General features: G+C 48.7%; 104 protein-coding genes, 6 tRNA genes and 1 riboswitch (2 of these 111 only partly in view). Of the genes, 77 read left to right on the top strand and 33 right to left on the bottom strand.

What is annotated here, in order from left to right; genetic code table 11:
- The 6 genes from kdpA to PCO85_07255 form a co-directional block, all read left to right on the top strand.
- Positions 1–1421 carry the 3' portion of a potassium-transporting ATPase subunit KdpA gene (kdpA, locus tag PCO85_07280; GenBank protein WJV55204.1) on the top strand. It extends 268 nt beyond the left edge of the window, so the window shows 1421 of its 1689 coding nt (coding positions 269–1689); its start codon lies beyond the left edge, outside the window; it ends in the stop codon at positions 1419–1421.
- Between the two features lie 14 nt (positions 1422–1435).
- A complete protein-coding gene (kdpB, locus tag PCO85_07275; protein WJV56022.1) occupies positions 1436–3502 on the top strand; it encodes a potassium-transporting ATPase subunit KdpB in 2067 nt (688 codons plus the stop codon).
- A gap of 15 nt (positions 3503–3517) precedes the next feature.
- On the top strand, positions 3518–4093 hold the full coding sequence (kdpC, locus tag PCO85_07270; protein ID WJV55203.1) for a potassium-transporting ATPase subunit KdpC: 576 nt from the start codon (positions 3518–3520) through the stop codon (positions 4091–4093).
- A gap of 12 nt (positions 4094–4105) precedes the next feature.
- Positions 4106–6835: a two-component system sensor histidine kinase KdpD gene (gene kdpD, locus PCO85_07265; protein WJV55202.1), complete on the top strand. Its 2730-nt coding sequence runs from the start codon at positions 4106–4108 to the stop codon at positions 6833–6835.
- Complete coding sequence (gene kdpE, locus PCO85_07260) at positions 6832–7521, top strand: two-component system response regulator KdpE (protein ID WJV55201.1); 690 nt, start codon at positions 6832–6834, stop codon at positions 7519–7521. Before kdpD ends, kdpE begins: the two co-directional genes overlap by 4 nt.
- A 61-nt stretch (positions 7522–7582) precedes the next feature.
- Positions 7583–8011 carry an EamA family transporter gene (locus tag PCO85_07255; protein WJV55200.1) on the top strand — a complete coding sequence of 143 codons (429 nt, stop codon included), beginning with the start codon at positions 7583–7585 and terminating at the stop codon, positions 8009–8011.
- 46 nt (positions 8012–8057) lie between these two features.
- On the opposite strand, the gene pgm is transcribed toward PCO85_07255, so the two are convergent.
- The gene (gene pgm / locus PCO85_07250; protein ID WJV55199.1) at positions 8058–9701 is read right to left on the bottom strand and encodes a phosphoglucomutase (alpha-D-glucose-1,6-bisphosphate-dependent); all 1644 of its coding nucleotides are present in this window, start codon (positions 9699–9701) and stop codon (positions 8058–8060) included.
- A gap of 25 nt (positions 9702–9726) precedes the next feature.
- Positions 9727–10266, bottom strand: coding sequence for a replication initiation negative regulator SeqA (gene seqA / locus PCO85_07245; GenBank protein WJV55198.1), 540 nt, complete (start codon positions 10264–10266; stop codon positions 9727–9729).
- A 341-nt stretch (positions 10267–10607) separates the two neighbouring features.
- Between seqA and ybfF the strand changes: the two genes are divergently transcribed.
- Together ybfF and ybfE are read left to right on the top strand one after the other, a co-directional pair.
- A complete protein-coding gene (gene ybfF / locus PCO85_07240; protein WJV55197.1) occupies positions 10608–11375 on the top strand; it encodes an esterase in 768 nt (255 codons plus the stop codon).
- Positions 11376–11558: 183 nt separating this feature from the next.
- Complete coding sequence (gene ybfE, locus PCO85_07235; GenBank protein WJV55196.1) at positions 11559–11840, top strand: LexA regulated protein; 282 nt, start codon at positions 11559–11561, stop codon at positions 11838–11840.
- Between the two features lie 41 nt (positions 11841–11881).
- Here ybfE and PCO85_07230 read toward each other — a convergent pair whose 3' ends face one another.
- Positions 11882–13549 (bottom strand): methyl-accepting chemotaxis protein, encoded by a 1668-nt coding sequence (locus tag PCO85_07230; GenBank protein ID WJV55195.1) that lies wholly within the window; start codon positions 13547–13549, stop codon positions 11882–11884.
- Positions 13550–13967: 418 nt separating this feature from the next.
- Between PCO85_07230 and fldA the strand changes: the two genes are divergently transcribed.
- Entirely contained in the window at positions 13968–14495 is a 528-nt protein-coding gene (fldA, locus tag PCO85_07225) for a flavodoxin FldA (GenBank protein WJV55194.1), read from the top strand.
- A 334-nt stretch (positions 14496–14829) separates the two neighbouring features.
- Positions 14830–15276, top strand: a complete 447-nt coding sequence (gene fur, locus PCO85_07220; GenBank protein WJV55193.1) for a ferric iron uptake transcriptional regulator — start codon at positions 14830–14832, stop codon at positions 15274–15276.
- 72 nt (positions 15277–15348) lie between these two features.
- Here fur and glnS read toward each other — a convergent pair whose 3' ends face one another.
- Positions 15349–17007 (bottom strand): glutamine--tRNA ligase, encoded by a 1659-nt coding sequence (gene glnS / locus PCO85_07215; protein WJV55192.1) that lies wholly within the window; start codon positions 17005–17007, stop codon positions 15349–15351.
- Positions 17008–17185: 178 nt separating this feature from the next.
- Entirely contained in the window at positions 17186–18676 is a 1491-nt protein-coding gene (gene nagE, locus PCO85_07210; protein WJV55191.1) for an N-acetylglucosamine-specific PTS transporter subunit IIBC, read from the bottom strand.
- Between the two features lie 432 nt (positions 18677–19108).
- Between nagE and nagB the strand changes: the two genes are divergently transcribed.
- From nagB to PCO85_07160, 10 genes are all read left to right on the top strand, one after another.
- Positions 19109–19909 (top strand): glucosamine-6-phosphate deaminase, encoded by an 801-nt coding sequence (gene nagB / locus PCO85_07205; GenBank protein ID WJV55190.1) that lies wholly within the window; start codon positions 19109–19111, stop codon positions 19907–19909.
- 21 nt (positions 19910–19930) lie between these two features.
- Positions 19931–21085 (top strand): N-acetylglucosamine-6-phosphate deacetylase, encoded by a 1155-nt coding sequence (gene nagA / locus PCO85_07200; protein WJV55189.1) that lies wholly within the window; start codon positions 19931–19933, stop codon positions 21083–21085.
- A 7-nt stretch (positions 21086–21092) separates the two neighbouring features.
- Entirely contained in the window at positions 21093–22316 is a 1224-nt protein-coding gene (locus tag PCO85_07195) for an ROK family protein (GenBank protein WJV55188.1), read from the top strand.
- A gap of 300 nt (positions 22317–22616) precedes the next feature.
- Entirely contained in the window at positions 22617–24278 is a 1662-nt protein-coding gene (asnB, locus tag PCO85_07190) for an asparagine synthase B (GenBank protein WJV55187.1), read from the top strand.
- Between the two features lie 220 nt (positions 24279–24498).
- A tRNA-Met gene (locus tag PCO85_07185) sits at positions 24499–24575 on the top strand.
- Between the two features lie 8 nt (positions 24576–24583).
- Positions 24584–24668 (top strand) — tRNA-Leu (locus tag PCO85_07180).
- 29 nt (positions 24669–24697) lie between these two features.
- Positions 24698–24772, top strand: a tRNA-Gln gene (locus PCO85_07175).
- 38 nt (positions 24773–24810) lie between these two features.
- Positions 24811–24884, top strand: a tRNA-Gln gene (locus tag PCO85_07170).
- A 49-nt stretch (positions 24885–24933) separates the two neighbouring features.
- A tRNA-Met gene (locus tag PCO85_07165) sits at positions 24934–25010 on the top strand.
- Positions 25011–25016: 6 nt separating this feature from the next.
- Positions 25017–25090 (top strand) — tRNA-Gln (locus tag PCO85_07160).
- Between the two features lie 78 nt (positions 25091–25168).
- On the opposite strand, the gene ubiF is transcribed toward PCO85_07160, so the two are convergent.
- Positions 25169–26335, bottom strand: coding sequence for a 3-demethoxyubiquinol 3-hydroxylase (gene ubiF, locus PCO85_07155; protein ID WJV55186.1), 1167 nt, complete (start codon positions 26333–26335; stop codon positions 25169–25171).
- Between the two features lie 206 nt (positions 26336–26541).
- On the opposite strand from ubiF, the gene miaB reads away from it, so the two are divergent.
- The 9 genes from miaB to PCO85_07110 all read left to right on the top strand — a co-directional run bounded on the left by miaB (position 26542) and on the right by PCO85_07110 (position 35798).
- Positions 26542–27966 carry a tRNA (N6-isopentenyl adenosine(37)-C2)-methylthiotransferase MiaB gene (gene miaB, locus PCO85_07150; protein WJV56021.1) on the top strand — a complete coding sequence of 475 codons (1425 nt, stop codon included), beginning with the start codon at positions 26542–26544 and terminating at the stop codon, positions 27964–27966.
- 221 nt (positions 27967–28187) lie between these two features.
- Positions 28188–29243 carry a PhoH family protein gene (locus PCO85_07145; protein ID WJV55185.1) on the top strand — a complete coding sequence of 352 codons (1056 nt, stop codon included), beginning with the start codon at positions 28188–28190 and terminating at the stop codon, positions 29241–29243.
- A complete protein-coding gene (ybeY, locus tag PCO85_07140; protein ID WJV55184.1) occupies positions 29240–29719 on the top strand; it encodes an rRNA maturation RNase YbeY in 480 nt (159 codons plus the stop codon). Before PCO85_07145 ends, ybeY begins: the two co-directional genes overlap by 4 nt.
- Positions 29720–29826: 107 nt before the next feature.
- Entirely contained in the window at positions 29827–30705 is an 879-nt protein-coding gene (corC, locus tag PCO85_07135) for a CNNM family magnesium/cobalt transport protein CorC (protein ID WJV55183.1), read from the top strand.
- Between the two features lie 7 nt (positions 30706–30712).
- Complete coding sequence (lnt, locus tag PCO85_07130; GenBank protein WJV55182.1) at positions 30713–32242, top strand: apolipoprotein N-acyltransferase; 1530 nt, start codon at positions 30713–30715, stop codon at positions 32240–32242.
- A gap of 360 nt (positions 32243–32602) precedes the next feature.
- Positions 32603–33496 carry an amino acid ABC transporter substrate-binding protein gene (locus PCO85_07125; protein WJV55181.1) on the top strand — a complete coding sequence of 298 codons (894 nt, stop codon included), beginning with the start codon at positions 32603–32605 and terminating at the stop codon, positions 33494–33496.
- A 159-nt stretch (positions 33497–33655) separates the two neighbouring features.
- Complete coding sequence (locus PCO85_07120) at positions 33656–34396, top strand: amino acid ABC transporter permease (GenBank protein WJV55180.1); 741 nt, start codon at positions 33656–33658, stop codon at positions 34394–34396.
- Between the two features lie 2 nt (positions 34397–34398).
- Positions 34399–35073, top strand: coding sequence for a glutamate/aspartate ABC transporter permease GltK (gltK, locus tag PCO85_07115; protein ID WJV55179.1), 675 nt, complete (start codon positions 34399–34401; stop codon positions 35071–35073).
- A complete protein-coding gene (locus PCO85_07110) occupies positions 35073–35798 on the top strand; it encodes an amino acid ABC transporter ATP-binding protein (protein WJV55178.1) in 726 nt (241 codons plus the stop codon). The genes gltK and PCO85_07110 overlap by 1 nt, the downstream gene beginning before the upstream one ends.
- Before the next feature lie 54 nt (positions 35799–35852).
- Here PCO85_07110 and PCO85_07105 read toward each other — a convergent pair whose 3' ends face one another.
- Positions 35853–36335, bottom strand: a complete 483-nt coding sequence (locus PCO85_07105; protein ID WJV55177.1) for a zinc ribbon-containing protein — start codon at positions 36333–36335, stop codon at positions 35853–35855.
- Between the two features lie 308 nt (positions 36336–36643).
- Here PCO85_07105 and leuS point away from each other — a divergent pair, with 308 nt between their 5' ends.
- From leuS to lipA, 13 genes are all read left to right on the top strand, one after another.
- Entirely contained in the window at positions 36644–39226 is a 2583-nt protein-coding gene (gene leuS, locus PCO85_07100) for a leucine--tRNA ligase (protein WJV55176.1), read from the top strand.
- Positions 39227–39236: 10 nt separating this feature from the next.
- Positions 39237–39794, top strand: a complete 558-nt coding sequence (gene lptE, locus PCO85_07095; protein WJV55175.1) for an LPS assembly lipoprotein LptE — start codon at positions 39237–39239, stop codon at positions 39792–39794.
- Entirely contained in the window at positions 39791–40825 is a 1035-nt protein-coding gene (holA, locus tag PCO85_07090) for a DNA polymerase III subunit delta (protein WJV55174.1), read from the top strand. Before lptE ends, holA begins: the two co-directional genes overlap by 4 nt.
- Before the next feature lies 1 nt (position 40826).
- The gene (gene nadD, locus PCO85_07085) at positions 40827–41486 is read left to right on the top strand and encodes a nicotinate-nucleotide adenylyltransferase (GenBank protein WJV55173.1); all 660 of its coding nucleotides are present in this window, start codon (positions 40827–40829) and stop codon (positions 41484–41486) included.
- Positions 41487–41636: 150 nt separating this feature from the next.
- Positions 41637–41954, top strand: a complete 318-nt coding sequence (gene rsfS / locus PCO85_07080; protein WJV55172.1) for a ribosome silencing factor — start codon at positions 41637–41639, stop codon at positions 41952–41954.
- Between the two features lies 1 nt (position 41955).
- Entirely contained in the window at positions 41956–42426 is a 471-nt protein-coding gene (gene rlmH, locus PCO85_07075) for a 23S rRNA (pseudouridine(1915)-N(3))-methyltransferase RlmH (protein WJV55171.1), read from the top strand.
- A gap of 36 nt (positions 42427–42462) precedes the next feature.
- Entirely contained in the window at positions 42463–44367 is a 1905-nt protein-coding gene (gene mrdA / locus PCO85_07070; protein WJV55170.1) for a peptidoglycan DD-transpeptidase MrdA, read from the top strand.
- 9 nt (positions 44368–44376) lie between these two features.
- A complete protein-coding gene (mrdB, locus tag PCO85_07065) occupies positions 44377–45489 on the top strand; it encodes a peptidoglycan glycosyltransferase MrdB (GenBank protein ID WJV55169.1) in 1113 nt (370 codons plus the stop codon).
- 9 nt (positions 45490–45498) lie between these two features.
- Positions 45499–46590: an endolytic peptidoglycan transglycosylase RlpA gene (gene rlpA / locus PCO85_07060; GenBank protein WJV55168.1), complete on the top strand. Its 1092-nt coding sequence runs from the start codon at positions 45499–45501 to the stop codon at positions 46588–46590.
- 194 nt (positions 46591–46784) lie between these two features.
- Complete coding sequence (gene dacA / locus PCO85_07055) at positions 46785–47996, top strand: D-alanyl-D-alanine carboxypeptidase DacA (protein ID WJV55167.1); 1212 nt, start codon at positions 46785–46787, stop codon at positions 47994–47996.
- Between the two features lie 117 nt (positions 47997–48113).
- Complete coding sequence (gene ybeD, locus PCO85_07050; protein ID WJV55166.1) at positions 48114–48377, top strand: DUF493 family protein YbeD; 264 nt, start codon at positions 48114–48116, stop codon at positions 48375–48377.
- A gap of 118 nt (positions 48378–48495) precedes the next feature.
- The gene (gene lipB, locus PCO85_07045) at positions 48496–49197 is read left to right on the top strand and encodes a lipoyl(octanoyl) transferase LipB (protein ID WJV55165.1); all 702 of its coding nucleotides are present in this window, start codon (positions 48496–48498) and stop codon (positions 49195–49197) included.
- A 200-nt stretch (positions 49198–49397) separates the two neighbouring features.
- The gene (gene lipA / locus PCO85_07040) at positions 49398–50363 is read left to right on the top strand and encodes a lipoyl synthase (GenBank protein ID WJV55164.1); all 966 of its coding nucleotides are present in this window, start codon (positions 49398–49400) and stop codon (positions 50361–50363) included.
- A gap of 123 nt (positions 50364–50486) precedes the next feature.
- Here the strand turns inward: lipA and tatA are convergent, their stop codons facing one another.
- Complete coding sequence (gene tatA / locus PCO85_07035) at positions 50487–50693, bottom strand: Sec-independent protein translocase subunit TatA (protein ID WJV55163.1); 207 nt, start codon at positions 50691–50693, stop codon at positions 50487–50489.
- Positions 50694–50861: 168 nt separating this feature from the next.
- On the bottom strand, positions 50862–51650 hold the full coding sequence (locus tag PCO85_07030) for a deaminated glutathione amidase (GenBank protein WJV56020.1): 789 nt from the start codon (positions 51648–51650) through the stop codon (positions 50862–50864).
- A gap of 101 nt (positions 51651–51751) precedes the next feature.
- Positions 51752–51812: riboswitch (Fluoride riboswitch) on the top strand.
- A 74-nt stretch (positions 51813–51886) separates the two neighbouring features.
- Here PCO85_07030 and crcB point away from each other — a divergent pair.
- Positions 51887–52270, top strand: a complete 384-nt coding sequence (gene crcB, locus PCO85_07025; protein WJV55162.1) for a fluoride efflux transporter CrcB — start codon at positions 51887–51889, stop codon at positions 52268–52270.
- 64 nt (positions 52271–52334) lie between these two features.
- Here the strand turns inward: crcB and cspE are convergent, their stop codons facing one another.
- The gene (gene cspE, locus PCO85_07020) at positions 52335–52544 is read right to left on the bottom strand and encodes a transcription antiterminator/RNA stability regulator CspE (protein WJV55161.1); all 210 of its coding nucleotides are present in this window, start codon (positions 52542–52544) and stop codon (positions 52335–52337) included.
- Between the two features lie 226 nt (positions 52545–52770).
- On the opposite strand from cspE, the gene PCO85_07015 reads away from it, so the two are divergent.
- The 8 genes from PCO85_07015 (at position 52771) to PCO85_06980 (ending at position 59098) form a co-directional block, all read left to right on the top strand.
- Entirely contained in the window at positions 52771–53466 is a 696-nt protein-coding gene (locus tag PCO85_07015; GenBank protein WJV55160.1) for an aspartate/glutamate racemase family protein, read from the top strand.
- Positions 53467–54397: 931 nt separating this feature from the next.
- Positions 54398–54763 (top strand): metalloregulator ArsR/SmtB family transcription factor, encoded by a 366-nt coding sequence (locus PCO85_07010; GenBank protein ID WJV55159.1) that lies wholly within the window; start codon positions 54398–54400, stop codon positions 54761–54763.
- Positions 54764–54765: 2 nt separating this feature from the next.
- Complete coding sequence (locus PCO85_07005) at positions 54766–55245, top strand: arsenate reductase ArsC (GenBank protein ID WJV56019.1); 480 nt, start codon at positions 54766–54768, stop codon at positions 55243–55245.
- A 275-nt stretch (positions 55246–55520) separates the two neighbouring features.
- Positions 55521–56567 (top strand): ACR3 family arsenite efflux transporter, encoded by a 1047-nt coding sequence (arsB, locus tag PCO85_07000; protein ID WJV55158.1) that lies wholly within the window; start codon positions 55521–55523, stop codon positions 56565–56567.
- 181 nt (positions 56568–56748) lie between these two features.
- Positions 56749–57108, top strand: coding sequence for an ArsC family reductase (locus PCO85_06995; GenBank protein WJV56018.1), 360 nt, complete (start codon positions 56749–56751; stop codon positions 57106–57108).
- Position 57109: 1 nt separating this feature from the next.
- Positions 57110–58237 (top strand): succinyl-diaminopimelate desuccinylase, encoded by a 1128-nt coding sequence (gene dapE / locus PCO85_06990; GenBank protein WJV55157.1) that lies wholly within the window; start codon positions 57110–57112, stop codon positions 58235–58237.
- Positions 58234–58908: a M15 family metallopeptidase gene (locus tag PCO85_06985; protein ID WJV55156.1), complete on the top strand. Its 675-nt coding sequence runs from the start codon at positions 58234–58236 to the stop codon at positions 58906–58908. The genes dapE and PCO85_06985 overlap by 4 nt, the downstream gene beginning before the upstream one ends.
- Before the next feature lies 1 nt (position 58909).
- Positions 58910–59098, top strand: a complete 189-nt coding sequence (locus PCO85_06980; GenBank protein ID WJV55155.1) for a YpfN family protein — start codon at positions 58910–58912, stop codon at positions 59096–59098.
- A gap of 13 nt (positions 59099–59111) precedes the next feature.
- Here PCO85_06980 and PCO85_06975 read toward each other — a convergent pair whose 3' ends face one another.
- Complete coding sequence (locus tag PCO85_06975) at positions 59112–60032, bottom strand: LysR family transcriptional regulator (protein WJV55154.1); 921 nt, start codon at positions 60030–60032, stop codon at positions 59112–59114.
- A gap of 640 nt (positions 60033–60672) precedes the next feature.
- Here PCO85_06975 and PCO85_06970 point away from each other — a divergent pair.
- From PCO85_06970 to PCO85_06945, 6 genes are all read left to right on the top strand, one after another.
- Complete coding sequence (locus PCO85_06970) at positions 60673–61992, top strand: citrate:proton symporter (GenBank protein ID WJV55153.1); 1320 nt, start codon at positions 60673–60675, stop codon at positions 61990–61992.
- A gap of 49 nt (positions 61993–62041) precedes the next feature.
- A complete protein-coding gene (locus PCO85_06965; protein WJV55152.1) occupies positions 62042–63382 on the top strand; it encodes an acyclic terpene utilization AtuA family protein in 1341 nt (446 codons plus the stop codon).
- Positions 63379–63681: a hypothetical protein gene (locus PCO85_06960; protein WJV55151.1), complete on the top strand. Its 303-nt coding sequence runs from the start codon at positions 63379–63381 to the stop codon at positions 63679–63681. The genes PCO85_06965 and PCO85_06960 overlap by 4 nt, the downstream gene beginning before the upstream one ends.
- A 162-nt stretch (positions 63682–63843) precedes the next feature.
- The gene (gene atoD / locus PCO85_06955; GenBank protein WJV55150.1) at positions 63844–64500 is read left to right on the top strand and encodes an acetate CoA-transferase subunit alpha; all 657 of its coding nucleotides are present in this window, start codon (positions 63844–63846) and stop codon (positions 64498–64500) included.
- On the top strand, positions 64500–65162 hold the full coding sequence (locus tag PCO85_06950; protein ID WJV55149.1) for a 3-oxoacid CoA-transferase subunit B: 663 nt from the start codon (positions 64500–64502) through the stop codon (positions 65160–65162). The genes atoD and PCO85_06950 overlap by 1 nt, the downstream gene beginning before the upstream one ends.
- Positions 65155–66333 carry an acetyl-CoA C-acetyltransferase gene (locus PCO85_06945; protein WJV55148.1) on the top strand — a complete coding sequence of 393 codons (1179 nt, stop codon included), beginning with the start codon at positions 65155–65157 and terminating at the stop codon, positions 66331–66333. The genes PCO85_06950 and PCO85_06945 overlap by 8 nt, the downstream gene beginning before the upstream one ends.
- 82 nt (positions 66334–66415) lie before the next feature.
- Here the strand turns inward: PCO85_06945 and ypfH are convergent, their stop codons facing one another.
- The 6 genes from ypfH to dapA all read right to left on the bottom strand — a co-directional run bounded on the left by ypfH (position 66416) and on the right by dapA (position 73257).
- On the bottom strand, positions 66416–67102 hold the full coding sequence (gene ypfH / locus PCO85_06940; protein WJV55147.1) for an esterase: 687 nt from the start codon (positions 67100–67102) through the stop codon (positions 66416–66418).
- 719 nt (positions 67103–67821) lie between these two features.
- Complete coding sequence (locus tag PCO85_06935; protein ID WJV55146.1) at positions 67822–69852, bottom strand: GNAT family N-acetyltransferase; 2031 nt, start codon at positions 69850–69852, stop codon at positions 67822–67824.
- A 27-nt stretch (positions 69853–69879) separates the two neighbouring features.
- Positions 69880–70332, bottom strand: a complete 453-nt coding sequence (locus tag PCO85_06930) for a DUF441 domain-containing protein (protein WJV55145.1) — start codon at positions 70330–70332, stop codon at positions 69880–69882.
- Between the two features lie 178 nt (positions 70333–70510).
- Positions 70511–71224 (bottom strand): phosphoribosylaminoimidazolesuccinocarboxamide synthase, encoded by a 714-nt coding sequence (locus PCO85_06925; GenBank protein ID WJV55144.1) that lies wholly within the window; start codon positions 71222–71224, stop codon positions 70511–70513.
- Positions 71225–71324: 100 nt separating this feature from the next.
- The gene (gene bamC / locus PCO85_06920; protein WJV55143.1) at positions 71325–72362 is read right to left on the bottom strand and encodes an outer membrane protein assembly factor BamC; all 1038 of its coding nucleotides are present in this window, start codon (positions 72360–72362) and stop codon (positions 71325–71327) included.
- Between the two features lie 16 nt (positions 72363–72378).
- Positions 72379–73257 carry a 4-hydroxy-tetrahydrodipicolinate synthase gene (gene dapA, locus PCO85_06915; protein WJV55142.1) on the bottom strand — a complete coding sequence of 293 codons (879 nt, stop codon included), beginning with the start codon at positions 73255–73257 and terminating at the stop codon, positions 72379–72381.
- A 147-nt stretch (positions 73258–73404) separates the two neighbouring features.
- Between dapA and PCO85_06910 the strand changes: the two genes are divergently transcribed.
- From PCO85_06910 to arsC, 4 genes are all read left to right on the top strand, one after another.
- Positions 73405–73974 (top strand): glycine cleavage system transcriptional repressor, encoded by a 570-nt coding sequence (locus tag PCO85_06910; GenBank protein WJV55141.1) that lies wholly within the window; start codon positions 73405–73407, stop codon positions 73972–73974.
- A gap of 2 nt (positions 73975–73976) precedes the next feature.
- Positions 73977–74444 (top strand): thioredoxin-dependent thiol peroxidase, encoded by a 468-nt coding sequence (gene bcp, locus PCO85_06905; GenBank protein ID WJV55140.1) that lies wholly within the window; start codon positions 73977–73979, stop codon positions 74442–74444.
- A gap of 186 nt (positions 74445–74630) precedes the next feature.
- The gene (locus tag PCO85_06900) at positions 74631–76094 is read left to right on the top strand and encodes a M48 family metallopeptidase (protein ID WJV55139.1); all 1464 of its coding nucleotides are present in this window, start codon (positions 74631–74633) and stop codon (positions 76092–76094) included.
- Positions 76095–76115: 21 nt separating this feature from the next.
- Entirely contained in the window at positions 76116–76472 is a 357-nt protein-coding gene (gene arsC / locus PCO85_06895; protein WJV55138.1) for an arsenate reductase (glutaredoxin), read from the top strand.
- Positions 76473–76481: 9 nt separating this feature from the next.
- Here arsC and hda read toward each other — a convergent pair whose 3' ends face one another.
- The 3 genes from hda to upp all read right to left on the bottom strand — a co-directional run bounded on the left by hda (position 76482) and on the right by upp (position 79324).
- Complete coding sequence (gene hda / locus PCO85_06890) at positions 76482–77189, bottom strand: DnaA inactivator Hda (GenBank protein ID WJV55137.1); 708 nt, start codon at positions 77187–77189, stop codon at positions 76482–76484.
- Positions 77190–77312: 123 nt separating this feature from the next.
- Positions 77313–78605: a uracil permease gene (uraA, locus tag PCO85_06885; GenBank protein ID WJV55136.1), complete on the bottom strand. Its 1293-nt coding sequence runs from the start codon at positions 78603–78605 to the stop codon at positions 77313–77315.
- A 92-nt stretch (positions 78606–78697) separates the two neighbouring features.
- Positions 78698–79324, bottom strand: a complete 627-nt coding sequence (gene upp / locus PCO85_06880; GenBank protein ID WJV55135.1) for a uracil phosphoribosyltransferase — start codon at positions 79322–79324, stop codon at positions 78698–78700.
- Between the two features lie 233 nt (positions 79325–79557).
- Here upp and purM point away from each other — a divergent pair, with 233 nt between their 5' ends.
- The 6 genes from purM to mglC all read left to right on the top strand — a co-directional run bounded on the left by purM (position 79558) and on the right by mglC (position 86556).
- On the top strand, positions 79558–80595 hold the full coding sequence (gene purM / locus PCO85_06875; GenBank protein ID WJV55134.1) for a phosphoribosylformylglycinamidine cyclo-ligase: 1038 nt from the start codon (positions 79558–79560) through the stop codon (positions 80593–80595).
- Positions 80595–81233 carry a phosphoribosylglycinamide formyltransferase gene (gene purN / locus PCO85_06870; GenBank protein ID WJV55133.1) on the top strand — a complete coding sequence of 213 codons (639 nt, stop codon included), beginning with the start codon at positions 80595–80597 and terminating at the stop codon, positions 81231–81233. Before purM ends, purN begins: the two co-directional genes overlap by 1 nt.
- A gap of 350 nt (positions 81234–81583) precedes the next feature.
- A complete protein-coding gene (galS, locus tag PCO85_06865; protein WJV55132.1) occupies positions 81584–82624 on the top strand; it encodes an HTH-type transcriptional regulator GalS in 1041 nt (346 codons plus the stop codon).
- 310 nt (positions 82625–82934) lie between these two features.
- Positions 82935–83930, top strand: coding sequence for a galactose/glucose ABC transporter substrate-binding protein MglB (mglB, locus tag PCO85_06860; GenBank protein ID WJV55131.1), 996 nt, complete (start codon positions 82935–82937; stop codon positions 83928–83930).
- A 75-nt stretch (positions 83931–84005) separates the two neighbouring features.
- The gene (mglA, locus tag PCO85_06855; GenBank protein WJV55130.1) at positions 84006–85526 is read left to right on the top strand and encodes a galactose/methyl galactoside ABC transporter ATP-binding protein MglA; all 1521 of its coding nucleotides are present in this window, start codon (positions 84006–84008) and stop codon (positions 85524–85526) included.
- A 19-nt stretch (positions 85527–85545) separates the two neighbouring features.
- Positions 85546–86556, top strand: coding sequence for a galactose/methyl galactoside ABC transporter permease MglC (gene mglC, locus PCO85_06850; protein WJV55129.1), 1011 nt, complete (start codon positions 85546–85548; stop codon positions 86554–86556).
- Between the two features lie 328 nt (positions 86557–86884).
- Here the strand turns inward: mglC and PCO85_06845 are convergent, their stop codons facing one another.
- The gene (locus PCO85_06845; protein ID WJV55128.1) at positions 86885–87031 is read right to left on the bottom strand and encodes a hypothetical protein; all 147 of its coding nucleotides are present in this window, start codon (positions 87029–87031) and stop codon (positions 86885–86887) included.
- Here PCO85_06845 and PCO85_06840 point away from each other — a divergent pair.
- The 4 genes from PCO85_06840 (at position 87005) to PCO85_06825 (ending at position 91497) form a co-directional block, all read left to right on the top strand.
- Entirely contained in the window at positions 87005–87214 is a 210-nt protein-coding gene (locus tag PCO85_06840) for a transporter substrate-binding domain-containing protein (GenBank protein ID WJV56017.1), read from the top strand. The genes PCO85_06845 and PCO85_06840 overlap by 27 nt on opposite strands.
- Positions 87211–88065, top strand: a complete 855-nt coding sequence (locus PCO85_06835; GenBank protein WJV55127.1) for an amino acid ABC transporter permease — start codon at positions 87211–87213, stop codon at positions 88063–88065. The genes PCO85_06840 and PCO85_06835 overlap by 4 nt, the downstream gene beginning before the upstream one ends.
- 218 nt (positions 88066–88283) lie before the next feature.
- A complete protein-coding gene (locus PCO85_06830) occupies positions 88284–89393 on the top strand; it encodes an ABC transporter substrate-binding protein (protein WJV55126.1) in 1110 nt (369 codons plus the stop codon).
- Positions 89386–91497 (top strand): TonB-dependent siderophore receptor, encoded by a 2112-nt coding sequence (locus PCO85_06825; GenBank protein WJV55125.1) that lies wholly within the window; start codon positions 89386–89388, stop codon positions 91495–91497. The genes PCO85_06830 and PCO85_06825 overlap by 8 nt, the downstream gene beginning before the upstream one ends.
- 90 nt (positions 91498–91587) lie before the next feature.
- On the opposite strand, the gene PCO85_06820 is transcribed toward PCO85_06825, so the two are convergent.
- Positions 91588–94020, bottom strand: a complete 2433-nt coding sequence (locus tag PCO85_06820; protein WJV55124.1) for an ABC transporter permease — start codon at positions 94018–94020, stop codon at positions 91588–91590.
- Entirely contained in the window at positions 94017–94703 is a 687-nt protein-coding gene (locus PCO85_06815; protein ID WJV55123.1) for an ABC transporter ATP-binding protein, read from the bottom strand. Before PCO85_06815 ends, PCO85_06820 begins: the two co-directional genes overlap by 4 nt.
- Here PCO85_06815 and tesA point away from each other — a divergent pair.
- From tesA to PCO85_06800, 3 genes are all read left to right on the top strand, one after another.
- Positions 94671–95309, top strand: a complete 639-nt coding sequence (gene tesA, locus PCO85_06810; GenBank protein WJV55122.1) for a multifunctional acyl-CoA thioesterase I/protease I/lysophospholipase L1 — start codon at positions 94671–94673, stop codon at positions 95307–95309. The genes PCO85_06815 and tesA overlap by 33 nt on opposite strands.
- A gap of 28 nt (positions 95310–95337) precedes the next feature.
- Entirely contained in the window at positions 95338–96114 is a 777-nt protein-coding gene (locus PCO85_06805; GenBank protein ID WJV55121.1) for an SDR family oxidoreductase, read from the top strand.
- Positions 96115–96177: 63 nt separating this feature from the next.
- Positions 96178–97038: a co-chaperone YbbN gene (locus PCO85_06800; GenBank protein WJV55120.1), complete on the top strand. Its 861-nt coding sequence runs from the start codon at positions 96178–96180 to the stop codon at positions 97036–97038.
- 105 nt (positions 97039–97143) lie between these two features.
- On the opposite strand, the gene PCO85_06795 is transcribed toward PCO85_06800, so the two are convergent.
- The 8 genes from PCO85_06795 to menF form a co-directional block, all read right to left on the bottom strand.
- Positions 97144–98337 carry a nicotinamide mononucleotide deamidase-related protein YfaY gene (locus tag PCO85_06795; protein ID WJV55119.1) on the bottom strand — a complete coding sequence of 398 codons (1194 nt, stop codon included), beginning with the start codon at positions 98335–98337 and terminating at the stop codon, positions 97144–97146.
- A gap of 198 nt (positions 98338–98535) precedes the next feature.
- On the bottom strand, positions 98536–99081 hold the full coding sequence (locus PCO85_06790; protein WJV55118.1) for a YfaZ family outer membrane protein: 546 nt from the start codon (positions 99079–99081) through the stop codon (positions 98536–98538).
- Between the two features lie 129 nt (positions 99082–99210).
- Complete coding sequence (menE, locus tag PCO85_06785; protein WJV55117.1) at positions 99211–100599, bottom strand: o-succinylbenzoate--CoA ligase; 1389 nt, start codon at positions 100597–100599, stop codon at positions 99211–99213.
- The gene (gene menC, locus PCO85_06780; GenBank protein ID WJV55116.1) at positions 100587–101558 is read right to left on the bottom strand and encodes an o-succinylbenzoate synthase; all 972 of its coding nucleotides are present in this window, start codon (positions 101556–101558) and stop codon (positions 100587–100589) included. The genes menE and menC overlap by 13 nt, the downstream gene beginning before the upstream one ends.
- Positions 101558–102415, bottom strand: coding sequence for a 1,4-dihydroxy-2-naphthoyl-CoA synthase (gene menB, locus PCO85_06775; protein ID WJV55115.1), 858 nt, complete (start codon positions 102413–102415; stop codon positions 101558–101560). The genes menC and menB overlap by 1 nt, the downstream gene beginning before the upstream one ends.
- Before the next feature lie 2 nt (positions 102416–102417).
- Positions 102418–103197: a 2-succinyl-6-hydroxy-2,4-cyclohexadiene-1-carboxylate synthase gene (gene menH / locus PCO85_06770; GenBank protein ID WJV55114.1), complete on the bottom strand. Its 780-nt coding sequence runs from the start codon at positions 103195–103197 to the stop codon at positions 102418–102420.
- Positions 103191–104867 carry a 2-succinyl-5-enolpyruvyl-6-hydroxy-3-cyclohexene-1-carboxylic-acid synthase gene (gene menD / locus PCO85_06765; GenBank protein WJV55113.1) on the bottom strand — a complete coding sequence of 559 codons (1677 nt, stop codon included), beginning with the start codon at positions 104865–104867 and terminating at the stop codon, positions 103191–103193. Before menD ends, menH begins: the two co-directional genes overlap by 7 nt.
- 106 nt (positions 104868–104973) lie before the next feature.
- Complete coding sequence (gene menF / locus PCO85_06760) at positions 104974–106296, bottom strand: isochorismate synthase MenF (protein WJV55112.1); 1323 nt, start codon at positions 106294–106296, stop codon at positions 104974–104976.
- A 1199-nt stretch (positions 106297–107495) separates the two neighbouring features.
- Here menF and PCO85_06755 point away from each other — a divergent pair.
- Genes PCO85_06755 through rcsB form a run of 3 tightly spaced genes read left to right on the top strand, consistent with a single transcriptional unit; the run spans position 107496 to position 112012 of the window.
- Entirely contained in the window at positions 107496–108677 is a 1182-nt protein-coding gene (locus PCO85_06755) for an MFS transporter (GenBank protein ID WJV55111.1), read from the top strand.
- Between the two features lie 4 nt (positions 108678–108681).
- Entirely contained in the window at positions 108682–111342 is a 2661-nt protein-coding gene (rcsD, locus tag PCO85_06750) for a phosphotransferase RcsD (protein ID WJV55110.1), read from the top strand.
- Between the two features lie 22 nt (positions 111343–111364).
- Complete coding sequence (gene rcsB / locus PCO85_06745; GenBank protein WJV55109.1) at positions 111365–112012, top strand: response regulator transcription factor RcsB; 648 nt, start codon at positions 111365–111367, stop codon at positions 112010–112012.
- A gap of 54 nt (positions 112013–112066) precedes the next feature.
- Here the strand turns inward: rcsB and rcsC are convergent, their stop codons facing one another.
- Together rcsC and gyrA are read right to left on the bottom strand one after the other, a co-directional pair.
- A complete protein-coding gene (gene rcsC / locus PCO85_06740) occupies positions 112067–114928 on the bottom strand; it encodes a two-component system sensor histidine kinase RcsC (protein WJV55108.1) in 2862 nt (953 codons plus the stop codon).
- A 125-nt stretch (positions 114929–115053) separates the two neighbouring features.
- Positions 115054–115343 carry the final stretch of a DNA topoisomerase (ATP-hydrolyzing) subunit A gene (gyrA, locus tag PCO85_06735; GenBank protein WJV55107.1) on the bottom strand. 2350 nt of this gene lie beyond the right edge of the window, so 290 of the gene's 2640 nt are visible here — the last part of the coding sequence; its start codon lies off the right edge, out of view; its stop codon occupies positions 115054–115056.

Below are 115343 nucleotides of genomic sequence, written 5' to 3'. Positions count from 1 at the left end.
ACCCGCAAAATATGCCAGGGCTGTCATGGCATCTGGCGTTGAATACCGCCGTAAGTTTTATGACCAACACCAACTGGCAGGCTTACAGCGGAGAGAACACCCTAAGTTACTTCAGTCAGATGTTGGGGCTGACGGTACAAAACTTCCTCTCCGCCGCCAGCGGTATCGCGGTAGCGTTCGTGCTGATTCGTGCTTTCGCGCGCCATTCAACGACCGCATTAGGTAACGCCTGGTTAGATCTGTTACGTATCACGCTATATGTACTGTTGCCACTGTCGCTACTGTTAAGCCTGTTCTTTATCAGTCAGGGCGTAATTCAGAATCTGCTGCCTTACCAACACCTGACGACGCTGGAAGGCGCTTCGCAAATTCTGCCGATGGGCCCGGTGGCGTCGCAGGAAGCCATCAAGTTATTGGGTACCAATGGCGGTGGTTTCTTTGGTGCCAACTCGTCGCACCCGTTTGAAAACCCTACCGCGTTGAGCAATATGGTACAGATGCTGTCTATCCTGCTGATTCCTACTGCGCTGTGTTTTGCGTTCGGCCGTGCGGTGAACGATTCCCGGCAAGGTCACACTCTGCTGTGGGCCATGTTATTCATCCTGGTCGTGGCTACCACGGCAGTAATGTACGCGGAAGTCAGCGGTAATCCACATTTGCTGGCACTAGGCGCCGACAGTAGCCAAAACATGGAAGGTAAGGAAACTCGCTTCGGCATTCTTTCCTCGGCGTTCTTTGCCGCTATCACCACCGCGACGTCCTGTGGGGCCGTTAACGCCATGCATGATTCATTCACCGCATTGGGTGGCATGGTACCCATGTGGCTAATGCAGATGGGTGAAGTCGTATTTGGCGGTGTAGGTTCCGGGTTATACGGTATGCTGATTTTCGTGCTGATCACCGTCTTCATCGCCGGGCTAATGATTGGCCGCACACCGGAATATCTGGGTAAAAAGATTGCCGCCTATGAGATGAAAATGACCGCATTGGTCATTCTGATCACCCCCGCACTGGTGCTGCTGGGTACGGCGCTTGCCCTCAGCACCGACGCCGGACGCCGCGGGATCCTCAATCCGGGAGCACATGGCTTCAGCGAAGTGCTGTATGCCTTCTCTTCGGCGGCGAATAACAATGGTAGCGCGTTTGCTGGTCTGAGCGTCAACACTCCGTTTTATAACGTCTTGCTGGCGATTGTCATGTTGATTGGTCGCTTCTCGGTAATGATACCGGTCATGGCAATTGCCGGTTCGATGGTCGTCAAAAAGCGCCAACCAGAAACCAAAGGCTCGTTGTCAACCAGTGGTCCTCTGTTCATCGGCATGCTGATTGCCATCGTGCTACTTATTGGTGCACTGACCTTCATTCCCGCTTTGGCGTTAGGCCCGGTGGCCGAACATTTGACATTTAATCTGGTTCACTGAGCCGGAGATCTATGATGATTCGTAAACAGCAAGCACTTTTTAATTCCACTCTGATGGGCAACGCCCTGTTAGATGCCGTGAAAAAACTTGATCCCCGGGTACAGTGGCGCAATCCGGTGATGTTCGTAGTGTATCTGGGTAGCCTGTTGACAACCGGTATCTGGCTGGCGATTGTCGCCCAAGAGACAACGGGTGACGCCTTCTTCACCGGTGCAGTTTCCTTGTGGTTGTGGATTACCGTACTGTTCGCCAACTTTGCCGAAGCGCTGGCGGAAGGCCGTAGTAAAGCGCAAGCCGAAACACTGCGGGGAGTAAAAAAAACCAGTTGGGCCAACAAACTGGCAGCACCGCACCACGATGCCGATTCTCAGCGAGTGACGGCGGAAAGCCTGCGCAAAGGCGACGTGGTGTTAGTTGTCGCCGGAGAGATGATCCCCTGTGACGGTGAGGTGCTGGAAGGCGGCGCTTCTGTAGATGAAAGCGCGATAACCGGTGAGTCCGCGCCGGTTATCCGCGAGTCCGGAGGTGATTTCGCCTCTGTCACTGGCGGTACCCACGTATTGTCTGATTGGCTGGTGATTCAGTGCAGCGTCAATCCGGGGGAAACCTTTATTGACCGCATGATTGCCATGGTAGAGGGTGCCCAGCGCCGTAAAACGCCGAACGAAATCGCTCTGACGATTTTACTGGTGGAACTAACCATTATCTTCCTGCTGGTCACCGCTACGCTGTACCCTTTCTCATTGTTCAGCGTGGCGGCCAATGACAGCGGCACTGCAGTCAGCATCACTATCCTGGTGGCGCTGCTGGTGTGTCTGATTCCCACCACCATCGGCGGGCTGCTGTCCGCTATCGGCGTAGCCGGGATGAGCCGGATGCTCAGCGCTAACGTCATTGCCACCAGCGGACGAGCGGTGGAAGCCGCCGGGGATATTGATGTCCTGCTGCTGGATAAAACCGGCACCATCACATTGGGGAATCGTCAGGCTTCCGCATTCCTACCCGCGCCCGGTATCAGCGAACAGGTACTGGCAGATGCAGCCCAACTGGCATCTCTGGCCGATGAGACACCGGAAGGCCGTAGCATCGTAATTCTGGCCAAACAGCGCTTTAACCTGCGTGAACGACCATTGCAGGAATTGGATGCCACCTTTGTGCCCTTCTCTGCGCAAACACGTATGAGTGGTGTCAATGTTCAGGGGCGAACCATCCGTAAAGGCGCAGTGGATGCGTTACGCCGTTACATCGACGCCAACCAGGGACATTTCCCGACGGAAGTAGAAGAGATAGTGGCCGGTGTAGCGCGTCAGGGCGGAACACCACTGGTGGTCTCCGAAGGCAAACGCGTACTCGGCGTGATAGCGCTAAAAGATATCGTCAAAGGCGGCATCAAGGAACGTTTCGCCGAGCTACGCAATATGGGCATTAAAACGGTGATGATCACCGGAGACAACCCACTGACTGCCGCGGCGATTGCTGCTGAAGCGGGTGTGGACGATTTTTTATCAGAAGCGACGCCGGAAACCAAACTGATGTTGATTCGCCAATATCAGGCAGAAGGCCGCATGGTCGCCATGACCGGTGACGGTACTAACGACGCTCCGGCGCTGGCACAGGCCGACGTGGCTGTCGCCATGAACTCTGGCACACGAGCAGCGAAAGAAGCCGGAAACATGGTGGATTTGGACTCCAACCCCACCAAGCTGATCGAAGTGGTACACATCGGTAAACAGATGCTGATGACCCGTGGATCACTGACTACATTCAGCATCGCCAACGATGTTGCCAAGTATTTCGCCATTATTCCGGCCGCGTTTGCCGCAACCTATCCACAATTGAATACGCTGAATGTGATGCGATTGCACTCACCGGCCTCCGCCATGCTGTCGGCGGTGATCTTTAACGCGTTAATCATCGTGTTTCTGATCCCGCTAGCGCTGAAAGGCATCAGCTATAAACCAATGAGTGCGGCAGCGCTGCTAAGTCGTAACCTGTGGATCTATGGTCTGGGCGGGCTGCTGGTACCCTTCCTTGGCATCAAACTGATTGACATCCTGCTGACCGGGCTGGGTATAGCATAAGCTAAGGAGAAAGTTATGCGTTATGTACGTTCTTCGATTCTATTACTGCTGTTGTTAGCTTTAATTACCGGGCTGGCATACCCGTTACTGGTCACCGGGCTGGGACAATGGTTATTCCCATCCCAGGCCAACGGTTCATTGATCTACCGGCAGGACAAAGCCGTGGGTTCAGCACTAATAGGACAGTCATTTAGCCGTGACGGCTATTTTCTGGGCCGCCCATCCGCAACCGCCGACAGCGCCTATAATACGCTGGCTTCTGGCGGCAGCAACCTGGCGGGTAACAATCCGGCGCTGGACAAGGCCATCAGCCAAAGTGTTGACGGATGGCATAAACGCATCGGTAATACCGAACCGGTGCCAGTCGATTTGGTAACGAGTTCCGCCAGCGGTCTGGACCCGAACATTTCACCACAGGCGGCTTACTATCAGGCCGGACACATTGCGCAAGTACGCGGTATATCGCGGGAGCAGGTTGAACAGTTGATAAACCGCACCATTCAAAATCCTCAACCTGCATTTGCCGGAGGGCCGGTCGTTAATGTATTACTGTTAAACATGGCGTTGGATCAATTAAAACCACTTCCCTGATAAGGAAAAATCATGACCAACGAGGAACCACGTCGCCCCGACCCGGACAGTCTGCTGACGCAGATTGATGAGCATCCCCGCGGCAAGCTCAAAATCTTCTTTGGGGCCAGTGCCGGCGTAGGGAAAACCTACGCTATGCTACAGGAAGCGCATCGGTTGAAGGCTCAGGGACTGGATATTGTGGTTGGCGTAGTGGAAACCCACGGACGCGATGAAACAGCAGCACTGCTCAACGATCTTCCTCGACTGCCGATGAAGAAATTCAACCATCACGGTCGACATCACGATGAATTTGACCTGGATGCCGCGCTGGCTCGCTACCCGGCGCTGATCCTCATTGATGAGCTGGCACACAGTAATATCCGCGGCTCCCGGCACCCCAAACGCTGGCAGGACGTGCAGGAACTGCTTGATACCGGGATTGACGTGTTGACTACCGTTAACGTTCAGCATCTGGAGAGTCTGAACGATATCGTCGGCGGCATTACCGGTATCCGAGTACGGGAAACCGTACCTGACCCGATTTTCGATGATGCCAATGAAGTGGTGATGGTGGATCTACCGCCGGACGATTTGCGCCAACGCCTGAACGAAGGCAAGGTCTATCTGCCAGTGCAAGCGGAACGGGCCATCGAGAACTTTTTCCGCAAGGGTAATCTGATTGCACTGCGTGAACTGGCACTACGCCGCCTGGCTGACCGGGTCGACGACCAAATGCGCGCCATGCGCGCCAGTCAGGGATGGGAACATGTCTGGCATACCCGCGACGCCATACTATTGTGCATCGGCCAGGGTGCTGGTAATGAAAAGCTGGTTCGTACTGCGGCCCGTCTGGCAGCACGCCTCGGTAGCCTCTGGCACGCGGTCTATGTGGAAACGCCGCGTCTGCACCGACTGCCAGAAGCACAGCGCCGGGCCATTCTGAGATCCCTTAAACTGGCGCAAGATCTGGGAGCGGAGACCGCCACTCTCGCCGATCCATCCGTAGAACACGCCGTGCTGCGTTATGCCCGCGAACACAATCTGGGTAAAATCGTTATTGGTCGTCACCCTGAGCAAAAGCTGGGATGGTGGCGGCGTACCCGCTTTGCCGAAAAACTGGGGAAACTGGGGCCTGATCTCGATTTGGTGGTGGTTTCTGTGCAGGATGAAACCACGCTGCTTCCCGCCAAAACGCCGGACAATCGAGGGATGGCAGAAAAATGGCGCATCCAGTTATATGGCTGCGCCATAGCGGTGATACTCTGTTCCCTGATCACACTGCTGGCGTTATGGTCTCCCTTCTCCATGCTGAAACCGGTTAACCTGGTGATGGTTTATCTGCTCGGCGTAGTCGTGGTTGCGCTGTTTTACGGCCGCTGGCCCTCAGTATTTGCCGCTGTTATCAACGTCGCCAGTTTCGATCTGTTTTTCATCGTTCCCAAAGGCACATTTGTCGTGGCCGACGCGCAATATCTGGTTACCTTCGGGGTAATGCTGAGCGTAGGCATTCTGGTGGGAAGTCTCACCGCCGGAGTACGTTATCAGGCACGAGTGGCCCGCTACCGTGAACAGCGCGTCCGGCATCTGTATGAGATGTCAAAAGCGCTCAACCGTAGCCTGTCAGTGAATGATATAGCCAAAGCCAGCCACCACTTCCTGCGTTCCACCTTTCAGGCAAAAATTGCCATCCTGCTGGCTGACCAGGCATCTTCGCCGACCGCAGAATTACAGCAGGCCGCAGTTGAAGAGCCAGATCAGTTGGTTGTCGATCAGGCCATTGCTCGCTGGAGTTTCGATCATCACGCGCCAGCAGGTGCCGGAACCACCACCCTGCCCGGCGTCCCCTATCAGATTCAGCCGCTGTCCACGCCCCAGCAAATTTTTGGCGTCATCGCCATTGAACCCAACAATGTCCGTCAATTGATGATCCCTGAGCAACAACGCCTGCTGGAAACCTTTACCGTATTGATCGCTAATGCACTGGAGCGTTTGCAGCTGATTAAAAATGCTGAGGATGCCCGGCTGAACGCTGAACGAGAACAACTACGCAATTCTCTGCTGGCCGCACTGTCACACGATCTACGCACACCGCTGACTGTACTGTTCGGACAAGCAGAGATTCTGACGCTCAATTTGGCATCAGAAGGCTCGCAGTATGCCCCACAGGCCAGCCAGATCCGCCAGTACATACTGAACACGACCCAGTTGGTGAATAATCTGCTGGATATGGCCCGCATCCAGTCCGACGGATTTAACCTGCGTAAAGAGTGGCAAACGCTGGAAGAATTAACCGGCAGCGCACTGCGGCAATTGGAAAACTTATTGGTCAACAATACTGTTCGGGTCAATCTACCGCCTGAGATGGTGCTAGTGTATTGTGATGCCAGCCTGATTGAGCGGGTGTTGATCAACCTGCTGGAAAACGCCATCAAATATGCAGGGGAGCGGGCGACCATCACTATTTCCGCTAAAATCAACAAGTCATCTGCTGTCGAAGAGAGTTTGGAAGTTACCGTGGCGGATAACGGCCCAGGTATTGCCAACGGTCTGGAAAAGATAATTTTCGATAAATTCGCCCGCGGCCATAAAGAATCATCCATTCCCGGCGTAGGGCTGGGGTTGGCTATCTGCCGTGCAATTATCGATATTCACGGTGGCAGTATCTGGGTTACCAATGCAGAAAACGGTGGTGCCGTTTTCCATTTCACTCTGCCACTCGCGACACCACCAGAGATAGAACCTGAATATATGGAGCCATGACGCTATTGCAGACCAACATCCTTATCGTAGAAGATGAAAAAGAGATCCGGCGCTTTGTACGTAACGCGCTGGAAAGTGAAGGCTGTCGCGTATTCGATGCAGAAACACTGCAACGGGGTCTGATTGAAGCGGCAACCCGCAAGCCGGACCTGATTATTCTGGATCTGGGGTTACCCGACGGCGATGGTATTGATTACATCCGCGACCTGCGACAGTGGAGCACTATTCCGGTAATTGTGCTATCGGCCCGCACTGATGAACAGGATAAAATCGCAGCGCTGGATGAAGGTGCCAATGATTACCTCACCAAACCGTTTGGCATTGGTGAACTGATGGCCCGTGTTCGCGTGGCATTGCGACGCTTCAACGCCCCCTTACAGGAAACACCGCTGATAAACTTCGATGCAGTGACGGTAGATTTGATTAACCGCCAGGTATTGCGCGATGGTCTGGAACTGCATCTCACCCCAATAGAATTCCGCTTGCTGTCGACCCTGATTGCCAATCCCGGCAAGGTGCTGACGCAGCGGTATCTGTTAAATCAGGTTTGGGGACCCAATGCCATAGAACATAGCCACTATCTACGTATCTATATGGGACATTTACGCCAAAAGCTGGAAAACGATCCGGCTCGTCCACGCCATTTTCTTACCGAAACCGCCATCGGCTATCGCTTTATTCCCTGACACACTGGAGCTGAGCAATTAGCAGGTGTAGCATCAGCATTTTCTCAATGAGAAGATATCGATGAGTAGCTGGCTAATCTATGCACTATTGTCCGCATTGTGCGCTGCGCTGGTAGCGGTGTTTGGGAAAATCGGACTACAGCAGTTGGATGCCAATACCGCGACAGCAATCCGAGCGGTGGTGATGGCGTTATTTCTGGCAGGTGTGGTGGTAATGCAAGGAAAGCTGGCACTGGTCGGCACTATTTTCGCCAATCATAGCGCACTGCTATTCATTCTGCTCAGTGGTATTGCCGGTGCCATGTCCTGGCTGTTCTACTTTATGGCGCTGAAAACCGGCAGCGTGGCACAGGTTGCGCCTATCGATAAACTCAGCGTCGTGTTTGCCGTTATTCTGGCTGTATTGTTGCTGGGAGAAAAAATCTCGCTGCTGGCGGGATTCGGTGTGGCGTTGATATCGGCAGGAGCGCTACTCGTTGCTTTAGGATGAAAAAAGGCGCTGCATTCAGCGCCTGTAATCAATATCGGTAGCGGTCTTATTTCGTGTTATTCAACACCGCACTGACAATTTCAACCGCTTCTTTCTCGATTTTCTCGCGATGTTCAACGCCAAGAAAACTTTCGCAATAGATCTTGTAAGCGTCCTCTGTACCTGACGGACGTGCCGCGAACCAACCATTGTCAGTCATCACTTTCAGGCCACCAATCGACGCGCCATTACCCGACGCCTTCGTCAGACGAGCAGTAATGGGATCACCGGCCAACATACTGGCAGACACTTGATCCGGCGACAATCGGGACAACGCCGCTTTCTGAGCGGAAGTAGCTGGTGCCTGTATACGATTGTAGCTCGGCGCACCAAACCGTTTAGCCAGTTCATCATAGTGCTGCTGCGGGTTTTCCCCGGTAACAGCGGTGATTTCCGCCGCCAGCAAACACATGATAATGCCGTCTTTATCCGTCGACCAAGGTGTGCCGTCGAAACGCAGGAATGATGCTCCGGCACTCTCTTCACCACCAAAGCCTAAGCTGCCATCAAACAGACCATCCACAAACCATTTAAATCCTACCGGGACTTCCACCAGCTTACGTCCCAGGTCAGCTACTACACGATCAATCATTGCGCTGGACACTAATGTTTTGCCTACGGCAACAGACGCATCCCACTGTGGACGGTGCTGAAACAAATAGTTGATGGCCACCGCCAGGTAATGGTTTGGATTCATCAATCCGGCTGGCGTTACAATGCCGTGGCGGTCATAATCCGGATCGTTGGCGAACGCCAAGTCGAACTTATCACGCAGCGCCAGCAGGCCAGACATCGCACAGACGGACGAGCAATCCATGCGGATCACCCCATCGTGATCCAGCGTCATGAAACGGAACGTCTGATCGATAGCATCATTGACCAACGTTAGATTCAATTTGTAATGTTCAGCAATTCGTTGCCAATACACGATGCCAGAACCACCCAATGGATCGACCCCTAATTTCAGGTTAGCGCGCTGAATCGCGGTCATATCCACGATATCGGTCAACCCTTCCACATACGGCTGCACCAAATCCTGCTCATGCAAGTATCCGCTCTGTTGGGCTTTAGCCAGCGTCAGGCGTTTCACACCACGCAGATTATCTGCCAACAGTGCATTGGCCCGCGTCTCAATAACGCTGGTAAGATTCGTATCAGCTGGGCCACCATTAGGCGGGTTATATTTAATGCCGCCGTCTTCAGGCGGGTTATGTGAAGGGGTAATAACGATACCGTCAGCCTGAGCTTTCGTCTGGCAGTTATGCGTCAGAATGGCGTGAGAGATCGCTGGCGTCGGTGTAAAACCATTATCCTGTTGTATTATCACGTCCACACCGTTGGCAGTCAGTACTTCCAGCACAGAAATAAACGCAGGTTCGGACAACGCATGCGTGTCCTTTCCGACATAACAAGGGCCGGTGATCCCCTGTCTGCTTCTCTCCTCAGCAATCGCCTGAGCAATCGCCAGAATATGCGCTTCATTGAAACTGTGACGCGCTGCGCTACCACGATGACCAGAGGTCCCGAACTTGACCGCATGAGCCGGTTCACTCACATCGGGACACAGAACATAATACTGTGACGTTAGCTGTGCGACGTTAATCAAATCGCTTTGCCGGGTGTGTTGTCCGGCTCTCGGGTGATTAGCCATTGGCGTTTCTTCCTGACGCTATGATTTAAAGGGTTCCGCAAACTTTCTCTATCAGCTCTGGCGGGAGCTGCATTGCCAGCATAATGCTTTCAATCATGCTGCGTTTACGATCGGTATTCGTATTGGTAATAACCCAGTAGGGCGTACCCTGGATATGTTTTGGTTTGGTATGTGTGCCATTCTGAAGCAGCGTTTGCTCATCCCCAGCGAAATAAATCCGAGTGCGACCAAGAAGAGACTCTGTTGCCACTGCAAATTCTTTGGGCGACAAATGATACAGTGTGGACAGAATCAACATAAAACGATTAACCGCCTTATGTTGATCCGCATATTCATCAGACAATAATAGCTCACGCAGAGTTCTTACCCGATCACGCGTACTCAGTGAAGCTGGAGCCAGGGGCTGAGCTTTTTCAGCTACTACCGGTGTTCCCGTTGCGACTGCTGGCTGCCCGGCGTTGAACTTCAGCATACGCCGCAAGATATCAGAAGCACTCTCGCCAATATGCTGAGTGTGGCTGGCGATATAACAATAAAGCTCTTCGTCAACGTCAATAGTTTTCATCTTTATCCAATACTGTTTTATGACTTAAAATCAATCGTCATGGATTATATACTCACCATACTTCAAGCTGCATGTGCGTTGGCTGTGCTCATTCACCCGAATCATTCGCTTGAGTAGTTCATTGGGATTCCTTCGCTTGCCGCCTTCCTGCAACTTGAATTATTTAGATTATACAGATTATGATTCACCCTCAAATAGCGACGAGCGACAGTCTACACAAAAGTAAGACAATACCTCATCATCTCTGCCACCATGAAGGTAAACACCTGTTTAGTCCACGGCAAGATAACGCAATAAAGTCATGATACCCTAAGCATCTGTCTCTCTAAATGAACTTCACTATGAAATTGAATTATCGTTGGCAAAACGCTCATCAGCCACAGAACAATTTACCTATTGTTTTTATCCATGGTCTGTTTGGCAATCTTGATAATCTTGGCGTATTGGCGCGCAATCTGCAAAACCAACATGACATATTGCAGATTGATGTGCGGAACCACGGTCTTTCACCACGTTCACCTGAAATGAATTACACCGTCATGGCAGAGGATGTCTTGGCACTCCTCGATGATTTACAGCTGAAACAGGTCATTATGATTGGTCATTCCATGGGAGGAAAGATTGCGATGGCACTGAGCGCATTAATGCCCGATCGCATAGACCGCATTGTAGCTATTGATATTGCCCCCGTAGACTATCAATTACGCCGCCATGACCAGGTATTTTCCGCAGTGAAAGCCGTCAGCGCCGCAGGTATCACTCAGCGCGCCGCCGCCGCCGTACTGATGCGTGATTATTTGCAGGAAGAAGGTGTCATTCAGTTTTTACTGAAATCATTCCAGCAAGGAGAGTGGCGTTTTAACGTACCAGCCTTGTGGGATCAATATGAAAATATTGTTGGCTGGCATGAACTGCCAGCATGGCATGGCCCAATTCTGTTTATCCGCGGTGGGAATTCCCCGTACCTGGATGATCGCTACCGTGATGCGCTACTACGCCAGTTCCCCGCCGCTAAAGCACACGTAGTCGCAGGGGCCGGTCACTGGGTTCACGCTGAAAAAACCGAGGCCGTTCTTCGTGCCATCCATCGTTTCCTCGATACCCATTGATATTGTTACCGTATCACCGAACACGGGTTCAGTTAACCGTTGTCGCGGCCAGTACGGCTGGGGTATGATGGCGGCCGCAGTAAAGGAAGGCTGTCTGGCCACTGGCTTCATTAACCACATCATCAAAATGCAGCATCTGAAATGCCCGCGTTTTGATCCGAATTTCTTGCAGTACCATTACTTATGGCAAAAGAACAAACGGATCGCACCACGCCGGATCTGTTCGCTGATGAGCGTCGTCCGGGTCGACCGAAAACTAACCCGCTCTCCCGTGATGAGCAGTTGAGAATCAATAAACGGAATCAACTGCGGCGAGACAAAGTCCGTGGGCTACGTCGCATAGAGTTGAAGATTAACAGCGATGCAGTGGAAATTTTAAATACGCTGGCGGAGGAACGTAATATCAGCCGCAGCGAATTGATTGAACAGATATTACTGGCGCAGTTGGCAGAGCGAAAAGATTGATTTACCACCTTGGCGTCTTCCCTGACGCCAATGGTTATAACCTAGAATGTTTCCCAGTTATCATTACTTTTACCGGCAGGTAGCGCCTTCCTGGCCGGAGTAGCAGCTACTGCTTTTGGCGTTTCACGAACTTGCGTCACCGCCGCTTGATCGTTGGTCAATTGAAACAAGGCTACCGTCTGAGTCAGTACTGAAGCCTGCTCTTCCAGTGATCGGGCTGCGGCTGAAGCTTCTTCAACCAACGCGGCGTTCTGCTGGGTTACACCATCCATTTCAGTAATTGCCATTCCAGCTTGGGCAATACCTTTACTCTGCTCTTCTGATGCAGTGGCAATCTCGCCCATAATATCCGTTACGTTGGTTATGCCACGCACAATTTCTCTCATTGTGGTACCCGCATCAGCCACCAGCGTTGAGCCGGTATCCACACACCTCACCGATTCAGAAATCAGATTTTCAATCTCTTTGGCCGCCTGAGCACTGCGCTGAGCCAGACTACGAACCTCACCCGCTACCACCGCAAAACCGCGCCCTTGCTCACCAGCACGAGCCGCTTCCACCGCCGCATTCAATGCCAAAATGTTAGTTTGGAAAGCGATACCGTTAATTACCGTAGTGATCTCGGCAATCTTCTTCGAACTACCGGAAATATCGGCCATGGTTTTCACCACATTATCCACCAGATCACCACCTTTACGAGCAGTGGTCGATGCCTGGTGAGCCAACTGGCTAGCATGGCTGGCATTTTCCGCATTCTGTTTTACCGTAGAGGTTAACTGTTCCATGCTGGCGGCACTTTCTTCCAGTGCTGCGGCCTGCGCCTCTGTACGTGATGAAAGATCATTATTCCCCGAGGCAATTTCCGCGACACCTTGATAGATGGAGTCTGCACTATGTCGAATCGTGCTTACCGTTTTCGCCAGACTGGATTGCATGTCGCGTAGCAACGGGAAAAGACGGCCAACGCAGTTATTACCAAAATCGACGATCGGTTTACTCAAATTTCCAGACGCAATAGCCTGAAAATGAGCGCGCAGATCATTCAATGGGCGCATCAGATAAGCCGCCAGATAGCGATCTGTCAGGAATAACATCAGCAAACCAGCGACTAATCCGGCCAGCAGAATATTTTGTCCCACCCAGGTGATACTCTCCAGACGATTACCGGAATCAACAAACATTTTGGAACCGGCTTTATCAAAATGAGTAAACGCCACATTAAATTGTCGGCTAAAAGCAGGAACAATATCTTTGGCATATTTTTCATATTCGCTCAGATTCTGGGCAACCGCGTTCTGATACATTGGTTCAACCCCTTGGAATACCAGATTACTCCAGCCTTGAGTAACCGCATCGACTAATTCCGGTGACATCCCTGCATGATCAATTTTTTTGAATGTGTCTAAATTTGACTTTAAAAGATCCAGTGCTGCCAATGCTGATTTCTGCTGATCATCCGCTTTTTGATTATCACCATTACGACGATAGTCAACCGAACGAGCCAGGCGTGTAACCATACGAAAATACTGGTCGTTGCCGGTATTGACCAAATTCATGTTCTTCACCAGTAATGAACTGGTTTTTGAGGTTACATTCATTGTTTTGAACGAGTACATGGTATAGACCGAAACACCAATCCATAATGTACAAAAAGTACCTAGCACCCATAACATAGCCGTTCTAATAGAAATGTTTCGCAGAAATCGCATATGTAGTCTCCAGACCTAGCAACATAGGGAAGATGTTGTGATAACTAGCCAACATTAAACAAAGTGCATTTTTACGACCTTGACTTTGTTGTATGCTGAAATAAAAATAAAGAAGTACCTTCCTCTTTAATCGACATAATTAGAGGAATATTTAACGATAAATTGTGATTTTATAGTTATAAAATTTTACAAATTAAGCATATTGATAGTGCTTTCAAGCAGATAATACATTTGGTTTTTTTTAAAAAATTAAAAAACCATCTACCCAAAAAGAGAAGAACAGCTAATCATTTTCTCATCTTAGAACAATGTGTATACCGATATTCAAGTTTCTCATGCGGAAAGTGTCTGCTATTATTACTCGATCAGTGATGGCAAAGGTCATCATACCATTAAGAATCAAGAGGTTATTTTATTCATGGCACTCATAGGAATTTTCTTTGGCAGTGATACTGGCAATACCGAAAACATTGCCAAGATGATCCAACAACAACTGGGAACAGAAGTTGCCGAGGTTCATGACATCGCCAAAAGCAGTAAAGAAGATCTAGAACGTTTTGACATTTTACTGCTGGGGATTCCAACCTGGTATTACGGTGAGGCCCAATGTGACTGGGATGATTTTTTCCCAACACTGGAAGAAATCGACTTTTCCGGTAAGTTGGTAGCCCTGTTTGGCTGCGGTGATCAGGAAGATTATGCTGAATATTTCTGCGATGCCATGGGCACCATACGCGACATTATTGAGCCACATGGAGCCATTATCGTGGGCAACTGGCCGACAGAGGGCTACCACTTTGAAGCATCTAAAGGTCTGGTGGATGATGACCATTTTATTGGTCTGGCCATTGATGAAGATCGTCAGCCGGAGCTGACCAGTGAACGCGTCAATACCTGGGTTACAAAAATCAGCGACGAGCTAGATCTGAAAGGACTTCTTGCCTGAATCATGTCCTCTTTTGGCTCTGGCAATATTTTGCGCCGGAGCCACATCAATAGCGAAAAACTATTACAGAAGTAGATACATTTTTTTAACTTTTCGCAATGGCAAGGTACAATGACGCTATCGGTTTGCCGAAATCATCATAATATTTCGCTAATCAACAAGGCATTACGTTATAGACCGCCCCGCTAGGCAAGAATAATATGGTTAGGATTCCGTTGTTTCTATTTTGAATATGCAGTTCTATAATTGAGACACATAACCTTTTTTGAGCCGACCGATAATATTAGGCTAGGTAGCCTCCCTTGATAAAGTAGAGTAACAGGACTAAATCCGCATGACTGACAACAACACCGCATTAAAGAAGGCTGGCCTGAAAGTAACACTCCCAAGACTCAAAATTCTGGAAGTGTTACAGGACCCTACATGCCACCATGTCAGCGCGGAAGACTTATACAAAAAGCTGATTGATATGGGTGAAGAAATTGGTTTGGCTACAGTTTATCGTGTACTTAACCAGTTCGACGATGCGGGTATTGTGACCCGTCATAACTTTGAAGGCGGAAAATCTGTCTTTGAATTGACCCAACAGCACCATCATGACCATCTGATCTGCCTGGATTGTGGCCGCGTCATTGAATTTCGTGATGAATTCATTGAAGCCCGCCAACGTGAAATCGCTGAAAAACATGGTATAAAACTTACCAATCACAGCTTATATCTGTATGGCCACTGTACCGATGGTAATTGCCGTGAAGATGAAAGTATTCACGACGAACGATAAAATAAATCTTCTGCAAAAAATAAAACCGCCGCGGCGGTTTTATTTTTTCTGTATACAGTCCTGCTTTCCCGCTTAACCAACCCAGGTATCTCGCAATCCTACTGTACGGTTAAATACCAGATTTTCTGTACTGGAATAGACGCGGTCTGCGCAAAAATATCCTTCACGTTCAAACTGATAGGCTTTTTCCGCTTTAGCATTAGCCAGACTGGCCTCAACAAAACCATGCTCAATGATCAACGAATCAGGATTAATAGTAGAGAGGACATCTTCTGCAGCCCCAGGATTCGGGACACTAAACAAGCGATCATACAGACGAAACTCTGCAGGAATAGCATGTACTGCAGAAACCCAGTGGATCACCCCTTTTACCTTACGTCCATCCGATGGATCTTTACTCAACGTTTCGGGGTCGTAACGACAATAAATGGTGGTGATCACACCCTGTTCATCTTTCTCAATATGCTCGGCCCTAATCACATAGGCATTGCGCAGGCGAACTTCTTTACCCAATACCAGACGTTTATACTGCTTGTTCGCTTCTTCGCGGAAGTCGGCACGATCGATATAAACTTCACGGCTAAAAGCCACCTGACGCGAGCCCATCTCCGGTTTATTAGGATGATGTGGCATCGTTACCCATTCTTCGTGATCCATAGGCAGATTTTCGATCACTACTTTTACCGGGTTCAGCACTGCCATTGCGCGTGGCGCATTGTCATTCAGATCGTCACGGATACAAGATTCCAACGCTGCCATTTCAACATTGTTATCTTGTTTGGTTACACCAATACGACGGCAAAATTCACGGATAGACGAAGCAGTATAGCCACGACGGCGTAGTCCGGAAATCGTCGGCATACGCGGATCATCCCAACCTTCCACTACCTGTTCAGTAACCAACTGATTCAACTTACGCTTGGACATTACAGCGTATTCAAGATTCAAGCGCGAGAATTCGTACTGGCGTGGGTGACACGGGATAGTGATATTATCAAGCACCCAGTCATACAAACGACGATTGTCCTGAAACTCCAGTGTACATAACGAATGTGTTACGCCTTCCACTGCATCGGAGATGCAGTGGGTGAAGTCATACATCGGATAGATGCACCATTTATTGCCGGTTTGATGATGCTCAGCAAATTTAATCCGGTACAACACGGGATCACGCATCACGATAAATGGTGATGCCATGTCAATTTTTGCACGCAGACATGCCATACCTTCGGCAAAACCACCGTTGCGCATTTTTTCAAACAACGTCAGGTTTTCCTGCACAGAGCGGTCACGATGAGGACTGTTTCTCCCCGGTGAAGTCAACGTACCACGGTATTCACGAATTTGTTCAGGCGTGAGCTCATCCACATACGCCAATCCTTTACTAATCAACTCGACGGCATAAAGATGCAATTGGTCAAAGTAATCTGAGGAGTAATGTATGTCACCACTCCAGGAAAAACCCAGCCACTGGACATCATGCTTGATAGATTCAACGTACTCGATATCTTCTTTTACCGGATTGGTATCATCAAAACGCAAATTGCATTGGCCGTTGTAATCATCAGCAATACCAAAATTCAGGCAGATCGATTTAGCGTGACCAATATGCAAATAACCATTCGGCTCAGGAGGAAAACGCGTCTGAATATGATCATGCTTACCGGAAGCCAGATCTTCATCGATAATCTGGCGGATAAAGTTAGTTGGGCGGGCTTCAGCCTCACTCATGCTTGATTCCTCAAATACGAAAAACGACATATAACCACTAATGATCCAACAAGCCTCGTCGGGAAACAACCGTTTGTTTCACCTAATTGCACGAAAATAGGGAGAATAGAAAGCGGGATGAGCTTTTCTTCTCATCCCGCCGATAACCACAACATCTTAATGTGTCAATACCACTATACTATTCTTCACTTACTTCACGCATAGCAGCAGCGATGCTTTCCGCCTGAGTTCCCACCACAATCTGAACACTCTGCTTATTCAGACGAATAACCCCGGCAGCCCCCAGCTGTTTGGCCTGAGCATCATTAACAATAGCCGAATCCTTCACATTCAGACGTAAACGAGTAATACAGGCATCAATACCAGTCAGATTTTCCTTTCCACCAACCGCCTGCAAGTAGCCACTGGCCAACACCCGACTGTCTGATGAGTTTGTCACCACTGTATGACTAACCTCACCGCCTCCAGTTGCAGCAACATCAACAGGAAGCTCTCGTCCAGGCGTCATCAGGTTAAAGCGGATAATGGTGAAGCGGAATACGACATAATAGATGATAAAGAACACGAATCCCTGCGGAATCAACATATACCAGTGTGTCGCCAACGGATTACGGGACGAAAGCACCATATCCACCAGACCCGCACTAAATCCAAATCCGGCAATCCAGTGCATACTGGCGGCAATAAAGACTGAAATCCCGGTCAATATCGCATGCAATACGTACAGCACCGGAGCTACAAACATAAAGGAAAACTCAAGCGGTTCAGTAATCCCCGTAAAAAATGACGCAAAAGCCGCCGCTAGCATGATACCGGCCACCCGGCTACGATTTTCAGGACGCGCACAGTGGTAAATCGCCAACGCAGCGCCCGGCAAACCAAACATCATGATCGGGAAAAAACCAGCCTGATAACGTCCGGTAATCCCCGGGATGGCTTTCCCGGCATCAATTGCCTGCTGGCCACTCAAAAAATTGGGGATGTCATTAATACCCGCCACATCGAACCAAAACACCGAGTTAAGCGCATGATGTAATCCAACGGGTATCAGCAGACGGTTAAAGAATGCATAAATGCCTGCACCAACCGATCCCAACTGCTGGATATGTTCACCAAACGTAACCAGCGCATTGTAAATCACTGGCCAGATAAGCATCAGCGCGAACGCCACCACAATCATCAGCAACGAGGTCAAAATAGGCACCAGGCGACGGCCACTGAAGAAAGACAGCGCTTTTGGCAATTCAACACCGCTGAATCGATTGTATAATTCAGCGGAGATCACCCCGACCAGAATACCAATGAACTGATTCTCAATTTTTCCGAATGCAGCGGGTACCTGCGCCAGTGGAATCTTTTGGATCATGGCAACCGCCGCGGGTGAACACAACGTGGTCACCACCAGGTAGCCCACAAATCCAGACAATGCAGCCGCACCATCTTTATCTTTAGACATGCCATAGGCCACACCTACTGCGAACAACACTGCCATATGTTCAATAATGGCAGATCCAGACTTGATAAAAAGAGCAGCCAAAGCACTTTGGCTACCCCAACCAGCCGGATCAATCCAGTAACCCACGCCCATCAGAATGGCGGCGGCAGGTAGTGTTGCGACAGGCACCATCAACGCCCGACCTATTCTTTGTAAATAGCTTAATATACTCACCTTCCCCTCTCTTCCCTTGTGGGCAAATAACACAGCCAATCATATTTATCTGCCATAAAACGCCATTCAATACACAACACAGTCAAGTAACCGGATTACCCTGGGTATTTACAAAATCGAGTATTCCTCGTTTCGTGTTGCCTCTGGCAATCAATCCGCTTAAGCAAGCAACAGAAAGTCTCAGGCTAGCCTGACCATGGAGTGTAAAAAAATAATTCGCCTTGAAAATTAAACTCAATCATTATGTGATAAAAATCACCAAAAAAGCACATACAAAAAGTTTATGACACTATATTTTTGCCACTTATTTAAAGACACAAAAAAACAAGTTACACTACAGACATACTATGAAGGTGAGGAAACGCACCCATTGTGTTCTTTCCCCTCATACTTAAATTCGATTACCTCACCAATCCGCCAGGAGAACCCTTTATGAGACTGATTCCTTTAGCCACCGCAGCACATGTAGGTAAATGGGCTGCACGATATATTGTACAGCGCATCAATGATGCCAGCCCTACGGCAGACAAACCGTTTGTGCTTGGCCTTCCTACAGGCAGTTCTCCGTTGGAAGCATATAAATCGCTGATCGAACTGTTTAACGCGGGTGAAGTCAGCTTTAAACATGTGGTGACCTTCAATATGGATGAATATGTAGGACTACCACCTGATCATCCGGAAAGTTATCGCACATTCATGTATCAAAATTTTTTCAATCACATTGATATTCCGCAGGAAAATATTAACCTGTTGAACGGCAACGCTGAAGATATTGCTGTTGAATGTCAGCGTTACGAAGAGAAAATCAAGTCTTACGGTAAGATCCGTCTGTTCATGGGGGGCGTAGGGAATGATGGACATATCGCGTTTAATGAACCGGCATCGTCCCTGGTTTCCCGAACACGCATCAAAACACTGACTGAAGAGACCCGTATTGCCAATTCACGCTTTTTTGGCGGTGACGTCAATCAAGTCCCCAAATATGCATTAACTGTTGGCGTGGGTACATTACTGGATGCCGAAGAAGTCATGATTCTGGTCAGTGGACGCAACAAAGCTCAGGCACTCCAGGCCGCAGTAGAAGGCAATGTGAACCATATGTGGACCATCAGTTGCCTACAGCTTCATGCCAAAGCGCTTATGGTATGTGACGAACCCTCCACCATGGAACTGAAGGTGAAAACCGTTAAATATTTCCGCGAATTGGAAGCTGAAAGTATCAAAAACCTTTAATCGCTAAGCCGGGAGCTCACAATGTACGCTTTAATTAATGGTCGTATTTTTACTGGCCATCAGGTACTCGACGATCATGCTGTCGTTATCGCCAACGGCCTGATAGACAATGTTTGTCCCGTCAATGAACTGCCCTCCGGGCTGGAAACACGTGATATTTCCGGTGCCTTGATCGCCCCCGGATTTATTGATCTTCAACTTAACGGTTGCGGTGGTGTTCAGTTTAACGACTCTTTGCAAACCATCTCGGTGAAAACGCTGGAAATAATGCAACGGACCAATGTGAAGCACGGTTGCACCAGCTTTTTACCCACGCTCATTACTGCTTCCGATGCGTTAATAAAGCACAGTGTTGAAGTCATGCGTGCCTGGCTGGCACAAAATCATCATCAAGCACTGGGTTTGCATATTGAGGGCCCGTGGCTGAACCCGGTAAAAAGAGGGACTCATGATGCAACGCTTATCCGTCAGCCAGATCCAGAACTGGTGAATTTCCTCTGTGAGAATGCCGATGTCATCAGCAAAATCACTCTGGCGCCAGAGATGGTTGCCTCGACAGTTATTCAGCAATTGACCCACGCTGGTATTGTCGTTTCCGCAGGGCATTCAAACGCGACCTGGAACGAGGCCAAACGTGGTTTTGCCGCTGGTATTCGCTGTGCGACGCATCTGTTTAACGCCATGCCTTATCTGGCCGGGCGTGAGCCAGGGCTAGTAGGTGCTGTCTACGATGCGCCTGAGATTTACTGTGGCGTCATTGCTGATGGTTATCACGTCAGTTGGGCTAATATCCGCAACAGCAAACGCATCAAAGGTGACAAGCTGGTGCTGGTTACTGATGCCACCGCACCAGCTGGCGCTGATATTGATCGATTCATTTTTGCTGGTAAAACCATATACTACCGCGACGGCATCTGTGTGGATGAGAACGGCACCTTGAGCGGATCCGCGCTCACCATGATTAAAGCTGTGCAAAATTGCGTAGATCAGGCGGGTATCGCTCTGGATGAAGCACTCCGAATGGCAACACTGTACCCTGCGCGTGCTATCGGTGAAGACGGCAGATTAGGCAGTATTGAATGTGGTAAAGTAGCCAATCTGACGGTATTCACCCGTGATTATCACATCGTCAATACTTTTGTGAATGGTGAAGAAGTATTGACCACAGGCGAGTAACGTTTTAATGAGCACAAGCGGACAGACACAGATAGGGAATATTGATCTGGTTAAGCAACTCAATAGCGCGGTGGTATACCGACTGATTGACCAGCAAGGCCCAATCTCACGGATACAAATCGCGGAACTGAGTCAACTTGCCCCCGCTAGCGTTACCAAAATTACCCGCCAGCTACTTGAACGCGGGTTCATAAAGGAAGTTGACCAACAAGCCTCCACTGGAGGACGTCGTGCCATCTCCATTATTTGTGAAACCCGCCCTTTCCATACCGTGGCAGTAAGGCTTGGTCGTTACGATGCCACGATCGCACTTTACAACCTACAGGGACGAATGCTGGCAGAAGAACATTACGGCCTGCCAGAAAAAACCCAGGAAACGTTGGAAACCGCACTATTTAAAGCCATCGACCACTTCATTGACACCCATCAGCGCCGCATCCGTGAACTGATTGCCATTTCAGTTGTACTACCTGGTCTGGTCGATCCGTTCGCGGGAATGGTGCGTTATATGCCACATATCAGTATTGATAATTGGCCATTGGTCCAACACCTGCAACAGCACTTCAAGACTCACAGTTTTGTCGGTCACGATATCCGTAGCCTGGCACTGGCTGAACACTACTTCGGTGCCACCCAGGATTGTCAGGATTCGATACTGATACGCGTACATCGTGGCACTGGAGCCGGTATTCTGGTCAATGGACAGATTTTTCTCGGCAGCAACGGTAATGTCGGAGAAATCGGTCATATCCAAATAGATCCATTGGGCGAGCGTTGTCACTGCGGAAATTTTGGTTGTCTGGAAACGGTAGTCTCCAATGCGGCCATTGAGAAACGGATACGAAATTTGCTTGAACAAGGCTATCCGAGCAAGCTGACACCAGAAGAATGTCAGATTTCTGCTATCTGCAAAGCGGCCAACCGTGGCGATGCACTCGCACGTGAGGTAATTGAACATGCGGGGCAAAATCTGGGAAAAGCAATATCGATTGCGGTTAACCTGTTCAATCCGCAACGGGTCGTGATTGCCGGTGAAATCGCCGAAGCTGAAAAAATTCTGCTGCCAGCGATTCAACGCTGCGTTAATACCCAGGTACTAAAAGACTTCCGTAATAATTTGCCGATTGTCATTTCCGAACTACAGCATCTTTCTGCTATCGGTGCATTTGCCTTGGTCAAACGTGCCATGCTTAACGGTGTCTTGCTCCAACGTTTACTTGAAAATCATTAAGTTTGGTTTTCCACCATAAGACCCGATTATCGAATCTCCAAAATTCAGGCATTTCTTTCTATCTGTTTTGAACAATACGCATCAAATTCCTATTAAAAATGAATATTCGATAGCACAAAGGCTTTTTTTATTAAACGATATTGAATTGTTATAGCATTTTGATGCTAAATCATTGGTACTGACACGGCAGGTGGTCATCATGGTGCAGTTGTAATGCGACAACATACCCCCTCTGATTGCTGCCGATTAATCTGAATATTGTTCACTTCAAACCAAGAGTGAATCAAGGGAGTCTCTTCTATGTGTTCCATTTTCGGTGTGCTCGATCTGAAAACCGATCCGGTTGAACTACGCAAAAAAGCGCTGGAGCTATCTCGTTTAATGCGTCATCGTGGCCCGGACTGGTCCGGTGTTTACGCCAGTGATAAAGCGATTTTGGTCCACGAACGTCTGTCTATCGTTGACGTAAATACGGGCGCTCAGCCGCTGTATAACCTTGATCACACCCATGTTCTGGCTGTTAACGGTGAAATATACAACCACCAGGCCCTGCGTCAGCAGTATGGCGACCGCTACCAATTTCAAACCGGTTCCGACTGCGAAGTGATTCTGGCGCTGTATCAGGAAAAAGGCCCAAATTTTCTGGATGACCTGCGTGGTATGTTCGCTTTTGTACTCTATGACAGCGAAAAAGACGCCTATCTAATTGGCCGTGACCATTTGGGCATTATTCCGCTCTATATGGGTTACGATGAACACGGCAACTTCTATGTCGCTTCCGAAATGAAAGCACTGGTGCCCGTCTGCCGCACTATCAAAGAATTCCCGGCAGGAAGCTATTTATGGAGCCAGGATGGTGAGATTCGTGAATATTATCATCGCGACTGGTTCGATTATGACAATGTCAAAGACAACGAAACCGATGCCAACGCGCTGCGTGAAGCACTGGAAGAGTCCGTCAAAAGCCACCTGATGTCTGACGTACCTTATGGTGTACTGCTGTCTGGCGGTCTTGACTCTTCCGTTATTTCCGCCATTACCAAAAAATTCGCCGCCCGTCGTGTAGAAGATGACGAGCAAAGCGAAGCCTGGTGGCCACAGCTTCACTCTTTCGCTGTCGGTCTGGAAGGCGCACCGGATCTGAAAGCCGCTCAGGAAGTAGCTGAACATTTGGGTACCGTTCACCATGAAATTCATTTCACAGTACAAGAAGGTCTGGATGCTATCCGCGATGTGATTTATCACATTGAAACCTATGACGTCACCACCATCCGTGCCTCGACACCGATGTATTTGATGTCTCGTAAGATCAAAGCGATGGGCATCAAAATGGTACTGTCCGGTGAAGGTTCCGATGAAGTATTTGGCGGATACCTTTATTTCCATAAAGCGCCTAATGCTAAAGAGTTTCATGAAGAGACCGTGCGTAAGCTATTGGCATTACACCAATACGACTGTGCCCGTGCCAACAAGGCGATGTCTGCCTGGGGTGTGGAAGCCCGTGTCCCATTCCTGGATAAAAAATTCCTGGATGTGGCCATGCGCATCAACCCTCGTGACAAAATGTGTGGCAATGGCAAAATGGAAAAACACATTTTGCGTGAGTGTTTTGAATCCTATCTGCCGCACAGCGTAGCCTGGCGCCAAAAAGAGCAGTTCTCTGACGGTGTCGGTTACAGCTGGATTGATTCACTGAAAGAAATCGCTGCCAAACAGATTTCCGATCAGCAGTTGGAAACCGCACATTTCCGTTTCCCGTACAACACGCCGACCTCAAAAGAGGGGTACCTGTACCGTGAAATATTCGAAGAACTGTTCCCGGTACCCAGTGCGGCTGAATGTGTACCAGGTGGTCCTTCTGTGGCCTGTTCTTCCGCTAAGGCGATTGAATGGGACGAATCCTTCAAAAAGATGGATGATCCATCGGGTCGGTCAGTCGGTGTTCACCAATCCGCTTATTAGTAATCTGTTTTTTTCTTAGCATAAACGGGCCTTTTCCGGCCCGTTTCCCTTTATTAATTGTGTTAAAAAACAGACCTCCTGACCGTTTTCTCACCAGACTGTTCATAACCCAAACAAACGACGCCTCTTATCTGCTTTTCGGGAAAAAATGTGTTGACGACAAAAGACCAACTACGCATAATGCGCCCCGCAACGCCGATGAAGGTGACGCGGAAAGGATGGCTACGTAGCTCAGCTGGTTAGAGCACAGCACTCATAATGCTGGGGTCACAGGTTCGATTCCCGTCGTAGCCACCATCTTTTTTGCGGGAGTGGCGAAATTGGTAGACGCACCAGATTTAGGTTCTGGCGCCGCAAGGTGTGCGAGTTCAAGTCTCGCCTCCCGCACCATTTACCTTCACGGTACTGACAAGATTTCTTGGGGTATAGCCAAGCGGTAAGGCAGCGGGTTTTGATCCCGCCACGCCCAGGTTCGAATCCTGGTACCCCAGCCATATTAAAGTAAGACGTCCTGCAAAGTTACGCACCCAGTTGGGGTATCGCCAAGCGGTAAGGCAGCGGATTCTGATTCCGCCATCCGAGGTTCGAATCCTCGTACCCCAGCCAAGCATTTTGTCCGAAGTTATCAAACTTTGGAGATAACAAGCAGTAATTTGGCTACGTAGCTCAGCTGGTTAGAGCACAGCACTCATAATGCTGGGGTCACAGGTTCGATTCCCGTCGTAGCCACCACATTATTGGGGTATCGCCAAGCGGTAAGGCAGCGGATTCTGATTCCGCCATCCGAGGTTCGAATCCTCGTACCCCAGCCATATAAAAAGCCCGCTTTAGCGGGCTTTTTGTTGTTTATTTTTTATAAAAAAATGCCATGTCTGCTCGGCAGCACAATATTACAAACCAAGCGCGTACTTTAATGCTGCTTGTTTCAGTTTACCAGCGCGCTGCGCTGCCATCAGGGCAACATTACGAGCCAGTTCCAACGGCGGAAGCTTATTGCTGAAAACGCCATAAAACAGATCCATACCGCTTTGCATCAGCATATTATCGATTTTGCGCCGATGCTGATAACGGCGCAGAACTGTTTCCGAATACCATGTTTCTCCGTTATCCCGCGCACGAATAACTACATCCAATAGTGCCTCAACATCACGGTAACCTAAATTCACGCCCTGCCCTGCCAATGGATTTATGGTATGTGCCGCATCTCCCAGCAAAGCCAACCCCGATAGCACATAATGCTGAGCATGGCGACGCACCAATGGGAAAGCACCGGCAGCAATAGCATTAACGTTGCCAAGACGAACGGGAAAAGCTGCCGCAATCTCTTTATTCAGTTGTGATAACGGCATAGCTTGCAACTGTCGGATACGGGAAGGCGTGTCATACCAAACCAATGTCCCCCAGTGGTCAAACAGGGGCAAAAAGGCACGCGGCCCTGCTGGAGTAAACTGCTGCCAGGTAACATCCTGTTGTGAACCGGACATTTCAACACTGATCAACATACAGGATTGACGGTATTGCCAACCACTGACACCAATACTGGCCCATTGTCTGACCTGAGAATTGGCACCATCGGCACCAATAACCAATGAGGTGCTGAGTGTTTGCCCATCCTCCAATATCAGTAACCAATCCTCACCTGTCTGAGTCATTGATTTCAGCTGTATCGGACAGAAAAGATGCATGTTGGAACTACGCTGCAAACATTCCCACAGTGCCAGTTGCAATATCCGGTTCTCCACCATGAAACCGAGCTCCGGCAAACCAAGTTCTGCAGCATCGAACACCACGCGGGCATTATCCCATTCCCAGGTTTCCAATCGGCGATAGGGAGCACACCGCCTTTTTTCGACCCCATCCCAGGCGCCCAACTGTTTCAGCAGAGCCACTGAAGCATAGCTAATGGCAGATACACGCAGATCCGGGGTACTACCAACATCAAATTCTACCGGTACATCCTGTTCCAGCACCGCCACCTGGAAACCGCTTTGCGAAAGCCCCAGCGCTACCGCTGCGCCCACCATACCGCCACCAACAACGACCGCATCATAGTGCATACCAGCCTCATTACTCTTTTTCAGTGTCTGCCAACAAACAAAATAAATATCTGGTGACAGTTTACTGGATTTTGAGCCAGTGTTTCAGAAAAGCGAGTGTTTTCATGCACTGGTCACAACGGCAGCAAAAGATTACAATACGCGCCCGCATGCAGGTAGCGCGGGTTACCTGCACTGAGTAATGGCGTAATGGCAAGCTGATGACGATGACAAAAAAACTGCATATCAAAACCTGGGGCTGTCAGATGAATGAATACGATTCATCCAAGATAGCTGACTTACTGGCAAGTACGCACGGTTATACACTGACCGACGTCGCGGAAGAGGCTGATGTTCTGTTGCTGAATACCTGTTCAATCCGTGAAAAGGCGCAGGAGAAGGTCTTCCATCAGCTTGGACGCTGGAAAGCGCTGAAAGATACCAAACCAGACCTGATTATCGGCGTGGGTGGATGTGTCGCCTCGCAGGAAGGCGAACATATTCGCGAACGAGCGCATTATGTAGATGTGATTTTCGGGCCACAAACCCTGCACCGTCTGCCGGAAATGATTAACCATGTTCAGGGAACCCATAGTCCGATAATTGACATCAGCTTCCCTGAAATCGAAAAATTTGATCGTCTGCCAGAACCACGGGCAGAGGGCCCGACAGCCTTTGTCTCCATTATGGAAGGCTGCAACAAATACTGTACGTTCTGCGTGGTACCCTATACCCGCGGTGAAGAAGTCAGCCGTCCCTGCGACGATATTCTGTTTGAAATTGCGCAACTGGCAGAACAAGGGGTGCGTGAAATTCATCTGTTGGGGCAAAATGTGAATGCCTATCGTGGTGCCACCTATGACGATGAAATCTGCACCTTTGCAGAATTACTGCGTCTGGTCGCTGCCATTGACGGTGTTGACCGCATTCGTTTTACGACTAGCCATCCCATTGAATTCACCGATGATATCATCAGCGTGTACGAAGACACACCCGAGCTAGTGAGCTTTCTGCACCTGCCAGTGCAAAGCGGTTCTGATCGGGTACTCACCATGATGAAACGCCGTCACACCGCGTTGGAATATAAGTCGATTATCCGTAAATTACGCAAAGCCCGCCCGGATATTCAGATCAGCTCCGACTTTATCGTTGGTTTTCCAGGCGAAGACCAGGAAGACTTCGAGCAAACCATGAAGCTGATTGCTGACGTCGACTTCGATATGAGTTTCAGTTTTATCTACTCGCCACGTCCAGGTACACCAGCCGCTGATATGGCAGATAATGTGTCAGAAGAAGAGAAAAAACAGCGCCTGTACATTCTCCAGGAACGGATTAGCCAACAAGCCATGCAATACAGTCGACGCATGCAGGGCACCGTGCAACGTATTCTGGTTGAAGGCACCTCACGGAAAAACGTGATGGAGTTATCGGGCCGTACCGAAAATAACCGAGTGGTTAACTTTGAAGGCTCGCCGGATATGATCGGTAAATTTGTGGATGTAGAGATTGTTGACGTCTATCCAAACTCGCTACGTGGTGTCGTCATACTGACGGAAGATCAAATGGATCTGCGTGTTATTGAGTCTCCGGCCGACGTAATAGCACGTACCCGCAAAGAGAATGAGATCGGCGTAGGCATTTACCAACCTTGATTCCTGCCTGGAACGGGTAGTTCAACTGCCCGTATCCATAAATTATTCCTGTTATATTGCTTTTGCGGCACTGTACCCCAATATAGCAATTGTTACTTGCACCCGGCTGCATTAGCGATAAATAATCATGTTCACACATGTATCAACCCCCGGACACAGGTTAACGAATCGCTGATACCAAGAGATCATTCGTTTTCCGGCTAAATACCAAGAGGAATAATTTGAACGTAACGATAAAAGAAATTGCCCTCGAACCCGCTGACAATAAACGCTTACTCAGTCTGTGTGGCCCGTTTGACGACAACATCAAGCAATTAGAACGTCGTTTAGGCATCGAAATCAACCGTCGCGATAACAAATTCAAGTTGGTAGGTAAAGAACTCTGCATTCAGGCGGCGGCTGATATCCTGTTGCACCTGTATGTTGATACTGCCCCGGTACGTGGTGAAATAAAAGACCTTGACCCAGAACATATTCACCTGGCAATTAAAGAGTCCCAGGTACTGGAACAAAGCGCCGAAAGCGTCCCTGAGTATGGTAAAGCCGTTCACATCCGCACCAAACGCGGTGTCATTAAACCCCGGACGCCTAATCAGGCCCAGTACATCGCTAACGTACTCGATCATGACATCACTTTTGGTGTTGGTCCTGCCGGTACAGGGAAAACTTATCTGGCGGTCGCTGCCGCCGTGGATGCGCTGGAACGTCAGGATATCCGCCGCATTTTGCTGACCCGGCCAGCAGTAGAAGCCGGTGAAAAGCTGGGTTTCCTGCCCGGTGATCTGAGTCAGAAAGTCGATCCTTACTTACGTCCTTTATATGACGCCCTGTTTGAAATGCTGGGCTTTGAGCGCGTAGAGAAATTAATAGAACGTAATGTGATTGAAGTTGCTCCTCTCGCGTATATGCGTGGTCGCACCCTAAATGATGCCTTCATCATTCTGGATGAAGGCCAGAATACCAGCATTGAACAGATGAAAATGTTCCTGACGCGTATCGGGTTTAACTCCAAGGCGGTGATCACTGGTGATGTTACCCAGATAGACCTGCCGCGTAACCAAAAATCGGGTCTACGCCATGCCATTGAAGTACTGGCGGATGTTGAAGAAATCAGCTTCAACTTTTTCCATAGCGAAGATGTAGTGCGTCACCCGGTAGTTGCCCGTATTGTTAATGCTTACGAGGCATGGGAAGCAGCCGATCAAAAACGCAGAGATGCGCTGGCAGAACAACGAAAACATGAGGCACAGATCTCATCCGTGCAGGAGCTCAAATGAGTCAGGTGATTCTTGATTTGCAAATCGCCAGTGAAAAAACGGAAGGCTTACCCACTGAAACTGATTTTCAACGCTGGCTGGAAGGTGTACTGCCGCAATTTCAGGAAATTGCAGAAGTCACTATCCGCATCGTGGATGAAGAAGAAAGTCACCAGTTGAATTACACCTATCGTGGCAAAGATAAACCTACCAATGTGCTCTCTTTTCCTTTTGAAGCACCGCCAGAAGTTGAACTGCCACTTCTGGGTGATTTGATTATCTGTCGCCAAGTGGTGGAACGAGAAGCAGCAGAGCAGGACAAAACGCTATCAGCACATTGGGCGCATATGGTTGTTCATGGCAGTTTGCATCTGTTAGGGTATGACCATATCGAAGACAGTGAAGCTGAAGAAATGGAAGCGTTAGAAACCGAGATTATGCAAATGATGGGATACACTGATCCCTATCTTGCAGAAAAAGAAGATTTTACCGAATAGCATCAAATTCTGTATCCTAACATCTGTAGTGAGCACCAGCGGTCGCAAAAATTCAGAAAGTCCGCTGGTCATAATTTCTTAACAAGAGTGATATTTACTAATACTCCATGAGCGATGACCATTCTACAAACAACGATAGCCCCAGTCCCAAAAAGGGATTTTTTTCCCTTATTCTTAATCAGCTCTTTCATGGTGAACCTAAAGATCGTAACGATCTGCTCACATTGATCCGTGATTCTGAGCAAAATGATCTGATCGATCCTGATACCCGCGATATGCTTGAGGGTGTCATGGATATCGCTGAACAACGTGTACGTGACATTATGATCCCACGTTCACAGATGATTACCCTGAAACATAATCAAACACTGGAAGAGTGTTTAGACGTAATTATCGAATCCGCTCATTCACGTTTTCCTGTCATCAGTGAAGACAAAGATCATATTGAAGGGATTTTGATGGCCAAGGATTTGTTGCCGTTTATGCGCAACGATTCTGAACCATTCAGCATGGACAAAGTGCTGCGACCTGCTGTTGTTGTGCCAGAAAGCAAGCGGGTAGATCGCATGCTCAACGAATTTCGCTCCCTGCGCTACCACATGGCAATCGTCATCGATGAATTTGGTGGTGTATCAGGGCTGGTCACGATTGAGGATATCCTTGAGTTGATCGTTGGTGAAATTGAAGACGAATATGATGATGATGAAGATCGGGATATTCGCCAACTCAATCGCCAGACTTATACTGTCCGGGCACTAACCCCCATTGAAGATTTCAACGATGTTTTCTCTACCCAATTCAGCGATGAAGAAGTAGATACCATTGGTGGCCTGGTGATGCAGGCCTTTGGTCATTTGCCCTCTCGGGGGAAAACCATTGACATAGACGGTTACCTGTTCAAAGTTGCCATGGCAGACAGCCGACGTATCATTCAGGTCCATGTCAGACTTCCTGACAACGTTCCACAACCACAACTGGAAGATTAAATCGGTCATGGCTGTAACCTCCTTATTACAACGCCAGCAGGTTCGTATACTGCTGGCGATTTTATTCGGTGCCTGCGGCACACTGGCATTTTCACCTTTTGACATCTGGCCAGCGGCGATTATTTCTCTTATGGGATTACAGGGACTGACGCTCAATCGCACTGTGCGTCAGTCATCCTTGATCGGCTTTTACTGGGGAGTAGGACTATTTGGCAGTGGGATTCACTGGGTATATGTCAGTATTGCCGACTTCGGCGGCATGCCTGGACCGGTAAACGTTGGCCTCGTTGTTTTGCTGGTGCTCTATCTGTCGCTGTACCCGATGCTGTTTTCAGGTATATTGACTCGATTATGGCCGAAAACCACCTGGTGGCGAGTGGCTATAGCCGCGCCGGTTATCTGGCAACTAACCGAATATCTACGCGGCTGGGTACTGACGGGCTTCCCCTGGCTACAGTTTGGCTACAGCCAGATCGATGGTCCGTTAAAAGGTATTGCCCCCATTATGGGTGTGGATACCATTACGTTTATGCTGATGATGATCAGTGGTCTGTGGGTACAGGCACTGAGTCAACGTCGCTGGAAACCTGCGTTGATTGCCGTTGCTCTATTTATTTTGGCCTGGCCATTACGCTCATTGCAATGGTTTCAACTTCAACCAGAACGAAGCGTCGACATGGCTTTGGTTCAAGGTGATATTCCACAAGAAATAAAGTGGAACCCTGATGAATTGCTGAACACGCTGAAAATCTATCTGGATAATAGTTTGCCCTATATGGGCAAAGCCCCCATCATCGTTTGGCCAGAGTCAGCCATTCCCGACGTTGAAGTCCGACAAAACAGGTATCTGACACTACTTGACAATGTGCTACGCGAACGCCATAGCAGCCTGATTACCGGCATCGTCGATGCTCGCCGGGTGGGGAATAGCACTAAGTACTACAACAGCATTATCGTGCTCGGTGACGAGAAACCTTATCATTACCCTACCAGTAATCGTTACAACAAAAGCCACTTGGTTCCTTTTGGGGAGTTTGTTCCATTAGAAAAATTGCTACGTCCACTGGCGCCTTTTTTTGACTTGCCAATGTCATCTTTCAGCCGAGGAAACTATATACAGCCGCAACTAGTCGTTAATGGCTACAGACTCACCTCCACCATTTGTTATGAGGTGATTCTTGGTCAACAAGTGCGGGATAATTTCCGTGAAAACACCGATATGTTACTGACTGTCTCCAACGATGCCTGGTTTGGTCACTCAATCGGACCTTGGCAGCATTTCCAGATGGCTCGGATGCGGGCACTGGAACTTGGCCGGCCATTGGTACGAAGCACCAATAACGGAATTACTGCCGTTATCGATCCTTATGGTGAAATCAGTGCCTCCCTGCCGCAGTTTACACGGGCGGTTCTTGAAACCCGCGTGACACCCGCTACCGGTATGACCCCTTATGCTCGCTTCGGTTCATGGCCTTTGTGGATCCTGAACCTGTTATTCGGCTTCAGCGCACTCATTTATAGCCTGCGCAGGCGCTAAACTTCACGGCCTTCCATCCATTCTGGGCATGGCTGTAAACATGCCCAGCGTCTTTTCCTGGCATATTAATTGCTTGTATTTACTCGAAATGGCTAATTTCATGTTTTTTGTAGATTTCTAAATTGGATTAGCACACATTCAGGGCATCTCACGCACTAAATGTGTGCATAAGAGTCTTTTTGCAGTGTTTTGGTGCGGCATGCCTCTCAAAAAACAAACATTTCCGTTTCAATATATTCACAATCCGCTATTTTTTAACAGTACAATGTTTTTTTCGCTCTTTAGCGGTGCACACTTTTTGTATCGCTTAAGATCAAATTATCATTTAATGGCTTAGCACCACAGCAAAGGAGTTAGAACATGCAACTGCGTAAACTGGCACTCTCACTACTTCTGATTGGTACCGCGAGTAGTCTGGCTCATGCAGATGACCTAACTGGCACCCTGAAGAAAGTGAAAGACAATGGTGTTATCGTTATTGGCCACCGTGAATCATCTGTGCCATTTTCTTACTATGATAACCAGCAGAAAGTTATCGGTTATTCTCAGGCGTACTCCAATAAAATTGTTGAAGCAGTCAAAAAGAAAATAGGTGCACCTAATCTTCAAGTAAAACTTATTCCTATTACTTCTCAAAACCGTATTCCATTATTGCAAAACGGGACATTCGATTTGGAATGTGGCTCTACAACCAATAACCTGGAACGCCAGAAACAAGTTGATTTCTCCGATACTATTTTCATTATAGGTACGCGTCTGCTAACCAATCGAAATTCAGGTATTAAAGATTTTCCTGATTTAGCGGGTAAAGCCGTTGTGGTAACAGCCGGTACTACTTCTGAAATTCTGCTGAATAAGCTCAATGACGAGAAGCATATGAAAATGCGCATCATCAGTGCCAAAGATCATGGCGACTCTTTCCGTACCCTGGAAAGCGGACGTGCTGTAGCTTTTATGATGGATGATGCCTTGTTGGCCGGTGAACGCGCCAAGTCAAAAAAACCTGACCAGTGGGTAATTGTTGGTACGCCACAGTCACAGGAAGCCTATGGCTGTATGCTGCGTAAAGATGATCCCCAGTTCAAGAAACTGGTCGATGACACTATTGCTCAAATTCAAACCTCTGGTGAAGCAGAAAAATGGTTTGATCGTTGGTTCAAACAGCCAATTCCACCTAAAGGTCTGAACATGAACTTCACGCTGTCAGATCAAATGAAAGCATTATTCAAGGCACCGAACGACAAAGCGTTGTAAACGAATTAATAATGAAAATAAGAGCAGTTTTTTCTGCTTTATGATTGCTGATTCGTGGCAAGACAGACAGGCACAGGGTGGTCGTTCCCCACCCTGTGTTCATCGCCACTCATCAATCTTCAGGGTAGCTTCGCTACCCTTTTTTTACCGGAGTCTGTTATGTCAATAGATTGGAACTGGGGTATTTTCCTGCAAGCCGCCCCGTTCGGGAATACTACTTATCTCGGGTGGATTATTTCTGGCCTTGAGGTCACGGTGGCCCTCTCCTTATGTGCCTGGGTCATCGCATTTATACTGGGGTCGCTCTTCGGTATTCTACGTACCGTACCTAATCGGTTTATTGCCAGTATCGGTACCTGTTATGTTGAACTTTTCCGTAATGTCCCACTAATTGTACAATTTTTCAGTTGGTACCTGGTTGTGCCGGAGTTGTTGCCTTCCAGTATTGGTACCTGGTTTAAAGCTGAGTTAGATCCCAACATTCAGTTTTTTGTATCTTCCATGCTTTGCCTCGGCATGTTTACTGCGGCTCGTGTTTGTGAACAGGTACGTGCGGGCATTCAGTCTTTGCCGAGTGGACAAAAAGCAGCAGGACTGGCGATTGGACTGACGCTCACACAAACCTACCGTTATGTGTTACTGCCGAACGCCTATCGAATCATTGTACCGCCGCTGACATCTGAAATGCTCAACCTGGTCAAAAACTCAGCCATCGCGTCTACTATCGGTCTGGCCGAATTAGCCTCGCAAGCCGGGAGATTGCTCGATTATTCTGCCCACGCCTATGAGTCTTTCACCGCCATTACACTAGCTTACATCGGCATCAACGCCATTATCATGCTTATCATGCAAGTGGTTGAAAGAAAAACCCGTTTGCCAGGTAATATGGGGAGCAAATAAGTATGTATGATTTTGACTGGAGCTCAATCGTACCGGGTCTCCCTTACTTGTTACAAGGGCTGGGAATCACGTTCAGAATTACCATTACGGCCATAGTTTTCGGCATTATTTGGGGAACGGTTCTGGCAGTGATGCGCCTATCACCACTTAAACCCGTAAGCTGGTTTGCCAAACTTTATGTGAACCTGTTTCGTTCAGTACCGTTAGTGATGGTGCTGTTATGGTTCTATCTGATCGTGCCTAATTTATTACAAAATATGTTTGACCTTTCACCGAAAACTGACATTCGGTTGGTATCCGCTATAGTGGCCTTCTCATTGTTTGAAGCAGCCTATTATTCGGAAATTATCCGTGCGGGTATTCAAAGTATATCCCGCGGTCAATCCTCGGCAGCCTTGGCGCTGGGAATGACACATTGGCAATCCATGAAGCTGGTCATTCTGCCACAAGCGTTTCGCGCCATGGTTCCATTATTGCTGACGCAAGGTATAGTCCTGTTCCAGGACACCTCGCTGGTGTATGTACTCAGCCTGGCTGATTTCTTTCGCACCGCGTCCACTATCGGTGAGCGCGACGGAACTCAGGTTGAGATGATTTTGTTTGCCGGATTTGTTTATTTTATTATCAGCATTGCTGCATCGATGCTGGTCAATTACCTGAAGAAAAGGACGGTTTGATGATTTTCCTGAAAAATATTTCTAAATGGTATGGTCACTTTCAGGTTCTTACCGACTGTTCCACAGAAGTAAAAAAAGGTGAGGTAGTCGTCGTTTGCGGGCCGTCTGGCTCCGGAAAATCGACACTAATCAAAACCGTTAATGGCCTGGAACCGATCCAACGAGGGCAGATTGAAGTTAACGGTATTATTGTTAATGACAAACGGACCAATCTGGCTCAGTTACGTTCAAAAGTGGGGATGGTATTTCAGCATTTTGAACTGTTTCCTCATCTTTCCATTATCGATAACCTCACACTCGCGCAGATTAAAGTGCTCAAACGCCAGAGTGAGCCAGCACGCGAAAAGGCACTGAAATTACTGGATCGTGTTGGGTTATCCGCACATGCCAATAAATATCCTGGCCAGTTATCCGGTGGTCAGCAGCAGCGTGTGGCCATTGCCCGAGCCCTGTGCATGGACCCGATAGCCATGTTGTTTGATGAACCAACCTCAGCACTGGATCCTGAAATGATCAATGAAGTGCTGGATGTCATGGTTGAACTGGCGCAGGAAGGGATGACCATGATGGTCGTCACTCACGAAATGGGCTTTGCTCGTAAAGTGGCACACCGAGTCATTTTCATGGATGAGGGCAGAATCATTGAGGATACGCGTAAGGATGACTTCTTTAGTAATCCTCAATCCGAGCGAGCCAAAGATTTTCTGGCGAAAATACTACATTAAGCCTTCCAGCGAGAGTGTCATCGACACCCTCGCTGTCTCTTCATGGACAGAAACTCAGGGTTGGAAAGGCTGCCGATGAAACTGATTGTGAGAACACTTAGGACAAAGTGGCAACACTTCCGGGGTATAAAACGCAATATGATGATGACACTTCTCACAAACCAGATTGCCTAACCCAACGACTTCACCACTATTATAGATACCATGGTGGTTGACATCTTTGAAAATTTCCCGCCATTCAAGCTGGGTTTTATCTGTGATATCCGCCAGTTCCTGCCATAGACTTTCTTTAATCACCCGCATAAATACACTATCAGTAACCGCCTCCTGATTTTCTTCATAGCTACGGGCAAACTCTTCCAGATCACGCCGTATCGCCTGCATCACCAGTTCAATTTCTTTCTGCGTCAGCTCATTGCTTTCCTGTAACATCTTCCTGGCATTAGACACCAGGCTATCCAAATCCCGCTCACCATTCTTCAAGTGTTCGGACACTGAAGACATCAGCTCACGGTAATAGTGGGCGACTTTGTTCATAGTAACTCCTTAGCGATTCTGGTGAATAAAACGGTTGCCGAGAGCGAATATCCACCACCAGGGGGTAACCTGCACTGATGAACCAATAAGCTATCTTTTCATTTTAGATCATTTCCTCTCCACAACCGGGAGCCGTACCCAAATATGAACAAATTTACAGCGTTCATACCCATCAATGCATAAATCTGCGCCTGACTGACTCAGGGTGTTGTTGCTCCACTCGCTTATCAGCTATGCTATGCGGATCTTTTGATTGAAACAAACATGCTACTGGCGTAGCTATTATCACCATAGGACCCCTGGCAGCCATGCAAGAGCAATACCGCCCAGAAGAAATAGAAGCGCACGTCCAGCTTCACTGGCAAGAGAAGCAGACGTTTAAAGTGACCGAAGAACCCGGCAAGGAAAAATATTACTGTCTTTCCATGCTACCTTATCCTTCTGGCCGTCTACATATGGGACACGTTCGTAATTACACCATTGGCGATGTGATCTCCCGTTATCAACGCATGTTGGGGAAAAATGTTCTACAGCCTATTGGCTGGGATGCATTTGGTTTGCCCGCGGAAGGCGCAGCGGTAAAGAACAACACCGCCCCCGCCCCCTGGACCTACGCCAATATTGAATATATGAAGAACCAGCTGAAACTGCTGGGTTTTGGCTATGATTGGAACCGTGAACTCGCTACCTGCCAACCTGATTACTATCGTTGGGAACAATGGTTTTTCACCAAACTGTACGAAAAAGGCCTGGTTTATAAGAAAACCTCCGCAGTAAACTGGTGCCCGAACGACCAGACGGTACTGGCCAACGAGCAGGTTATTGATGGTTGCTGCTGGCGCTGTGACACCAAGGTCGAGCGTAAAGAGATTCCACAGTGGTTCATAAAAATCACTGCCTACGCGGACCAACTGTTAAACGATCTGGATACGCTGGAAAGCTGGCCGGAACAGGTCAAAACCATGCAACGTAACTGGATTGGCCGTTCTGAAGGTGTGGAGATCACCTTTGATGTGGCTGGCAGCGACCAGAAACTGACCGTTTATACTACTCGCCCGGATACCTTTATGGGTGTCACTTATGTGGCTGTGGCTGCGGGTCATCCGTTAGCCTCACAGGCTGCAGAGCATAATCCGGCACTACGGGATTTCATTGCCGAATGCCGTAATACCAAAGTTGCCGAAGCTGACATGGCGACGATGGAGAAAAAAGGTGTCGCTACCGGTCTATTTGCTATTCATCCGTTATCCGGGGAAAAAGTCCCGGTATGGGTGGCTAACTTTGTACTAATGGAATACGGTACTGGCGCAGTGATGGCCGTTCCAGGACATGACCAACGTGACTGGGAATTTGCCACTAAATACCACCTGTCGATTAAACCCGTGATTCTGGTGTCTGATGGAAGCACACCGGACCTTTCTGACCAGGCAATGACTGAAAAGGGTCGTCTGGTCAATTCTGGCGAGTTTGATGGTCTGGCGTTCGACGCTGCTTTTAACGCCATTGCCGACAAACTGGTCGAGTTGGGTGTTGGCCAACGAAAAGTGAATTATCGTCTGCGTGATTGGGGTGTATCTCGTCAGCGTTACTGGGGTGCCCCCATCCCGATGATCACACTGGAAGATGGCACTGTCATTCCAGCCCCTGCGGATCAGTTACCGATAATACTGCCGGAAGATGTGGTGATGGACGGGATTACCAGTCCAATTAAAGCCGACCCCAATTGGGCAAAAACCACCGTTAATGGCCAACCAGCACTGCGTGAAACTGATACTTTCGATACGTTTATGGAGTCATCCTGGTACTACGCACGTTATACCTGTCCGCAATATGATCAGGGTATGCTTGATCCGGCGGCGGCCAATTACTGGTTGCCAGTCGATCAGTATGTCGGCGGTATTGAACATGCCATCATGCACCTGATGTATTTCCGCTTCTTCCATAAACTGATGCGTGATGCTGGCATGGTGAACTCTGATGAACCGGCCAAACGGCTGCTATGTCAGGGTATGGTACTGGCTGATGCCTTCTATTACATTGGCAAGAATGGTGAACGTATCTGGATATCACCCGCCGACGTTACCATAGAGCGTGACGAGAAAGGACGCATTGTTAAAGCGTTTGATACCGAAGGTCGTGAGCTGGTGTATGCCGGTATGAGTAAAATGTCGAAATCGAAAAATAACGGCATTGATCCTCAGACCATGGTAGAGAAATACGGTGCCGACACCGTACGCCTATTTATGATGTTTGCCTCCCCGGCAGAAATGACGCTGGAGTGGCAAGAATCTGGTGTAGAAGGCGCTAATCGTTTCCTGAAACGTGTCTGGAAACAAGTCTTTGATCACACAGGGAAAGGGGCCACACTACCTTTGGATATTGCTTCGATTACCGAAGATCAGAAATCCTTGCGTCGAGACCTGCATAAAACCATCGCCAAAGTTACCGATGACATTGGCCGTCGGCAAACCTTTAACACCGCTATCGCTGCTATTATGGAACTGATGAATAAACTGGCCCGCGCACCGCAGGAAAGTATTCAGGACCGTGCCCTGACGCAGGAAGTGTTACAGGCAGTAGTTCGTATGCTTTACCCATTCACACCACACATCTGCTTTACACTGTGGCAGGCGTTGCATGGTGAAGGTGATATTGATAAAGCCCCATGGCCGATAGCTGATGAACAGGCTATGGTGGAAAACTCCAAACTGGTTGTGGTTCAGGTCAATGGGAAAGTACGTGGCAGAATCACCGTAGCGGCAGAGGCTACTGAACAACAGGTACGCGATCGCGCCGCACAGGAACCACTGGTGGCGAAATATCTGGACGGCGTCACTGTTCGTAAAGTGATTTATGTTCCGGGCAAACTGCTTAACCTGGTTGTGGGTTAAGGGAGGTACAGTGCGACACCCACTATTAACGTTGTTGCTGGGGCTAGTGGTCTTGGTTACCGCTGGTTGCGGATTTCATCTTCGCGGTACGACCCAGGTACCGTCACAGTTACATGACCTGATCCTGGATACGGGCGACCCCTATGGCCCGGTATCTCGCGCCATCCGGGAACAATTGCGTCTCAATAATATTAATATTATTGAGAATGCGAGCCGTCAGGACGTACCCTCTCTACGTATTATTGGAGAATCTTCGACACGTAGTGCTGTTTCTGTTTTCCAGGATGGTAAAGCCGCCGAATACCAATGGGTTATGGAATTAAAGGCGCAGGTTCTGATACCCGGGGATGACATCTATCCGCTCAATGTCAGAGTGTTTAGTACTTTCTTTGATAACTCCCTTGCCGCGTTGGCAAAAGATGCGGAACAAGACATTATCCTTCAGGAAATGCGTGACCGGGCTGCACAGAAGTTGGTCCGTGAGCTTTTGACCATCAAAGGGAAACAGGAAATGAAAAACAAGCAGAAGGATAAGATCATCACACCATCTACGCCAGCTCATTCATGATCCGTATCTATCCTGAACAACTTGCCGCCCAACTCCGCGAAGGGTTGCGCGGCTGTTATCTGACTTTTGGCAATGAGCCGCTTTTATTGCAAGAAAGCCTGGACAACATTCGTGCTGTTGCCCAACAGCAGGCTTTTCATGAACATTTCAGTTTTACGCTGGATAACAATACCGATTGGGATGCTATTTTTTCTACCTGCCAGTCCCTCAGTCTATTTGCTTCCCGGCAGACATTGTTATTAGTCTTACCGGAAAATGGTCCCAGCGCATCAATGAATGAACAGTTGGTGAGGCTGTCTGAACTCTTACACCCTGACATATTGCTGATGCTCAGGGGAAACCGGTTGACAAAATCTCAGGAAAACAGCGTCTGGTTTAAAACATTATCGCAAAACAGTGTTTACATCCCGTGTATGACACCAGAGCAAGAGCAATTGCCACGTTGGGTTGCGCAGCGCGCCAAAACCATGAAGCTGGAGCTTGATGCCCCCGCCAGTCAATTAATCTGTTATTACTATGAAGGGAATCTGTTGGCACTGGTACAGGCATTAGAACGTCTTTCCCTGCTTTATCCTGACGGAAAACTGACACTGCCACGGATGGAACACACTGTAGATGATGCCGCACATTTCACACCATACCATTGGCTCGATGCACTACTTGGCGGGAAAAGCAAACGCGCCTGGCATATTTTGCAGCAATTGCGTCAGGAAGAGTGTGAACCGGTTATTTTATTACGTACTGTGCAGCGGGAGCTGCTGCTGCTGCTGACACTAAAACGCCAAATGAGCGCCACGCCATTACGTGCACTACTCGATCAACATAAGGTTTGGCAAAACCGTCGGGCATTGCTTACACAAGCGCTACAGCGTTTATCTTTACTTCAGCTACAACAGGCGATAGGTTTACTGGCTAAGTTGGAAATTACACTGAAACAGAATTACGGGCAATCTGTCTGGTCCGAACTGGAAACATTAGCAATGATCCTGTGCGGCAAAGCATTACCCACAAGCCTGCTTGAGGTTTACTAGTTTGTCGAGATTTACACCTAGACCACCGTTAACAGCTTATTTCGGTGGCACATTTGATCCCATCCATTATGGTCATCTACGCCCGGTAACTGCGCTTGCTACCCAGGTAGGATTACAACGCATTACGCTACTGCCGAATAATGTTCCACCACATCGTGAACAACCCGAAGCCAGCGCACTCCAACGCAAACAGATGGTCGAACTGGCGATAAAAGATAATCCGCTGTTTAACGTTGATGCTCGGGAATTACAACGCGAGACACCTTCTTATACCATCGATACCCTCAAAGAACTGCGACAAGAAAAAGGGCCAGACGCCCCACTGGCGTTTATCATCGGCCAGGATTCACTGTCTACACTACATCACTGGCACCGCTGGCAAGACATTCTTGGACAGTGTCATCTGCTGGTTTGCGCTCGCCCCGGTTACAAACAGCAACTCTCTTCACCGGAAATGCAGCGCTGGTTGGAAGCCCACCATACCTGCGATCCACAGCACCTACACCAAATTCCCAATGGATTGATATATCTGGCTGATACACCATTGCAACCTATCTCTGCCACCGAGATACGTCAACGACGTCAGCAAGGACTCGATTGCCATGACCTGCTTCCCCCCACCGTGCTGAATTATATTGACACATACCACTTATACCGATAGTGACGGCTTTATATCACTCACCCTAAGTGCGTGATATACTCCGCCGCTGGTTTCAACCACAGGTCCTGTGGTGGTTACGCGGGTATTCAAACTGATGCCACGCAATCCCAGTCAGGCTTCAGTTGATTAACAGTAACCCAGGGGGAACCTTTGCAAAACCAAGCACTCCAAGACTTCGTTATCAATAAAATCGATGATTTGAAAGGTCAGGATATTATTGCGCTGGATGTTCAGGGCAAATCCAGTATTACTGATTGCATGATCATTTGTACTGGCACGTCCAGTCGCCACGTCATGTCCATTGCTGACTATGTAGTACAGCAATCCCGTTCTGCCGGCTTGATCCCTCTGGGTATTGAAGGAGAGAACGTTGCTGACTGGGTGGTAGTTGACCTGGGCGACGTGATGGTGCATGTCATGCAGGAAGAGAGTCGCCACCTGTACGAACTGGAAAAGCTCTGGGGTTAGTATGAAACTGCAACTGGTCGCCGTCGGTACTAAAATGCCAGACTGGGTGCAAGCCGGATTTACTGATTACCTGCGCCGTTTCCCTAAAGATATGCCGCTCGAACTGGTAGAAATTCCAGCCGGGAAACGGGGTAAAAATGCAGATATCAAACGTATTCTGGAACGAGAAGGCGAGCAAATGCTTGCTGCTGTGGGTAAAGGTAACCGTATTGTGACGCTCGATATCCCAGGGGCACCATGGGAAACGCCTTATCTGGCGCAACAGTTAGAGCGCTGGAAACAGGATGGCCGGGATGTCAGTCTGTTAATCGGTGGGCCTGAAGGATTATCTCCTGAATGCAAGGCGGCGGCGGAACAAAGTTGGTCATTGTCACCGTTAACGTTACCCCATCCGCTGGTGCGGGTACTGGTTGCTGAAAGCCTGTACCGCGCCTGGAGCATTACCACTAATCACCCTTACCACCGGGAGTAAGGCGATATGATGAACTACGTTAAGTAAAATCGCCGGATGAAAATAGAACATAACCCTTTCCGTGATTATACCGCTGAAGCAGCTCTGTTTGTTCGTCGCGCATTTGTGGCGTTTTTAGGCATTGTGCTACTTACCGGTATTCTCATCGCCAATCTTTATCATCTGCAAATTTCACGTTTTGACGATTATCGTACCCGTTCCAATGAAAACCGCATAAAACTGGTCCCTATCGCACCCAGTCGTGGCATCATATATGATCGCAATGGCATCCCTCTGGCACTCAATCGCACAATCTATCAGCTAGAGCTGGTCCCAGAAAAAGTCACCAATGTCGATGCCACACTGAACGCACTGAAGCCTATCGTTAATCTGACAGATGAAGATATCGATAACTTCAAAAAAGAGCGTAAACACTCACGCCGTTTTGCCTCCATACCTTTAAAAACCGACCTGAATGAAATTCAGGTGGCACGTTTCTCGGTGAATCAATATCGTTTTCCCGGTGTTGAGGTGAAAGGATATCAACACCGCTACTACCCTTATGGTTCCGCACTGACTCACGTTCTCGGTTATGTTTCAAAAATTAACGATAAAGACCTTGAACGACTGGATAAAGAAGGCAAACTGGCCGACTATGCCGCGACCCACGACATTGGTAAGCTGGGCATTGAACATTATTATGAAACGCAGCTGCACGGAAAACCCGGCTACGAAGAAGTAGAAGTTAACAATCGGGGACGGGTCATCAGGCAACTGCATGAGCAACCACCGCAAGCGGGAAAAGACATCTACCTGACGATTGACCTGAATCTGCAGACTTATATCGAAAAACTACTGGTGGGAAGCCGAGCAGCAGTAATTGTTACTGATCCGCGGGACGGTAGCATATTGGCGATGGTATCCACGCCCAGTTATGACCCGAATCCATTTGTGGATGGCATTTCCAGTAAAAATTACCGCGCCTTACTCGATAACCCCGACCGGCCCTTGATTAACCGAGCCACTCAAGGCGTGTATCCTCCAGCCTCCACCGTAAAACCCTATATTGCGGTTTCAGCTCTGAGTGCCGGTGTTATTACGCCCTATACGTCCTTGTTTGACCCTGGTTGGTGGCAATTGCCAGGATCCGAGAAACGTTTCCGAGACTGGAAACGATGGGGTCATGGCCGGCTGAATCTGACCAAGGCACTGGAGGAATCCGCTGATACCTTCTTTTATCAAGTCGCTTATGATATGGGGATTGATCGCCTGTCCGAATGGATGACCAAGTTTGGTTACGGCCAATATACCGGTATTGATATATCCGAGGAACGCGCAGGCACCATGCCGACACGCGCCTGGAAATTGAAACGATACAAAAAACCCTGGTATCAGGGTGATACCATACCGGTGGGGATTGGTCAGGGTTACTGGACAGCGACGCCGATCCAGATGATGAAAGCACTGATGACCCTGATTAATGATGGACAGGTGAAAACCCCGCATCTGTTGGGCAGTATCAGGGAAAATGGCGTATTAGTCCCTTACCGTCAAACCACCCATCAGCAAATTGGCGATATCCACTCCGGTTACTGGGAAATCGCCAAAGATGGCATGTATGGCGTAGCAAACCGCCCCAACGGGACGGCATATAAAAATTTTGCCAACTCTTCTTATAAGATCGCGGCTAAATCAGGGACTGCACAGGTATTCGGACTAAAAGCGAACGAAACCTATAACGCACATAAAATTTCAGAACGATTACGCGATCATAAGCTGATGGTCGCTTTTGCACCTTATAATAATCCCAGAATCGCGGTATCTGTCGTTCTGGAAAATGGCGGTGCAGGCGCGTCTGTAGGGACTATCACGCGCCAGATTCTCGACCATATTATGTTAGGTGATAACAATACAATACTACCGGATGCGCCCCCCTCGCCACCCGGCAGTGAAACCGAGTAAGAGATACCCATGACCGAAAGTCAACAACAAGGCTCGTTCTGGACCAAGCTTCATATCGACCTTCCTTTTCTCCTTGGCATTATGGGATTGTTGGGTTATAGCCTGATAGTCATGTGGAGTGCCAGCGGGCAGGATGTTGGCATGATGGAGCGCAAGATCGCCCAGGTCGTGCTGGGGCTCGTGATGATGATCATCATGGCTCAAATTCCTCCCAGGGTTTATGAAAGCTGGGCACCTTATTTATACATTATCTGTTTCATTTTGTTGGTAATGGTCGATATCTTCGGACAAATCAGTAAAGGGGCGCAACGCTGGCTGGATCTTGGTGTAGTGCGCTTCCAGCCTTCGGAAATTGCCAAAATCGCGGTACCACTGATGGTAGCGAGGTATATTAACCGCGATATGTGCCCTCCTTCGCTGAAAAATACGGCGGTTGCCCTGGTACTGATTTTTGTACCAACGATGCTGGTTGCGGCACAGCCTGACCTGGGAACATCAATCCTGATTTGTGCCTCAGGGCTTTTTGTCCTGTTTCTGGCTGGAATGAGCTGGCGACTAATTGCCGTTGCAGCACTACTTGTTGCGGCCTTTATTCCCGTGCTTTGGTTCTTCCTGATGCATGATTACCAACGCGATAGGGTTATGATGCTACTGAACCCGGAAGCGGATCCTCTTGGCGCTGGCTATCATATTATTCAGTCCAAGATTGCCATTGGTTCAGGGGGATTATGGGGAAAAGGCTGGCTGCATGGCACACAGTCACAGCTTGAGTTCCTGCCGGAACGGCATACTGACTTCATCTTTGCCGTGTTGGCGGAAGAGCTAGGGTTGATCGGCGTACTGGTTCTACTGGCGCTCTATCTGTTCGTGATTATGCGTGGTCTGGTCATCGCAGCCAATGCACAAACCTCCTTCGGCCGGGTTATGGTTGGCGCATTAATGCTGATCTTCTTCGTCTACGTTTTCGTTAATATCGGCATGGTCAGTGGTATTCTGCCGGTAGTCGGTGTACCACTGCCGCTGGTCAGTTATGGTGGATCAGCACTTATCGTATTAATGGCGGGATTCGGCATCGTCATGTCGATACACACTCACCGCAAAATGTTATCCAAAAATCTATAGGGGTGGGAAATGCGTAAGGATTGCTTTTGGATTAGTGTTATCGGCCTGGCGCTTTCTGGCTGTACCGTAACGGAACAACCTCAGTCACCACCACACCAGATATACAGCGGACCAGTAGAAGAGATCGGTGGCGTGGAGCCGCACTATGAGCCCTATAACCCATCCACATTGCAGGACTACGTCGTAAAAGGGCGCACCTATAAGATTGTCAAAAACCCGGAAAACTTCAGCGAAACCGGTCTGGCATCATCGTATTCCAGAGAGGCTTCAGGTAACCGTACCGCCACGGGCGAAGTGTTCGACCCCAACGCATTGACCGCTGCACACCCAACACTACCGATTCCCTGCTACGTGCGAGTAACGAATCTGAGTAATGGGCGCCAACTGGTGGTACGAATCAATGACCGCGGTCCTTATATACCCGGTCGGATTATTGACTTGTCAAAAGCGGCTGGCGATCGACTGAATATTTCCAACAATACCAAGGTTCAAGTAGATTTTATCAATGTATCTCCTGATGGTTCGCTTTCTGGCCCAGGAACTATTGGTACTCGCGTAGCCAAGCAAAGCTTTGCTTTACCAGAACGTCCCATCCTGGGATCCAGCGAACTTGGTACGCCGGTAATGCAGACTGAAGAACCATCTGCCACCACAACAATCCGCCCTATCAGTAACACAACATTGCAACCTACGACAAACAACACAAATACAATAGACAGCACCTCAGTTTCTCACGGGCGTTTCCTTGGCGCACCAACACCATTGCGCAGCGGCGTACTGGAAGGATCTGAACCCGTATCAACGGTAAGCACACCAAAGTCGGTGGTATCTGCTGGCAGTACGCCTCAACCTCGGTTTTCAGACGGCGGACATTACGTCGTCCAAGTCGGAGCGCTGAGCGATCAACAACGGGCACAGAACTGGTTACACAGTCTGAACGATCGCTTCCACGTTTCAGGTAAAGTAACGGCTAATGGCGGGCTGTATCGTATTCAGTTAGGCCCATTTAATAATCGACAACAAGCTACTGAACTTCAACAACGCCTGTTAGTCGAAGCTAAACAGCAATCTTTTATCACTGCTGTTCCTGGCATACGATAACAACAGAATTAAGTGAAAGATGAGGGAAGATAACTCATTAATCTTTCTTATAAAAAAAAATGGGCAGCCCAGTGAGACAACATGACTGATATCAACAAGATCACGTAACATATTGTCGGATGCCCACACATTTTTCATCTGTTATAGTGTGACTCGTTTTTTAACTTATACCCACGGATGTCGTTGTTCCCATCATGAATACAGTAATCACGTCTCGCCACACTAAACATATTGTACTTAGCGCCCTGCTCGTTATCAGTGCATCATCTTTCGCCTACGCTGACGACATTAATCTGAAAACCATGATTCCTGGCGTTCCGCAGATTGATGCTGAAGCTTACTTCCTGATGGATTACAACTCAGGCAAAGTTCTGGCCGAAATGAACGCTGATACCCGTCGAAACCCAGCAAGTCTGACAAAAATGATGACCAGTTATGTCATCGGTCAGGCGATAAAGTCAGGGAAAATCAACCCAAACGATATCGTTACCATCGGAAAAGATGCCTGGGCTACCGGTAATCCGGTTTTTAAAGGCTCGTCGCTGATGTTCCTGAAACCAGGTGATCATGTGCCGGTGTACATGTTAAACAAAGGTATCATTCTACAGTCTGGCAATGATGCCTGTGTCGCCATGGCAGATTATGTTGCTGGAAGCCAAGGTGCGTTCATCAATCTGATGAATGGTTATGTTAAAGAACTGGGGCTGAAAAACACCCATTTTGAGACCGTGCATGGTCTGGATGCGGAAGGACAGTACAGTTCTGCACGTGATATGGCATTAATTGGTCAGGCATTGATCCGAGATGTACCGAATGAATATGCCACCTATAAAGAGAAAGAGTTCACTTTCAATAACATTCGCCAGGCCAACCGTAATGGTTTGTTATGGGATACCAGTCTTAATGTAGATGGCATTAAAACCGGACATACCGCATCCGCCGGCTATAATCTGGTAGCTTCCGCCACCGAAGGGCCGATGCGTCTGATTTCAGTAGTACTCGGTGGACATACGTTTAAAGGCCGTGAAACAGAAAGCAAAAAGCTACTCACCTGGGGATTTCGTTTTTTTGAAACTGTTTCCCCGCTGAAAGCGGATAAAGAATTCGCTTCCGAACCCGTATGGTTTGGTGACAGCGACCGCGTATCACTCGGCGTGGCAAAAGATGTTTACATCACCATTCCACGTGGACGCATGAAAGATCTTAAGGCCAGCTACATCCTGAACAATACCGAACTGCACGCTCCATTAAGTAAAAATCAGGTTGTGGGTACCATCAATTTCCAACTGGATGGTAAAACCATCGATCAGCGTCCGCTGGTTGTGATGAACGAAGTTAAAGAAGGCGGGTATTTTAGCCGGATGATCGATTACATAAAACTGATGTTCCATCACTGGTTCAGTTAATTTTGATCGTTTAGGAGATACGTCTCCCCATGGCATGACAAATATACTCCCGCTCAGGCGGGAGTTATACTTACTATCCATGTACTGTATCTTTATGCATACTACTCTGGAGTTTTCATGAAAACCAAACTCAACGAATTGCTCGAATTCCCCTGCCCTTTTACCTACAAAGTGATGGGATTGGCAAAACCAGAACTGGTAGATCTGGTAGTTGAAGTTGTACAACGCCATGCGCCTGGTGACTATACACCGCAAATCAAACCCAGCGCTAAAGGAAACTATCACTCAGTTTCTATCACTATCACCGCGACTCATATTGAGCAGGTTGAAACGCTGTATGAAGAACTGGGGAAAATTGACATCGTGCGTATGGTTCTCTGAAGCCAGCTCATCATTTAGACGGTTATCCTTCCACGCCAAGAAAAGCAAGTGTGGAAATCTCTGCTATTCGCTACTGCGTCACGCCGTTATAATTGACACATTCCTCCTTAACCTGAAGATGACACGTTTGCAACAGGATAAGATAATCATTCGCCATCTGGGCGTGCTCCCTTATGAGCCAGTTTCACTGGCTATGCATCACTTCACTGAACATCGGTACGACACAACCTTTGATGAACTCTGGCTCGTTCAGCATCTCCCGGTATTTACCCAAGGTCAGGCAGGAAAGGCCGAACATGTCTTAATGCCTGGTGATATTCCGGTGATACAAAGCGATAGAGGCGGTCAAGTTACTTATCATGGGCCGGGCCAACAAGTGATGTATGTACTGATCGATCTCAAGCGCCAAAAACTGGGTGTAAGACAGCTGGTTACCACTATTGAAGAAACCGTAGTACAAACGCTATCGCACTTTCACATTGATGCATATGCCCGACCAGATGCTCCAGGTGTTTATGTCGATGAACGTAAGATCTGCTCGCTGGGGCTACGCATCCGCAAAGGCTGCTCCTTACATGGATTGGCACTAAATATTGCGATGGATCTGTCTCCTTTCCTACGCATTAATCCATGCGGTTATGCTGGCATGAGAATGACTCAACTCAGCGAGCTGGTCACTGGCGTAACGCTGGATGATGTTGCTCCGGTACTAACGTCATCTTTTATGCGCCTTCTGGGCTATAAAGAGCATGAGCAAATTATCTGGGACTGGGAACATCAGGGCGAACCTCAGCCTCGTCCCTTCAGCGATTCCCCATAAAGCTATTGGTATTTTTATGCAGATGAATTCACATTTTATTTACACTTTTTGTTCATTTTGATCGTGCAAAAGCTGCTTGCCTATGGCAAAGATGATATAATTTTGTGATATTTTTAAAAAAAAGTTTAATCATTAAGATGATCCCATGAATTCTAACCATAAATTCATGATAGCGATTCAGAACTGGAACTTACGCAAATATGAGTAAACCGATTCAGATCGAACGTGGCGTAAAATACCGCGACGCAGATAAAATGGCCTTAATTCCGGTGAAAACAGTAGCGACCGAACGTCAGGAAATGCTACGGAAACCAGAATGGATGAAAATCAAATTGCCTGCGGATTCCAGCCGGATTCAAGGTATCAAAGACGCAATGCGCCGCAACGGGCTGCACTCGGTATGTGAAGAAGCATCCTGCCCTAATCTGGCAGAGTGTTTTAATCATGGTACGGCAACATTTATGATCCTGGGTGCCATTTGCACCCGTCGTTGCCCATTTTGTGATGTTGCCCATGGACGTCCAATCGCCCCAGACAACAATGAGCCAGAAAAACTGGCTCAAACCATCCACGATATGGGATTACGCTACGTCGTCATCACTTCTGTTGATCGGGATGATCTGCGTGATGGCGGAGCTCAGCATTTTGCCGACTGCATCAGCGCCATTCGCCGTAAAAGTCCACAGATTAAAATTGAAACACTAGTGCCCGATTTCCGGGGACGCATGGACCGGGCACTGGATATTCTGACCGTGACACCGCCAGACGTATTTAACCATAATCTGGAAAACATACCGCGTCTGTATCGCCAGGTTCGACCAGGGGCAAACTATGAATGGTCCCTCAAACTGCTGGAAAACTTTAAGGCTGTGCATCCGGAAATTCCAACCAAGTCGGGTTTGATGGTGGGATTGGGTGAAACCAATGAAGAAATTCTGGACGTGATGCGCGATCTGCGACGTCACGGTGTCACAATGTTGACATTAGGGCAGTACCTGCAGCCAAGTCGCCACCATTTGCCGGTACAGCGTTATGTCCGCCCGGAAGAATTTGAAGAAATGAAAGCGGAAGCAATGGCAATGGGATTCACCCACGCCGCTTGTGGTCCGTTTGTACGCTCGTCCTACCATGCCGACCTACAAGCAAAAGGTGTCGAGGTGAAATGATTTATATCTGGAAAAATTGCCGTAATGCGCGGTTACATTTTCCTGACACGAAAAGATGCGGGCGGTCACATGCCGTCCGCTATTAGTTTTTAACCGTCTCAGGAGCTTGCTCTTTGTGGGATCTTACTCTTTGTGATGAGTCGTATCGTTAAGTGCAACGGGTTCATCTGAGCTAGCATTGTTCGTTGGTTGCTCATCACTCATTGCTTTTTTGAAACCTTTGATTGCCGCGCCAAGATCTCCACCCAGGCTGCGTAATTTATTGGTTCCAAATAGCAAAACGACAAGCACGCCGATCACTAAAAGTTTGGCAATACTGATACCTTCCATACCTACCTACCTGATTATATACGCTGGGAACCAGCACGTTTCTTATTATTACTCTTTTTAAAAGAAAGCCCTTAACAACACAAAGGCTATATGTAACAAAGTAAGACCATGCCAGCCAAGAGCATGGTTACTGATGTTCTGCTCTACGAGTAGAGATCGAAATTCAGATTATCGCAATACAGGAACCTTGAATCGGTTATGACGCAAAACAGGTAACTGATGGCGAACATGTTGAATACGCTCAAAATTAATATCTGCAAAGATAAGGTCAGGAACTTCCGCCGCCCGGGCGATCACAACACCCAGCGGGTCAACAACCAGACTGTTGCCGATATTCTTTTCCCCACATTCACCGACTCCGACCATATAGCAGGTATTTTCCAACGCTCGCGTTCTGGTTAACAACTCCCAGTGCGCTTCCTTCTGCGGCCCCTTAACCCAGGCGGAGGGTAATACCAATACCTCTGCGCCATTCATGACCAACTGTCGCGCCAGGTCGGGGAAACGGACGTCGTAGCACACCATCAATCCCACTTTTATTCCTGCTATTTCAATAATGGCCGGTATTGACTCACCCGGTATCACTCGCTTTGATTCCTGGGAAGAAAAAGCATCATAAAGATGCAGTTTATGGTAGAAAGCCAACACTTCACCCTGACGAAGCACCAATAGAGTATTGTGCACAAACTCATTATGAACAGGGGTATGGATAGTAAAAATAACTGTGATATCAATCGATTGACTGGCTCCCAGCAATTGACTGACAAAAGGACCATTAATAGGCTGAGCAGCGTCCATCCCCCATTCAGCATTATTATTATCCCTGGCATGAACAGCTTCTGGTAACACTAATAAATCGGCTCCCGCCGCCGCTGCCCTCTGCATTAATGCTATACAGGTAATAGCATTGTCTTGCCATGTACGCTGTACGGCAAACTGGCCGAGTGAAACTTTCATCATCAGGCTCCTTAATATGTGTTAACACATTACACCGCATCGCATGCCATTTCATGGCAACACTCTCTACAAAAATGCGCGACAAAAAGGTAAACTTTTATACCAGTAACGGAGATGACATTCCTCCATAACCGCCTTCCGGCTAATGATGTCTACGAACTCCTCGAAAAGGGGTCGTAGCGTTATACTCTTCTTTTCGAGATCATTCTGACTTTCCTTTAAACAAAAAGGTGACCATGTATAGTACTTTATTTGCTGTTTTTATTGGTGGCGGGATAGGAAGCATCTTACGCTGGCTGCTGAGCCTACGTTTTAACAGCATTTCCCCTCAGATACCAATAGGGACTTTTTTGGCTAATATGGCTGGGGCTTTTATCATCGGTGCAGCAATGGGCTATTTTATTCGCCAACCCGATCTTGATCCGCACTGGAAACTACTCATCACGACAGGTTTATGTGGAGGCTTGACGACGTTCTCTACATTCTCTTTTGAGGTCGTCACACTATTGCAAGGCGGAGAGTGGCTTGCTGCCGGGTTGAATCTACTGTTAAATCTGGTCGGTTCATTGTTAATGACATCGCTGGCATTTGCTCTGGTAACCGGACTTACCGCACACTAGATCAAATGATGTGCCACAAAATAAAAACCCGCCATTGGGCGGGTTTTTTAAGAAACCGGTATAATTAAATAGCGATAACGTTAGCAGCAGAAGGACCTTTAGCACCGCTAGTGATTTCAAACTCTACACGCTGACCTTCAGCAAGAGTTTTAAAACCATTACTCTGGATGGCAGAGAAATGTACAAATACGTCTTTGCTACCATCTTCCGGAGTAATGAAACCGAATCCTTTGGATTCATTAAACCACTTAACGCTACCTTTAATCTTAGACATCAAACTTACCTTTAACATGAATGAAAGACACAAAATCTGTGTCGCGTACAGTACAGCAATAGATGGACCATTTGTCCAGTCAAAGATAGATAAAAAGTGATAAAACACGATAAAAAAATGAGCAAGAAGCATTAATTCATCACTTTTAGGACTTTTCCCTCTTTTCTCTGATACGTTATTCTCGATTCATCACTTTTTTCAGTATCCAAGTCGGAGGAGACTTTACATGCAAAAAATGCTGGGATTACTCGGAGGAATGAGCTGGGAATCCACGATCCCTTATTACCGTATTATCAATGAATATGTAAAAAACGAACTGGGTGGTCTGCATTCAGCCCGACTACTACTGCACAGTGTCGATTTTTATGACATCGAACAACTGCAATCGCAAGAAGACTGGGAGACAGCAGCCCATGTTTTGTCAGAAGCAGCATGTGGATTAAAAAAAGCGGGCGCTGAAGCCATTGTGATTTGTACAAATACAATGCACAAGGTTGCGAACCAGGTAGAAAGCGCCTGTGAGCTGCCATTGATCCATATCGCCGATGCCACGGCCATCAGCATCCAGCAACAAAGCATCACCAAGGTGGCGCTGCTGGGCACGCGCTATACCATGGAACAGGACTTTTATCGTCAACGCTTGACAGATCTATATGGCATCACCGTCCTTACCCCTGACCAGCAGGAAAGAGAAATCATTAATAACATTATCTTTCAGGAGCTGTGTCTGGGTAAAACGCTTGATGCTTCGCGCCAACAATTCCGGAAAATCATCCAACGATTGGAACAGCAAGGCGCTGAAGGGATCATTCTGGGCTGTACAGAGATACCGTTGCTAATTAATGCAGACGATGCCCAGGTACCTTTATTCGATACCACCTTACTACATGCCACCGCCGCGGCCCGTTATGCCCTTGGATGAGGGGAAATCGATCCGACAAACCGGTGGATTGCTGATATTTCAAACAGAATGAGAATAATAGCCTCTTTTATTTACTTGGTTTTCCTCATTTATGCTCTGGACCAGGCATAACCATTTCCAACGGGCATCAAAAAAAATCGCGAAGTAGATCACAAAATAGGAAGTAAATTCTAAAGGAGAGAATAACGCCGTCTTAGGTTATCCGAAGTGTCGTGACGGAAATTAATATTTAAAAATCAGTTAATTAATAAATTAACTGTTCACTATCTCAGACACAAAAAAGCAGTAACGTCGACGTTACTGCTTTAGATTGCTCAAACTTTGTTCCTGGTCGGTAATGACACAAACAAAAATTATACTAATATAAATAGACCAATTGTTACTTACGTAACATCGCTTCGATGAAGCTTTTCCAGTTATTGAGTTCTATCTCAATCATGATAGCCCCTTAAGTTTTCTTATTCGGCGGGGTTATTATATGCTTTTTTTTTGACCATAATAAACCATTATGCACATCCATGATGTGCCGGTATCACTACCCACTCTACAAGAAATTCATTTTCCAATTTAATTATCAACACATTACCTTTACATTGCCACACTACAACACCGAGCAATTTTGTCATAAAACAGAAGAATAGATTAGCAGCGATTATACCCCAGACTTACCCCACAAAATTGGCCCCTAAACAGCCACATAACCTAGAGTGTGATGGCGTGCGGTACCGGAGTATCTATGCCAACACACTGAAATCTGTCAACAACTCCGATCCAAGCATATCCCCCGTAGCTTGACCAGCATATTGAAAAAGCCAATAGGAGATACTGAGACGCAGAGTGACTCGTAGCTAGTTTTCCATTTTGGCATGTGATGATATTTACGCCTTCTTAAACACTTGATCATTTCAACTATACTTGTAGAATTGAAACAATGAACAAAGAAAACGCAGTTATTATTTTTGAATCTCTGGCATCCGGCATTCGATTGGATATTTATCGTTTGTTGGTGAGAACCGGGCTGAAAGGCCAGGTAGCAGGTGATTTAGCGCAGGAGCTTGATCTCGCGCCAAACAAACTCTCTTTTCACCTCAAAGCCTTGACACATGCCGGATTGACGACAGTCGAACAGGAAGGACGCTTTCAGCGTTACCGGGCTAATATCCCCGTGATGCTGGATGTTATTGCTTACCTGACTGAAGAGTGTTGTTCCGGCCATCCGGAAGAATGCGCGTCATTCAGGGAAGACACTTCCTGTTCTTCGGTGGTATTGCCCAATGTATCCACACAAAAGGACTGATGATGAACGTTTTATTCCTCTGCACTGGTAACTCTTGTCGCTCCATTTTGGGCGAAGCGATTTTCAATCAGTTGGCTCCAGAAGGTTGGCACGCAATGAGTGCCGGCAGTAACCCAACCGGTCAGGTACATCCTCGCTCAATCGCGCTGTTACAACACGAAGGTATTTCCACTGAAGGCTACTACAGCAAATCATGGGAAAACCTGCCAGCGATACCTGACATCGTGATCAGTGTTTGCGGAAATGCGGCGAATGAAACCTGCCCGGCTTATCTCGGCCCGGTATTGCGTACTCATTGGGGCGTTGAAGATCCAGCGCATGCAACAGGTACTGATGAAGAAATTGACGCCTCATTCATGCAGGCATACAAGATCCTACGTGCCCGTATCGAAGCACTTTTCGCTCTGCCGCTGAATGAGCTGCAACACGATAAAACTGCACTGAAAACAGCGATGGATAAAATTGCTCAGATCATTGTGTAGAGAGAAGTCATCATGGCGCTGATCCAGATTTTTGACCTAGTAGTATATTGTTCAAGTGGAGTATTCGGTACAGAAGCCACTAATTTTCGGGCTGATTTACGCCAGGAGAGTATTGAACCGTGGGCATGGCTTATCAATAGTCGTCTGATGCTCAGTCATTCGACATCGCCGCTATTACAGCAGCCTCTTGAACGGACTGGAACCCAATCGCATTAATTCAAACGCTAACGGTTGGTATTGAATAACAATCATCCACAAATTAAGGAAAATCCTCGATGAGTGACATCACTCGCAAGCTCTCATTTTTAGACCGGTATCTGACTGTCTGGATTTTTGCTGCAATGGCTCTGGGTGTGAGTCTCGGTTTTTTAGTCCCTGGTGTAGAGAACTTCATTAACCACTTTCAGGTGGGAACAACCAATATTCCGATTGCTGCCGGGCTGATCCTGATGATGTATCCCCCTTTTGCCAAGGTACGGTATGAAGAACTACCAGACGTATTCCGCGACAGAAAAGTGTTAACCCTGTCGCTGATCCAAAACTGGCTCATCGGTCCGGCGCTCATGTTCGCACTAGCCGTGATTTTCCTGCATGACAAACCGGAATATATGGTTGGTCTTATCATGATCGGTCTGGCGCGTTGTATCGCTATGGTGATTGTCTGGAATGAACTGGCAAAAGGCTCAACGGAATATGCAGCGGGTCTGGTGGCGTTCAACTCGATATTTCAGGTGTTGTTTTTCAGCGCTTATGCCTGGCTATTTATTACCATACTGCCGCCGTTCTTCGGGTTGTCTGGTTCAATTGTTGATATCTCCATCGCGCAAATTGCCAAGAGTGTGTTCATCTATCTGGGCATCCCCTGTATTGCCGGCATATTGACCCGAGTGATCATGCTGCACTTTGTTTCCAAAGAGTGGTATCACGCCCACTTCGTTCCCAAGATCGGCCCTATCACCCTGGTTGCGTTGCTGTTCACCATTGTGGTGATGTTCAGTCTGAAGGGAAAATTGATTGTCAGTCTCCCTTTCGATGTCGTACGTATTGCTATCCCTTTGCTTATCTACTTTGTTGCTATGTTTGCCATCTCATTTTTCATGTGCAAACGCTTAGGCGCGAGTTATGAAAAGAGTGCAACACTCTCGTTTACTGCGGCCAGTAACAACTTTGAACTCGCTATCGCGGTAGCCGTCGCTGTTTATGGCATCAACTCCGGTGCTGCTTTTGCTGCTGTCATCGGGCCGCTTGTTGAAGTGCCAGTGATGATTGGTCTGGTGAATGTTTCCCTTTGGATCAGACGAAAATACTTCCTTTCAGCCTAAAAAAGAGCCTGTGCTGCTATCAATAATGAAACAGCACTGGCTCATTTTCTCTTCCCAATAGACAGACACTTCACTTAACCACATGATCTACTAAAACAAATTCAATATTCTGCCACCATTAGCGCTAATACGGTATGCTCTTCATTCTTATCAAATAAAAAGTGAAGAGTTTTATAAAATGATGACAGTTATGTACGGTATTAAGAACTGCGATACCATCAAAAAAGCCCGTCGCTGGTTAGAAAACAATCACATTGACTATCGCTTCCATGACTACCGGGTGGACGGTCTGGATGACGTACAATTGCAGGCTTTAATCAATTTGGTCGGTTGGCAACCCTTGATTAATACCCGTGGAACAACCTGGCGCAAGCTGGATGAAGCGAAACGTAATGCAACCAATAATGAAGACGCAGCAAAAACTGTTATGCTGGAGCACCCCTCGCTCATCAAACGGCCCTTGTTAGTCACTGACCACGGTGCCGCATTACTTGGTTTCAGCGAGGATAGCTATCAGCACTTTTTTGCGGAGAATAAATAACGTGTCTTGCCCGGTACTAGAACTGGCTCAGCAGTTAATTAAACGCCCTTCCCTCAGCCCTAATGATGAAGGTTGTCAGGCGTTGATGATTGAACGTTTGCAGGCGATTGGTTTCAGCATAGAAAAAATGAATTTTGGCGATACCCAAAATTTCTGGGCTTGGCGTGGCACAGGGAAAACACTAGCCTTTGCCGGTCATACCGATGTAGTCCCCTGCGGGGATGAAAAGCAGTGGCAGCACCCTCCATTCGAACCCACGCTATGCGATGGCATGCTGTATGGACGTGGCGCAGCAGATATGAAAGGGTCATTGGCGGCGATGGTGGTTGCCGCTGAACGTTTTGTTGCCACGCATCCCCACCACCAAGGACGCCTGGCGTTTTTAATTACTTCAGACGAAGAAGCCAAAGCCGTAAACGGTACGGTTAAGGTTGTTGAAACCTTGATGGCTCGCCAGGAGCGCCTTGATTACTGCCTGATCGGCGAACCCTCCAGCACGACACGTATCGGGGATGTGGCGAAAAATGGCCGTCGGGGTTCAATCACCGCCAACCTTTACATACACGGTATACAAGGTCATGTTGCGTACCCCCACCTGGCAGACAATCCGGTACACCGCGCCATGCCCGCGTTGCATGAACTGATAGCCACGGAATGGGATCAGGGAAATGAGTTTTTCCCTCCAACCAGTATGCAGATTGCAAATATTCAGGCAGGAACCGGCAGCAATAACGTTATTCCTGGCGAACTGTTTGTGCAGTTCAATTTTCGCTTCAGTACCGAATTGACCGATGAACGCATTAAGCAACGTGTCGCTGAACTACTTGACCGTCACCAACTCAAGTACACTCTGGATTGGCAATTATCCGGGCATCCCTTCCTGACCGAACACGGCGAGCTGGTGAATGCTATTATTGATGCAGTTGAACATTATTGTGAAATCACACCGCAACTACTGACCAACGGCGGCACCTCTGATGGCCGTTTTATTGCGCGGATGGGAGCACAAATAGTTGAACTCGGACCGGTAAACGCCACTATTCACAAAGTGAATGAGTGTGTCAGTGCAGCAGATTTGCAACTGTTAAGCCGGATGTATCAACGCATCATGGAGCAGTTGATCGCATGATTACGTCGGCCATGCTGACAGGCAAGAATGATGGGCATCTGGTCACTCTGACAGGTCAACACCGTTTGCAACCGGAAGCCGTTATCGCTTTTAAGTCCATGCAACAGGCGGCCCGGCAGGATGGCTTTAATCTCCAGCCAGCGAGTACCTTTCGTGACTTCGGGCGTCAGCAACAGATCTGGAACGGAAAATTTACCGGTCTGCGGCCGTTACTGGATAAAGACAATCAGCCGTTGGATGCCCTCACGTTAAGTGAGGGTGACCGCTGTGAAGCGATACTGCGCTGGTCCGCATTGCCAGGTGGCAGTCGGCATCACTGGGGCAGCGATCTGGATATCTACGATCCTGACCGGCTTCCTTCGGGGCAAACACTGCAACTGGAGCCCTGGGAGTACGAAACTGGCGGATATTTCTCTACGTTGAGTGACTGGTTGGACTCACATATGCCGCTATTCGGGTTTTATCGGCCTTACGCGCATGATCATGGCGGTGTTGCGGTTGAGCCTTGGCATATCAGTTATTTACCGTTAGCGCGAGTAGCGATGGCGCAGTTAACGCCAGCAGTTATCCGTGAATCCTGGCACGGGGAAGAGATAGCTGGCTATCAGTGGCTGAATAAACATCTGCCACAACTTTTTACCCGCTTTATCACCCGTATCGATGAGGTATAACATGGCATGGCTGGCTGACTATTGGTGGATCATTCTGGTGTTCCTGCTGGGAGTAATACTCAATGGTATCAAAGAATTACGGCGTGTTGACCACAAATCTTTTTTGAACGACAAACCTGAAATCCCACCCCATCGTGATAACAACGATAAATGGGATGAAGACGACGACTGGCCACAAAAAAAACCCTGATACGGCGCATCCTTCAGGCCCGAGTCAAGCGCGTTTCAAGCTCATACCCAACACCTTCCGCCCTGGCCTGAAGAAAGTCATAGCACTCCCTGGCACAAATTGAGAGTTGTCGCTCCTTGTCTGTCACCAGATAAATTCCGCGTCTCAGCGACAGATCTCTGAACGGGATAATTGCAATATCAGGATGCTGAAACTGAAACAATGTCAATCCCGTAACAATACTAATACCATAGCTAGCCGCCACTAATCCCATCATCGTCGTCAACTGTCTGACTTCAAGCACATAGTTGAATCCTTCTGGTTCGGCTAACTGATCGGTATATTGCCGGATACTGGTTCCCTTGGAAAAACCGATAAAGGCCCAATCTTTAATTTCCGCTATCGACACCAAACTGTGCTGTGCCAGTGAATGGTCCTTATGACAGATAAGGTAAAAGCTATCGGCAAACAGCATACGAGAACTGAATGTTTCTGATGAAGGTTCACCCGCTGTCAACGCCAAATCAGCCTGACCATCCAATATGGCTTTTAGACAACGATCCCATTGCGTATCAATTAATTCCACCTTGATTTTCGGATAAGCATGATGATATTGCGTAAGCACCTGAGGAAGCCATTCAACAGCCAAAGACGGCAATACGGCTAAAACGACTTTTCCTTTATAACCTGTGGCGTGCGATTTTATTTCGCTGACGGCATCATCATGCATTTGCATCAATCGACGGGCGATCTCAATAAAATGAATTCCATCCGCATTCAACTGTACTTTACGTGTATCCCTATCGAATAAACGATATCCCACATCTTCTTCCAGGCTGGCAATCAATGCACTGAACGCCGGTTGAGAAAGATTAACTCGTTGAGCCGCCCGGGTAAAACTGTCCGTTTCCGTCAATACCATAAACGCTCTGAGCTGTTTAATTGATAAGTTCATAATACCCTCGCAAGAAAACCCACCTGTAATAAATAGTGTAAAAGCACCATCAACAAGGCTATTTATTTATTTTTATGATCAAGCCCTCATTTATTTACATTTATTATTTTGATTATTTTTTTATTTCTTATAGCAACTTAAAGCCGACATCACAAAAGCAAAATAACTCAGTCAAAAAAAACACAATAACAATCATAGAAAACAGTTAGTTAATAACTTATCAATTAAACAAACAAATCAATAAATATTACGAATAAAACAAACCCATTAAATTATCGAATAGATTCATAAGGATTACGAGTTAGCACTTCAGGCATACCAATGGTAAAAAATACCCAGCAAAAAAACACAACACTCTGGGTTAATAACCTTTCACGTTAATTGCCTATTTCACGATGCAGACAAGTGGCAACTAAGGAAATCCCCATGAATGTATGCACATCAGGGACTGGAGTGGAAAATCTACTGAAGCAGATTTGAACGCGGGTCCACACGACCGATAAAGGGCAAGATCCATGAAAAGGAGCGCCAACACATCTGCAACGGGAGAAATGACGGATATATTGGCAAATAAACGATTGAATAAAGAAAATTCTACAATCACACAGCCCTATAACAAGTAATAAATATAGGAGTATTTATGTTGGCTTTAATCGGTGTGCTAACTATAGCCACATTACTGTTTTTTATTATGACAAAGAAAATGTCACCGCTGGTGGCATTAATTGTTATCCCAGTTATTGGTGCCTTGATTGCCGGTAGTGGAACAGATACCGCGAAATATGTCGTTGACGGAATAACTAAACTAGCACCGATGGCCGCCATGTTTGTATTTGCCATCACTTTTTTTGGTGTTGTCACTGACGCGGGTATGTTCGACCCCATTATTCGGGGAATATTGCGTATCGTCGGGACCAACCCGGTCAAAATTATCATTGGTACTGGCGTACTGGCCCTGATGGCGCATCTGGATGGTAACGGTGCCGTCACATTTCTGATCACCATTCCCGCTATGCTGCCACTGTTTAATAAACTCGGCATGGACAAACGCATACTGGTCGGTATTACCGCCCTGAGTGCCGGGGTAAATTTTCTTCCGTGGACCGGACCAATGATCCGGGCTTCCGCCGCGTTGAACATCTCCACACATGATCTGTTTATCCCGCTGATTCCTGCCCAAATTTGTGGTTTAACTTTTATGGTAGGCATGGGTTACTACTGGGGGAAGAAAGAGCAAAAACGTCTGGGACTATCCAGTAATGGCTTTAGCGCCACCGATACCGGGGACCATCACACCAACCATGTAAAGGAGCTTACCGACGCGGAAAAAGCGCTGCGTCGCCCTCATATGTTTTGGATTAACATCACACTGGTCATCTGCGTTATCGGTACCATGGTGTTCACTAAAATATCACCGACAGTGGCGTTCATGATCGCGCTGACCCTGGCGCTGATGTTTAACTATCCCAATGTTGAAATGCAGAAAGAACGCATCAATGCGCATGCCAAAGCCGCCTTGATGATGGCCAGTATTCTTTTCGCCGCTGGTGCGTTTACCGGGATTATGGGCGGCACCGGTATGCTGAAAGCCATGTCCCATACAGCGGTTGACTTTATTCCTGCGTCCTTTGCCTCTCATATTCCATTCATTATCGGCATAATTTCCATGCCGCTGAGCTTGATATTCGACCCTGATTCCTACTATTTCGGCATCATGCCGGTTATCGCACATACCGTAAACATGTTGGGTATTCCGTCCATTCAGGTCGCGCAAGCTTCAGTTATGGGACAAATGACCACCGGTTTTCCCGTTAGCCCGCTAACGCCGGCAACGTTCTTGCTTGTCAGTCTGGCGGGAGTCGATCTGGCCGATCACCAGAAGTTCGCTATCCCGGTACTTTGGGGTGCCAGCATCACCATGACGCTTGCCTGCGTTCTCACGGGCGTATTCCCCTGGTAACCGTAACTACTTGAAAAATATACTTGTAAACTTAACGATAAGGTGTTGTATGAAAACCATCCGTATTGGTTCAGGCGCCGGTTATGCCGGAGATCGCATCGAACCCGCTGTCGAATTGGCAGAAAAAGGAAATATTGATTATCTGATTTTCGAATGTCTGGCAGAGCGCACGATTGCCATTGGTCAAAAACAAAAACGACAAGATCCGAACAAGGGTTATAACGAATTGCTGGCAAACAGAATGTATGCCGTGTTGCCACAGTGTCTGGAAAAAGGCATCAAGATCATCACTAATATGGGGTCTGCCAATCCGGTGTCTGCTGGTCAGCGGGTACTGGAAATCGCCCGAGAACTGGGTGCCCGGCAGTTAAAAATTGCCGTCATCACTGGTGATGACGTCTATGCCCAATTGCTGCTAGTGGATTCCCGGCTGGATGACATTGGTGAACCCATTTCCAGATGTGGTAAAGATATTATTTCGGCCAACGCTTATCTTGGGACTGACGCGCTGGTTGACGCACTGCGTCAAGATGCCGACATTATTATTGCCGGCCGCGTTGCCGACCCCTCGTTATTCCTGGCACCCATGATGTACGAATTCGGCTGGACTGCCGATGATTGGGATCATCTGGGTAAAGGCACGTGTATTGGACATCTGCTTGAATGCGCCGGGCAAATTACCGGTGGTTACTATGCCGACCCAGGATTCAAAGATATTCCCAATCTGGAACGCCTTGGATTTCCAATAGCCGAGATCAGTGACGATGGAAATGCAGTCATCACCAAGGTTGACGGTTCCGGTGGCTACGTTTGCGTAAATACCTGCAAGGAACAGTTACTTTATGAAATCCATCGACCCGACAGCTATATCACACCGGATGTCACTGCCGATTTCAGTCGTGTTCATTTCACTCAGGATGGAGAAAACCGAGTCTGTATTCATGGGGCGACCGGACGCAAAAGGACAGAAACATTAAAAGTCTCAGTTGGTTATCAAGATGGTTATATCGGCGAAGGTGAAATTTCTTATGCTGGTCCCGGAGCAGTCGCTCGTGGCCAGCTAGCGCTGGAAATTGTAAAAAGACGCTTCACACTGTGCCATTTTGCACCACAGGAAATACGTTTTGATCTTATTGGGATTGATGCCCTGCACGGACCTGCTCGTTCTCAAGGCCATCAGCCTTACGAAGTGCGGGCCCGCGTTGCCGCCAGATGTTCATCCAGAAGTGAAGCCATCAAAGTCGGTAATGAAATAGAAACGCTTTATACCAATGGTCCGGCTGGTGGTGGTGGCGTAAATAAATCGGTAAAAGAAATTCTGGCGATGGATTCAACATTGCTGGCACGTTCGCTGGTTATTCCCGCCATTAATTATCTGGAGATTAAATGATGAAATTACGCCACATTGCACACTCGCGAACCGGAGATAAAGGCAATACGTCCAATATATCCCTGATTGCTTATCGTGATGAAGATTATGAGCTACTGAAAAATAGCGTCACCACCGAAAAGGTAAAAGAATGGTTTAAAGATATTGTTCAAGGCGATGTTATCCGTTATGAATTACCGGAAATCAGTGCGCTTAATTTTGTTATGTATGGCGCATTGGGTGGTGGTGTCACCCGCTCTTTGGCATTGGATATGCACGGTAAAGGATTAAGTTCCGCCATGCTCGATATTGATATTTAATTATTATTTAATCAGCGGGTAATTATTTATCCGCCATATACCCATCATATTTCTCGTTGAAGGCGAATTATTTACTCTGGTTATTAAATTGCCGCCTTCCTGCAACATGAAATGTATTGGGTATAGGTTTTCTATTAACCATTATTGCTGGAATTTAACACAATGAATAGCAAACTCATTGATGCAAGCTATTTCCGCTCCTGTCTGTATGACGGAATGACAATTATGTTCGGTGGTTTTATGGGGATTGGAACACCGACACTATTAGTCAACGAGATTATTCGATCCCATGTCACAGATTTAACTATTATCGGTAACGATACCGGATTTATTGATACTGGCGTAGGCCCGCTTATTGCCAGTGGACAGGTCAAAAAAGTCATCGCCTCACATATTGGCACCAATCCTGAAACGGGTCGCAGAATGATTGCTGGTGAAATGGAGGTGGAGCTGGTTCCCCAGGGAACGCTGGCTGAGCGTATACGCAGCGGCGGTGCAGGCTTAGGAGGATTTCTGACCCCCACCGGCGTGGGTACTATCGTTGAAGACAATAAACAGAAAATAACCATAAACGGTATCACTTATTTATTGGAACTGCCTTTAAAAGCAGATCTGGCCATTATTCAGGCCAGCATTGCCGACACCAGCGGAAATATTATTTATCACCTGACTGCTCGCAACTTTAATCCTCTTATTGCTTTGGCGGCAAATAAAGTTATCGCCCAGTGCGAACAGATTATTCCCGTTGGTCAATTATCGCCAGAGTGCATTATTACGCCAGCGGCGCTCGTCGATCATCTTTATGTAGGAGAGCAATAATGGATGCCAAAACAATCATTGCCCGACGGGTAGCCTTAGAACTCAACGATGGCGATGTGGTTAATTTAGGTATCGGTTTACCCACCAAAGTCGCCAATTATGTAGCGGATAATATTCAGGTGACGTTCCAGTCAGAAAATGGCCTGCTGGGCCTGGGTGCGATTGATGAACCCGACATAAACCTGGTTGACGCCGGTGGACAACCCTGCGGCATGGTACCTGGTGCCGCTATGTTCGACAGCGCGTTCTCGTTCGCTCTGATCCGCGGTGGTCACGTGGATATCTGCGTACTTGGTGGCTTACAGGTCGATGAGCATGGCAGCCTCGCCAACTGGATGGTTCCAGGGAAAATGGTACCGGGAATGGGTGGTGCTATGGATCTGGTGGTCGGTGCGAAGAAAGTCATCATCGCCATGGAACACTGTGCAAAAAATGGTGAAGCGAAGCTATTGAAACGCTGTATTTACCCACTGACTGCCGTGAATAAAGTCAATATGGTCGTGACCGAACTGGCGGTATTCCATTTTATTAATCAGCAATTGGTACTAAGTGAAATCAGCCCCCACACCACACTGGAAAACGTGCGTCAAAAAACTGAGGCAACCTTTATTGTCTCCACCGATTTAAAAACAATGAAAATTAATGGAGGCAGCGATGCATGACTCGGTCGTTATTGTCAGTGCCAAAAGAACCGCAATAGGAAAATTTGCCGGTAGTCTGGCCAATACATCCGCTATCGACATGGCCGCCTCGACTATCCGTGATGGCCTTTGCGCATTACCCGACGATCTACGTATTGATGAAGTGATTCTCGGGAATGTACTACAAGCCGGATTGGGACAAAATCCTGCCCATCAGGCAAGCATCGCATCAGAGATTAGTATTGAAACCCCATCGCTTACCGTCAGCAAAGTCTGCGGTTCCGGGCTCAAAGCGGTGGTACTTGGCGCACAATCCATCCTGGCTGGCGACAACCGGGTCTGTATCACCGGTGGCATGGAAAATATGAGCGCAGCGCCCTATCTGCTCGAAAAAGCCCGTCAAGGATATCGTATGGGGAATGGTAAGCTGGTGGACTCCATGATTCAGGACGGACTCTGGTGCGCCTTCAACGACTATCATATGGGGACAACGGCAGAAAATATTGCCCGCCGCTATCAACTGTCGCGGGAAGAACAGGATAGTGTTGCCCTGGCATCACAACAGAAGGCTCAATACGCCATAGAGAATGGACGATTCAATACCGAAATTACTCCCATTACGCTTAAACAAAAAAACCAGACCCGTATATTTGCTCAGGATGAATATCCACGAGCCGATACTACACGGGATTCACTAAGTGCACTGCGTCCTGCTTTTTCTCCTGATGGCACTGTGACGGCGGGTAACGCTTCAGGTATCAACGATGCGGCCGCAACATTGATTCTGATGACGGAATCTCTGGCGCATAAGCAAGGCATCACACCACTGGCGCGGATCAAAAATTGGGCTTCTGCCGGTGTTCCCAGTGATGTCATGGGATTAGGGCCCATTCCGGCGACCCGAAAGGCATTGACCAAAGCCGGCATGGGTATTCACGATCTTGACCTGATCGAAGCTAACGAAGCGTTTGCCTCTCAGTTTCTGGCAGTACAACGTGAGCTGCAACTTGATCCGGAAAAAGTCAACGTCAATGGCGGTGCGATTGCGTTAGGACATCCGATTGGCGCGAGTGGTGCCAGAATATTGGTTACACTGGTTCATGCCTTGCATAGTTATGATAAAAACCTGGGCTTGGCGACGCTCTGCATCGGTGGGGGTCAAGGCATTGCCATGATCGTAGAACGAATCTAAACAGGTTTCAGATAGTTGAATCAGTGTGTTCTGAGGAAACCGCATGCAGCAGTACCACTACCTGCTTCATGCGGTTGATCAATCAGCGGAAAGCGATTAACTCGCCACGATTACCTTGTATTGCTTCATCCCAATAACGCTGTGGAATATAATTTTTCAGCCGCTCCAATGCGTAACCCATCATTTCATCATCAATGGCATGACCTAATTCTGGTACCAGATCCAGCGTAAAATCAGACCCATGCAAGCGCAGGCGATGCGCCGCAGTGCACACGTGATCCACCGTAATAACCGGATCGTCTTCACCGTGAATCAAATGCACCACAGTATCGATGAATGGTTGTTCCGGCAACGCGGCAAAACGACCACTGAAGGCGACCACCCGACCAGCAAGATTCTCTTCAGCTTTTAATGCTTCCAGTATCATTATTGAACCTTGCGAAAATCCAATTAATGCAGTGTGTGCATAATCAACCTGACTGTATTCCTGCCAATAACGCACCGTGTCAATAAAACGGGGCATGATAGTGTTAATCCGCTCGACCCGGTTCTCTTCCGTAATTCCCTGTATCGAAAACCACTGTCGACCATTACCGACGCCACTGCTTTCTGGTCCGCCAATGCTCACCACCAGCGCTTGCGGGAAAGCCTCGGCAAAATAACGGCCTATTTCACCCATGGATACCGGATTATCGCCGACACCATGGAATAACAAGAATAACTGTTTAGGAGATTCGGCATTCTGCACCACAACGTATTCATGTTTCATTTTACGTCTCCTGCCGGCCTACATTAATGCAACCGGTACTTATCGATGTTTGTTAGCAGTTACTATACACTCTTCATTGGTAGGCCAATATTGAGGGTTATTGAACAAGTCATTCCATTATCCTGTATCAGTGTATACTCCGGAGGAAAAACAGATGACTGAAGGCGAAGAACGAATTGGTAAAAATGTGAGCGATGTCCTATTGAGGATATAAATACTGTTTTTATTTAATTGATTTCGTTATCTAATATTAACATTCGACTTATGTGATAAAGCACCATATATAATAGTGTTGTAATATATAAAAGCTTTACGCGAACCTATTTATTTTTAACACACCAGCGTTCAAATATAAAATCATGTTGATAAATAATATTCTACAGTTTTAAAAATATTTAAACGTTATTGTAGCCTGAGTGCATATCTCAACATTCATCTATCTAGATATAGTCTGTGTATGTAATTTCGTTACTCTCGAATTAACTCATTTATACCCGTTATACTTCAAGCTGCAGGTGTGTTGGCTGCGTTCGTTCACCCGAATCACTTATCTGAGTAAGCTCATCGGGATTCACTCTCTTGCCGCCTTCCTGCAACTCGAATTATTTGGGGTATATACATCCATATTATGCTGAGAAATACTGAAGGCAGACAATCCGCCTGCAACGTGCGAGATAACAGGTATATACGATAAATCTAATTAACCATCAGATATGAATTCAGGTTAATGATTTGATACTCCACTCCCGCCAGCGTTGTTCTGCAAAGGAGTCCAATTGCCGTAATACGCTGGCAGTTTCATTACGCCAGCACTGTATCAACGCTTTTCGGCCAGTCAAGTGCAGGTGCTGAACACATTGCTCGACAGACATTCCCTGCACCAGCCATAACCGCAAAGCAAGGATGGATTGTTCAGTATGGGTCATCAAACGGGATAACGATGCCAGACAAGCCTCTGGTGGCCGATAGGCAAAGGCAAAACCCGCCAAATTTTCCCAGTCAGCTTCGCTGAGGTCAGTAGCGTTATCCAGCGGTAAATCCAGCATCAACGGGATTGAACGGCGCAACCAGTACCAGTCACGCGCCAGCTGCGCACTTGCCTGTTCGGTCAAGGTTTGCCCTGCCTCGCTCAGAGGAAGCAGCGCCATCGCACTGTAACAACCACTGCTAGCCTCAATATGGCTGCCAATACGCACCAGCGTAAATCCGCAAGAATGCCAAAAGGCCCACAGATCGGCCTGAAAACCAAAACTTACCGACAGATAATCCAATCCTTGCCGTTGTGCCGCTTGTTGTTGAAAATCAACCAGGGCACGCCCTATCCCGTGTCGACGGCGCGCCGCCGTGATGGCAATACGGCTAATCCGACGCGAACGCAGTATCGGCGCCAGCCACTGTCCGCCATGTGCTGCCAAAGACTGAGCCACCAGATTGCCACGAGGCCGACGACGTCCGGCCCACACCTCATGCGCCAACGACGCAGAAAGCCCACCTTCATCCACCGACCAGATAACACCGTAAATCGCATCCTGATGGCGGGCGCTAGCCACATGCATACCCGGTGCATCCATTAACCGGCGCAGATCCAGCGGCGAGGTACGGTAATGGGCACTGCATAACAAGCCATAGCACTGCGCCAATCGCTGTGGATATGCCAACCACTCATCCCGGCTCTCATCATCAATGACAGGATCGGCCTGTATGATTGTCTCAGAAACAGCCCCTTCAGCGGTAAACAGCATCGATCGATCCAGCAGACGTTCCAGAGGATCGTCACCAGCCCAACGCAGTGGCTCAGTTAATTCAAATCCTTGCCAGTCGGGTAATGCAGAACAGAATTTCAGTAAAAATCCGCGTCCGGTACCTTCATAACCTAGCACCGTTGTGGTCAGCAATATCCGGGGGAAAAATGGCAGGATAGCATGCAGTACCGGCGCAGGGATGGCGGCAGCTTCATCAACAAGTAACCAGTCAATAACAGGTAAAGGGTGAGAGCGGCAATACTCCAGCAACGCATCCGGTGCCCAGAAATGAACGTTATCTCCCGAATGATGTAACAAGACATCCGTTGCCGCACGAGACGGCGCGATAACCCAGCATTCCCCACCGCAACAACGAGTCAACATCCCCGCCAGCGTAGACTTCCCTCGACCACGTGGCGCAGTAATCACGGAAACTGCATGCCGGGGCTGCTGAAGTCGCGCCAGAATCCGCTGCTGCTGACACGTGGGTGTGCCACTGGCAGGATACCAAGCAGAACGAGAGCGCAACGGCCTGATGTGCAAATCGTCCCCTTGACGCCATATCACTGTGTCTTCATCCGCCAACAGCTGATGCCGGAAATGACGGATAAAGTGTGGTGTGATAATAGGTTCTGGCTGTTCGCTCCAGCGCAGGCTATCTTCATCCGGGCGTTCCGGCCAATCATCCCATGCAGGCACCAGTAGAAGTAACCAACTTCCGGCTTTGAGCACCCCCGCCAGCATCGCCAACGCCTCAGCATCAAGACCGTGACGAGCATCAAATACAGCATGAAATTGCTCTTGCCCCAGTAGCGTTCGTACCCGGCCAGGAGCAACTGATGTTACCGCCGAAGGTGCATGGGCACTTACCCACAGCCAGTCGCCCGCCAGACAGTGACTGAGCTGGTATGCCTGCGTGGCACTCCAGTCCTCGTCCCCGCTTATCACCAGCAGGCGACGAAGACCATAACGCCGTTGTAGCTGCCCGTTGGCGATAAAGCTCTTCATATCTGACTTATACCGATCAAAACCACTTCACCCTTTACCAATTAATAAAGAGAGCAGCCCCGCAGCAATCAACGGCCCCACCGGGACGCCGCGAAATAGTGCCACCCCCATAACGGTTCCCACCAGTAACCCCGCGACCACCGAAGGTTGGTTACTCATCAGGGAAACGCCACGTCCCCCCAGCCAGGACACCAGAACGCCGATAAATACGGCCAGCAGTGATTTCCAGTTCAGAAACGAGTGCAACACATCACTGGCGGTAATTTTCCCGCTGGCAATAGGCGACATCACCCCGATAGTTAATATCAGAATACCCAGGGTTAACCCGTATCTTTCCACCCAGGGTAAATAATGGTTCAGTGGTGTAATGCGTATGGTCAATAGTGCCAGCATTGCCAGCGTGACAGTCATGTTATGACTGATAATTCCCAGTGCAGCCAACACCAGTAGAATTAATAGCGTCGGGTCAAAATTGGCCATGAAGAATCCTTGCCAGGATGAAAGAAGAATTTACAGCGAAAAGAAAATGATAACACTAATATTCAGGGGACGATTGCAGATATCCGGACATCAAGCCGGAAAAAATGAGATACAGTGAAAAATCGAAACAGTCAGGAACTCCCTGTTCCTGACGCTGGAAACGTAAACGATTGCGCAGTCAGTCTAATTTAATGCCAAGACGGTGTGCGACTTCTTCGTATGCTTCAATAAGGCCACCCAGACTCTGACGGAAACGGTCTTTATCCATTTTATTCAGCGTCGCTTTATCCCACAGACGGCTACCATCCGGAGAGAACTCATCGCCCAGCACAATTTCACCGTTGAACAGACCAAATTCCAGCTTAAAGTCCACCAGAATCAGCCCTGCATCGTCGAACAGTTTGCTTAATACGTCATTGGCTTTGTAGCTCAGTTCCTTCATCCTGGCCAGATTTTCTTCACTCACCCAACCGAATGTTTTGCAGTATGACTCGTTAACCATCGGGTCATGCATAGCATCGTTTTTCAGGAACAGATCAAACAATGGTGGATTAAGGATTTCACCTTCGGTAACACCCAAACGTTTCACCAGAGAACCTGCCGCACGGTTACGGACCACACACTCCACCGGCACCATTTCCAGTTTTTTTACCAGCACTTCGGTATCAGAAAGCAGGCTTACCATTTGAGTTGGAATACCTGCGTCTGCCAGCTTGGTCATAATGAAGTAGTTGAACTTGTTGTTCACCATACCTTTACGATCGAACTGCTCAATGCGCTGACCATCCAATGCTGACGTATCATTGCGAAACTCCAGCACCAGCAGATCAGGATCTTCGGTGGTGTAGACAGTTTTCGCCTTTCCACGATACAACTCAGCTAGCTTTTGCATCTTTAATTACTCCACACAGTGAGGGCCACCCGCAACGGCCCGATAATTTAACGCGTTGATAACTTAATGAAGAAGGGCCGGATAATCCGACCCTTACAGGTTACTTGTTGAATGCCGCCTGGAACACCGAGACCAGCGCATCGTTTTGCGACTGACCTAGCATATGACCTTTGGCGTCGGTAAATTGCAGGCTGCTGCGGTTGCCAAGGTCACCAACCTGCAGTTTATAATCACCTTTGGGCAGTTGAGGATCTTTGGTCCCCAACGCATCCCAGGTGCTACTGCCCGGCGCTTTGTAAGTGATGGAGATCGATCCCTGAGATTTACTGCGATCAGTCACCTTCATGTCGATATTTTCCAGTGCTTTTGGCAAGCGATCCCAGACTTGGGCATAGGTACCACGCACCACTAACAACGGCAAGCCAGAGTCATCGGCACCACTCTGCACATCCAGTGACGTACTACTGTGGTTAGCAAGCTCATCTGCGCGCTCTTGGGCTTGTTTCTCCAGCGCATTAGATAGCAGATTAAGCATTATGCTGGCGTAGCGCTGCCTCTGGATAACATCGGTAATCGCAACGTTCAACTGTCGCAGATCCAGCAACTTGACCACCAGCGCCAGTTGATAGCCTTGTGGTTGCACAGTGATCTGATAACTCGCCTGGTAGGCGACATCTTCATCTTCACGTTTCCAGGTAACCCAGTCAGTCGTCAGCGTCTGGTTGGCATCCTGACGGCTGGCAATGGTGAATCCTCTGGATTGAATAATATGCGTGACCTGAGACCAAAGCTGACTGTTCTTGGCATTTTTTTCCAGTAACAGCGTAGCTGTATCACCGCTAATATGGCCACGGGAACCATTCAACAAAGCCAATGGCTGCATTGGCGGACGGATATCCAGCGCTTTACCAACCATACCATTCTGGCTGGCCGACGGAATATCATAGTCACCATTTTGCAGAGGAAGAATCATACCTGCCGGCACTTTTAACGCCCGATGTTCTGGTGTTTTCAGATAGGACTCATCGCCGCTGACCTGACGCTTGTAACGCTGGTCACTGGAACAGGCGGCCAGCAGCATCACCAGTGATACGCCAATAACCTTAGCCACCATCGACTTTTGCAATGAAGAACTCATCAAATCTCCCTAACGGTTACAGCAAACCGGCTTGCTTCATCGCGAGCTCCAACACCGGGCGACCAGTTTCAGTCAACGGTGTCATCGGCAGACGAAGCGTATCGGTCGCCATTAATCCCAATGCCTTACAGGCCCATTTCACCGGAATAGGATTGGGTTCAACAAACAGTTTCTGATGCAGTGGCATCAAACGCTGATTCAGACGGCGAGCTTCGGTAAAATTCCCCTGTGCCGCCAGTGCACAAAGTTCAGCCATTTCACGGGCAGCAATATTTGCCGTCACGGAAATAACCCCTTTGCCACCCAGTTGCATAAAGTCCAGACTGCTGATGTCATCACCACTCAGCAGAATAAAATCTTCATGAACCAGCACTTGGATCTGACTTACCCGGCTTAAGTTCCCGGTTGCTTCTTTAACTGCCACAATATTTTTAATTTCTGACAAACGGGCTATCGTTTCCGGCAGCATATCGCAACCGGTACGGGAAGGTACATTATACAGAATCTGTGGCAAATCAGTATGTTCGGCAATCGCTTTAAAGTGCTGAAACAACCCTTCCTGCGTCGGTTTGTTATAATACGGCGTTACAGTAAGACAACCCGCGACCCCAGTATCATTGAACCGCTGAGTCAGAGAAATTCCTTCCGCCGTGGCATTGGCACCAGTTCCGGCAATAACCGGGATACGGCCATCACACAGATCCAGCGTTAGCATCACCACATCGCCATGTTCATCATGGCTTAATGTGGCAGATTCACCGGTAGTGCCTACCGAAACAATCGCTGACGTCCCGCTAGCGACATGATAATCAATCAGTTTTTTCAGGCTAGCACGATCAACAGCACCTTTGTCGTCCATCGGCGTAACCAGAGCAACAATACTTCCCGTAAACATTAGCCATCCCCTCCACAAACAAGTTCTTCATGGTACTTTTGACTTCTATGCAAAAGCAAGCTTGCAACCGCTGTTGTAAGCGCTTGGCAGGTGGTTTTTTTTGTGTTTACCATGTTACTCCCAACATTTTGTACAGGAAGCATAATTTTGCCGAGCCAACAAGAACACTATCTGGTCATCACCGCACTGGGGACCGATCGCCCCGGAATCGTCAATGCGATTACCCGCCACGTCAGTAGTTGCGGCTGTAATATCGAAGATAGCCGTCTTGCCATGCTGGGCAAAGAGTTCACATTTATCATGTTGCTTTCCGGCAGTTGGAATGCCATTACGCTAATAGAATCCACCTTACCGCTCAAGGCTGCTGAAATGGCGCTGCTGATTGTGATGAAGCGCACCGAATCACAATTTCGCCCACCGATGCCTGCTACTGTATGGGTAAAAGTGGAAGTCACGGATTCACCCCATATTATTGAACGCTTTACCAATCTATTTGATTCTTACCAGATGAATATTGCAGAGTTGGTTTCTAAAACGCAGCCAGTAGAAGGGAATGCCCTCCCGCGGTTGTATATCCAGATTACCGCACACAGTCCTGCCGTACTGGCAGGCTCAATTATTGAGCCTGCCTTTCATCAGCTATGTACAGAACTGCACGCACAAGGCAATATTAGCGTCGTAAACTATCCGCAGCATGAAGAGAATGATGGAGAGTAGTGATGAACACACTGAAAGCCGGTGATATCGCACCGAAATTTAGCTTGCCTGACCAGGATGGCGAACAAGTTAATTTGACCGACTTCCAGGGACAGCGGGTCCTGGTGTATTTCTATCCCAAAGCCATGACACCAGGTTGCACCGTGCAAGCCTGTGGGCTGAGAGATAACATGGATGAGCTAAAAAAGCATGATGTTGAAGTATTAGGCATCAGTACGGACAAACCGGAAAAACTATCTCGTTTTACAGAAAAAGAGTTATTGAATTTCACCCTGCTTGCCGATGAAAATCACGAAGTTTCAGAGCTGTTTGGCGTATGGGGTGAAAAAACTTTTATGGGCAAAACCTATGACGGTATTCACCGCATCAGCTTTCTGATTGACACAGAAGGTAAAATTGAAAAAGTGTTTGATGATTTCAAAACCAGTAATCATCACGACATTATACTGAGCTATCTCAACGGCGTGTGATTTTTCGGGGTAACAATCTATTGACACCAGTGCTTTGTTTTTTAAGCACTGGTGTCTTGTGTTTCAATTCACTGACTCTTTTTCCTGCCAGCTTTTCTCTATAAGTATTTCTTTGTGTGCCGTCGCTGGCTAAGATGTTAGCAGACACTTCTTATCTCACATGCTGTTCAGAAGGTTTTACCCGTTATGTCTAACCGACTAGGAAAAACGGTCATTCCCATTCTGGTAGGAACACTGCTGGCAAGTGGAGCGATCACTGCATATGCCACATCCCAGGATTTGCTGCCGGATATTGGCACAACAGCCGGTAGTACGCTCAGCATCAACCAGGAACTGGCGATGGGGGACTTCTATTTGCGCAAACTACGTGCCGGCGCACCATTGATTAACGATCCGTTATTATTGAACTACATCAACCAGCTCGGTGATCGGCTGGTGCAATCCGCGAATTCCGTGCGCACACCTTTTCATTTTTTCCTGGTTAACAATGATGAAATCAACGCGTTCGCTTTTTTTGGCGGTAATGTTGTTATCCATTCTGGATTATTCCGTTACGTAGAAAATGAAAGTGAGCTGGCCTCGGTACTGGCGCATGAAATCTCTCACGTGACCCAACGCCATCTCGCCAGAGCGATGGAATCGCAAAAGAGTAGTGCGCCGCTCACCTGGGCGGGAACGTTCGGCTCAATCCTGCTGGCGATGGCCAACCCTCAGTTGGGAATGGCGGCGCTCAGCGGAACGTTAGCGGGTACCCAGCAGGGGATAATCAGCTTTACCCAGGCCAATGAGCAGGAAGCGGACCGCATCGGTATTCAGGTTCTGCAACGTGCCGGATTCAATCCACAGGCTATGCCGGATTTTCTGCAACGTCTGGCCGATATGTCGCGCTATGCCACTAAACCACCCGAAATGCTGTTAACACACCCATTACCAGAAAGTCGCCTAGCTGATGCCCGTAATCGGGCCAACCAAATGCGAGTCACCCCAGTACACTCTTCTCAGGATTTCCTGTTCGCCCGGGTCCGGGCATTGGGAATGTATGGCTCTCAAGACAATCCCTTCAATGAAGTACTGCTGAGTCGTTGGGCCAAAGGCAATATCCGGCAACAACAAGCCGCACGGTATGGGCGGGCCATCCAAGCCTATCAGGCGAAAAAATACGATGATGCCCACAATACGCTGCAACCACTGCTGAATAAATCGCCCAATAATCCGTGGTTTCTCGATCTGATTACCGACATTGATATCGGCCAGCAACGAGCAGCACAAGCGATATCCCGGCTACAGAAAGTTCCGGATGTACAGGATAATCCGGTATTACAGATCAACCTGGCCAATGCTTATGTGGAAGGTCACCAGGCAGCGGCAGCCAGTAAGATCCTGCGCCGTTATACTTATGCACATCCAAACGATCCCAACGGCTGGGATCTGCTGGCGCAAGCCTATGCTGCCCAGGGATTGAACAATGAGGAAATGGCAGCCCATGCAGAAAATCTGGCCCTTGACGGCGAACTTGATCAGGCGATCAATCTGCTCAGTAGCGCCAGTTCACACAGCAAGCTTGGCAGTCTGGAGCAGGCCCGCTACGATGCTCGTATTGATCAACTGCGGGCACTGCAACAACGGTTCCGTAAGTATGAAAAATCCTGACGTTAAAAAGGTTACTATCCCATGAACAGTCACGTCACTATCTACCATAACCCGCGATGTTCCAAGAGCCGGGAAACGCTGGCATTACTGGAACGGCATGGTATTCACCCAACAGTGGTGCTTTATCTGGAAACTCCGCCTGATGCCGCGACCCTTGCGGTGCTGATCAAGCAACTTGGATTTGACAGCGCCCGCGAACTCATGCGCAGCAAAGAAGATCTCTACCGACAACTGAACCTGGCGGATGATACCCTCACGCAAGCCCAGTTGATTCAGGCGATGGTGGAAAATCCCAAACTCATTGAACGCCCGATAGTGGTCGTCAACGATCAGGCCCGCATCGGCCGGCCGCCGGAAAGTGTGCTGGAAATTATTTAAACGCGGTCATTACAGACCAAGGATCTCTTTAACAAAGGGAATCGTCAGTTTGCGTTGGGCGGTAATAGAAGCATGGTCAAGCTGATCCAGCGTCATAAACAGGGTGCGCATTTCCCGATCCAGCCGTTTCAACAGGAAACGGCTGACATCTTCCGGCAGTTCAAAACCACGGAGTTTAGCTCGCAGTTTTAGTGCCTCGCCTTTTTCTTCATCCGATAGTGGCTGAAGACGGTAAATTTGCCCCCAGTCCAGCCGGGAAGCCAGATCAGGCAGTCGCAGGTTGAGTTGACGAGGTGGGCAGTCTCCAGTAATTAGCAACCGGGTATGGCCTGCCTCCTGAATGCGATTATAGAGATTGAACATCGCCATCTCCCAAGACGCATCACCGGCAATGGCATTGATGTTATCGATGCAAACCAAGGCCAGTTGCTCCATACCATCCAGAACTTCCGGCACAAAATAAGCACGTTTATCAAGCGGCACATAACCGACGGCCGTACCAGCACGAGAAAACTCGGCACAGGCGGCATGCAGCAGATGACTCCGTCCCCCACCCTGACGAGACCAGAAATAGATGTAACTGCCATGCTCTTGAATCAAGGCATTATGGAGAGCCGCCAGCAGAGACGCATTTTCTCCCGCATAGAAACTGGCAAAAGTTTCGTCATCAGGTAAATAGAGTGGCAATGAAAGCTGCGCCGGCGTGTTCAGAAGCACCTCAAGCAAAACGGGCAAAAAAACGGAGTAAGTCTAGCATAGAAACTTCACCCTGTTGAACCTGCAAACTCGTCAGGCCAACAGGGATATATCAGGTTGCTGTTAGTGTTGAGCTGGTTGCTGTTAGTGTTGAGCTGGTTGCTCTTCGTCTAATGAATCAATGATCTCTTCTTCACCGCGAACCAGACTGATGACCTTGAACAGCAAACTCAAGCAAATACCCACCACCGTTGCCAACGCCATGCCTTTCAGTTCAACCGCGCCCAGATGCACCTTGGCGCCACTTACACCGATAATCAAAATTACCGACGTGAGAATCAGGTTCTGTGCTTTGTTATAGTCCACTTTGGATTCAATCAGCACACGAATACCGGAAGCACCGATAACCCCATACAGCAGCAAAGACACACCACCCATCACCGGCACAGGTACCGCTTGGATCGCAGCCGCAAGCTTACCCACACAGGAGAGCAGAATGGCCAGCACTGCTGCACCGCCAATCACCCAGGTACTGTAGACCTTGGTAATAGCCAGTACGCCAATATTCTCGCCATAAGTGGTATTCGGAGTAGAGCCGAAAAATCCAGACAAGATAGTGGAAATGCCGTTGGCAAACAGGGAACGATGCAGCCCTGGGTCACGAAGCAAATCTTTTTTAACGATATTGGCCGTTACCACCAGATGTCCCACATGCTCGGCGATCACCACTAACGAAGCAGGCAGGATGGTCAACATGGCAAACCATTCAAACCGTGGGGTGTAAAATGTAGGTAATGCAAACCAGTGTGCCTGGCTGATCGATGAAAAATCCACCATCCCCATGGAAAAAGACAGCGCGTAGCCTGCCAACACACCAATCAAAATCGGGATAATCGCCAGAAATCCCCGGAACAGCACAGAACCCAGTACCGTTACTGCGAGCGTAATCAGAGAAACCGTCACGGCTTTACTGTCAACCGGCACACCGTCCGCAGGCAACAGTCCCGCCATTCCTGCCGCAACTCCCGCCAACTCCAGCCCAATAACAGTGACAATCGCCCCCATTGCGGCTGGTGGGAAAATGACATCTAACCAACCCGTTCCGGCCTTTTTCACAATCAGCGCAACCAGACAAAACACCAGTCCACACAAGATAAAACCACCCAGTGCAACTTCGTATCCCAAAGGCAGCAGTAGTAAAACCGGTGAAATAAACGCAAAACTGGAACCAAGGTAAGCCGGAATTTTGCCTTTACAGATAAAAAGGTAAAGCAGCGTTCCGATGCCATTGAACAGCAATACGGTAGCAGGATTGATTTTGAACAGGATCGGTACCAGTACGGTAGCGCCAAACATTGCAAACAGGTGTTGAAAGCTCAGTGGAATGGTCTGTAGCAATGGTGGTCGTTCACTTACCCCGATGGCACGACGAGTCATCTTTTTTTTCCTCTGTAATATTACTTTGGTGAAATGCCGACTGTCCGGCTGAAATAGGCAAAAAAAAGCCGACTGTAGAGTCGGCTTAAAAATTATTTTGTACCAAATATCTTATCGCCCGCATCTCCCAGGCCCGGCATGATGTAACCCTGTTCGTTTAACCCTTGATCAATCGCCGCGGTATACAACTCAACATCTGGATGCGCTTTCTCCAACGCAGCAAGCCCTTCCGGGGCCGCCACCAGTACCAGTACCTTGATGCTACGACAACCTGCTTTCTTCAGCAGATCGATAGTGGCGATCATCGAACCGCCCGTCGCCAGCATGGGATCAACCACCAGTGCCATACGCTCGTCGATATTGGAAACCAGTTTTTGAAAATAGGGCACTGGTTCCAGCGTTTCTTCATTGCGGTACATCCCTACAACGCTAATTCGCGCGCTGGGTACATTTTCCAGTACCCCTTCCATCATCCCCAGACCAGCTCGCAGAATAGGCACTACAGTAATCTTCTTGCCCTTGATTTGATCGACTTCAACCGGTCCACACCAACCTTCAATAGTTACTTTTTCTGTGGCTAAACCTGCAGTTGCTTCATAGGTCAATAAACTCCCTACTTCTGACGCCAGTTCTCGAAAACGTTTGGTGCTGATATCGTGCTCACGCATCAGGCCCAATTTATGTTTGACTAGCGGGTGTTTCACCTCGACGATCTTCATCACTATTCTCCTCTTCGGCGATAGACGGCCAAAAAAATCGCCGGATTATAACGCTTTTTTGGGCCAAGGCCATATGATTAAGTCTGATCCAGATCAAGCGATAACGGAAATTACTGATAGCAAGCAAAAAGCAAGTGGTTCTAATACTCCACTCGCAAACGATTGCTTACACTGTTAGAATTAGCGCGCTTGATTTCTCAATCACCAATCGTAACCTCCGTGGGGACTCCTCAGTGACCGACAAAACCTCTCTCAGCTATAAAGACGCAGGCGTGGATATTGATGCTGGCAATGCATTGGTAAACCGTATTAAAGGTGTAGTGAAACAGACCCGTCGCCCGGAAGTCATGGGTGGACTCGGTGGTTTCGGTGCCCTGTGTGCCTTACCGCAGAAATACCGTGAGCCAGTGTTAGTTTCCGGTACGGACGGTGTCGGCACCAAACTGCGTTTGGCGATGGACCTTAAACGTCACGATGCGATTGGTATCGATCTGGTTGCCATGTGTGTAAACGATTTGATAGTTCAAGGTGCCGAGCCGTTATTTTTTCTCGACTATTACGCGACCGGAAAACTGGATGTGGACACCGCTGCCAGTGTGATTAGCGGTATTGCCGAAGGCTGCAAACAATCTGGCTGTGCTCTGGTGGGTGGTGAAACGGCAGAAATGCCCGGTATGTATCATGGCGAGGATTATGACGTAGCCGGATTCTGCGTCGGTGTGGTTGAAAAATCTGAAATCATTGATGGTAGTAAGGTTCAGGCAGGTGATGTGTTGGTTGCCCTGGCCTCAAGCGGCCCACACTCCAACGGCTACTCGTTGGTTCGCAAAATTCTGGAAGTCAGTGACACGGATCCAACACAGGTACAGCTGGAAGGTAAACCATTGGCCGATCACCTGCTGGAACCGACTAAAATTTATGTCAAATCCATTTTGTCACTGATTGAAAAAAGCGATGTGCATGCCATATCACATCTTACTGGCGGCGGTTTCTGGGAAAATATCCCGCGTGTGCTACCACAGGGAATGCAAGCCACAATTGATGAATCAAGCTGGCAATGGCCCGCAGTGTTCAATTGGCTGCAACAAGCAGGGAACGTCAGTCGCCACGAAATGTACCGCACATTTAACTGCGGTGTAGGTATGATTATCGTTCTGCCTGCGGCGCAAGCAGACAACGCCATCACTTTGTTGAACAATGACGGTGAGACAGCATGGAAAATCGGTGTGATCACTCATACAGATACCGGAGAAACAGTGGTTATTAAGTGATGAAAAATATTGTTGTTCTGATATCAGGCCAGGGGAGCAATTTACAGGCGTTGATTAATGCCTGTAAAAATGGACGAATAAAAGGGAGAGTCGCTGCTGTATTTAGCAATAATCCCGACGCTTTCGGCCTGACACGGGCACAAGAAGCGGGAATTGACACCCAGGTTCTCAACCCAAAAAGTTTCGAAGAGCGTGCCGCTTACGATGCAGCACTGGCTGATGAAATAGAAAAATATACTCCTGACCTGGTGGCACTGGCAGGTTATATGCGCATTCTCAGTCCCGAGTTTGTTGAACGCTTTGCCGGAAAAATGCTTAACATCCATCCGTCCTTGCTACCCAAATATCCTGGCTTACATACGCATGCTCAGGCTCTGGCAAATGGCGATACGGTACATGGTACATCGGTACATTTTGTCACTGACGATCTGGATAGTGGCCCCGTCATTCTGCAGGCCAAAGTACCCATTTTTGCAGAGGATACTGAGCAAAATGTACTCGAGCGTGTTCAAGTACAGGAGCACACTATCTATCCGTTGGTTGTCAATTGGTTCCTGGAAGGCCGCTTGAAAATGAAAGATGGCGAAGCCTGGTTGGACAGCGTACGCATTCCCTCTAATGGTTACGCCGCTGAATAAGTAACCTGTTTCCCTGCCCCGACAAACCATCATTGTCGGGGCATTTCACAACTCCCCTTCGATATTTCTGCGCTCCTGTATCTCAAGTCCATGTTCCAGCAGTTATGCTAACCACCCTATGCCTGACGCTATCAGATATTAAATACTGAAAGCTCGCTGACAAAAAACACCCATGCAGGATAATGATTGTCGTCACAAAGGTTACAAAAAAGTTATAAAATTGCATGTAACCGCTTTCATTAGTGTGACAAAACTCACGCTGTATTCTGAAAACGCCTGACAGAATAACCATAAATATATTTTCGTATATCAGGTAACAAATTTGTCTATTTCCTCTGTGGTGAATGTCCATGATTACTATACGTGATGTCGCACTTCAAGCTGGAGTGTCTATCGCTACCGTGTCGCGCGTGCTCAATAACAACAAGGCGGTAACGCCGGAAACGCGAATGCTGGTCCTACAGGCTATCGAGTCATTGGGCTACCGTCCTAATGCCAATGCCCAGGCGCTGGCAACCCAGATCAGCGATACGATAGGTGTTGTGGTCATGGATGTCTCAGACGCTTTTTTTGGTGCTATGGTCAAAGCGGTTGATACCGTGGCGCAATGCATGCAACACCATGTTTTAATTAATAACTCATACCATCAGGAAGCAAAGGAACGCCATGCTATCGAGATATTTATCCGACAACGGTGCAATGCACTGATCGTTCATGCCAAAGCGCTGTCAGATACCGAACTGGCTGACTTTATGGACCATGTGCCCGGCATGATACTGATCAATCGCATTGTTCCCAGCTATGCCCATCGCTGCGTCTGTCTTAACAATGTTTATGGTGCAATGATGGCAACCCGCATGTTGCAGCAAAGTGGACATCGACGTATTGGCTATCTCAGCTCCAGTCATCCCATTGAAGATGTTGAACAACGCCGTTCAGGCTGGCAACAGGCATTGGCTGAACAGGGCACCGTACCGCCAGACATGTGGATTGCCAGTGGAGACCCCGATTTACAAGGCGGTGAAGCGGCAATGGTCGAATTATTGGGGCGTAATCAGCATCTCACGGCCGTTTTCGCCTACAACGACAACATGGCGGCTGGTGCGCTTTCTGCACTGAAAGACAATGGTATTCAGGTACCCCAGCAGTTATCCGTGGTTGGATTTGATGATATTCCCATATCACGATATACCGACCCTCAATTAAGCACTGTACGATATCCCATTGTTTCCATGGCAAAATTGGCAACAGAGCTGGCATTAAAAGGCGCAGCAGGTCAGTTGGATAACAGTGCTCAACACTGCTTTATGCCTACGCTAGTCCGTCGCCATTCTGTGGCCACTTGCCAAAATGTGGAACCAGTCACTAATTCAACCAAAGCCTCTATGTAACCGCTTTCAATTTGTGAGTAATTTCACAGTTAATTAACATTGCGTTATTTATGATGACATTGTCCTGCAAGGGCTAACAAAATGTAACACGGTGAAATTCACCATTACCTTATCGAGTCCTTACGGCAAAACGATTCATAACCTATTTTCAGGACGTTTTACGCAACAGGGAAGTCAGGTTTTGTAGTAGCGTCCATCAGCCTGGCGTAATCACTCGCCTTGCTAATTTTTCTTAACTGATTGTCAAACCACTCTTATATAGCGTGAGCGTGGTAGACGTAGAACTACCCTGCATAAACCCGGAGATACCATGAATAAAAAGGTTTTTACTCTCGCCGCCCTGGTTGCCAGCATGATGTTCGGTGCCACTGCCCATGCAGCAGATATGCGTATTGGTGTCACTATTTACAAATATGATGACAACTTTATGTCGATGGTGCGCAAAGACATTGAGAAAGAAGCGAAAAACATTGGCGGTGTACAGCTGCTGATGAATGACTCACAGAATGACCAATCCAAACAAAACGATCAGGTCGATGTGCTGCTGGCTAAGGGGGTTAAAGCCCTGGCGATTAATCTGGTGGATCCAGCAGCGGCGGCGGTGATATTGAATAAAGCCAGTAGTAGTGGCATTCCAGTGGTGTTCTTTAACAAAGAACCGAATGCCAAAGTGATGGCGCGCTATCCTAACGCCTACTACGTTGGCACTGACTCCAAAGAAGCCGGCATTATCCAGGGGCAGCTGATAGAAAAACATTGGAAATCAACACCGGCATGGGATCTGAACAAAGATGGCCAGATTCAGTATGTGTTGCTAAAAGGTGAACCAGGACATCCTGATGCTGAAGCACGAACCAAATATGTCATCAGTACACTGAATAAAGACGGTATCAAAACTCAGCAGTTACAGATGGATACGGCCATGTGGGACACTGCTCAGGCAAAAGATAAAATGGATGCCTGGCTTTCCGGCCCAAATGCCAACAAAATCGAAGTCGTGATTGCGAACAACGACGCGATGGCCATGGGCGCCATTGAAGCCCTGAAAGCACATAACAAAACGTCTATTCCCGTGTTCGGTGTTGACGCCTTGCCGGAAGCCTTATCGCTGATAAAATCCGGCGCGATGGCGGGTACGGTATTGAACGATGCGGAAAGTCAGGCGAAGGCCACTTTGGATTTGGCAAAAAATCTGGCGGAAGGTAAACCGGCTACTGAAGGAACTTCGTTCAAAATAGAAAACAAAATTGTCCGTGTGCCTTACGTTCCCGTCGATAAAGATAATTTGTCACAGTTCATGAAATAAATAAATCGCTTCGGGCACAGCATAGTACTGTGCCCTGCTTCGCTTGACCGAATGACTTTTTCAGCCAGGTAAATTATGGCCAGTGATAAAACAACACCACAACACGAATTCTTACTGGAAATGACCAATATCAATAAGTCATTTCCCGGAGTAAAGGCATTAGATAATGTCAATTTGAAAGTGCGACCTCACTCTATTCATGCTTTGATGGGAGAGAATGGCGCGGGGAAATCGACACTATTAAAATGCCTGTTTGGTATTTATCAGAAAGACGCAGGAAATATCCTATTCAAAGGGGAGGAAATTAATTTTAATAGCTCCAAAGAGGCGTTGGAAAATGGCGTATCAATGGTTCATCAGGAATTGAATCTGGTTCTGCAACGCTCAGTTATGGATAACATGTGGCTTGGCCGTTATCCCAAAAAAGGACTGTTTGTTGATCAGGATAAAATGTTTCGGGATACCAAAGCGATATTTGACGAATTAGATATTGATATCGACCCGCGGAGTAAAGTGTCGACACTCTCTGTTTCTCAAATGCAAATGATCGAAATAGCCAAAGCTTTTTCCTATAATGCGAAGATTGTCATTATGGATGAACCGACTTCCTCGCTAACCGAAAAAGAAGTCAATCATCTTTTTACCATTATCCGAAAACTTAAAGATCGCGGCTGCGGTATTGTTTATATCTCGCACAAAATGGAAGAGATATTCCAATTGTGTGATGAAATAACTATTTTACGCGATGGTCAGTGGATTACGACCCAACCACTGGAAGAATTGGATATGGACAAGATTATCGCCATGATGGTCGGTCGATCCCTCAACCAACGTTTTCCGGATAAAACCAACAAACCGGGTGAAGTGATTCTTGAAGTAAGAAATCTGACATCACTACGCCAACCCTCCATCCGTGATATCTCCTTTGATTTACATAAAGGCGAAATTCTGGGCATCGCTGGTCTGGTCGGTGCAAAACGTACCGATATTGTCGAGACACTCTTTGGCATCCGCGAAAAATCAGGCGGCAGCATCAAGTTGCATGGCAAAGCTATTAATAACAACAGTGCCAATGAAGCCATTAATCATGGGTTCGCGCTAGTCACGGAGGAACGTCGCTCGACCGGTATCTATGCCTATCTCGATATTGGCTTTAACTCGCTGATCTCCAATATCCGTAAATATAAAAACAATATTGGTTTACTGGATAACAACCGGATGAAAAGTGACACCCAATGGGTAATTGATGCCATGCGAGTAAAAACGCCTGGGCATCGTACTGCTATCGGATCACTGTCTGGCGGTAACCAGCAAAAAGTTATTATTGGTCGCTGGTTATTAACCCAACCAGAAATATTAATGCTTGATGAACCGACACGTGGTATTGACGTTGGGGCAAAATTCGAAATCTATCAGCTAATTTCCGAACTGGCGAAGAAAAACAAAGGAATTATTATCATCTCCTCTGAGATGCCGGAACTTTTAGGTATTACCGACAGAATATTGGTGATGAGTAATGGCCTCGTTGCAGGCATTGTCGAAACCAAAAATACCACGCAGAACGAAATATTGCGTTTAGCGTCGTTACACCTTTAATGATGCAAGGGCCGTTATCATGAACGTTATTACTAAAAAAAATGCGCTAAATTGGTTAAAAGAGGGCGCCATTTATATTGTTTTGCTGGCACTACTGGCAATTATTATTATCCAGGATCCAACTTTCCTCAGTTTAATTAACCTGAGTAATATTCTGACACAATCTTCTGTGCGCATTATTATCGCGCTGGGTGTGGCAGGATTAATCGTCACACAGGGAACCGATCTATCAGCAGGACGTCAGGTTGGTTTGGCGGCGGTGGTTGCCGCCACGTTGTTACAATCGATGGATAATGCCAACAAGGTGTTTCCGCACATGGAAACCATGTCAATTCCGCTGGTTATCCTGATTGTTTGCGTTATTGGTGCGATCATCGGTTTAGTTAACGGATTGATTATTGCCTATTTACAGGTTACGCCGTTTATCACCACCCTTGGCACCATGATTATCGTCTACGGGATTAACTCGCTTTATTACGATATTGTTGGTGCATCACCCATTGCCGGCTTTGATTCGAAATTTTCAACATTCACTCAAGGTTTTTTGAAATTTGGCGATTTGAAACTCTCGTATATTACATTCTACGCGATTATCGCCATTATTTTCGTTTGGGTGTTGTGGAATAAAACCCGCTTTGGAAAAAACATTTTCGCCATTGGCGGCAATCCAGAAGCGGCAAAAGTATCTGGTGTCAATGTGCCATTAAATCTGATTCTGGTATATGCCTTGTCTGGCGCATTCTATGCCTTTGGTGGCATGCTGGAAGCTGGCCGTATCGGCAGCGCGACCAATAACCTGGGCTTTATGTACGAACTGGATGCTATCGCCGCGTGTGTGGTCGGTGGCGTGTCCTTTACCGGTGGTGTGGGGACGGTTGCAGGCGTCGTCACTGGGGTGATCATTTTTACCGTCATCAACTATGGGTTGACCTACATCGGCGTGAATCCATATTGGCAATACATCATCAAGGGCAGCATTATTATTTTCGCCGTAGCGCTGGACTCATTGAAATATGCACGCAAGAAATAAGGTAATGCCAACGGGGTATTAATCTGAAGATCCCTGCGCAAGCGGGGATCCATTCTGGTGTAAGTACATTGATGGAACACATTGATGGAAAAGGGATTCCCATTTCGTGAATTACATCCATCATTTTTACGTTTTACCTTCCCAGCATGGCATGATAACCACGTTATCGGCGATGCTCACCGCTGATATAACCCATCGGTTGATCATGTCATCTACTGCTATAAGATAGAGGTTTTACCGATTTCCGTTGACGGAAACCTTCCTGTAAAGTGGACTTCCAGTGGTTAGCATCCTGGTTTGTAGGGAATACTGATGAAGAATCCCCGGTTCAACGCCTATCGCTTTCCCGTTTGATCATGTCCAGGCCATTCCCACGGATGAAGCAATAGCCTTTCAGAATCTGGCACTTGGCCCCGGTAAACGCCTGGATGCCGTCATCTCCGATCGCATCACCGCCAAAGCTCGCCTTGCTCACATGCCCCAGCTACGTATGGTGGCGGAGCTGTATGCCGAACCCAACTGGATCGCTATCGATAAAGGCGACCCTGCATGGAGTAAGACGCTGACCGATACCATTAACGCTCTGCGGGCAGACGGTACGCTGGAAAAAATATCCCGACACTGGTTCGGCGAAGATATTACCCGGATTACACCATGATGCCGCAGCCCTCTTCTCAGACGGAAAACCCTACCCCATCAGCACCAGTAACACCGCCACATATCGGCAATGTCGGATTTCGCCTGCGAACCGGCCTGACCTGGATATTGCTGCTGAGCCTGCTGTTATGGCTGTTTTCCAGCCTGAATATGGATGTCGGACTTATCCGGCAAAAATTGCCTTCACTGCTTGGCCTGCACCTCTCGCCGGATGGTTTCATCCAAGGCGCGGTACTGAGCATCGTCATCACCGTCATTTCCATGCTGTTTTGCACTCTTCTGGCCATTATTACCGCCACAGGACGTCTATCATCCAGCGCACTGGCATTTGGCTGCGCGACGTTTTACGTTTCCCTGTTTCGCGGCACGCCGTTGCTGGTACAGGTGTTGATTATTTACCTGGCGTTGCCACAAGTGGGCATCGTGATAGGGGCATTTGCTTCCGGTATCATTGCGTTATCGCTTAACTACGGTGCTTATCTGGCAGAAACCATCCGTAGTGGTGTGATTGCCGTTCCCCGTGGGCAAAAAGAAGCCGCTATGGCGCTGGGGCTGTCTCGCTGGATTACCGTCACACATGTCATCGCGCCACAGGCATTGCGTATTATCGTGCCCCAGGCCGGTTCACTGTTTATTTCAATGATTAAAGATTCTTCGTTGGTTTCCCTGATGGGATTATGGGAACTGAACTTTCTGGCTCAGTCGTATGGACGCAGTACCTATCACTATATGGAAATGCTGAGCACGGCGGCGGTTATCTATTGGTTGATGTCACTGGTACTGGAGCTGTTACAAGGAAAGCTTGAACGCCATTTTGGCCGTGGCTATCAGCATAATTCCTCCCAACAATAGTGCTTTTCATACTGTAATCAGATGATGTCAGCGCCTGATTTCGCTTGAAAAATATCTCACTGCCACTATCCGTCAGATTTAATTATTTACATAAATTTAGTCATCATGCTGATATATAAGTATTTTTATTCCCATCCTTTCTAGTTCTTTTTTACTTACGTTGCAAACAATAATAATTATTATTATCTTTCCCATCCTTATTATTATGGGAAACATTGATGCGCATCATCCTACTACTGATTTCATCACTGCTTTGTAGCACTCCGTCGCTGGCGAAAACCGTTACCGATATATTAGGTCGTCAGGTTGCTATTCCCGACAATCCACAACGTATTGTGCTGGGTGAAAGCCGGATGCTCTATACGCTGGCGCTGATAGAACCAGGAAATCCTGCCAAACATATAGTGGGATGGCCAAACGATATGGCACGCTACGATGCGCAAAGCTGGCAGCTCTATACAGAAAAATTCCCCGAAATAGCCAACATTCCTCGATTAGGTAATGGCAATCCCAATACCCTTAATGCCGAAATGCTATTACAGCTGAAACCTGATCTGGTCATTCTACCGCGGCTGGCAAAAGGTTCCGACAACGAACAGACACTGCAACAGGTACTGAATCAAGCCGGAATCCCCTTTATTTACGTCGATCTGCGCATCGATCTGCTCAACAACACCCTGCCCAGCATTCACCTGTTGGGAGAGGTGCTAAACCAACCAGAACGAGCGGCGGCGTTCAGCCGTTTTTATCAACAGCACATGGATAAAGTTCGTCAACGCATCAGCCAGTATCACGGCAAGAGAACCACCGTCATGCTGCATTTGCATCTTGGTCGCCGCAATACCTGTTGTACCACCGCGGTAGGCGGCAACCTTGGCGATCTGCTGCGGTTTGCCGGCGGAGACAATATCGCCAGTGGCATTATCACTACCGTTTATGGTCAGCTCAGTCCAGAGCAGGTTCTGGCAGCCAAACCCGACGTCTATATCGCCACTGGCATGGCCGGACCCGGAGGAAAAGGCAACTCAGGTCTGATGCTCGGGCCATTGGTTACCGCAAAACAGGCACAAACAAGCTTCAGTACATCGATCCAACGAGATCCATTGCTTTCGCAGCTTGATGCGGTGAAAAACGGCCGGGCCTGGAGCATGTGGCATAATTTTTACCTCAGCCCTTATCACGTCGTGATGGTAGAGATGTTCGCCAAAGCGCTCTATCCCGATCTATTTAACGATATCGATCCGCAGCTTACCTTAAAACAACTTTATCAGCAGTTCTTACCTATTGGTTTTTCAGGGAATTATTGGAGTCATCTACCACATGAATAAGCGATTATCGCGCGGAGGCTGGCCGCTATTGGCCGCGCTGCCTTTTTACACACTAGCCACACCACAGGGCGATACATTGGTCGTCACTAGTGAAATCGGCACCGATAAGCAGGCGGAAAGCGATTATCAACCACACAAAACGGTGACGGGAACCCGCACTGAGAGCCGTCTTCTGGATGTCCCGCAAGCGGTTAACGTCGTGCAGCAGCAGGTTTTGCAGGATCAGGCGGTGCGGAATATTGATGAGGCGCTATATAACGTCAGTGGCATCACTCAGGCCAATACATTGGGCGGTACGCAGGATGCTCTGATGAAACGCGGTTTTGGTGATAACCGCGACGGTTCTATTTTACGCGATGGTGTTCGCTCTATTCAGGCCCGTAATTTCACGCCTACCACCGAGCGGGTTGAGGTTCTAAAAGGACCAGCGTCAATGCTGTACGGCATGGGGGACCCCGGCGGGATGATCAATATCATCAGCAAAAAACCACAACTGGTGCAAAAAACACATGTAGAGGGCTGGGGCAGCAGCTTTAATGGCGGTGGCGGTCAGTTGGACGTTACCGGTCCGTTAGGCACTTCCGGCCTGGCGTACCGTATGCTGGTTGACCATGATGAAACGGACTATTGGCGTAATTTCGGCCGCAACCGTCAGACGACTATTGCTCCGTCGTTAATGTGGTATGGCGAGAATACCACGATACGTGTGGCCTATGAGCACATGGAATATCTGACCCCATTTGACCGTGGCACCGTTATCGACAGTCGCACCGGCAAGCCGGTCAATACCCCGCGAGAACGCCGTTTTGATGAAAGCTATAACGCGACCCGGGGTGATCAGGACACCATTACGTTTCAGGTAGATCGCACCCTCAACGACCGCTGGAAAAGTCGCATGACCTATTCTTACAGTCGTAATCGTTACAATGATAATCAGGCCCGCGCCACAAAATACAACGCCAATACCGGCATGTTAACCCGTCGTGCGGATTCCACTGCTAATGCCCGTAGTCAGGCACAAGTCGTACAGTTGACCCTGGACGGCGATATTGACTGGGGATCGGTGAACCATCAGTTGCTGTTTGGTGTCGATCACGAAGCAGATCGCACATACCGTGGCGATATGCTTCGCAGCACAGCGGTAGGTGGTTTTAACGTCTTTGACCCGGTGTATGGGCTATTACCGGCATCGACCACCGTCAGTGCTTCAGACAGCGACCAGCGTGAAAATATAGACAGCACAGGTGTGTTTATGCAGGATGCCATGCGCCTCAATGATCACTGGCTGTTGTTGGGTGGCGTGCGCTATGACAGTTTCGATGTCATGGCTGGGAAAGGCCGCCCATTTGTCACCAACACCGATAGTTCAGACAGCCGGCTGGTACCCCGTACCGGCGTTATTTATAACCTGACCTCTTATTCTTCGCTCTACGTCAGCTATAGCGAATCCTTCAAGCCCAACTCATCAACGTCCACACAAATTGGTGCACTGGCGCCAGAATACGGTAAATCTTACGAAATCGGTGCCAAACTGGATCTCCCCAATCGCATCACCGGGAATCTGGCCCTGTTTGATATCCAGAAGCGCAACGTCATGGTCAGTGAACTGGTGGACGGCGAAACTGTTACCCGTACCGCCGGTAAAGTCCGTTCTCAAGGGATTGAAGTGGATATGGCGGGGAAACTGACGAACTCGCTGAGTTTGATCGGTTCCTATGCTTACACCGATGCTCGCGTTACGTCCGATCCAGAAAATCAAGGCAATGAAATGACCAACGTGGCGCGCCACACCGCCTCACTGTTTCTGACGCAGGATTTCGGAACACTCGGTCTGCATGCCGGTGACAATCTGCGGGCCGGCATCGGTGCGCATTATGTCGGGCGTCGTCCCGGTGATGCCGCCAACAGTTTCTATCTGGATGCCTACACGGTTGCCGATGCCTTCGTGTCTTACAGCATGCCGGTAAAAGGGTACAAAGTGAAATGGCAACTTAACCTGAAAAACCTGTTTGATAAAACCTATTATCCGTCCAGTGGCAACAACCTGCGGATTGCCATCGGTGAACCCCGGGAAGTGGTATTGCGCGCCAGCGTCGATTTCTAAGCGGCAAAGCTGATTATTTAACCTGCATTATCAGGATAATGCAGGTTTGGGTTTGATGACAAAGCGCGTATAGCGGCAATAATGAGCTATTCATGCCGAGTAATGTCGGAATAGCGCCTTACCCCGTAACAACCGCAGCCCCAACCAACCTCCACACAGAGAAAGCAGCAGCGCACTGAGTGGCGGTAGTCCGACCCACAACCACAGATTTGGTTGCCACGGAAAATCAAAGACCTTGCGCTGCAATAACCACAACGCCATTTCAGCACCCAATGCCGCCGCGATACCAGATACCAGCCCCAATACAGCGAATTCGCACCACAACGTGGTGCGCAGCAGACGCAGCCCTGCGCCGAGAGTGCGATAGACCATCAGTTCCTGACGGCGCTGACGCATCCCCACCTGAATCTGAGCCAACAACAGCAGAACGCCGCAGAAAATCACCAGCACGACCATAATCTCCAGCGCCTGACTGACTTGCTGCAACACCTGCCCGACCTGTCGCAGAATCGTGCCAATATCCAGCACACTCAATGTCGGAAACCGTCGGTTCAGTTGCGTAATCAGATTGTCATTATCCTCATGATGAAAACTGGTCAGCCAGGATTGTGGCTGGTTATCCAGTACGCCGGGTGGAAAAATAAAGAAAAAATTGGGGCGCATACTTTCCCAGTCCACCTGACGGAAACTGGTGACTTTAGCGCTGAATGGCTGAGTGTCTCCGGTAAACGTCAGCGTATCACCCAGTTTGATACCCAACCGGTTTGCTACGCCCTGCTCCACAGAGACTTCACCCGGTTGTGATGTCCAACGCCCCGCCAGCAGTGGATTGTGATCCGGTAACACCGGTAGCCAGGTCAAATTCAACTCCCGGTTAACCGTTTCGCCCCCTGGCGCATCCTCACGGATCAGTTCAGTGGCCACTTTCCCGTTAATTTCCGTCAGACGGGCACGGACTATCGGATAAAAGATTCCCGGCGTCACCTGGTGTTGTTCAAGAAACGTTTTAACCGTCGGCACCTGTTCCGTCGTGATATTCAGCACAAAATAATTCGGGCTATCGGGCGGCAATTGCTGCTGCCAACGCGCCAACAAATCCCCACGCAGTAACAGTAACAGCGCCAACAGCATAAAAGAGAGGGAAAACGCGGCCAGTTGACTGGCCGTCGCCCACGGTTGCCGCAACAAACGATTGATAGCCAAACGCAACGCCAGCTGTTTTAGCGTTATGCGGCGTAGCAGCAACAGGCTACCCCAGCCAATGGCGGCCAGCAGCAGCGACAACACCGCCATCCCGCCCAGCAGAGACCATAACATCGAACTCCCACCGGAAATCAACACCAGCAGGCTGACAACAATGGCCGCCACCACGGGCAGGTAGTAGCGCAATGGCCACAGGTTAACCACAATATCCTGCCGCAGCACCCGCAATGGCGGGGTCGCCAATAACAGCCGATACGGGCGGAATCCCACCAACAGTGAAATTAGAACCAGCGTACCCAGTGCCCATCCCCACGGCCATAGTCCAGAAGGGGGTAACGTCGCAGGCAACACTGGTGCCAGCATTTTTACCAGCACCGCTTCAAAGAGCAGCCCCAGCAGACAGCCACCGATGGCGGACAGAGCAAGTACAGACAACCATTGCCCGATGATTAACCGCCGCAAAGCCTGGCGTCCGGCCCCCAGGGTTTTCAGGATCGCCACCAGATCATAACGACTGCGGCAATAATGGCTCATGGCGACGGCCACTGCGGCGATAGACAGCAGTAACGTCAGCAGCGCGGATAACAACAGGAATTGTTGGGAACGCTTTAAGGACTGGCTCAGTGCACCTGGCGAATCTTCCATGCCATACCAGCGTTGATCCGGCTTTAGTTGTGGCTGGATAAAATCACCCAATCGGCTGATTTGTTGCGGATTACCGGCAAACATGTAACGCCAGGTGATACGTCCGCCCGGCTGAACGGCACCGGTTTTTTCCACATCAGCCATATTCATCAGGATGCGGGGAGCCATCTGAAAGGGATTAAATCCCGCATCCGGTTCCTGAATCAGCTCCCCGGCAATACGCAACGAGGTATCACCCACATCCAGTGAGTCACCGACCTTAATATTCAGTAATGCCAGCAATCGTGGCGCGACCAATACCGAACCAGGTGTCACACGCAATTGTGGTGGCTTAGTCAGCAACTCACCGTACAACGGATAACGTTCATCAACGGCCTTGACCTGTGCCAGTTGTGCTGTATCTCCAGCGTAGGTCATAGTCATGAAAGAAATCTGTCGGCTGACGGTCAAGCCCTGCTGCCGAGCGTGCTGTAACCAGGATTCGTCCACCGGATGCGAAGCACGCAACACGCGATCACCGGCCAGGAAATCCCGGCTCTGCTGACTCAGCCCTTTCTCCATCCGATCGCTGATCATACCCAGCGCCAACACACAGGCGACCGCTAATGTCAGTGCCAGCCAGACAATCAGTAATGAAGGAGAACGACATTCACGCCAGAACCATCGCCAAATCATTCCGCCTCCCATAATTTTCCATCCAGCAGATGCAAGCGACGTTCACAACGTGCGGCCAGTTGTTCATCGTGGGTCACCAAGATCAAGGTGGTTGCATAGTCACGGTTGAGAGAAAACAGCAGATCGGCGATGCGTTCACCGGTTTTGCGATCCAGATTACCGGTCGGCTCATCGGCAAACAGCACGCCAGGACGGCCACTGAACGCTCTCGCCAACGCCACCCGTTGTTGTTCTCCGCCGGAAAGCTGAGCTGGCAGATGGTGCAGTCGGCCACCCAAGCCCAGTTGTTGCAGTAATTGTTCAGCTTGCTCACGACTCTGTCGGTCACTTTCCCCACGCAACAAGGCGGGCAATTGCACATTCTCCAGCGCATTCAGCGTCGGCACCAGCATAAAGGATTGAAACACAAATCCGACGTCTTTGGCGCGTAGTGCGGCGCGCCCTTCCTCGTCCAGTTGGTTCAGCGATTGCCCCATTAGCGAGACTTCACCTTCACTACCATCATCAAGTCCGGCCAGAATACCCAACAGGGTCGATTTACCGGAACCCGACTCACCAATCAAGGCAATCGTCTGCGCAGGTTTGACAACCAGCTCAACTCCGGTGAGGATTGAGAGCTGGTGTTCCCCTTGACCAACGTGTTTACCAAGATGATGAACTTCAAGAATGTTTTCCGCTGGCATTTTCTCGTCCTTTTGCTTCTGGTATTACTCAGTGTACGTGCTCTGGCGGCCAATACGCTATTAGTGCTGGGCGATAGCCTGAGTGCTGGCTATCGTATACCGGCCGCCACGGCCTGGCCCGCGTTGCTGAATCAAAAATGGCAAAACGCACCAGATGGTGTAAAAATTGTCAATGCCAGCATCAGCGGTGATACCGCTGCTCAGGGGCTGGCGCGACTGCCGGCATTACTACGGCAACACCAACCACGCTGGGTACTGATAGAGTTGGGTGGCAACGACGGCCTGCGTGGTTTTCCACCACAAAATCTGGAACAGGATCTGGCCCGGATTATTACACGGGTCAAAGAAGCGAAAATAGAGCCATTGCTGATGCAAATCCGCTTGCCAACCAACTACGGACGACGCTATACCGAATCGTTCAGCGCTGTTTATCCTCGTTTATCCAAACGGTTTACTATTCCTTTGCTGCCCTTTTTTATGGAGCAGGTTTACCTGAAACCGGAATGGATTCAGGAAGACGGTATTCATCCGACCCGCGATGCGCAGCCTTTTATCGCTGACTGGATGGCAAAACAGCTCAAACCATTAGTTAAACACGGCTCCTGATATTTAGGGCTTTTAGTTAGGTAAAGTTATGCAAAAAGCGGTTTTAATTACCGGCTGTTCCAGCGGCATCGGTCTGATTGCGGCGCAGTATCTGCAACAACGCGGTTATCGGGTGCTGGCTACCTGTCGGCGGTCAGAAGATGTTGTCCGGATGACTACGCTGGGCCTGGAAGGTATCGAACTCGATCTTGATGACCCAGACAGCGTGGAACGGGCGGCGGCCCAGGTGATAACCTTGACCGATAACCGGCTTTACGCGCTGTTCAATAACGCCGGTTATGGCTTATACGGACCGCTTAGCACCCTTTCACGCCAGCAGCTGGAACAACAGTTTTCCAGTAATCTGTTCGGCACCCATCAATTGACACAACTGTTGCTCCCCGCCATGCTGCCATACGGCGAAGGACGGATCATCCAGACCAGCTCGGTAATGGGATTGGTAGTCACGCCTGGCCGCGGTGCCTATGCTGCCAGCAAATATGCGCTGGAAGCCTGGTCTGATGCATTGCGTATGGAGTTGTATGGCAGCGGTCTTCACGTATCACTGATTGAACCCGGGCCACTGGCTACGCGTTTCACAGACAATGTCAGCCAGACTCAAACCGACAAACCGGTGACCAATCCCGGTATTGCCAGACGTTTTACCTTACCGCCAGAAGCCGTGCTACCCAAATTGCAGCATGCACTGGAAAGCTCACACCCCAAGTTACGTTATCCGGTGACGCTGATAGCCTATGCGCTTTCATGGTTACGGCGCTTGCTCCCCGGACGTGCACTGGATCACCTGTTACGCACCCGTTCCTGATACGGGCTTGAAATGGTGGCATTTGTCCCCCATAACTAATTGAAACGGATAAGAGAGAATTCCATGCCAGAACAACACGCCAACGTTATTGAAATTAACGAAACCAATCTGCATCAGGTGCTGGAACAATCCATGAATGCGCCGGTGCTGTTTTATTTCTGGTCTGCCCATAGCCAACACTGTCAGGAACTGGGGCTAGTGCTGGACAAACTGGCTCGCGAGTATACCGGCCAGTTTACACTGGCCAAAGTTGACTGTGATGCGGAACAACGCGTGGCCGCCCAGTTCGGGTTACGTGCCATCCCTACCCTATATTTATTTAAAGATGGTCAGCCGGTAGATGGTTTACAAGGACCGCAGCCAGAAGAGGCTATCCGCGAATTGCTGCTGCGCGTGCTGCCGAGAGAAGAAGATCTGAAAACGGCTGAAGCCCAACAATTGATTCAGGAAGGTAAACTGCCGGAAGCGATGCCGTTGCTGAAACACGCCTGGCAATTGGATCCAAAGCGCAGTGACATCGCGCTGCTACTGGCTGAAGTACAGATTCAGCTTAATCGAGCTGAAGACGCGGAAGCGGTGCTGGCCAAAATCCCGTTACAGGATCAGGATACCCGCTATCACGGTCTGGTGGCAAAAATAGAATTGATGAAACAGGCAGCAGATACGCCGGAAATTCAGCTGTTACAACAACAATTGGACGCTAATCCAGATAATGCGGAGTTGGTGGTGCAATTAGGGCTGCAACTGCATCAGGTCGGGCGCAACGAAGAAGCCCTGGAATTGCTGATGAATGTGCTGAAGAAAGATATGTCGGCCGCTGACGGTAGCGCACGTAAAACCCTGATGGACATCATGGCAGCATTAGGAACTGGGGATGCGCTGGCTGCCCGCTATCGCCGCCAACTGTACTCTATGCTGTACTAATCCCTGACGATAAAAACCCGCCGCAATGGCGGGTTCAGTATGCGAGCCGGGAGTGACACAAGATCAAGACCTGTCACCGACCTCCGGGCAAACACTGATACTGATTTACAGCGTCTCCAGTACCGTGATCCAACCGTGACCACCATATACCGACCAGCCATTTAACCATCGACGCATCATATTCATCGCCAGCATCGCTACCACTTCCTGATGGATTTTCAGACTATGGCGCTGAACAGTAAACTGAATGGTCTGGGCAAAAGTGCCGTCCGGCGTGTGTAACGCCAGTGACAATCGATCATCCTGTAACGCCCCTATATATAGTGCCAGTGGTGCGTTATGACGGGCAGCCAGTTGGCAGGTCTGCTCCGCCAGAAATGGCAGATCAGGCTGGCTTCTCATGGTCAATAACTCGCCTCCCGCCAACGGGACATTGGCTGACTGCAACTGCCAGTTGAGCAATCCCGCGGTAAACTGTTCACTGACTGCCACACACAGTTGACGCTCATCCAACCGGCGAGCCAACTGTGCCGGTAATCCTTCCGTCCCTTCAAAAACCATATTTTCACCGGCAACCTGACGCACCTGCTCCCATACGGTTTCCATCGCATGACGCTGCGACGCCGGCCCGGTCAGCTTCAGTTCAATAATCGGCATAGACGAGCGATAACCCAGCACCGATCCTTCAGGCAACAGCAAACCATCCAACTGGTTGGCAAGATCACTTTCAGACCGACCAAAAGTGGTTAAACGCAGACACAACGGCGCATCAGCCACCTCAAAACGCTGCCGCAGTCGCGGCATAATTTGTTGTTCTACCATCACTTTAAATTCAGATGGCACGCCCGGAGTAAAAAACATCAGACATTGATTTAGCGTCAGGGCAAAGCCACAAGCGGTTCCCACCGGATTATCCACCAGTTCGGCACTCGCCGGGATCTGTGCCTGCTTGCGGTTGCTGGGTGCCATGACCCGATTGCGTCCGGTAAAAAACGCTTCCATTCGGGCAATCCACTCTGGATGTTCGACCAGCGTTTCACCCGCGGCGGTAGCCGCAGCAAGTGAACTCAAATCATCACTGGTCGGCCCCAGTCCACCGTTGACAATCAGTACATCGGCAAACTGGCTCCGCTGGGTCAGCGCGGTGGCCAGCGCGTCAAGATCATCTCCTACCGTCATACGGCTCGACATCGGTAATCCCTGCTGGAACAAATAGTCAGCCAGCCATGCCGCGTTGGTATCCACAATCTGACCGTGCAGCACTTCATCACCCGTACACAGCATCTCAACCCTAAGCATTCGTTATTCCCCGTGATGGTTTTCAGTCACTTTAAAAAGTCACCGGTTCAAATACAACGCTTGTTTTAATTATTGATGAAAACACTAGGGAGAATCGTGCCCCGTTAAAAAACCACTGCTCTTCCGTTGGTTGACAGATACAAAAAAAGGGTGAGCAATTAACCCTCCCCTTTTTTTCGCAATCTTCGCTGTACTGCGTTAAAAACTCAGGCCCAGCCCCACATATGCAGTATCGGCAACTTTATTATCATTATCACTTTCACCCGACGCCATATTGATATAACGATAACCGACATCAACAGACAACGGACGGAATACCTGCCAACGCACCCCGGCTTTGGCTTCCACATAATGATCAACATGGCTGGAGAACGCATCCGGTGAATAATAACCCTCACCATAAAGCGAGAATGAACTGTTCAACGGTATCTGCAACCCACCGCCCAGCGCAACACCATAACCATCGTCAAAATGGTTCTGGTTCATATACACCCCTTTCGCTCCCACGGTCAAAGAGGCATTACTCAGACTAAATGTGTAACCTAGTCCCAGGCTGTAGGAGTCATTACTGTGATCGCTATTATGTCCCCAACCCACATTTCCGGACAGCCCAGGGACTGGCAGTCCAAACCCGGCGCTAGCTCCCACATAATCACTGCCGGCTTCTCCTGAAACACTGACGGCCTGAGCCGATGCTGTGGCAAGCAGCAGGCTCCCTGCACAGGCAATCACGAACTTTTTCATTATAAAAATCCTTAAAACAGTAGATTAAACGCACATAAAACGTGCCACGATAGCCTCGACGAGGCTATCTGAATTTATGGGCCATTGTCGCTCAGAGCGGCGTATTCGCCCACATGAATATACGCCTGCTCAGCCGCATGATGCTCGTTGCCGCTGCACCCAGGTTTTCACTTGCTGACGGGAAATTTTAATGCCGCCGGTTTTTAATTCCAGAGGTAGATGGTAGTAAGCTATCGGGCGTTGAAATCCGGCCAACTGTGGTGACAACCAATCACGCAGGCTTTCCAGCGCCACGTCTTCTGTCACTGCAACAACGGCTACTGGCCGATGGCCAAACTCCTCATCATCCACTGGCACCACACAAGCATATTCAACAGCGGGATGTCGCAACAGCACCGCTTCCACATCTTCAGGCTGGATTCCTTCTCCGGCACTAAAAAACTGATTATCCAACCGCCCGAGAATACGCCATTCAGCCTGTTCCTGACAGCCACGATCACGAGTATGAAACCAGCCATCATCATCAGTCAGCGGGATTAACCGACCATCTCGCCAGTATCCCGATGCCAGACTGCTGCCGCGCAGCAAAATTTCGTCATTGAGCAAGCGGACTTCCCGACCGGCCAGTACGCTCCCTACACCAGGACGCCCATCCGCACGCTTGGCACAAACAGTGGAAGCCAGCTCGGTCAGGCCATAACCACACCAGCAGCGAATCCCTTGAGCCTCGGCCTGCTGCGTCAGTAATTGTGGGATCATCGCACCGCCCAACAACACGTTTTTCAATGTTTGCGGTCTCTCGTTCTGCGACAACAGGCGCCACAGTTGGGTAGGCACCAGCGAAGCATGGGTACAATCCCACAATGCCACAGGTAATGGCCGGGAAGGTCGAACCACCAGCGTCGCACCAGCCACCAGCCAACGCCAGACAATGCCCTGACCGGAAACATGAAACAGCGGTAACGATAATAACCAGCGTTCTCCCGGCCCGAATGACATCAGTTGCAACACACCTTCCGCACTGGCCAGATGCGCAGCGTAGTGATGTACCGCCGCTTTGGGCATGCCACTCGATCCAGACGTTAGCGTCATCGTGGCAAATCGCTGCGATTGCCACTCCAGCCTGGATGGCGGTCTGAGTACTACTGACGTTGTTAAGTGGAGTCGCCTGATACCAACAGGCCAGGATTGATTTTTCAGGCAAAGCGCAAAATCAATATTCAGCGCGATCAACAGTTCATCGGTCAAGACATTAGGCAGTTGTGGATTGAGCGGCAACAATCGCGCTCCGCATTGCAGCAGGGCCAGATAACACAACAGCATCTCACTGCTGTTTTTTCCTCGCAGCGCCACACCACAGCCAGGGACAACGCCCTGCTGCACAAAATTAGCTGAGAGATCATCAAGATACCCGGCCAGCTGCTGCCAGCTCCAGTCCGTATCCTCAACGATCAACGCCGTCGCTTGTGGACAGCGACTGGCCCATACGTGCCAGGGCCAGTCGTTCAAGATTGCCATACCACGTCCAGTTGACCGACATCCAGTAACGGCAACGCACTATCAGGCCAACGGCGGACAATCTGCGCCTGCATCAGATCCAGTGTGTCGAGCCCCGGTATGGTCAATGGCGTTAGCCACCCTGCCAGGCGCGCCAGTTGTGTCAATCCCAGACTAGATTCAATACTGGAACTGATGACCGCCGTTAATCCTGCCTGATGGGCCTGATGTACCAATTGCTGGCAGCGAGCGATACTGCCGATCAAGGTTGGCTTAATAATAATGGCGCTAACGCCCGGTTCAGCTTCCACTTGAAAGTCCGCCTCGCGCACGCTTTCATCCCAGGCAATATTGATCCCGGTTGTCAGCGCAAAATCACGAGACTCCTCACGGGTTTTGCAAGGCTCTTCCAGAAACGCAATCCGTGAACGCAGTTCTGGAGCGACATAACGGGCAAAGCCATCAGCCTTGATCCGTGTCCAACTACGGTTAGCATCCAAACGCAACGAGAGATCAGGCAACGCCTCCAGCAATACGCTGACCACCATGCCGTCACGTACCGCTTCATACAATCCGACTTTGACCTTGGCCACTTTGTCGCCTGGCAACCCTTGCAACATGGCAAACAACTCGTCTGGATCGCCGCTGCACAGCGGCACTTTACGGTAGTCCGCCTCAATGGGTAACTGCTGCGACAACTCCGCCAACGCACAGCTCAGTCCGAAAGCGACAGACGGCGGTAACGAGTCAGACACCCTGTCACCGGCCAGCCACCGCGGTAATTGCTCAAGAACTGCTGTTTCCGCTTCGGCCAGCGTTTCGATACTGAACTGCGGCAGAGGCGCAATTTCACCCCAGCCCTGCTGTCCATTCTGTTGCAGGCAGACAATTAATCCGTCACGGGTTTTCAGACGCTGGTTACGCAGCACGACGCCGGCATCCATCGGCACGCTGTAACGATAGAGAGTTACCTTACGCATTATGGATTCCGCCGGAATTTGCTGAAGTCAGGCTGCCGTTTTTCATTAAAGGCGTTACGACCTTCCTGTCCTTCATCCGTCATATAGAACAGCATGGTGGCGTTACCCGCCAATTCTTGTAATCCGGCCTGACCATCACAGTCCGCATTCAATGCCGCTTTCAGGCAACGCAACGCCATTGGGCTGTTTTGCAGCATTTCACGACACCAGCGCACGGTCTCTTTTTCCAGCTCAGCCAACGGAACCACTGTATTGACCAACCCCATGTCCAGCGCTTGCTGCGCATCATACTGACGGCACAGAAACCAGATTTCACGGGCCTTTTTCTGACCGACGATGCGCGCCATGTACGATGCTCCCCATCCACCATCAAACGATCCCACTCGCGGACCAGTCTGGCCGAAAATGGCATTTTCAGCCGCAATGGTCAGGTCACACATCATATGCAGCACATGCCCGCCACCGATGGAGTAACCGGCGACCATTGCCACCACGGGTTTTGGGCAGGTTCGAATCTGGCGTTGAAAATCCAGCACATTCAGATGGTGAACACCGCTGTCATCCTGATAACCACCGTAGTCGCCACGGACTTTCTGATCGCCACCAGAACAAAACGCTTTATCCCCGGCGCCCGTCAGAATAACAGTGCCAATGCCGTCGTCATAACGGGCGTTTTCCAGCGCCTGCATCATCTCTTTCACTGTTTGTGGACGGAAAGCGTTACGTACCTGAGGGCGATTAATAGTGATTTTAGCGATACCATCAACCGATTTGTGATAAAGAATATCGACAAAATCACCGCTGCAATCATGCCATTCTACCGGGGCATAAAGCAGTTCTTCACTGGGATACAGCATAGTCATTGTTCCTTAGAGGGATGCGAAATAAACCAACGAATCCGTGCGGCATAGTCCGCCGGATTCGCCTGATGAGCGTTATGACCGGCATTGGCCACGCTCAAGAGCGGTAATTGATATTGTGCTGCCAACGCCTGAAATTTGTTATCATTGTCGCCACACAGGTAGCCAAACGGCACGCGAAGCTGGCGCAGTTTATCCACCAGCCACGGCTGGCGGGACAACGAAGTTGCCTCCATCATACTCGCCACAGCGGGGCCATGGTTGTGGCTGCGCCGTTCAGTCAGCGCGTCACGCTGCATTTTGTTCAGATCGGCAAATACCGGCTGCATGTACCAGTCCGGTAATACCTGCTGCAACGGCTCGGTGCGAAAACGCGCCGCCCAGTGTGCATCATGCTGTTGCCGTGCTTCCCGCTGCGCGACATCGGCCAGACCGGGATGCCCGCCCTCCACCAGTAATCCACGTAGCCCGGGGTCATCACGCTGGCATGCGTGATACATGGCGAGACGGCCACCCAACGAATACCCCAGCAGCCAATAATCCGTCACCGATTGCTGAACCAACAGGTCTTGCAACTGTTGGCTAGCCGTAGCAAAACTGTCCGCCGCGACCCATCGAGACGCACCGTGACCGGGAAGATCCACCAGTAACACCGGACGATCCTGCAAAAATGGCAGTAGCGCTTGCCAATCTTCACCGCTGCCAAGCAACCCATGCAGGAACACCAGCCATGGTTGCCCTGGCTGCGCCGCTCCGATTTTCTGGCAATGTATTACCATGATGCCACCTCGGAAAGCAGCTGGTTCAACGTTTCAGCCCCCGCTTTCGGCGTTACCACCACCTCCAACAGGGTAGTGTCGCACTGTTGCCAACCTTGCGTGACCGCGTCTTCTACCTGTTGCCAGTTCTCCGCTCGTACATAACGCAAGCCAAACATCGCCGCCGCATGGCTGAACTCCACCTGCTGCGGCATACAGTAAAACATTTCCCGTTGTTCTGGCGGTGTTGGTAGCAGAGAAAATATCTGCCCACCGTTATTGTTAACCACAATGAGCACCAAGGGTGCTGGCACCTGACGCAATAACGCCAGCGCATTGAGATCATAAAGCGCCGACAGATCGCCAATGATACCCAGTGTCGGACGACCATTTGCCCGCTGCACACCAGCCAGCGTAGAAATCAGACCGTCAATACCGCTAGCCCCACGGTTACTGTAAACCGAATATCCAGCCGGCAATTGCGCCAAAGCATCCACCAGACGCACAGTCAGGCTGTTACCCACAAAAAATTGCCCATCTGTAGGCAGCAATTCGGGAACACGATGCGCCAGTTGCGCCTCACCAAAACCGAAAGTCAGTCGAGAAACCACCTGCTGATGTACTCGCCCGACACAGTCGTCGAGTGCTTTCGCCCAGGGAGCCTGAGCGGAAGAAGGATGGGCCGTCAGCCAGACACCGATATCAGCCACCAGTCGCCGCCCACGATGTTGGGCCGGGTCAAGACGCCCCGATAATGGATCAACCAGCCAGTATTCCAGCGGCTGGCTCGCTGCCTGCCATTGCAATAACCGTTTTCCGGTCAGGCTACCACCAAACTGCACGACCAGTTCGGCCTGTTGCAAAATCGCAGCCTGCGGGTGTGCCAACCATAAATCTGCGCATGGCAACGGCTGTCCGCTTTGTGAGAGAACATCGCCAATCAGTGGCCAACCAAGCTGTTGTGCCCAATGGGCAATTTTTTCACCCTGCTCTGCCGGCACTCGCCCAACGATGACCACACCGCGTTTCTTCTGCCATGACAGCCAGTCCGGCTGCATAATACACCCGGCCGGCGCAGTATCCGCCCGCAGCCAGGGGGAACCATCCCGCCACCAGTCTCCCAGCGTTTGCAGCCAATCCTGGTAAATATCCGGGTCATCAGCACCATAGAGTGGTTCGGCAAATGGACAATTGATATGCACAGCGCCATAAGAAAGTGATGTCAGGGCGTTATCAACGGCAGATACCAGCCAACAGGCAGAAATATCGGGTGTCGGACGGGGCAGGCTCAGTGTTTGCTGCGGATGTGAAGCAAACATGCCTGCTTGACGAATAGCCTGATTTGCCCCGCAGTCAATTAGCTCTGGCGGACGATCGGCGGTCAATACGACCAATCGTTCACCGGTCAACCCCGCCTCTATCACTGCCGGATAAAGGTTGGCGGCTGCCGTACCCGACGTCACAACGATCGCGACGGGTTCACGTCCTGCCTTCGCCAGCCCTAACGCCAGATGTCCCAATCCACGCTCATCAAAATGCGTATGGCAAATCAACGCCGGATGATTGGCGGCGACAAGCGTCAATGGCGTAGATCGAGAGCCAGGTGCGATGCAGACATGGTGTACACCGTGACGGGTCAGCGCTTCGAACAACACTGAAGCCCAGCGGTGGTTAAATACATTTGTGGACATGATCGTCTCAACAACTCTGGTTGCGGGTTGTAGTCATAATTATATTTTTTCTGTACCATCGACTTTGATATAAACCAGCAACTGGCACAACGAACATAAAACAAAACTATGACATATCACCGTCTAATAGCGATTTAAGTCCAGCGGCCTTGTTTTCCAGCTCCTGCCACTCTTGTTGTGGATCAGAACCAGCCACAATACCGGCACCGGCATACAGCGTTAGTATATTTTCCGCGATATCTGCCGAGCGTAGCGCCACACAAAACTCCGACTGCTGACGGGAAAGATAACCGGCAGATCCAGCGTACCAACGACGGTCAAACGGCTCATGCTGCGCCAAGAATTGTCGGGCTGCTACTCGCGGTAATCCTGCCACCGCCGCAGTGGGCTGTAGCAGGTGGAGGCAGACACGGTCCGAAGCTTCACGCAATGTTACCTGAATGGACCGTCGCAGATGCTGAACTTTGCGCAAACGAACAACCTCAGGTCGCATTACATCCAGCGTCAGTGCCGACTGACGCAAGCGCTGGCAGATATCGTCCACCACCAGCATGTTTTCACACTGGTTTTTCACATCATTCATCAACCAGTCGGCCAGTTCTGCCGCGCGCCTGTCGTCCCGATCACTGGCTACGGTCCCAGCAAGGGCTTCTGTTTCCAGTTGATTTATCTGACGGAGATACAAACGTTCGGGGCTGGACCCCAGAAAAGCCTGATGGGCATCAAACGCCAGCATAAAGTGATAACAGCGATGATTGACTGCACGACTGGCGGCCATAAACGTTGTCGCCCGCAACGGCGTATCCAGCGTCAGGGTGGTCGCCCGAGCAGGAACTACCTTTTCCATTTTGCCAGCGTTAATGTCTTCCAGCGCGTGGTGCAACATATCGATCCACTGCTGGCGATCAGGTTGGTGCTGCGTGTGCTTAATTACCGCATATAGCGGCGGTAGGACGTGTAATGGGACAAGCTGGCGCATAAACGCCAGAGCCTGATGCGCATCATCCTGCAACGATGTGTCACTGAACAGGTTAACGCACACCTGCAACAGATTACCCTGTCGCAATAGCGCAATACGTGGCAAGAACAGGTAGCTCGCTATCTGCTCTCCGTCCTGCTGCTGTTGCCCGAAAGCATTCAACCCCCAGATACGAACACGGTTATCAGCCGTATGCTGCTGCAAAAACGTTTCTGCTTCTCCAATATTATTGAAGTTACAGGCCTGGCCACACACGGCGGCGTCTTCATCATCCTGACGGTGCTGCCAGTAAAATTGGGGGTACAAGGGCTGTGACGCCAACCATGCCAGTGATAAGGAGGTTTCAGTCAGCGTCATCGACAATGTAATGGGCCGAAAGCCGGCTTTCTTTGGCAATGGTTTACTTAATTCTTTCTGCATGCGTTGCAACAAGCCTGAAAGTTGCTTCACGTTAACCCCAGCATCCTAACTGAAAGGATGGAATTATACGGGCCGTCTCGTAGAAACGAAATGCCACATAAGTACGATCCCGCATCAATCGCAAAATCCACTATCTCAGATAATAAAAAATGGCCGAGTGAGGTCCAAAAATGGAAAAAATAATCAAAGGCGACCAACGCATTCGCAACTCGAAGTATAACGGGTGCGTACTTAATAGATTTTAAGTTACAGATATGAGTAATCTCGTGGATGACACGGCAATAAATACGGCGTTTAATCGGGAATAGCGCCCGCCAGATAAAGCACTAAAAAGTGTAATCTCTAGCCATCTCAACGTTTATCATTTAAAAGTTGAGATACATACTCTATTTTTAAACACATAAAATAACATTTATTTACAACCTGATACGACAAATGCGTGACCAATAGGAAAAAATCATTAAAGATAAGTATAATCAATAAATTACAACCATAACCTTTCATTAAAAATAATAATTATAATTTTTTCATATTTAAATATGAGATATTTCAGCATAATTGCCTATTCATACACAAATGTCATGAATGAAACACATTCTGTCGATATATAATATCATTTCGCATTAAGTGATAAAAAAGTAGAAAATGAACTCTTTACACTAATCACCCTTCATCATCTTCATTCCTCTATTAAGAATATTTTCTTTTCTATTGCCGGTTCGTCCGGCATTTTTTATAGTTCGATAGAACCTGCTATACCCCAAATAATTCGAGTTGCAGGAAGGCGGAAAGAGAGTGAATCCCGAGGAGCTTACTCAGGTAAGTGATTCGGGTGAACGAACGCCGCCAACACACCTGCAACTTGAAGTATGGCGGGTATATACCCAATAGATTTCGAGTTGCAGAAAGACGTCAAGTGAAGGAATCCCGATGTGCCCACTCAGGTAAGTGATTCAGGTAACAAATCTGTCAAGAGCAGATTTGAACCCTGTTTATAGCGGCGCCCAAAGGGTGGGGTCAGCTCATGGGCACGTCATTGGACGCCGCCAACGCACCTGCAACTTGAAAGATGACGGATATATCACTGTGTTTAACGCCCATATTCCTCATTTCGCAATCTCGCAGAGAAAAACGCTTCCCTTCGCGATAAAATGATTCACTTATGGTAAAAGTAAGCGCTTATTTGTGCTTTTCTGACTCATGTTTTTTCTGGCGGTATCCATCAGGCTATGAGTACAACATTAGACCCCAAAACGACCAACGAACAACCGTCGCTTTCTGGCAGACCCGAGCAGATGGCAACACGCCTCGTCTTCTTCATTACAGGTATCACCATTTCTGCCTGGGCACCACTAATACCGTTCGCAAAGGCGCGACTCGGCATCAACGATGCGTCACTCGGCGCATTGTTATTAACGCTTGGTGTCGGATCATTACTCGCGATGTTACTGGCTGGATTCCTTACCAGCCGTTTTAGCTGTCGTCGTGTCATTCAGATAGCCACAATCTGCACATGTCTGATACTCCCTGCGCTGACCCAAGCCGATACCATACTGGAAATGGCGGTGGTTCTGTTTCTATTTGGTTTTGCGCTTGGCCTTATTGATGTTTCCATCAACATTCAGGCGGTAGTGGTGGAACAGGTCAGCGGCCACGCCATGATGTCGGGGTTTCATGGTTTTTACAGCGTGGGAGGAATTGCTGGCGCCGGGGGGCTGAGCGCCTGTCTTTGGCTGGGGCTGTCACCGTTCTTCGCTACATTAGTGGTGGTGACGCTCACTCTGCTGTTATTGCTTGGGTCACAACGTCACCTGCTCCGGTCAAAAAGCACACAAAACAAGGGGCCATTATTGGTATGTCCTCGTGGTCGGGTACTGATTATAGGCATACTTTGCTTCATAATGTTTCTGACCGAAGGCGCCATTCTGGACTGGGGGGCACTTTATCTGACTACTGCTCGTGGTTTTGACAATAGCTGGGCGGGTACCGGTTATGTGGCTTTTTCCATTACCATGACGGTGGGAAGACTTAACGGTGACCGAATCGTTAATGCGTTAGGGCGTTACGCCGTCGTCGCAGGAGGTAGTCTGTGTGCCGCTTTGGGTCTACTGTTGAGCATCAGCATTAACCATCCGGCAACGACCATTATCGGATTTATGATGGTCGGCATTGGCGCGTCTAATGTAGTCCCCATTCTTTTCACTGCTGCTGGTAACCAGAAAACCATGTCCACCAATATGGCAATCGCGTCTATCTCCATCCTCGGCTATATCGGTATTCTGGCCGGTCCAACACTGCTGGGATTCATTTCACAATGGAGCAACCTATCACTGGCACTGGGTGTTGTCATACTGTTGCTATTGATTGTCAGCGCAAGCGCACGCACCGTGACCCGTCCATCAGGAGCCTGATTTAATGCCCGCCATCATCATTCGTTACTTCGCCCTGTTCATTATGCTGTTACTCCTGATAACCGGGGTGTTTAGCTATAGCTATATCAATAGTTGGATGACGGAGAAAAAATACGATTTGACTGATATTGCAGAAGATATGCAAAAGCGTATCGATGCTTATCGATTCTATACCGACCAAATATACAAAAACCTGATCAACGATCCTGTCACCGCTACAGATAACGGTAATATCAATCTCATCACGCTGGTGCCGAATGTATTTTATGCAGAAAAAAGCGGCCAGAAAACAGATGCGCTGATCTTCGGGCAACATGACCAGGCGACCCTGAATTCAATGCGCAAAATGTCGCAGTACCTGGACATTTTGTGGGGTGCCACAACGGATGTGTATTCACTGTATTATCTGAACGGTGCGGATAATAGCCTGACGATGATCTCCACCCAACCATTGAAAGATATCTCTTCACAATTTCGCGGCAACTATATTTCCTCAATGGTGGAAGCCCGTAAAGCCGAGATGCTACAGCAGGCCAATGCGCTGGACGAACGCGAAAGCTTCTCTCCGCTACGTAAGCTAATCTTTTACAAAGATTATTATTTTACGCTGCGCACAACATTCAATCAGCCTGGACATCTGGCCACCGTGATCGCATTCGATCTGTCGATCAATGATCTGATTCCCCGGGATATGTCCAGCGAAGGGTTCATACTGCGCCAGCAGACACCCCCAACCAATATTGAATCGACAACAGAGAATGAAATCCCCACCGATGTCACGCTGGATGGCAGGACACTGGAAGTTTCTGCGCAGCTAATGAATGCCCCGATCAAAATCATCTACATGATTCCGCTGGGTCGTCTGGTTACCAACATGTTAAGCGCCAATATCTGGTTGATATTGCTTAATCTGGCTCTACTGGTCATTGCCCTGATGGGGTTCTATGCCTTCCGTCGTCACTATACTCGTCCCCAGGAAGATCTGTCGTATCGTCTTAAAAAACAACAAAGAATGTATACGGAAATTATCAGTCAGGTTCCCATCGGGGTATTGGTTTACGATTTCGGTAGTAACAAGGTAGTAGTTTCCAACTCGCTGGCGGAACGGCTCTCCCCTCATTTGAGCCTGAAGAAAATTGCAACACTGGCGGAGGAACATCAGGGAGTCATTCAAGTGACTGTCAATAACGAGATGTATGAAGTCCGCCTGTTCCACAGCCAGGAAGCACCTGATTATTACCTGTTCCTGCTGCGTGAGCAGGACCAGGAAATTCTGGTGAATAAAAAGCTACAGTTGGCACAACGGGAGCTTGATAAGAATATTGAGGTACGTAGCTGTCTATTTCGCAATTTAGGTCAGGAATTCAACCAACCTTTGTCATCAATATATGATCTTGCGCTTTCACTACAGAAAACCGATTATCAACCAGAACAACAACAAGTTATTCGGCAATTAATTGCCGAAGCGGCCCACGCCGTCAGACTGATGGAAAATATTTCACTACAAGCGCACCTAGAGACAGAAGAATGGGCTTCGGCACATGACACTTTCTCACTATTGACACTGATGGACAATCTGCTGCTGGAATCACTACCGCATATTCACCAGAAAGGATTGATGTTGTTTAACCATTATAATCTCGACATGCGTCAGACTTATTGTGGTGACAGCGAACTGTTAAAGAAAATGCTGTCATTATTGCTGGATTACTCCATCACTAATACAGATTATGGCAAGATTACTGTTTCCCTGACACAGGCAGACGATGCACCTGAACAGCTGATTATCCAGATCAGCGACACAGGCACTGAAATTTCTGACGTCATCCAGGATAATCTGCGTCACCCCTTTTCTACCCTGCCACTGGCAGATCGATTCAATCAAAATTCCGGACTAACCCTATTTTTGTGCAACCAGCTTTGTAACAAACTGGGGGGACAGTTACAAATTAACAGTAAGTCAGGGCTGGGAACACATTATATTCTGACGTTAATACTGGAACCGGAAGCTCTGCCTGTCGACGACGACGACGAAAAATTGCTGGATGGTATTACCGTATTACTCGATATCACTGCGATTGAAGTGCAACACATTGTCAATCGCATGGTCAGTAGTTGGGGGGGCAATTGTGTTATTTACGATGAACGATTGACGACACAAGAGGCCGCGCTGACGATTACGGATGATATGGAAAAATTGACCGATTACACCATTCTGGTTACCAGTGACGACACACAACTGGTGCCGATAGGTCATCATCGGTTGCGTACCAATTACAATATCAGCCAGCTTATGCTCGATGCCATGCTGAAACTGATTGAGCAGCAGTTGGAGACTTCTTCTGAAGATACCGTGTCAGAAAACGCTGATGATATCAGTCTCTACGTCCGTCAGATCAAAAACAGTGACTATTACTCACTGTTTGTAGAGACAGTACCGGAGGATTTAAAGAGACTGTATACTGAAACAGAAAACGGCGATTTTTTGTCACTGGCGCAGACCGCACATCGGCTTAAAGGCGTATTCGCCATGTTGAATCTGCACCCTGGCAAGCAATTATGTGAAGAGCTGGAGAAACTTATTACCTCACAGGATAGTGTACAGATTGAAAATAACCTTCAACGAATTGAACGTTTTGTCAGTGCATTACTACAGCAGGGGTAACTAACAACATGAGTAATAAACAATGAGTAACCTAAACGTAATTATTGCAGACGACCATCCTATTGTCATTTTTGGCATCAGAAAGTCGCTTGAGCAAATTGAATGGATAAATATCGTGGGTGAATTTGAGGAATCCACAACACTGGTCAATAATCTGCCTAAACTGGATGCCGACGTTTTAATTACTGATTTATCCATGCCTGGTGATAAATATGGCGATGGTATTACTTTAATCAAATATATCAAACGACATTTTCCACAGCTCTCCATTATCGTTCTTACCATGAATAACAATCCAGCCATTCTCAGTGCGGTACTGGAGTTGGATATTGAAGGTATTGTGTTAAAGCAAGGTGCGCCAACAGACCTTCCCAAAGCGCTGGCTGCCTTGCAAAAAGGCAAAAAATTCACACCAGAAAGCGTCACCAAAGTGCTGGAGAAAATCAGTGCCAGTGGTTATGGCGACAAGCGACTGTCCCCCAAAGAGAGTGAAGTGCTACGCCTGTTTGCCGAAGGTTTACTGGTGACAGAAATCGCCAAGAAACTGAACCGTAGTATCAAGACTATCAGTAGCCAGAAAAAATCAGCAATGACCAAGTTGGGTGTCGATAATGATATCGCCTTGCTGAATTATCTGTCTTCCGTCAGCGTTACCTCTGACAAAGAATAAACACACCGGGCGTGGTGAATACTTGTTTGCCATTCCCGGCCACGTTAGCCAGAGTCAAGAGGCGGACGATTCCTGTTTTTGTCGCACCAGATTACTGTAGTAGGACAGCGTTTTTTGCAAGGTATCCAACGTCACTGGCTTAGACAGACAGTTGTCCATACCAGCCTGTAAACAGCGTTGCCGCTCTTCTGCCAGGGCATTGGCAGTGACGCCAATCACGGGGAAAGTTTGTTGCATCTCCCTCAGGCACTGAGTCAATTTATAGCCATCCATATTCGGCATATTGACGTCAGTCAGCACGATATCAACACTGTTCTTCTTCAACCGCTCTAATGCATCAATTCCGTCATTGGCAGTAATAACCTGATACCCCAACGACACCAGTTGATCTGCCAGCAGACGCCGGTTAATCGGGTGATCATCCACAACCAGAATATTGATGTACTCATTTTCACTGTGGCTGTAACTGTCCACTTCCGGCGTTGTCACCGATGCCGGAAGTTCTGCCACCACGCGATAGATCCGCCGCAATAATAACGGCAAATCCTGCGGTGCAGAGGTACTGTACACCCAACAATCCGGACTGACTTGCTGCGCAGAACCGATATGTGAACCGCTAATCATGACCCAGGCACGCATGCTTATAGGCGTTGTTAACAGATAATCGGCGATCACTACATCGTCTGCACCGGTCTTCTGCCCTTCATGACGTCGAGCATCCAACCCATGAGCCTGCAAGAGATCCAGTAAATAGCCCTCCAGACGTACATTACGAACCAACAACCAGCATTTTTTCCCCAGTAAACTGGCGTCAATCACCGAATGAACATAATTAGCCTGATAAAGAGGAATGCGAATGCCAAATTGGCTTCCGATACCAGATTCAGATTCAATCATGATATCACCATCCATAAGGCTGACCAGCTTCTCACAAATCGCCAACCCCAGTCCGGTTCCCTGAAAATGACGCTGGACACCTGTTCCAGCCTGAAAGAAAGGATCAAACAACTTCATCACTTCCCGGGTATTAATACCGACGCCAGTATCCCGGATCAGAAACTCAAGATAACCATCCCGACAACCCACCTGAAACACAATACAGCCTGTATCAGTGAATTTAATGGCATTACTGATCAAGTTAGACAATACCTGCTGTAAACGGACCGGATCACCAGAAAGATTCAGCGGTACTCGGGGATCAATAAAGCAGTACAGCGTCAACCGTTTCTTCACAACCAACGGTAGATAATTGCCCACAATATGACTGATGACTTCACGAGGGGAAAACTCACAGGGCTCTATTTTCAGTTGTTCAGACTCTATCTTGGAAAAGTCGAGAATATCGCTGATGATTTTCAGCAGTAGCTCAGAAGAGTTATGCATGGCGGAAACCAGACGGTTTGCATCTTTAGGCAACGTCTTGGTTTGTATCAAATCAAGATTACCGATAATACCATAGAGCGGTGTTCGCAACTCATGACTAACCGTCGCCAGAAACATGGATTTAGACTGACTAGCCTGCTCCGCCGCATTTGCCATTTCCTGCAATGACTCCTCCATACGGACACGCGCACTCACATCCAGCAACACACAGATGGCGACATTCTCATTACGATAGCGCGAATGGACAAAGCTAATTTGCAGATGATGCTGGCGTCCAGTCAGTACATCGACTGACTTCGATTGCTGTTCACAAATAATATGGGTGATCCGTAAACGATCTTCATAACTCAACAGATTAAGATAATTATGGGCCAGTTCATTACTGAGAATATTAGTGCCGTCACTAAGGCGTAGAATGCAGATACCCACAGGGGCAGAAGCTACAATTTTACGATTGAACTGTTCATTTTCTTCCAGTTGAAATGCATTCTTCTCTGCTGGTCGGAATATCTTGCGCTCAAAGAGTCGCGTCATCAAAAACAGGAGAACAGCCACTAGTAAATTCAGCACCACAGTTTTAATTATCAACGAATTGAGCGCACTTAGTAGCACATCCAGCGGCAGCGAATACACAACATTTAATGTGGTTGGCAACAACACCTTTTTCAGAATCAGCTCGTTGTACCCATCGACATAACCAAAATAGTTAATCGCCTCAGGGTAATGGCTGATACTTGCACTATTACGATTCATATCGCTGAACTGCAACAGCGTCTTATTATTTTTATCCAGCAATTTCACGCCAATCGGTAAATCACCGCCCATCAGAAAATCATCCAGACGAATGGTTTGCTCTATCCCCATTATCGTGATGAGCCGGTTATTGTCATAAATTGGCGTTAAGGCATAGAAATAACCCACATCTGATGTAGGACCAGGAGTAACCCAGAAAACACTATCGTTCCGACGGCCTAATAATTGCTCATTTTTCTCATTCAGAAAGTGGTCCTGCACATTCTTCATCAGACTTTCACTATCCAAAGACTGGTTGCGGATCCCAAAATCCACCATGCACTGTTGATTGCTATCGACAAAAAAGATTCTGTTGAGATCGTAAACCGAAGAAAAATCCTCATGCCACTGTTCAAAAAAAGTCACCAGTGGTGTCAACTGCGCAGGATTTTTAGCATATATCGCCGAGCAATTTTGCCCCGAAGCAAGGGAATACACCGAAAACAATGATGATTTGGCAGGCACAGGCTGATCATGCTCTGCCGCAAAAAGAGTGTTTAACCGTTGGGTAGCCATGTATTTCAATTCACGCGCAATATCGGTGGCATGACGTATATACCCTTGCGACTGATCAAAGTTCAGGTTGAAGATCTGACGCAGTTGCGACTCTTTATCATTCATCACCTTACTGACATAAAATACCGATATCAGTGCACCAAGGAGCCACAGCATAATAGCCAGTACCCGGAACATATAGCGGGATACTTTGAGCGTAGTTTGAAATGAAGCTATAAATTTCAAAGGAATACCGTAAGGTTGTGGAATTATCACCAATAGGTAAAATCTGCGAATACACTACCGACACCGCATAAAAAAAGCCAGCGTATCACTCGCTGGCTCTGGGTTACTCTGGACAAGTATCTGGGTTATTCATCATCTTCAGGAATGTCGTCATCGTTATCGATGTCATCGACATTACCCTCATCTTCAGGCACTTCACCCTCAACGGCCACAACACCGTCCAGTTCTTCGTCTTCTACAGGTTCAGCAACTCGCTGCAAGCCAACGACATTTTCATCGTCCGCCGTGCGAATCAGCGTAACCCCTTGTGTATTACGGCCAACAATGCTGACTTCGGATACACGGGTGCGTACTAATGTGCCGGCATCGGTAATCATCATTATCTGATCAGCCGCATCAACCTGCACCGCACCAA

This window comes from Prodigiosinella aquatilis (genome assembly GCA_030388725.1).
In the GTDB taxonomy this organism is placed as follows: domain Bacteria; phylum Pseudomonadota; class Gammaproteobacteria; order Enterobacterales; family Enterobacteriaceae; genus Prodigiosinella; species Prodigiosinella aquatilis.
Note: the sequence above shows the minus strand (reverse complement) of the source record. Positions and strands in the feature narration are given on the sequence as shown.

Excerpts from the sequence above, each read along its gene's own strand:
- kdpB (WJV56022.1), top strand. The coding sequence starts at position 1,436 with ATGATTCGTAAACAGCAAGCACTTTTTAATTCCACTCTGATGGGCAAC.
- kdpC (WJV55203.1), top strand. The coding sequence starts at position 3,518 with ATGCGTTATGTACGTTCTTCGATTCTATTACTGCTGTTGTTAGCTTTA.
- kdpD (WJV55202.1), top strand. The coding sequence starts at position 4,106 with ATGACCAACGAGGAACCACGTCGCCCCGACCCGGACAGTCTGCTGACG.
- kdpE (WJV55201.1), top strand. The coding sequence starts at position 6,832 with ATGACGCTATTGCAGACCAACATCCTTATCGTAGAAGATGAAAAAGAG.
- PCO85_07255 (WJV55200.1), top strand. The coding sequence starts at position 7,583 with ATGAGTAGCTGGCTAATCTATGCACTATTGTCCGCATTGTGCGCTGCG.
- pgm (WJV55199.1), bottom strand. The coding sequence starts at position 9,701 with ATGGCTAATCACCCGAGAGCCGGACAACACACCCGGCAAAGCGATTTG.
- seqA (WJV55198.1), bottom strand. The coding sequence starts at position 10,266 with ATGAAAACTATTGACGTTGACGAAGAGCTTTATTGTTATATCGCCAGC.
- ybfF (WJV55197.1), top strand. The coding sequence starts at position 10,608 with ATGAAATTGAATTATCGTTGGCAAAACGCTCATCAGCCACAGAACAAT.
- ybfE (WJV55196.1), top strand. The coding sequence starts at position 11,559 with ATGGCAAAAGAACAAACGGATCGCACCACGCCGGATCTGTTCGCTGAT.
- PCO85_07230 (WJV55195.1), bottom strand. The coding sequence starts at position 13,549 with ATGCGATTTCTGCGAAACATTTCTATTAGAACGGCTATGTTATGGGTG.
- fldA (WJV55194.1), top strand. The coding sequence starts at position 13,968 with ATGGCACTCATAGGAATTTTCTTTGGCAGTGATACTGGCAATACCGAA.
- fur (WJV55193.1), top strand. The coding sequence starts at position 14,830 with ATGACTGACAACAACACCGCATTAAAGAAGGCTGGCCTGAAAGTAACA.
- glnS (WJV55192.1), bottom strand. The coding sequence starts at position 17,007 with ATGAGTGAGGCTGAAGCCCGCCCAACTAACTTTATCCGCCAGATTATC.
- nagB (WJV55190.1), top strand. The coding sequence starts at position 19,109 with ATGAGACTGATTCCTTTAGCCACCGCAGCACATGTAGGTAAATGGGCT.
- nagA (WJV55189.1), top strand. The coding sequence starts at position 19,931 with ATGTACGCTTTAATTAATGGTCGTATTTTTACTGGCCATCAGGTACTC.
- PCO85_07195 (WJV55188.1), top strand. The coding sequence starts at position 21,093 with ATGAGCACAAGCGGACAGACACAGATAGGGAATATTGATCTGGTTAAG.
- asnB (WJV55187.1), top strand. The coding sequence starts at position 22,617 with ATGTGTTCCATTTTCGGTGTGCTCGATCTGAAAACCGATCCGGTTGAA.
- ubiF (WJV55186.1), bottom strand. The coding sequence starts at position 26,335 with ATGCACTATGATGCGGTCGTTGTTGGTGGCGGTATGGTGGGCGCAGCG.
- miaB (WJV56021.1), top strand. The coding sequence starts at position 26,542 with ATGACAAAAAAACTGCATATCAAAACCTGGGGCTGTCAGATGAATGAA.
- ybeY (WJV55184.1), top strand. The coding sequence starts at position 29,240 with ATGAGTCAGGTGATTCTTGATTTGCAAATCGCCAGTGAAAAAACGGAA.
- corC (WJV55183.1), top strand. The coding sequence starts at position 29,827 with ATGAGCGATGACCATTCTACAAACAACGATAGCCCCAGTCCCAAAAAG.
- lnt (WJV55182.1), top strand. The coding sequence starts at position 30,713 with ATGGCTGTAACCTCCTTATTACAACGCCAGCAGGTTCGTATACTGCTG.
- PCO85_07125 (WJV55181.1), top strand. The coding sequence starts at position 32,603 with ATGCAACTGCGTAAACTGGCACTCTCACTACTTCTGATTGGTACCGCG.
- PCO85_07120 (WJV55180.1), top strand. The coding sequence starts at position 33,656 with ATGTCAATAGATTGGAACTGGGGTATTTTCCTGCAAGCCGCCCCGTTC.
- gltK (WJV55179.1), top strand. The coding sequence starts at position 34,399 with ATGTATGATTTTGACTGGAGCTCAATCGTACCGGGTCTCCCTTACTTG.
- PCO85_07110 (WJV55178.1), top strand. The coding sequence starts at position 35,073 with ATGATTTTCCTGAAAAATATTTCTAAATGGTATGGTCACTTTCAGGTT.
- PCO85_07105 (WJV55177.1), bottom strand. The coding sequence starts at position 36,335 with ATGAACAAAGTCGCCCACTATTACCGTGAGCTGATGTCTTCAGTGTCC.
- leuS (WJV55176.1), top strand. The coding sequence starts at position 36,644 with ATGCAAGAGCAATACCGCCCAGAAGAAATAGAAGCGCACGTCCAGCTT.
- holA (WJV55174.1), top strand. The coding sequence starts at position 39,791 with ATGATCCGTATCTATCCTGAACAACTTGCCGCCCAACTCCGCGAAGGG.
- rlmH (WJV55171.1), top strand. The coding sequence starts at position 41,956 with ATGAAACTGCAACTGGTCGCCGTCGGTACTAAAATGCCAGACTGGGTG.
- mrdA (WJV55170.1), top strand. The coding sequence starts at position 42,463 with ATGAAAATAGAACATAACCCTTTCCGTGATTATACCGCTGAAGCAGCT.
- mrdB (WJV55169.1), top strand. The coding sequence starts at position 44,377 with ATGACCGAAAGTCAACAACAAGGCTCGTTCTGGACCAAGCTTCATATC.
- rlpA (WJV55168.1), top strand. The coding sequence starts at position 45,499 with ATGCGTAAGGATTGCTTTTGGATTAGTGTTATCGGCCTGGCGCTTTCT.
- dacA (WJV55167.1), top strand. The coding sequence starts at position 46,785 with ATGAATACAGTAATCACGTCTCGCCACACTAAACATATTGTACTTAGC.
- ybeD (WJV55166.1), top strand. The coding sequence starts at position 48,114 with ATGAAAACCAAACTCAACGAATTGCTCGAATTCCCCTGCCCTTTTACC.
- lipB (WJV55165.1), top strand. The coding sequence starts at position 48,496 with ATGACACGTTTGCAACAGGATAAGATAATCATTCGCCATCTGGGCGTG.
- lipA (WJV55164.1), top strand. The coding sequence starts at position 49,398 with ATGAGTAAACCGATTCAGATCGAACGTGGCGTAAAATACCGCGACGCA.
- tatA (WJV55163.1), bottom strand. The coding sequence starts at position 50,693 with ATGGAAGGTATCAGTATTGCCAAACTTTTAGTGATCGGCGTGCTTGTC.
- PCO85_07030 (WJV56020.1), bottom strand. The coding sequence starts at position 51,650 with ATGAAAGTTTCACTCGGCCAGTTTGCCGTACAGCGTACATGGCAAGAC.
- crcB (WJV55162.1), top strand. The coding sequence starts at position 51,887 with ATGTATAGTACTTTATTTGCTGTTTTTATTGGTGGCGGGATAGGAAGC.
- cspE (WJV55161.1), bottom strand. The coding sequence starts at position 52,544 with ATGTCTAAGATTAAAGGTAGCGTTAAGTGGTTTAATGAATCCAAAGGA.
- PCO85_07015 (WJV55160.1), top strand. The coding sequence starts at position 52,771 with ATGCAAAAAATGCTGGGATTACTCGGAGGAATGAGCTGGGAATCCACG.
- PCO85_07010 (WJV55159.1), top strand. The coding sequence starts at position 54,398 with ATGAACAAAGAAAACGCAGTTATTATTTTTGAATCTCTGGCATCCGGC.
- PCO85_07005 (WJV56019.1), top strand. The coding sequence starts at position 54,766 with ATGAACGTTTTATTCCTCTGCACTGGTAACTCTTGTCGCTCCATTTTG.
- arsB (WJV55158.1), top strand. The coding sequence starts at position 55,521 with ATGAGTGACATCACTCGCAAGCTCTCATTTTTAGACCGGTATCTGACT.
- PCO85_06995 (WJV56018.1), top strand. The coding sequence starts at position 56,749 with ATGACAGTTATGTACGGTATTAAGAACTGCGATACCATCAAAAAAGCC.
- PCO85_06985 (WJV55156.1), top strand. The coding sequence starts at position 58,234 with ATGATTACGTCGGCCATGCTGACAGGCAAGAATGATGGGCATCTGGTC.
- PCO85_06980 (WJV55155.1), top strand. The coding sequence starts at position 58,910 with ATGGCATGGCTGGCTGACTATTGGTGGATCATTCTGGTGTTCCTGCTG.
- PCO85_06975 (WJV55154.1), bottom strand. The coding sequence starts at position 60,032 with ATGAACTTATCAATTAAACAGCTCAGAGCGTTTATGGTATTGACGGAA.
- PCO85_06970 (WJV55153.1), top strand. The coding sequence starts at position 60,673 with ATGTTGGCTTTAATCGGTGTGCTAACTATAGCCACATTACTGTTTTTT.
- PCO85_06965 (WJV55152.1), top strand. The coding sequence starts at position 62,042 with ATGAAAACCATCCGTATTGGTTCAGGCGCCGGTTATGCCGGAGATCGC.
- PCO85_06960 (WJV55151.1), top strand. The coding sequence starts at position 63,379 with ATGATGAAATTACGCCACATTGCACACTCGCGAACCGGAGATAAAGGC.
- atoD (WJV55150.1), top strand. The coding sequence starts at position 63,844 with ATGAATAGCAAACTCATTGATGCAAGCTATTTCCGCTCCTGTCTGTAT.
- PCO85_06950 (WJV55149.1), top strand. The coding sequence starts at position 64,500 with ATGGATGCCAAAACAATCATTGCCCGACGGGTAGCCTTAGAACTCAAC.
- PCO85_06945 (WJV55148.1), top strand. The coding sequence starts at position 65,155 with ATGCATGACTCGGTCGTTATTGTCAGTGCCAAAAGAACCGCAATAGGA.
- ypfH (WJV55147.1), bottom strand. The coding sequence starts at position 67,102 with ATGAAACATGAATACGTTGTGGTGCAGAATGCCGAATCTCCTAAACAG.
- PCO85_06935 (WJV55146.1), bottom strand. The coding sequence starts at position 69,852 with ATGAAGAGCTTTATCGCCAACGGGCAGCTACAACGGCGTTATGGTCTT.
- PCO85_06930 (WJV55145.1), bottom strand. The coding sequence starts at position 70,332 with ATGGCCAATTTTGACCCGACGCTATTAATTCTACTGGTGTTGGCTGCA.
- PCO85_06925 (WJV55144.1), bottom strand. The coding sequence starts at position 71,224 with ATGCAAAAGCTAGCTGAGTTGTATCGTGGAAAGGCGAAAACTGTCTAC.
- bamC (WJV55143.1), bottom strand. The coding sequence starts at position 72,362 with ATGAGTTCTTCATTGCAAAAGTCGATGGTGGCTAAGGTTATTGGCGTA.
- dapA (WJV55142.1), bottom strand. The coding sequence starts at position 73,257 with ATGTTTACGGGAAGTATTGTTGCTCTGGTTACGCCGATGGACGACAAA.
- bcp (WJV55140.1), top strand. The coding sequence starts at position 73,977 with ATGAACACACTGAAAGCCGGTGATATCGCACCGAAATTTAGCTTGCCT.
- PCO85_06900 (WJV55139.1), top strand. The coding sequence starts at position 74,631 with ATGTCTAACCGACTAGGAAAAACGGTCATTCCCATTCTGGTAGGAACA.
- arsC (WJV55138.1), top strand. The coding sequence starts at position 76,116 with ATGAACAGTCACGTCACTATCTACCATAACCCGCGATGTTCCAAGAGC.
- uraA (WJV55136.1), bottom strand. The coding sequence starts at position 78,605 with ATGACTCGTCGTGCCATCGGGGTAAGTGAACGACCACCATTGCTACAG.
- upp (WJV55135.1), bottom strand. The coding sequence starts at position 79,324 with ATGAAGATCGTCGAGGTGAAACACCCGCTAGTCAAACATAAATTGGGC.
- purN (WJV55133.1), top strand. The coding sequence starts at position 80,595 with ATGAAAAATATTGTTGTTCTGATATCAGGCCAGGGGAGCAATTTACAG.
- galS (WJV55132.1), top strand. The coding sequence starts at position 81,584 with ATGATTACTATACGTGATGTCGCACTTCAAGCTGGAGTGTCTATCGCT.
- mglB (WJV55131.1), top strand. The coding sequence starts at position 82,935 with ATGAATAAAAAGGTTTTTACTCTCGCCGCCCTGGTTGCCAGCATGATG.
- mglA (WJV55130.1), top strand. The coding sequence starts at position 84,006 with ATGGCCAGTGATAAAACAACACCACAACACGAATTCTTACTGGAAATG.
- mglC (WJV55129.1), top strand. The coding sequence starts at position 85,546 with ATGAACGTTATTACTAAAAAAAATGCGCTAAATTGGTTAAAAGAGGGC.
- PCO85_06835 (WJV55127.1), top strand. The coding sequence starts at position 87,211 with ATGATGCCGCAGCCCTCTTCTCAGACGGAAAACCCTACCCCATCAGCA.
- PCO85_06830 (WJV55126.1), top strand. The coding sequence starts at position 88,284 with ATGCGCATCATCCTACTACTGATTTCATCACTGCTTTGTAGCACTCCG.
- PCO85_06825 (WJV55125.1), top strand. The coding sequence starts at position 89,386 with ATGAATAAGCGATTATCGCGCGGAGGCTGGCCGCTATTGGCCGCGCTG.
- PCO85_06820 (WJV55124.1), bottom strand. The coding sequence starts at position 94,020 with ATGATTTGGCGATGGTTCTGGCGTGAATGTCGTTCTCCTTCATTACTG.
- tesA (WJV55122.1), top strand. The coding sequence starts at position 94,671 with ATGATGAACTTCAAGAATGTTTTCCGCTGGCATTTTCTCGTCCTTTTG.
- PCO85_06815 (WJV55123.1), bottom strand. The coding sequence starts at position 94,703 with ATGCCAGCGGAAAACATTCTTGAAGTTCATCATCTTGGTAAACACGTT.
- PCO85_06805 (WJV55121.1), top strand. The coding sequence starts at position 95,338 with ATGCAAAAAGCGGTTTTAATTACCGGCTGTTCCAGCGGCATCGGTCTG.
- PCO85_06800 (WJV55120.1), top strand. The coding sequence starts at position 96,178 with ATGCCAGAACAACACGCCAACGTTATTGAAATTAACGAAACCAATCTG.
- PCO85_06795 (WJV55119.1), bottom strand. The coding sequence starts at position 98,337 with ATGCTTAGGGTTGAGATGCTGTGTACGGGTGATGAAGTGCTGCACGGT.
- PCO85_06790 (WJV55118.1), bottom strand. The coding sequence starts at position 99,081 with ATGAAAAAGTTCGTGATTGCCTGTGCAGGGAGCCTGCTGCTTGCCACA.
- menE (WJV55117.1), bottom strand. The coding sequence starts at position 100,599 with ATGGCAATCTTGAACGACTGGCCCTGGCACGTATGGGCCAGTCGCTGT.
- menC (WJV55116.1), bottom strand. The coding sequence starts at position 101,558 with ATGCGTAAGGTAACTCTCTATCGTTACAGCGTGCCGATGGATGCCGGC.
- menB (WJV55115.1), bottom strand. The coding sequence starts at position 102,415 with ATGCTGTATCCCAGTGAAGAACTGCTTTATGCCCCGGTAGAATGGCAT.
- menH (WJV55114.1), bottom strand. The coding sequence starts at position 103,197 with ATGGTAATACATTGCCAGAAAATCGGAGCGGCGCAGCCAGGGCAACCA.
- menD (WJV55113.1), bottom strand. The coding sequence starts at position 104,867 with ATGTCCACAAATGTATTTAACCACCGCTGGGCTTCAGTGTTGTTCGAA.
- PCO85_06755 (WJV55111.1), top strand. The coding sequence starts at position 107,496 with ATGAGTACAACATTAGACCCCAAAACGACCAACGAACAACCGTCGCTT.
- rcsD (WJV55110.1), top strand. The coding sequence starts at position 108,682 with ATGCCCGCCATCATCATTCGTTACTTCGCCCTGTTCATTATGCTGTTA.
- rcsB (WJV55109.1), top strand. The coding sequence starts at position 111,365 with ATGAGTAACCTAAACGTAATTATTGCAGACGACCATCCTATTGTCATT.